The 115,343-nt window shown below is 59.9% G+C and carries 102 protein-coding genes and 1 other RNA gene (2 of these 103 cut by a window edge); 39 read left to right on the top strand and 64 right to left on the bottom strand.

Translation table 11 applies throughout. The features are described from left to right. The 6 genes from AB5Y67_RS03315 to AB5Y67_RS03290 form a co-directional block, all read right to left on the bottom strand. Positions 1-946, bottom strand: the 5' portion of a protein-coding gene (locus AB5Y67_RS03315) for a glycosyltransferase family 4 protein (protein ID WP_139735580.1). The gene continues 56 nt to the left of window position 1, outside the view; the window shows 946 of its 1,002 coding nt (coding positions 1-946); it begins with the start codon at positions 944-946; its stop codon lies off the left edge, out of view. Positions 947-1,026: 80 nt separating this feature from the next. Then, on the bottom strand, positions 1,027-2,517 hold the full coding sequence (locus tag AB5Y67_RS03310; protein ID WP_199427455.1) for a SpoIIE family protein phosphatase: 1,491 nt from the start codon (positions 2,515-2,517) through the stop codon (positions 1,027-1,029). A 23-nt stretch (positions 2,518-2,540) separates the two neighbouring features. Continuing rightward, positions 2,541-3,209, bottom strand: a complete 669-nt coding sequence (locus tag AB5Y67_RS03305) for a tyrosine-protein kinase family protein (protein ID WP_005360129.1) — start codon at positions 3,207-3,209, stop codon at positions 2,541-2,543. A gap of 1 nt (position 3,210) precedes the next feature. After that, positions 3,211-5,316: an SLBB domain-containing protein gene (locus AB5Y67_RS03300; RefSeq protein WP_199427454.1), complete on the bottom strand. Its 2,106-nt coding sequence runs from the start codon at positions 5,314-5,316 to the stop codon at positions 3,211-3,213. A gap of 18 nt (positions 5,317-5,334) precedes the next feature. Beyond that, positions 5,335-5,751: a hypothetical protein gene (locus tag AB5Y67_RS03295; RefSeq protein ID WP_005351415.1), complete on the bottom strand. Its 417-nt coding sequence runs from the start codon at positions 5,749-5,751 to the stop codon at positions 5,335-5,337. Then, positions 5,748-6,098, bottom strand: coding sequence for an STAS domain-containing protein (locus tag AB5Y67_RS03290; RefSeq protein ID WP_005333409.1), 351 nt, complete (start codon positions 6,096-6,098; stop codon positions 5,748-5,750). The genes AB5Y67_RS03295 and AB5Y67_RS03290 overlap by 4 nt, the downstream gene beginning before the upstream one ends. Before the next feature lie 338 nt (positions 6,099-6,436). Here AB5Y67_RS03290 and AB5Y67_RS03285 point away from each other — a divergent pair, with 338 nt between their 5' ends. Beyond that, positions 6,437-6,928, top strand: coding sequence for a molybdopterin-dependent oxidoreductase (locus AB5Y67_RS03285; RefSeq protein WP_005351410.1), 492 nt, complete (start codon positions 6,437-6,439; stop codon positions 6,926-6,928). 8 nt (positions 6,929-6,936) lie between these two features. Beyond that, on the top strand, positions 6,937-8,763 hold the full coding sequence (locus AB5Y67_RS03280; protein WP_047435143.1) for an ATP-binding protein: 1,827 nt from the start codon (positions 6,937-6,939) through the stop codon (positions 8,761-8,763). Positions 8,764-9,080: 317 nt separating this feature from the next. Here AB5Y67_RS03280 and ffs read toward each other — a convergent pair. The 8 genes from ffs to AB5Y67_RS03240 form a co-directional block, all read right to left on the bottom strand. Continuing rightward, positions 9,081-9,177, bottom strand: an RNA gene (gene ffs / locus AB5Y67_RS03275) — signal recognition particle sRNA small type. A 102-nt stretch (positions 9,178-9,279) separates the two neighbouring features. After that, positions 9,280-10,068 carry a sulfite exporter TauE/SafE family protein gene (locus tag AB5Y67_RS03270; RefSeq protein ID WP_005336920.1) on the bottom strand — a complete coding sequence of 263 codons (789 nt, stop codon included), beginning with the start codon at positions 10,066-10,068 and terminating at the stop codon, positions 9,280-9,282. A gap of 107 nt (positions 10,069-10,175) precedes the next feature. Further along, entirely contained in the window at positions 10,176-11,612 is a 1,437-nt protein-coding gene (gene arcD, locus AB5Y67_RS03265; protein ID WP_005336921.1) for an arginine-ornithine antiporter, read from the bottom strand. Positions 11,613-11,970: 358 nt separating this feature from the next. Further along, a complete protein-coding gene (locus tag AB5Y67_RS03260) occupies positions 11,971-12,750 on the bottom strand; it encodes an SDR family NAD(P)-dependent oxidoreductase (RefSeq protein WP_199427453.1) in 780 nt (259 codons plus the stop codon). Between the two features lie 52 nt (positions 12,751-12,802). After that, a complete protein-coding gene (mmsB, locus tag AB5Y67_RS03255; protein WP_199427452.1) occupies positions 12,803-13,723 on the bottom strand; it encodes a 3-hydroxyisobutyrate dehydrogenase in 921 nt (306 codons plus the stop codon). Between the two features lie 51 nt (positions 13,724-13,774). Beyond that, positions 13,775-14,887 (bottom strand): enoyl-CoA hydratase/isomerase family protein, encoded by a 1,113-nt coding sequence (locus tag AB5Y67_RS03250; RefSeq protein ID WP_199427451.1) that lies wholly within the window; start codon positions 14,885-14,887, stop codon positions 13,775-13,777. An 18-nt stretch (positions 14,888-14,905) separates the two neighbouring features. Continuing rightward, complete coding sequence (locus tag AB5Y67_RS03245; protein WP_199427450.1) at positions 14,906-15,688, bottom strand: enoyl-CoA hydratase; 783 nt, start codon at positions 15,686-15,688, stop codon at positions 14,906-14,908. A 140-nt stretch (positions 15,689-15,828) separates the two neighbouring features. Then, entirely contained in the window at positions 15,829-16,986 is a 1,158-nt protein-coding gene (locus tag AB5Y67_RS03240; protein WP_199427449.1) for an acyl-CoA dehydrogenase family protein, read from the bottom strand. A 306-nt stretch (positions 16,987-17,292) separates the two neighbouring features. Between AB5Y67_RS03240 and AB5Y67_RS03235 the strand changes: the two genes are divergently transcribed. The 9 genes from AB5Y67_RS03235 (at position 17,293) to AB5Y67_RS03195 (ending at position 28,919) form a co-directional block, all read left to right on the top strand. Continuing rightward, positions 17,293-18,435, top strand: coding sequence for an isovaleryl-CoA dehydrogenase (locus AB5Y67_RS03235; protein WP_199427448.1), 1,143 nt, complete (start codon positions 17,293-17,295; stop codon positions 18,433-18,435). Continuing rightward, complete coding sequence (locus tag AB5Y67_RS03230) at positions 18,432-20,033, top strand: carboxyl transferase domain-containing protein (RefSeq protein WP_199427447.1); 1,602 nt, start codon at positions 18,432-18,434, stop codon at positions 20,031-20,033. The genes AB5Y67_RS03235 and AB5Y67_RS03230 overlap by 4 nt, the downstream gene beginning before the upstream one ends. Before the next feature lie 11 nt (positions 20,034-20,044). After that, a complete protein-coding gene (locus AB5Y67_RS03225; RefSeq protein WP_199416681.1) occupies positions 20,045-20,899 on the top strand; it encodes an enoyl-CoA hydratase-related protein in 855 nt (284 codons plus the stop codon). Continuing rightward, positions 20,896-22,866, top strand: a complete 1,971-nt coding sequence (locus AB5Y67_RS03220; RefSeq protein ID WP_199416682.1) for a biotin carboxylase N-terminal domain-containing protein — start codon at positions 20,896-20,898, stop codon at positions 22,864-22,866. Before AB5Y67_RS03225 ends, AB5Y67_RS03220 begins: the two co-directional genes overlap by 4 nt. Then, the gene (locus AB5Y67_RS03215; RefSeq protein WP_199416683.1) at positions 22,863-23,831 is read left to right on the top strand and encodes a hydroxymethylglutaryl-CoA lyase; all 969 of its coding nucleotides are present in this window, start codon (positions 22,863-22,865) and stop codon (positions 23,829-23,831) included. Before AB5Y67_RS03220 ends, AB5Y67_RS03215 begins: the two co-directional genes overlap by 4 nt. A 2-nt stretch (positions 23,832-23,833) precedes the next feature. After that, complete coding sequence (locus AB5Y67_RS03210; RefSeq protein WP_088869132.1) at positions 23,834-24,244, top strand: MerR family DNA-binding transcriptional regulator; 411 nt, start codon at positions 23,834-23,836, stop codon at positions 24,242-24,244. 36 nt (positions 24,245-24,280) lie between these two features. Further along, entirely contained in the window at positions 24,281-25,042 is a 762-nt protein-coding gene (locus AB5Y67_RS03205) for an ABC transporter substrate-binding protein (protein ID WP_159163447.1), read from the top strand. 52 nt (positions 25,043-25,094) lie between these two features. Continuing rightward, positions 25,095-28,097 carry a DUF748 domain-containing protein gene (locus AB5Y67_RS03200; protein ID WP_325793793.1) on the top strand — a complete coding sequence of 1,001 codons (3,003 nt, stop codon included), beginning with the start codon at positions 25,095-25,097 and terminating at the stop codon, positions 28,095-28,097. A gap of 225 nt (positions 28,098-28,322) precedes the next feature. After that, positions 28,323-28,919, top strand: coding sequence for a GPR1/FUN34/YaaH family transporter (locus AB5Y67_RS03195; protein WP_021230311.1), 597 nt, complete (start codon positions 28,323-28,325; stop codon positions 28,917-28,919). 335 nt (positions 28,920-29,254) lie between these two features. Here AB5Y67_RS03195 and AB5Y67_RS03190 read toward each other — a convergent pair whose 3' ends face one another. The 9 genes from AB5Y67_RS03190 to sdhC form a co-directional block, all read right to left on the bottom strand. Next, the gene (locus AB5Y67_RS03190) at positions 29,255-30,703 is read right to left on the bottom strand and encodes an autotransporter outer membrane beta-barrel domain-containing protein (RefSeq protein WP_129560396.1); all 1,449 of its coding nucleotides are present in this window, start codon (positions 30,701-30,703) and stop codon (positions 29,255-29,257) included. A gap of 277 nt (positions 30,704-30,980) precedes the next feature. Continuing rightward, complete coding sequence (sucD, locus tag AB5Y67_RS03185) at positions 30,981-31,853, bottom strand: succinate--CoA ligase subunit alpha (RefSeq protein ID WP_005333542.1); 873 nt, start codon at positions 31,851-31,853, stop codon at positions 30,981-30,983. Beyond that, positions 31,853-33,019 carry an ADP-forming succinate--CoA ligase subunit beta gene (sucC, locus tag AB5Y67_RS03180; RefSeq protein ID WP_005361097.1) on the bottom strand — a complete coding sequence of 389 codons (1,167 nt, stop codon included), beginning with the start codon at positions 33,017-33,019 and terminating at the stop codon, positions 31,853-31,855. Before sucC ends, sucD begins: the two co-directional genes overlap by 1 nt. 171 nt (positions 33,020-33,190) lie before the next feature. Further along, the gene (odhB, locus tag AB5Y67_RS03175) at positions 33,191-34,381 is read right to left on the bottom strand and encodes a 2-oxoglutarate dehydrogenase complex dihydrolipoyllysine-residue succinyltransferase (protein ID WP_043824260.1); all 1,191 of its coding nucleotides are present in this window, start codon (positions 34,379-34,381) and stop codon (positions 33,191-33,193) included. Between the two features lie 35 nt (positions 34,382-34,416). Next, entirely contained in the window at positions 34,417-37,224 is a 2,808-nt protein-coding gene (gene sucA / locus AB5Y67_RS03170; RefSeq protein ID WP_199427445.1) for a 2-oxoglutarate dehydrogenase E1 component, read from the bottom strand. 115 nt (positions 37,225-37,339) lie between these two features. Beyond that, positions 37,340-38,056, bottom strand: coding sequence for a succinate dehydrogenase iron-sulfur subunit (locus tag AB5Y67_RS03165; protein ID WP_005333549.1), 717 nt, complete (start codon positions 38,054-38,056; stop codon positions 37,340-37,342). A 16-nt stretch (positions 38,057-38,072) separates the two neighbouring features. Further along, on the bottom strand, positions 38,073-39,839 hold the full coding sequence (gene sdhA, locus AB5Y67_RS03160) for a succinate dehydrogenase flavoprotein subunit (RefSeq protein ID WP_199427444.1): 1,767 nt from the start codon (positions 39,837-39,839) through the stop codon (positions 38,073-38,075). A 1-nt stretch (position 39,840) separates the two neighbouring features. Then, positions 39,841-40,185 (bottom strand): succinate dehydrogenase, hydrophobic membrane anchor protein, encoded by a 345-nt coding sequence (sdhD, locus tag AB5Y67_RS03155; protein WP_005333558.1) that lies wholly within the window; start codon positions 40,183-40,185, stop codon positions 39,841-39,843. Continuing rightward, positions 40,179-40,556 (bottom strand): succinate dehydrogenase cytochrome b556 subunit, encoded by a 378-nt coding sequence (sdhC, locus tag AB5Y67_RS03150; RefSeq protein WP_005333571.1) that lies wholly within the window; start codon positions 40,554-40,556, stop codon positions 40,179-40,181. Before sdhC ends, sdhD begins: the two co-directional genes overlap by 7 nt. Before the next feature lie 64 nt (positions 40,557-40,620). On the opposite strand from sdhC, the gene AB5Y67_RS03145 reads away from it, so the two are divergent. The 3 genes from AB5Y67_RS03145 (at position 40,621) to AB5Y67_RS03135 (ending at position 42,699) form a co-directional block, all read left to right on the top strand. Next, the gene (locus AB5Y67_RS03145) at positions 40,621-40,821 is read left to right on the top strand and encodes a hypothetical protein (protein WP_124929313.1); all 201 of its coding nucleotides are present in this window, start codon (positions 40,621-40,623) and stop codon (positions 40,819-40,821) included. 177 nt (positions 40,822-40,998) lie between these two features. Next, a complete protein-coding gene (locus tag AB5Y67_RS03140) occupies positions 40,999-42,285 on the top strand; it encodes a citrate synthase (RefSeq protein ID WP_005333572.1) in 1,287 nt (428 codons plus the stop codon). Positions 42,286-42,378: 93 nt separating this feature from the next. Next, the gene (locus AB5Y67_RS03135; protein WP_019446103.1) at positions 42,379-42,699 is read left to right on the top strand and encodes a DUF4377 domain-containing protein; all 321 of its coding nucleotides are present in this window, start codon (positions 42,379-42,381) and stop codon (positions 42,697-42,699) included. A gap of 78 nt (positions 42,700-42,777) precedes the next feature. Here the strand turns inward: AB5Y67_RS03135 and AB5Y67_RS03130 are convergent, their stop codons facing one another. Together AB5Y67_RS03130 and AB5Y67_RS03125 are read right to left on the bottom strand one after the other, a co-directional pair. Continuing rightward, the gene (locus tag AB5Y67_RS03130; protein WP_199427442.1) at positions 42,778-43,218 is read right to left on the bottom strand and encodes an acetyltransferase; all 441 of its coding nucleotides are present in this window, start codon (positions 43,216-43,218) and stop codon (positions 42,778-42,780) included. 57 nt (positions 43,219-43,275) lie between these two features. Further along, positions 43,276-44,121, bottom strand: a complete 846-nt coding sequence (locus AB5Y67_RS03125) for a DUF5718 family protein (protein WP_181223985.1) — start codon at positions 44,119-44,121, stop codon at positions 43,276-43,278. A gap of 338 nt (positions 44,122-44,459) precedes the next feature. On the opposite strand from AB5Y67_RS03125, the gene AB5Y67_RS03120 reads away from it, so the two are divergent. The 3 genes from AB5Y67_RS03120 (at position 44,460) to AB5Y67_RS03110 (ending at position 46,848) form a co-directional block, all read left to right on the top strand. Then, positions 44,460-44,852: an NUDIX domain-containing protein gene (locus AB5Y67_RS03120; protein ID WP_064337787.1), complete on the top strand. Its 393-nt coding sequence runs from the start codon at positions 44,460-44,462 to the stop codon at positions 44,850-44,852. A 91-nt stretch (positions 44,853-44,943) separates the two neighbouring features. Then, the gene (locus AB5Y67_RS03115; RefSeq protein ID WP_064337786.1) at positions 44,944-45,450 is read left to right on the top strand and encodes a GNAT family N-acetyltransferase; all 507 of its coding nucleotides are present in this window, start codon (positions 44,944-44,946) and stop codon (positions 45,448-45,450) included. Between the two features lie 279 nt (positions 45,451-45,729). Further along, a complete protein-coding gene (locus AB5Y67_RS03110; protein WP_325793794.1) occupies positions 45,730-46,848 on the top strand; it encodes a glycerol dehydrogenase in 1,119 nt (372 codons plus the stop codon). Between the two features lie 102 nt (positions 46,849-46,950). On the opposite strand, the gene pdxY is transcribed toward AB5Y67_RS03110, so the two are convergent. The 3 genes from pdxY to AB5Y67_RS03095 form a co-directional block, all read right to left on the bottom strand. Continuing rightward, entirely contained in the window at positions 46,951-47,814 is an 864-nt protein-coding gene (pdxY, locus tag AB5Y67_RS03105) for a pyridoxal kinase PdxY (RefSeq protein WP_058056929.1), read from the bottom strand. Positions 47,815-47,988: 174 nt separating this feature from the next. After that, complete coding sequence (locus AB5Y67_RS03100) at positions 47,989-48,765, bottom strand: DUF429 domain-containing protein (protein ID WP_199427440.1); 777 nt, start codon at positions 48,763-48,765, stop codon at positions 47,989-47,991. Between the two features lie 83 nt (positions 48,766-48,848). Next, complete coding sequence (locus AB5Y67_RS03095) at positions 48,849-49,412, bottom strand: hypothetical protein (protein ID WP_005333596.1); 564 nt, start codon at positions 49,410-49,412, stop codon at positions 48,849-48,851. Positions 49,413-49,672: 260 nt separating this feature from the next. On the opposite strand from AB5Y67_RS03095, the gene ybcJ reads away from it, so the two are divergent. Beyond that, positions 49,673-49,906: a ribosome-associated protein YbcJ gene (gene ybcJ / locus AB5Y67_RS03090; RefSeq protein ID WP_005361116.1), complete on the top strand. Its 234-nt coding sequence runs from the start codon at positions 49,673-49,675 to the stop codon at positions 49,904-49,906. 33 nt (positions 49,907-49,939) lie between these two features. On the opposite strand, the gene AB5Y67_RS03085 is transcribed toward ybcJ, so the two are convergent. The 4 genes from AB5Y67_RS03085 to AB5Y67_RS03070 all read right to left on the bottom strand — a co-directional run bounded on the left by AB5Y67_RS03085 (position 49,940) and on the right by AB5Y67_RS03070 (position 57,036). After that, on the bottom strand, positions 49,940-50,413 hold the full coding sequence (locus AB5Y67_RS03085; protein ID WP_180342937.1) for a DUF4442 domain-containing protein: 474 nt from the start codon (positions 50,411-50,413) through the stop codon (positions 49,940-49,942). Between the two features lie 167 nt (positions 50,414-50,580). Continuing rightward, positions 50,581-52,332, bottom strand: a complete 1,752-nt coding sequence (locus AB5Y67_RS03080; protein WP_139746680.1) for an ABC transporter transmembrane domain-containing protein — start codon at positions 52,330-52,332, stop codon at positions 50,581-50,583. Continuing rightward, positions 52,329-54,065 (bottom strand): ABC transporter transmembrane domain-containing protein, encoded by a 1,737-nt coding sequence (locus AB5Y67_RS03075; protein WP_199427439.1) that lies wholly within the window; start codon positions 54,063-54,065, stop codon positions 52,329-52,331. The genes AB5Y67_RS03080 and AB5Y67_RS03075 overlap by 4 nt, the downstream gene beginning before the upstream one ends. 166 nt (positions 54,066-54,231) lie before the next feature. After that, positions 54,232-57,036 (bottom strand): response regulator, encoded by a 2,805-nt coding sequence (locus tag AB5Y67_RS03070; RefSeq protein ID WP_199416342.1) that lies wholly within the window; start codon positions 57,034-57,036, stop codon positions 54,232-54,234. 187 nt (positions 57,037-57,223) lie between these two features. Between AB5Y67_RS03070 and trxC the strand changes: the two genes are divergently transcribed. Both trxC and AB5Y67_RS03060 read left to right on the top strand, forming a co-directional pair. Beyond that, the gene (gene trxC / locus AB5Y67_RS03065) at positions 57,224-57,658 is read left to right on the top strand and encodes a thioredoxin TrxC (protein WP_139429789.1); all 435 of its coding nucleotides are present in this window, start codon (positions 57,224-57,226) and stop codon (positions 57,656-57,658) included. Positions 57,659-57,819: 161 nt separating this feature from the next. Beyond that, positions 57,820-59,202, top strand: coding sequence for a DASS family sodium-coupled anion symporter (locus AB5Y67_RS03060; protein WP_199427438.1), 1,383 nt, complete (start codon positions 57,820-57,822; stop codon positions 59,200-59,202). Positions 59,203-59,265: 63 nt separating this feature from the next. On the opposite strand, the gene AB5Y67_RS03055 is transcribed toward AB5Y67_RS03060, so the two are convergent. Together AB5Y67_RS03055 and AB5Y67_RS03050 are read right to left on the bottom strand one after the other, a co-directional pair. Next, entirely contained in the window at positions 59,266-61,740 is a 2,475-nt protein-coding gene (locus AB5Y67_RS03055) for a glycogen/starch/alpha-glucan phosphorylase (protein WP_005361122.1), read from the bottom strand. A 375-nt stretch (positions 61,741-62,115) separates the two neighbouring features. Beyond that, entirely contained in the window at positions 62,116-62,313 is a 198-nt protein-coding gene (locus AB5Y67_RS03050) for a DUF4250 domain-containing protein (protein ID WP_005333612.1), read from the bottom strand. A gap of 230 nt (positions 62,314-62,543) precedes the next feature. Here AB5Y67_RS03050 and AB5Y67_RS03045 point away from each other — a divergent pair, with 230 nt between their 5' ends. From AB5Y67_RS03045 to AB5Y67_RS03035, 3 genes are all read left to right on the top strand, one after another. After that, entirely contained in the window at positions 62,544-63,029 is a 486-nt protein-coding gene (locus tag AB5Y67_RS03045) for a hypothetical protein (RefSeq protein WP_064335890.1), read from the top strand. A gap of 412 nt (positions 63,030-63,441) precedes the next feature. Continuing rightward, positions 63,442-63,876, top strand: coding sequence for a YcgN family cysteine cluster protein (locus AB5Y67_RS03040; RefSeq protein WP_005352569.1), 435 nt, complete (start codon positions 63,442-63,444; stop codon positions 63,874-63,876). A 127-nt stretch (positions 63,877-64,003) separates the two neighbouring features. Beyond that, the gene (locus AB5Y67_RS03035; protein ID WP_368207571.1) at positions 64,004-64,639 is read left to right on the top strand and encodes a hypothetical protein; all 636 of its coding nucleotides are present in this window, start codon (positions 64,004-64,006) and stop codon (positions 64,637-64,639) included. 280 nt (positions 64,640-64,919) lie between these two features. On the opposite strand, the gene pflB is transcribed toward AB5Y67_RS03035, so the two are convergent. From pflB to AB5Y67_RS03015, 4 genes are all read right to left on the bottom strand, one after another. Continuing rightward, the gene (pflB, locus tag AB5Y67_RS03030; protein WP_005352571.1) at positions 64,920-67,202 is read right to left on the bottom strand and encodes a formate C-acetyltransferase; all 2,283 of its coding nucleotides are present in this window, start codon (positions 67,200-67,202) and stop codon (positions 64,920-64,922) included. A gap of 46 nt (positions 67,203-67,248) precedes the next feature. Beyond that, on the bottom strand, positions 67,249-68,097 hold the full coding sequence (gene focA, locus AB5Y67_RS03025; protein WP_005333620.1) for a formate transporter FocA: 849 nt from the start codon (positions 68,095-68,097) through the stop codon (positions 67,249-67,251). Between the two features lie 381 nt (positions 68,098-68,478). Next, positions 68,479-70,239 carry a 30S ribosomal protein S12 methylthiotransferase accessory factor YcaO gene (ycaO, locus tag AB5Y67_RS03020; protein WP_199427437.1) on the bottom strand — a complete coding sequence of 587 codons (1,761 nt, stop codon included), beginning with the start codon at positions 70,237-70,239 and terminating at the stop codon, positions 68,479-68,481. A 193-nt stretch (positions 70,240-70,432) separates the two neighbouring features. After that, positions 70,433-71,866, bottom strand: coding sequence for a glycoside hydrolase family 1 protein (locus tag AB5Y67_RS03015; protein ID WP_199427436.1), 1,434 nt, complete (start codon positions 71,864-71,866; stop codon positions 70,433-70,435). Between the two features lie 166 nt (positions 71,867-72,032). Here AB5Y67_RS03015 and AB5Y67_RS03010 point away from each other — a divergent pair, with 166 nt between their 5' ends. Next, on the top strand, positions 72,033-72,896 hold the full coding sequence (locus tag AB5Y67_RS03010) for a LysR family transcriptional regulator (protein WP_021231364.1): 864 nt from the start codon (positions 72,033-72,035) through the stop codon (positions 72,894-72,896). A gap of 36 nt (positions 72,897-72,932) precedes the next feature. Here AB5Y67_RS03010 and AB5Y67_RS03005 read toward each other — a convergent pair whose 3' ends face one another. From AB5Y67_RS03005 to AB5Y67_RS02995, 3 genes are all read right to left on the bottom strand, one after another. Continuing rightward, positions 72,933-73,682: a transporter substrate-binding domain-containing protein gene (locus AB5Y67_RS03005; protein WP_325793796.1), complete on the bottom strand. Its 750-nt coding sequence runs from the start codon at positions 73,680-73,682 to the stop codon at positions 72,933-72,935. A 176-nt stretch (positions 73,683-73,858) separates the two neighbouring features. Then, a complete protein-coding gene (gene metE / locus AB5Y67_RS03000; protein WP_199427434.1) occupies positions 73,859-76,123 on the bottom strand; it encodes a 5-methyltetrahydropteroyltriglutamate--homocysteine S-methyltransferase in 2,265 nt (754 codons plus the stop codon). A 123-nt stretch (positions 76,124-76,246) separates the two neighbouring features. After that, positions 76,247-76,375, bottom strand: a complete 129-nt coding sequence (locus AB5Y67_RS02995) for a hypothetical protein (protein ID WP_265177008.1) — start codon at positions 76,373-76,375, stop codon at positions 76,247-76,249. A gap of 25 nt (positions 76,376-76,400) precedes the next feature. Between AB5Y67_RS02995 and AB5Y67_RS02990 the strand changes: the two genes are divergently transcribed. Then, positions 76,401-77,309 (top strand): LysR substrate-binding domain-containing protein, encoded by a 909-nt coding sequence (locus tag AB5Y67_RS02990; protein WP_199427433.1) that lies wholly within the window; start codon positions 76,401-76,403, stop codon positions 77,307-77,309. A 6-nt stretch (positions 77,310-77,315) separates the two neighbouring features. On the opposite strand, the gene AB5Y67_RS02985 is transcribed toward AB5Y67_RS02990, so the two are convergent. Beyond that, a complete protein-coding gene (locus AB5Y67_RS02985; protein WP_199427432.1) occupies positions 77,316-78,251 on the bottom strand; it encodes a LysR substrate-binding domain-containing protein in 936 nt (311 codons plus the stop codon). A gap of 192 nt (positions 78,252-78,443) precedes the next feature. Between AB5Y67_RS02985 and AB5Y67_RS02980 the strand changes: the two genes are divergently transcribed. The 4 genes from AB5Y67_RS02980 to AB5Y67_RS02965 all read left to right on the top strand — a co-directional run bounded on the left by AB5Y67_RS02980 (position 78,444) and on the right by AB5Y67_RS02965 (position 82,399). Beyond that, on the top strand, positions 78,444-79,181 hold the full coding sequence (locus AB5Y67_RS02980) for an isochorismatase family protein (protein WP_199427431.1): 738 nt from the start codon (positions 78,444-78,446) through the stop codon (positions 79,179-79,181). 59 nt (positions 79,182-79,240) lie between these two features. After that, a complete protein-coding gene (locus tag AB5Y67_RS02975) occupies positions 79,241-80,140 on the top strand; it encodes a pirin-like C-terminal cupin domain-containing protein (RefSeq protein ID WP_325793797.1) in 900 nt (299 codons plus the stop codon). Continuing rightward, entirely contained in the window at positions 80,137-81,396 is a 1,260-nt protein-coding gene (locus AB5Y67_RS02970; RefSeq protein WP_199427429.1) for a CynX/NimT family MFS transporter, read from the top strand. Before AB5Y67_RS02975 ends, AB5Y67_RS02970 begins: the two co-directional genes overlap by 4 nt. Before the next feature lie 100 nt (positions 81,397-81,496). Then, positions 81,497-82,399 (top strand): LysR family transcriptional regulator, encoded by a 903-nt coding sequence (locus AB5Y67_RS02965; RefSeq protein WP_005352600.1) that lies wholly within the window; start codon positions 81,497-81,499, stop codon positions 82,397-82,399. Positions 82,400-82,523: 124 nt separating this feature from the next. Here AB5Y67_RS02965 and AB5Y67_RS02960 read toward each other — a convergent pair whose 3' ends face one another. Continuing rightward, positions 82,524-83,414 carry a LysR family transcriptional regulator gene (locus tag AB5Y67_RS02960; RefSeq protein ID WP_005361146.1) on the bottom strand — a complete coding sequence of 297 codons (891 nt, stop codon included), beginning with the start codon at positions 83,412-83,414 and terminating at the stop codon, positions 82,524-82,526. Positions 83,415-83,515: 101 nt separating this feature from the next. Here AB5Y67_RS02960 and AB5Y67_RS02955 point away from each other — a divergent pair, with 101 nt between their 5' ends. The 3 genes from AB5Y67_RS02955 (at position 83,516) to AB5Y67_RS02945 (ending at position 86,914) form a co-directional block, all read left to right on the top strand. Further along, entirely contained in the window at positions 83,516-84,154 is a 639-nt protein-coding gene (locus tag AB5Y67_RS02955) for an NAD(P)-dependent oxidoreductase (protein ID WP_199427428.1), read from the top strand. 425 nt (positions 84,155-84,579) lie between these two features. Beyond that, positions 84,580-85,617, top strand: coding sequence for an isopenicillin N synthase family oxygenase (locus tag AB5Y67_RS02950; protein ID WP_199427427.1), 1,038 nt, complete (start codon positions 84,580-84,582; stop codon positions 85,615-85,617). A 133-nt stretch (positions 85,618-85,750) separates the two neighbouring features. Beyond that, the gene (locus AB5Y67_RS02945) at positions 85,751-86,914 is read left to right on the top strand and encodes a PLP-dependent aspartate aminotransferase family protein (RefSeq protein ID WP_100645691.1); all 1,164 of its coding nucleotides are present in this window, start codon (positions 85,751-85,753) and stop codon (positions 86,912-86,914) included. A gap of 113 nt (positions 86,915-87,027) precedes the next feature. Here the strand turns inward: AB5Y67_RS02945 and AB5Y67_RS02940 are convergent, their stop codons facing one another. The 3 genes from AB5Y67_RS02940 to AB5Y67_RS02930 form a co-directional block, all read right to left on the bottom strand. Beyond that, positions 87,028-88,692, bottom strand: coding sequence for an AMP-binding protein (locus tag AB5Y67_RS02940; protein WP_199427426.1), 1,665 nt, complete (start codon positions 88,690-88,692; stop codon positions 87,028-87,030). 98 nt (positions 88,693-88,790) lie between these two features. Next, entirely contained in the window at positions 88,791-89,069 is a 279-nt protein-coding gene (locus AB5Y67_RS02935; RefSeq protein ID WP_005333639.1) for a YfcL family protein, read from the bottom strand. Between the two features lie 99 nt (positions 89,070-89,168). Continuing rightward, entirely contained in the window at positions 89,169-90,284 is a 1,116-nt protein-coding gene (locus AB5Y67_RS02930) for an ATP-NAD kinase family protein (protein ID WP_199427425.1), read from the bottom strand. Between the two features lie 120 nt (positions 90,285-90,404). On the opposite strand from AB5Y67_RS02930, the gene AB5Y67_RS02925 reads away from it, so the two are divergent. Further along, the gene (locus AB5Y67_RS02925) at positions 90,405-91,142 is read left to right on the top strand and encodes a TerC family protein (protein WP_115521829.1); all 738 of its coding nucleotides are present in this window, start codon (positions 90,405-90,407) and stop codon (positions 91,140-91,142) included. A gap of 95 nt (positions 91,143-91,237) precedes the next feature. On the opposite strand, the gene AB5Y67_RS02920 is transcribed toward AB5Y67_RS02925, so the two are convergent. The 17 genes from AB5Y67_RS02920 to pspA form a co-directional block, all read right to left on the bottom strand. After that, entirely contained in the window at positions 91,238-91,726 is a 489-nt protein-coding gene (locus AB5Y67_RS02920) for an OmpA family protein (RefSeq protein WP_005333642.1), read from the bottom strand. A gap of 35 nt (positions 91,727-91,761) precedes the next feature. Continuing rightward, positions 91,762-92,991, bottom strand: coding sequence for a diguanylate cyclase (locus AB5Y67_RS02915; protein WP_199427423.1), 1,230 nt, complete (start codon positions 92,989-92,991; stop codon positions 91,762-91,764). Further along, positions 92,988-93,545, bottom strand: coding sequence for a YfiR family protein (locus tag AB5Y67_RS02910; protein WP_110303194.1), 558 nt, complete (start codon positions 93,543-93,545; stop codon positions 92,988-92,990). The genes AB5Y67_RS02915 and AB5Y67_RS02910 overlap by 4 nt, the downstream gene beginning before the upstream one ends. A 189-nt stretch (positions 93,546-93,734) precedes the next feature. Then, positions 93,735-95,282 (bottom strand): transcriptional regulator TyrR, encoded by a 1,548-nt coding sequence (tyrR, locus tag AB5Y67_RS02905; protein WP_139474193.1) that lies wholly within the window; start codon positions 95,280-95,282, stop codon positions 93,735-93,737. A gap of 148 nt (positions 95,283-95,430) precedes the next feature. Next, the gene (locus tag AB5Y67_RS02900) at positions 95,431-95,769 is read right to left on the bottom strand and encodes a 4a-hydroxytetrahydrobiopterin dehydratase (RefSeq protein WP_042052889.1); all 339 of its coding nucleotides are present in this window, start codon (positions 95,767-95,769) and stop codon (positions 95,431-95,433) included. Positions 95,770-95,832: 63 nt separating this feature from the next. Beyond that, the gene (phhA, locus tag AB5Y67_RS02895) at positions 95,833-96,627 is read right to left on the bottom strand and encodes a phenylalanine 4-monooxygenase (protein ID WP_325793799.1); all 795 of its coding nucleotides are present in this window, start codon (positions 96,625-96,627) and stop codon (positions 95,833-95,835) included. A gap of 152 nt (positions 96,628-96,779) precedes the next feature. Next, a complete protein-coding gene (locus AB5Y67_RS02890) occupies positions 96,780-98,210 on the bottom strand; it encodes a gamma-aminobutyraldehyde dehydrogenase (RefSeq protein WP_325793800.1) in 1,431 nt (476 codons plus the stop codon). 29 nt (positions 98,211-98,239) lie between these two features. Then, complete coding sequence (locus tag AB5Y67_RS02885) at positions 98,240-99,067, bottom strand: ABC transporter permease (RefSeq protein WP_042022426.1); 828 nt, start codon at positions 99,065-99,067, stop codon at positions 98,240-98,242. A 35-nt stretch (positions 99,068-99,102) separates the two neighbouring features. After that, the gene (locus AB5Y67_RS02880) at positions 99,103-100,071 is read right to left on the bottom strand and encodes an ABC transporter permease (RefSeq protein ID WP_325793802.1); all 969 of its coding nucleotides are present in this window, start codon (positions 100,069-100,071) and stop codon (positions 99,103-99,105) included. Beyond that, entirely contained in the window at positions 100,068-101,081 is a 1,014-nt protein-coding gene (locus tag AB5Y67_RS02875) for an ABC transporter ATP-binding protein (protein WP_325793804.1), read from the bottom strand. Before AB5Y67_RS02875 ends, AB5Y67_RS02880 begins: the two co-directional genes overlap by 4 nt. 143 nt (positions 101,082-101,224) lie before the next feature. Then, on the bottom strand, positions 101,225-102,370 hold the full coding sequence (locus AB5Y67_RS02870) for an ABC transporter substrate-binding protein (RefSeq protein WP_199427419.1): 1,146 nt from the start codon (positions 102,368-102,370) through the stop codon (positions 101,225-101,227). A gap of 197 nt (positions 102,371-102,567) precedes the next feature. Beyond that, positions 102,568-103,491: a LysR family transcriptional regulator gene (locus AB5Y67_RS02865; protein ID WP_019444923.1), complete on the bottom strand. Its 924-nt coding sequence runs from the start codon at positions 103,489-103,491 to the stop codon at positions 102,568-102,570. A 190-nt stretch (positions 103,492-103,681) separates the two neighbouring features. Further along, positions 103,682-104,713, bottom strand: a complete 1,032-nt coding sequence (locus AB5Y67_RS02860) for a YcjF family protein (RefSeq protein WP_115521820.1) — start codon at positions 104,711-104,713, stop codon at positions 103,682-103,684. Positions 104,714-104,766: 53 nt separating this feature from the next. After that, positions 104,767-106,173, bottom strand: coding sequence for a YcjX family protein (locus AB5Y67_RS02855; RefSeq protein WP_199427417.1), 1,407 nt, complete (start codon positions 106,171-106,173; stop codon positions 104,767-104,769). Positions 106,174-106,318: 145 nt separating this feature from the next. Beyond that, positions 106,319-106,723 (bottom strand): envelope stress response membrane protein PspC, encoded by a 405-nt coding sequence (gene pspC / locus AB5Y67_RS02850; protein ID WP_042657602.1) that lies wholly within the window; start codon positions 106,721-106,723, stop codon positions 106,319-106,321. Beyond that, a complete protein-coding gene (pspB, locus tag AB5Y67_RS02845) occupies positions 106,720-106,956 on the bottom strand; it encodes an envelope stress response membrane protein PspB (protein ID WP_005333672.1) in 237 nt (78 codons plus the stop codon). The genes pspC and pspB overlap by 4 nt, the downstream gene beginning before the upstream one ends. A 3-nt stretch (positions 106,957-106,959) precedes the next feature. Further along, positions 106,960-107,646, bottom strand: coding sequence for a phage shock protein PspA (pspA, locus tag AB5Y67_RS02840; RefSeq protein WP_005361184.1), 687 nt, complete (start codon positions 107,644-107,646; stop codon positions 106,960-106,962). Between the two features lie 196 nt (positions 107,647-107,842). Here pspA and pspF point away from each other — a divergent pair, with 196 nt between their 5' ends. The 6 genes from pspF to AB5Y67_RS02810 all read left to right on the top strand — a co-directional run bounded on the left by pspF (position 107,843) and on the right by AB5Y67_RS02810 (position 114,284). After that, entirely contained in the window at positions 107,843-108,871 is a 1,029-nt protein-coding gene (gene pspF / locus AB5Y67_RS02835) for a phage shock protein operon transcriptional activator (protein WP_199427416.1), read from the top strand. Between the two features lie 108 nt (positions 108,872-108,979). Then, entirely contained in the window at positions 108,980-110,575 is a 1,596-nt protein-coding gene (gene sapA, locus AB5Y67_RS02830) for an ABC transporter substrate-binding protein SapA (RefSeq protein ID WP_325793830.1), read from the top strand. Positions 110,576-110,577: 2 nt separating this feature from the next. Next, positions 110,578-111,537 carry an ABC transporter permease subunit gene (locus AB5Y67_RS02825; RefSeq protein WP_005333676.1) on the top strand — a complete coding sequence of 320 codons (960 nt, stop codon included), beginning with the start codon at positions 110,578-110,580 and terminating at the stop codon, positions 111,535-111,537. Positions 111,538-111,572: 35 nt separating this feature from the next. Then, positions 111,573-112,466 (top strand): ABC transporter permease subunit, encoded by an 894-nt coding sequence (locus tag AB5Y67_RS02820; protein WP_005333677.1) that lies wholly within the window; start codon positions 111,573-111,575, stop codon positions 112,464-112,466. Then, the gene (locus tag AB5Y67_RS02815) at positions 112,466-113,464 is read left to right on the top strand and encodes an oligopeptide/dipeptide ABC transporter ATP-binding protein (RefSeq protein ID WP_005333679.1); all 999 of its coding nucleotides are present in this window, start codon (positions 112,466-112,468) and stop codon (positions 113,462-113,464) included. The genes AB5Y67_RS02820 and AB5Y67_RS02815 overlap by 1 nt, the downstream gene beginning before the upstream one ends. Positions 113,465-113,498: 34 nt before the next feature. After that, positions 113,499-114,284: an ABC transporter ATP-binding protein gene (locus tag AB5Y67_RS02810; RefSeq protein ID WP_005333681.1), complete on the top strand. Its 786-nt coding sequence runs from the start codon at positions 113,499-113,501 to the stop codon at positions 114,282-114,284. A gap of 105 nt (positions 114,285-114,389) precedes the next feature. On the opposite strand, the gene htpG is transcribed toward AB5Y67_RS02810, so the two are convergent. After that, positions 114,390-115,343, bottom strand: the final stretch of a protein-coding gene (gene htpG / locus AB5Y67_RS02805; protein ID WP_199427415.1) for a molecular chaperone HtpG. It continues 960 nt past the right edge of the window; 954 of the gene's 1,914 nt are visible here — the last part of the coding sequence; its start codon lies off the right edge, out of view; the stop codon is at positions 114,390-114,392.

Below are 115,343 nucleotides of genomic sequence, written 5' to 3'. Positions count from 1 at the left end.
GGGCTATGGTGTTGCGGGCCGCCTGACTCATTTTGCTGCGCACCACCCCATCGCTGCGCAGCCAGTAGTTGACCAGCTCCGCCATATCCCGCACATGGCCGGGCTCTACCAGCCAGCCATTGGATTTGTGGTCGATCAGATTGACCAGGCCCCCCACCGCAAAGGTACAGACCGGTATGCCGTGAGCCATCGCCTCCAGGGCCACCAGCGGCAACCCTTCAAAGCGGGAGGTGATGCAGAGCAGGTCAATATTGTGCCACTCATTGGCCATGTTCTGGAAACCATGAAGTTGGACGCGATCACCATACTGCTGCAACAAGGCACTTTTCATGGGGCCATCCCCGTAGAGATGAAACGCTCCCTCCGGGCAGAAGGCTGCGAGCTGGCAGAACGCCTCCGGCCCCTTTTCCGGCGAGAGGCGGCCGACAAAGGCAATCCGGTTGCCAGTTACCGTAGCCGGCGTCGCAGGCATGGGGACAAAGTTGCTGATCACCGTGCTTGGCACAGGCAATTTGCGAGCGATGGGCTCGCTCACTGCAATACACTTCGCAAAACGCGCTGTGGTGCGATCCAGCCAGCTGTAAAACTTCAGCAAACCCTCCCCGTCATCTCCACTGTGAAAAGTCGAGACCACCGATTTACCGGTGAACCAGGCTGTCAGCCGCCCCAGCACCCCGGCCTTGTAGCCGTGGGTATGGATCAGCACAGAAGCCGGCTGGCGGGCCAGACGGCGCATAAAATCGCGGCTGTTTTGGCACACCTCGTAGGGCAAGCCCTGTTGTTTGAGCAGGGTCGTAAAGGGGGTCATACCGTGGTTGCTCACCAGCACTATGGTGGGGCGAAATCCCCTGGCCAGCAGATCGTTGGCGAGATGGATAATGTGAACTTCAATTCCACCGACCTGACGCGCATCGATAGCCAGCCAGATCTGCTGCATGGGTAACATAAGGCCCTCCTCCCGTGGCTCCATGCCACCTGAAATGAGGCGCTGCATAGAGCGGGCCAGTCAGGCAAAGAGGGGCAGGATCAGGCGCCGGGACAGGCGACCAGCAAGAGGGTCATGTCATCGAGGGCGGCATCATTGATGCGTTCATCAAACCAGCGGGCAATGCGATGAGCCAGTTGCTCAAGACCGGGCCCCGAGGTCAGGCAGATCGCCTTGAGCTGCGCCTCCCAGCGCTGGCGCTCTGCGGCATCACGGCTATCGAGCAGGCCGTCGGTCCAGAACAGCAGGATCTCGCCGGGCTTGAGCTGACGCTCATTGGTCACGAAGTGGGGATCCGGGCGCAAACCGGGCAAGGGGCCGGTCACGCCGACCTGACGGATGGTGCCGGGCCCGACCAGCCAGGGCGCAGGGTGGCCCGCGCTGGCCCACTGCACCCGCCCCTCGTTGCCGAGCTCAATACAGAGGGTGGTGAGCAGGGTAGCCCCAAGGAGCGGATCACTGTGAACCGCATTGGACAAGATGGTCAGCAAACGGGCGGGGGCGCGCTCCAGATCGTGCGCCGTCAGCAAACCGCGCAGATAACCGGCATAGGCATGGGCAAAGAACTTGGCTTCTGCATCGTGGCCCATCACATCCCCGAGCCACAGCACCCGATCCTTGACCAGCAGAAAGTCCCCGCCCCCCACGGTGGCCGCGCGGGTTTGCAACGCCAGCTGGTATCCCCCTATCGAGGTGGCGGGCAATAACGGGCGCAGCGCCGAGGTCATGCGCTGATCCAGCTGTTCGCCCCATTGCGACTTGAGCTGCTCCGAGCGTTGCAGCACCCGCGAAACCGCCAGCAACAGGTCCTGCTTGGTGATGGGCTTGACCAGAAAGTCATCGATCCCCAGCGCCCCCGCCCGACTCTGGGTCCACTGATCCTGATGACCGGTCAGGAAGATAAAGGGCACCCCCTTCATCTTGGGATCCTTCATCAACTGCTGGCGCAGCCCAAAGCCATCGATCCCCTCCATCTCGATATCGGAGAGCACCAGCGCGGGAGGTTGCTTCCCGAGCGCCAGCAGGGCGGCATGGGAGTCGGCATAACTTTCAACCCGATAGTGCTCATGAAGGTAGGCGGTGAGCAAGGCACGCATCACCTTGTCATCGTCGATCACCGCGATCACCGGCAGCTGGTTGACCGGGCCCTGCTGGCGAAGGGTCACGCGATTGCGATCACCGTCGCGAGAGAAGTGCACCTCGGCAAACAGCTGGTGCACCAGCGCCAGCCCGTATCCCCCCTCCTGCAGCTCATCGGGTAACGGCGCACTGGCAAGACCGGGTTGCGGGCCACCATCATCTTCCAGTATCAGACTCAAGCCCGTTTCATCCTCTTTCAGCGTGAGCCAGAGCCGGGTCGCGGGAGGCGCTGTGTGTTTGACGCTATTGGTGGCCAGCTCACTGAAACAGAGCAGCCAGTTGGCTTGATCCTTTGGGGAGACCTGAAACAGGGAGAGTCCCTGCGCCAGCCGGTTGCGCAGTTCGCGCACCGCCTGCAGGGTTGCCGGAGCAGATCGCAACCAGTCATCCATAGCGGGCCTCCATCAGCGGGCGATCAGATCCGGAAATTGAGCAAGGCACTGCGACGGCACCAGCGCTTGAGCCATTCGGTCACCCGGTTGCTGGGCAACCGGTTGAGCTCGCGCAGGATCTCGCTGGCCAGCCCCGGGTTGAGCTTGTCGTTATAGACAGCGCCAATCAGATTGGCCTCGGCACGGGTCAGTTTATCCACCGCACTTTGTACCACGGTCGTCGGGGTCACCCCCGCCAGCACCACCAGCAGCGCCCCTTCACAGGCCCCACACACCTGATCGGCCGGAATATTGCCCCGATTGAGGGCGGTGAGCGGCGAGGTATCGAAGATCACCACATCGTAATGCTCCAGCCAGCGAACCAGCAGCTGACGCAAGGTATCCTTATTGCGAAAGGCCATCAGATCCTTGCCCGGCGCCGGGAGCAAGGACAAGGAGCGGCCAGTGGCCACCGGCTCGGGCACATCATTGGGACCCCAGGCAACCGCCGTGGCGCGGCCGGGGTGATAGAGATTGAGATCCACCAGCAGGGTGCGCAGCCCATCCGCCTCCGAGCGCCTTGCCAGCGCATCGCAGATGGAGCTCACCCCCTCCCCCCCTTCCGACGAGGTGACCGCCAGCGAGCGGATCCCCCGGGCGACCGTCGCCGCGTAGAGGGATTCGAGCTCCAGATATTGAATGGGGATGCTCATATCAAAGCGTCCCGACCAGGGCCACCACCGAGATCGTGGTCAAGATATCGCGCATGCCATCCATGAAAATGGCCCAGTTGCTGCTCTTGCTGTCAGGGATAAAGACGGTGTCCCCTGCGCGCAGCACCGGTAACTGGCTAAAGTCGGGCTCTTTGGCAAAGCCGTCGAGATCGAAGCTGCGGGCCTGATCCCCCTGACCACTGGTAGCCATGTTGATCACCACAATCTTCTTGATATAGGCGCTGCTGGTCGGGCCCCCTGCCTCGGCCAGCAGATCCAGCAGGGTCATGGAGGAGTCAAAGCGGTAGCGACCGGGACGGGCAATCGCCCCCAACACCCGAATGGTGTTCTCCTTCGGCTCGTCGAGCCAGGGGCGATTCTTCTCCGGCAGGTAGATAGAGTCTCCGGGCAGCACCTTGGGCAGCAAGGTTTCATCGCCAGTTTCAAAGTAGAGGGCAAGGTCGAGCTTGCTGACCCGCGCCGTGCTGCCACTGCGATGGGCGATGCGCACATTGCGCAGATCCGCCGCCGCAGTCGGACCATCGGCGGCCGACAGGATGTCGATAAAGCCCATCTGCTCATTGAAGGCATAGCGACCGGGGGCCCCGACCTGACCGAAGATATAGATGGAACTGTCCGGTGACTGGCGCACCCATTGGGACTTGTTGTCACTGGGATCGGTGGGCAGCTCGGGGATCATGATGGTGAATCCGGCCCGGATCTTCGGCAGGCTGGCCAGCGCCCCGCCCTGATGAAGGAACTTGTCGAGATCAAACAGGGTTGGCGTGGCCTGCCCCCCTGCGGCGGTCAGGATCTGCACCTTGGCGATATCGGCCCGCTCGTTGGGGCCACCGGCGTGGGCGATCAGATCCAGCAACGACATTTCGTCAGACCATTCATAACGCCCCGGGATCCGCACCGCCCCCATCACCATCACCGCCCGCCCGGGTGCCACCTTCAACCAGGACTTCTCGTTGATATCGGTTTTTTCCGGCACAAAGATGGCATCACCGGGTTTGACTTGGGGCAGCGCCTTTTGCATCCCTTCGGTATAGGCCTGCAAGTCGATGGGTTCGATCGTGCCATCGGTGCGCAGCAAACGGATCTGGCGACTCTCGGCATAGCGGGTCGGGCCACCGGCATTGGCCAGAATATCGAGGAAGGAGTCCCCTTCCCGCCCCTCATAGGCGCCGGGTTTGAACACCTCGCCCATGATGTAGATAGTGCGTGCCCCCCGTTTTATCTGCTCTTCATCCTTGGGCACGAAGATGGTGGCGCCCGGCGCCAGATTGGGCAGCAGCTTGTTGTTGCCGGAGTCGAGATAGGCTTTGAGATCGAACAGTTCGGGGGCATCACCATTGATCACCCGGATCCGCTCCACCCCGGCAAAACGGGTCACCCCACCGGCTCGCATCAGCAGATCCACGATGGAGTTGCCACTCTTGAAACTGAAGGCGCCGGGGCTGTTGACCTCGCCAAATACCTTGATCGCCTTGCCGGTATCGCCATCCCCGCCTGCCGCCAGGGTTGCCGCATCAAAATCTATTTGCACGTTGCCGATCAAAGGGGATGCTGGCACGAACACCACATCAAGGGATTGCAATGGCGGCAACACGCTGGCATCGCCGGTATCGAGATAACGCTTGTAGTCGAAGCTAGAGACCGTGCTGCCACGCCGCACCTGCATATTATTGAGCTGGGCACCGGGCACAAGACCGCCAGCGGCATCGAGGGCCATCTGCACGTTGCCATCGGGAGCCAGATCATAACTGCCGGGTTTTTTGACATAGCCCATCACGCTGATCAGCAGCCGCTTCTCCAGCAAGGTGACGGTCAATTGAGAGAGGTTGTTGTAAACAGGTTTGAGGGCAGTGCGGATCAGCTCATCCGCCTGTTGCAGGGTCTTTCCTCCCACCACGACGTTGCCGACCTCAGGCAGTGCAATCTCCCCCTGCTTGTTGATCTGGAAAGGCTGATCAAAAGCAGGCTCACCGGGTTGCACTATGGCCAACCGATCACCGGGAGCCAATAAGGTGGAGGCCAGTAACGGGCAGGTGAACAACAGCAAGAGAACACAGATCAATCCTTCGAGAGCGCCCCGTTTCATAGACATCCTTTTCGTCTGTTACGTCTGCCCCCATTGGCGTAAGGGGAGCCCTGACCAATCAGCACGACAGCCATCCGCTGTTGTCTGTTGCAGCCGCAAACGTACTTGTTGTAGTGATTGTGCCAACACGGTCTGACGCCAGGCTACATCCGACCAGAGCCGTCCGTGCATATCCCGTTCGATATCAATACGTTGAGATTGTAGTCGTTTCAACTCCGCAGGCATACACCCCTGCAGACTCGCTTGCTTTAATTCCGTCAGCTGCAAGTCGAGTTCCTTCTGACGCTCATCATAACGAGACCAGACCCGCCGTTCATCCTCATTGACCGGAATACGGGTGGGTCTTGCCTCGGCCATGCCGCCATATCCCTCCGGCGGCCACTGCGCGCAACCCGACAGCAGAATGGACGATAGCAGGATACCAAAGCGTTTCATGATGCAGCGGCCATCATGCCACGTGAACGCATATAGGCCTTGATGCTCTCATGGCAGGGGATCACCCGGTCGATATGCAGCATCTCCAGCAGGTCATGGGGTTGACCGGGTCCACAGACAAGGGCCATCTGATGCCCGTTCATAATCAATCTTTTATAGAGAAATACCAAGGCTCCGATCCCCGACGAGTCGATAAAATGAACATCGCTGATATCGGCTAGGATATCTCCCGGGTGGGTCGAGAGGGTTTCAAACAACGGGCGGAGCTCACTGACGGCCATCGCGTCAAACTCGTTTTCCAGTACCACTACCTGGATATCATTAAGGGTGTAAGTCATGCTTTCCATCGCTAGCTCCTTGTCGATTCTCAGACTATTTGCTGTCACGGCATTCAGCACGCTGCAAATGTTATGCCGGGCAGTGCCACGGCACTTGTTCTCCAAATGATACTCTTTGCGCCTTATTCATCGACACCCACTCCTCGTTTTGATTGCCAAATTGCAATTAACCTCCCCCGCACGTTGCAAACTGCAATTCACCTTGACCGAGATCGCCCGATAACAGGCTAAATGGCTGATAATTCAAGTCCATTAGACTGGGCCCGATTATTGCTTGCCTTTGGACACACTTCACAAGCCACCGTTGGATCGGCCCCCATGCCGCCATTTTCCAGGAAGGAGAGATCATGAAAGCAGGCCTTTACATCGCACCACTGTTGGCAGCCCTTTGCGGCACCGCATACGCAGCCCCCTCCCCTGACAGCGCCGTGTTGAAGGTTGAAGGCGCCATCAGCAGCCCCACTCATCAGGCTCTGGCCCTGTGGGACAGCGCCATGCTGGATCAACTGCCGGTACACGAAATCAAAACCCATACCCCCTGGTATGACGAAGCCAAGACCTTTCGCGGCCCGCTGCTGCAAGATGTATTGGCCAAGGTCGGGGCAACCGGCAAACAGCTCACCATTACCGCGCTCAATGACTACTCGGTACAGGTGCCGACCAGCGATGCCGAGCAGTATCGGGTCATCCTCGCCCGCACGATCAATGGCAAGCCACTGTCGGTGCGTGACAAAGGGCCGCTGTTCCTTGTCTATCCGTTCGATCAATATCCCGAACTGCAAAACAAGCTCTATTACGGTCGGGCTATCTGGCAGATCAGCGCGATAAAAGTGGAGTAGATCCCATCATGCGTTCCATGGCGGCCAGTCAACGTTTCTTGTTTGTGGTGCTTTGTGTGCTGCTCCTTGCCTTTGCCGGCATAGGTACCATCCAGTACCGGCAATTTCAGGATCTGCAGCGCAGTACCAGCCAGGGCGAAGACAACGTGATGTGGAACTATTTCCAGCTCTATAACGAAGCGCTGCGTTTTCAAAGCTCGCTGCTCCATGAGTCGCAACCGACCTTCCAACTCAGATACGATATTCTGGTCAGCCGCATGGATCTTGTGTTGGAGAGCAAGGATCGCAGCCTGCTTCAGCAAACAGAGATCTACCAGCAGGCAAGCAAAGCCATTCGCTCCTACATCTCTCTGGCGGATATCTGGCTCGGCCCGGAAGCCACCAAGCCGCTGGACAATCTTGCCCATCAGGAGCTGCGCCAACAGCTTGCCTCCCTGCTCCCCCTGCTCCATCAGCTGACCCTGGAGGTGAACCAGCAGGCGACCCTGTTTGATGTGGCGCGTCGCGACAGCGTGAGGGAGCAGATCATCACGACGACACTCATCGCGACCCTGCAATTTGCGCTGCTCTTTGTGCTCGCCCTGCTGATCTGGCGGCAAATGAATATCTCGTTTCTGCAACACAAACTGATGCAGCAGCTCAATGACAAACTGCTGCGGGCAAATCAGGCGGCAGAGGCAGGCACAAGAGCCAAAAGCAGCTTTTTGGCCAACATGAGCCATGAAATTCGCACCCCCATGAATGGCATTCTCGGCATGCTCTCACTGCTGGCCGACCGAGATATGGATCCGAGGGAGCGAGACTATCTGGAGACGGCGCGCGAATCGGCAAACCATCTGCTCGGTCTGCTTAACGACATTCTGGATGTATCCAAGCTGGAAGAGGGCAAGATCGAGCTGCAACTGGCCCCCCATCACTTGCCTCAGCTGCTGGAGGATATCCGGGCCCTGATGCAGAGCAACTGCGATGCGAAAGGGATCAAACTGACCCTGACTGTTGCCCCCGATACGCCGGAGTGGTTGATGATCGACCCGCTGAGGGTGCGCCAGATCCTATTCAACCTGGTGAGCAATGCCATCAAGTTCACCCATCAGGGGGAAGTAAAGATCCATGTTGATAGCACCCTGTTGGAGCAGGATCGCCACTCGATACGCATCTCGATCCAGGACACCGGGATCGGCATGAGCAAAAGTCAGCTAAAGAACCTGTTTCAACGTTTCGCCCAGGCGGATGTCTCGATCACCCGCCAATATGGTGGATCGGGCCTGGGACTTGAGATATCCCGTAACCTCGCACGCCTGATGGGCGGCGATATCTCGGTAGAGAGCAGCGAGGGACATGGCAGTACTTTTACCTACATCTGGCCCGCCAGAGCCACGACCCCCTCGATTGTTTGCCTGCCGTCCAAGCCGCTGGATCAGGAGAGCTATCGCATCTTGCTGGTTGATGACAATGCCACCAACCGCAAGGTGATCGGCGCCATGCTCGACTCCGTGGGCCATCAGGTCACATTGGCCGTTCAGGGAGAAGAGGCGCTGGAGAAACTGGGTCACACCGAATTTGATCTGGTGTTGATGGATGTCCAGATGCCAGTGATGGATGGCCTGGTGGCCACCACCCGGATCCGCACCTCCCAGATGCCTTGGGCAGATATCCCCATCATCGCCCTGACGGCGGATGCGATGCCGGAATCCAAGCAATACTATCTTTCCCATGGCATGAACGGGTATATCACCAAGCCCATCAATAAAGAGACGCTACTGAGCGAGATAAACAGACATATTTCCCATGGGCGGCTCAAATACAACGCAGCCATGCGTGTCACCAAACAATAAAACCTTGGATTCCGGGGTACTGATTGCTCATGTGGGGCAACATTGACGTCTGCAGGCAACTGAATGGGCTTGGGTCTGGAACGCACGCAGGCAAGCAGCTGGGTCACCTTGTGACGTGCACAAAGTTTGTCTCGGGTATGCAGGGATTTTTTGATCTCTTTACGACGACCACGGGGGAGCGTGGTGACTTTCCGGTAATACCAGATGCCGTGGGGACTGAGCCAGAGATTCATCGATGAGCACCTCGTCGTCCACACAAAGTGGATGACCAAGGGCTTTAGGAAGCTAACTTATTGAATTGCAGAAACAAGTGGTGGCCCTACCAGCCACATCCCGGCACTCGAGTCCCCCGCCTTGGCTGCTACCTTCCGGTCCTGACCAGGTCGACGGGTTATCAATGCGAGAGGACCAATAGGACCACCGGCGAGGAGAATAGGCAAACTGGGCGTTCAATGCAACGGCTTTCTACCCTCCAACAGATCGTTTGCCTTATTTTTCAACAATCTGCCGAATGAATCAGCTAAACAGCATAAATTTCGCCCCCACCAGCAGCATCAGCAGGGCAAAGGCCTGCTTGAGGCGTGTGGGTGACAGGCGGTGTGCCAGCTTGGCGCCAATGCGTGCGAACTGGGTACTGGTCAGCACAATGCCCAGCAGGGCGGGCAGATAGATGTAGCCCACACTCCACTCGGGCAGATCGGCATGACCCCAACCCGCATAGAGGTAGCTGAGGCTCCCCGCCAGCGCGATGGGCATGCTGCAGGCTGCAGAGGCCGCTACCGCATTGCGCATTGGCACCGAGTTCCAGCTCAGATAAGGGACCGTGAGCGAGCCACCGCCAATACCAAACAGGGCTGACATCCAGCCAATGATGGTACCGGCAATGCCTGTGCCGAGCGGACCCGGCATATGGCGTTCCGCTTTGGGTTTAAGGTTGAGTCCCATCTGTAGCGCCATGCTCCAAGCGAAACAACCGATGATGATATTGAGGGTGCTAGTGCTGAGCAGATTGGCGGTCATGCCGCCAAGCCAGCCCCCGATCAGCATGCCGGCGCCGAGTCGGCGGATCATCACCCAATCGACGGCGCCTGCCTCCCGGTGGGCCCGCAGCGAGCTGAATCCGGTAAAGATCATGGTGGGCAACGAGGTGCCAAGGGCCAGATGAGTAATGATTTCAGGGTCGATGCCCTGGGCGCGAAAGGTCATGACCAGCACGGGGACAATGATAAGACCGCCGCCGATCCCGAACAGTCCCGCCAGCATACCGGCAAAGGCGCCCAGCAGGAGGTAACCCATAAACAGCATAAAAATTCCTGTGTTAAACAAAAACTGGCCAACACGGCCGGGCAACAGTGGATATCTGCATGAAAAAAAAAAGAGATGGCGCGAGGGCCATCTCTTCATTGTGCCGGTTAGTGCAGTGGAATGGTACCGTCCATCACCTTGTAGAAGGCCAGCACGGCACAGCCAAGCAGGGCCGCCGTCATCCCCTGCTCCAACCGGTTAAGGCCGCGCAGACCGTGATGCTGACGCGCCTTCCAGTAGATGAAGATGCCCGGACTATAGAGCAGCGCCACCAGCAACAGGTACTCCACACCGGCAGCGTAGACCAGCCAGCAGCCGTAAACCGTCGCCACTAGGGCCAGCAGCAGGTCACGCTTGCGCTGATGAGGTTGACCCTGATAGGTCTCCCCTTTCAATGCCAGCTTCAGGCCATAAGCGCCCGAAAAGACGTAAGGCACCAGCGCCGCCGAGGTTGCGATGTTGACCAGCGCCAGATAGGTGCTGCTCTGGAAGTAGATGATGATCAGGAAGATCTGCACCAGACAGGTAGAGCACCAGAGGGACACCTGCGGCGAGCCGTTCTTGTTCTCCTTGGCAAACCAGCCCGGGAACACACCGGTCTTGCCCGCGATGTAGGGCACTTCAGCGGCCAGCACGGTCCAGCTGAGCAGAGCACCCATCACCGACACCACCAGACCGATGTTGATAAGCCAGGCGCCCCAGGGGCCGACCACGGCTTCGAGGATCATGGCGGTCGAAGGGTTCTTGAGCGCCGCCAGTTGCGGCTGGCTCATGACACCTAGCGAGAACAGGGTCACCATCACATAGAGTGTCAGGGCGCCGAGCAGCGCCAGCACGGTCGCGCGGCCCACATCCTTGCGATGACGGGCACGGGCAGAGACCACCACGGCCCCTTCAATCCCGATAAAGACCCAGAGGGTCACCTTCATGGTGGACTTGACCTGATCCATCACGGAGCCCAGCTCCATGTTGTTCTGGCCCCAGATATCCAGAGTGAAGGTATCCATGTTGAAGGCCAGCAGGATCGCAACACAGAAGACGATGAGCGGCACCATCTTGGCGATGGTGGTGACGATATTCACCAGTGCAGCAACCTGTACCCCGCGCAGCACCAGTGCATGCACCGACCAGATCAGGATGGAGGCCAGCGTGATGGCCACCGGTGTATTGCCGTCACCGAAGATGACGTTGTCCGGCGTATCGAAGAAGTAGCTCAGGGCGCTAAACACTACGATGGCGTAGGAGACGTTGGCCAGCAGTTGGCAGAGCCAGTAACCCCAGGCGGCGTTGAAGCCGATAAAATCGCCGAAACCGGCTTTGGCATAGCTGAAGATACCGCCATCGAGATCGGGGCGGCGCATGGAGAGGTTCTGATAGACCAGCGCGAGACAGATCATGCCAAGACCGGTGATGGCCCAACCCAGGGCGACAGCCCCGGCACTGGCATGCGCAGCAATGTTTTGTGGCAGACTGAAGACCCCGGCGCCGACCATGGAGCCGATCACCAGCGAAATGAGGGCGCCCAGCCCTAGTTTCTTGTCCATTTCAATCCTGTTTATTTAGGCGGCGGCAGAGCGTCCGTATTCATACTGCGCGCAATATGGGAGGGGCTGGGAATCCTGACCCCGTGAAAAAGGCGGCAACTATATTGCATGACTATTCCGACCGCAATCCCTCGTCCCGTCAATCATGCACCGCCTTGACCGCGCGCAATTTTACAGCACTGACCCATATGGCCTGTGAGCTGGCTCAAATTAACCAAGACCCATTGATATTTCTCATTTTTCTGCCAACACAACCTGACTCGCATGGTTCCTATGCATTGCCATTCAGGCACTCTCTGTATAAATAATCTGCATAAAAAAGCCCCGGTGGAAACACCGGGGCCCATTATGTAAATCCCTATAAACGCAAACCGCCATCCAGTTCTATCATCCTTCCCGACAGATAGTCGTTGGCAAAAATAAAGCTCACCGTCTCGGCCAGCTGCTGCGCCTCGCCAAGGGTGCCGACCGGAATGGCCTGCTGCATCCGCGCCATCGCCTCCGGCTTCATCGCCGCCGTCATGTCGGTGGCAAACACCCCGGGGGCAATCCCCATCACCCGAATGCCATGGCGCGCCAACTCCCGCGCCCAGGTCACCACCAGCGAGGCTACCCCCGCCTTGCTGGCGGCATAGTTGCTCTGGCCAATATTGCCGGCGCGGGCGATAGAGGAGATGTTGATGATAACGCCCCCCTGCCCCCCTTGCGCCATCAGCGCCGCCCCCTCGCGAGCGCAGAGGAAGGTACCGGTGAGGTTGACGTCAATCACGCTCTGCCACTGGGCCAGCGTCATCTTCTCCACCAGCTCACCCTCTTTCACCTTGATCAGCATGCCATCGCGCAAAATGCCGGCGCAGTTGATAAGACCGTGCAGCACGCCAAAACGCCCTTTGATGGCGGCAAACGCGGCTTCAACCTCGGCTTCGCTCGCCACATTGCAGACAAACAGCTCGCACTGACTATCTTGATCACACTGACCATTCTGGCTGTGAACCATGGCGGCGGTCGCCTCCAGATCGGCGCGATTGATGTCTAGCAGCGCCAGCTTCGCCCCCAGTGCGCCCAGGGCCAGCGCAATGGCCCGTCCCAAGCCACGTCCGGCACCGGTAATAACGATGACCTTATCTTTGATATCCATCAATGCTCCTTGTAGCTGGTCGAGGGGAGATGCCTTGAAGAGAGTTGGCCCGTCAGGCGGGATCCTGTTTATCCAGATAGAGTTCGACGATGCTGGAGAAATCGCGGCTCCCCTGCCCCTGAGCGGCATGCAGGTTGAACAGGTTACGCGCGAGCGCCCCCATCGGCACAGCGCTGTGGCCATGCTCGGCCAGCGCCATGGCCAATCCCAAATCTTTCACCATCAAACGGGTCATAAAGCCCCCCTGATAGTTGCGGGCGGCAGGGACATTCTCCATCACCCCGGGCCAGGGGTTGTAGCGCTCCAGACTCCAGTTGTTGCCGGAGCTCTTGCCCATGATGGTAGAGAGCACGGCGGGATCCAGCCCCTCCTTCACCCCGAGGGCCAGCGCCTCGGCAGTGCCCGCCATGTGGATCGCAAGCAGCATGTTATTGCACATCTTGGCGATCTGCCCGGCGCCCAGCGTCCCGGCGTGAAACAGGTTCTGCCCCATGCAGGCGAGCAGAGGTTTCGCCGCCTCGAAATCCGCCGCGTTGCCGCCAACGATAAAGGTGAGCGTCCCGGCGGCCGCACCGGCGACACCGCCCGATACGGGGGCATCAATAAAGCGCAAACCGCGTGCGCGGGCCGCCTCCCCGACCTGACGGGCAGAGTCGACATCGATAGTGGAGCAGTCGATCACCAGTGCACCAACCGGCAGGGCTGCCAGCAGATCCTGCCCGCCCCACTCACCGGCGCTCTCGCCCAACCAAAGGGCGCGCACATGCTCCCCCGCAGGTAGCATGCTGATCACCACCTCGCAGCCGGTCACCGCTTCGCGGGCACCTCCTGCCGCAATACAGCCCGCTGCAATGGCTCGCTCGACACTGTGGGCAACCAGATCAAATACCTGCACCGTATGCCCGGCCTTGGCCAGATTGGCTGCCATGGGTCCCCCCATGTTGCCTAGCCCGATAAATCCGATCCTTGTCATTCTGCTTGCTCCTTGCGTTGCTGATGGCGGCGTCCGCCGGTTGCCAAGATGTTATTCCTTGCAGGCCAACGGATTGCGCCCCTGCGGCCAGCGATAGAACTCGTCCAGCCACTCCCCCTCCGGTGGCAACTGTTGCCAGCGGGGATCTTTATCCTTGTCGATCAGCAGTGCCCGTACCCCTTCCACAAAATCCCCCTTGAGCACACAGTTGACCGAGAGGGTCAGCTCCTCGGCAAATACCTCTGCCAGTGAGTTGCGGCGAGCCTGCCAATATTGACGCCACAAAATGGCGCGGCTGATGGGGCTGCCGGTGCGGCAGAGCTGCTGCGCCTGCTGGAGTACCGTCTCCTGTTCATCGAACTGAGCCTCGAACAACCGCGCCAATACCCCTTGCAGCGTGCGCCCCGCCAGCAGGGAACCGATCCTCTGTTGATGGGGCAGCAATACAGGCGCTGGCAACCGGGCCGCTACCTCACGATGCAATCCCCTGAGCAGCAGGTCGATCTGCTCACGGGGCTCACCACTGCCAGCCCAGTCGAGTACGGCGAGGCGTGACAACAGCGCACTGCGCTCGCCACTGGCGATGGCGTGATCCGCCAGCCCAAGACCGATGGCATCACTCCCGTTGAAGCGGGCGCCAGTCAGACCGAGCCAGAGCCCGAGTCGCCCCGGCATCCGGCTTAAAAACCAGCTTGCCCCCACGTCGGGGTAGAGGCCGATGGTCACCTCCGGCATGGCGAACAGGCTTCTTTCGGTCACCACCCGAAAATCGGCTCCGGCAAACAGGCCAATACCGCCCCCCATGCAGATACCGTCCGCCACGCAGATCAGGGGCTTGCGGTAAGAGTGGATGTGGTGGTCGAGCCGGTACTCCTGCTCGAAAAAGTCGCGGGCATATTCGAACAGTTCCGATCCGCTTGCCTCCTGTTTGCGGTAATAGAAGGAGCGGATATCGCCACCGGCACAAAATGCCTTCTCACCCGCCCCCTGCAACAGCACACAGACGATGGCGGGATCCTGCTCCCAACGGGTCAGCGTCTGTTGCAGGATCTGGATCATCGGCAGGCTCAATGCGTTGAGAGACGCCGGGCTGTCGAGGGTCAACACCCCGATCTGATGACCATCTTCGGTGGGATAACAGCTAACCTTGACCGGCTCACTCATAAACGGCTCCGTATGGATTTATTTTGTTGGGCCATATTGCCAGCGCGGTAAGCGTTTCTCCAGGAAGGCGGCCACCCCTTCACGCTGGTTGGCATCGCTAAAGAGATCGAGAAACAGCGCTCGCTCAAGGGGCAAGGCGGCATCCCGCGGGCCGCTGCGGCCCTGATTGATCAGGGTTTTGCAGGCGCGCAGGGCGCTCGGGCTCTGGCGCTCCATCAGATGGGCCATCTGGTGCGCCGCCTCCCATGCCTGACCGGTTTTCACCACCTCCTCCACCAGCCCCATCTCGTAGGCCAGCGAGGCACTCACCTTCTCACCGCAGAGGATCATCCGCTTGGCCCAGCCCGGCCCCACCAGCTCGGTCAGGCGCTGGGTGCCACCGGCACAGGGAAGCAAGCCCACCGATGCTTCCGGAAGTCCCAGCAACGCCTGCTGCTCGGCGATACGGATATCACAAGCCAGCGCCACTTCCAGCCCGCCTCCCATGGCATAACCATTGATGGCGGCGATACTGACGCCGTGAAAACGAGCCAGCGCCTCGAAGGCCTTGCCAAAGGCCTCGGCTACTTCGCGGGCCAGCTCGACATTCCCCTCGACAAACATATTGAGGTCGGCACCGGCGCAGAAAAATTTGTCGCCCGCACCACGGATCACCAGCGCCACCACATCGGGACGACTGTCGAGCTCCACCATCACCTGCAAAAAGGCCTGCAGGCTGGCGAGAGTCCAGGTGTTGGCAGGGGGATGGTCGAGGGTGATATAGGCCACGTGGCCATGATATTCGAGTCTGATCCTTGTCATAGCATTGTCCTTGTCGATGAAGCTGCCGCCATGATGACAGGCTTGAATGACACCAACCTGTGGCTGGCTCACAAAGCCGAAACCGGCATGGCATGGTGCAAATCGGGTGGCAGGCAACACACCCTTGATGCGACCACCGGTTAGCCCAGCGACAAACCGGGATCGGCCAGCAGGCGGCGCGCGATGATGAGTCGCATCACCTCGTTGGTGCCCTCCAGAATGCGGTGTACCCGTGTATCGCGCAGATAGCGCTCGAGCGGATACTCGCGGATATAACCATAGCCGCCAAAGAGTTGCAGAGCCTCATCGCAGACTCGATAACCCACATCGGTGGCAAACCGTTTGGCCATGGCGCACCAGGCACTCTTGTCCGGTGCCCCGCGATCCAGCTTGTCAGCGGCCTGACGCACCAGCAAACGGGCGGCAGCCAGCTCGGTCGCCATATCGGCCAGGCGAAACTGCACGCTCTGGAATTCGCTGATCGGGTGACCAAATTGCTGGCGCTGCTGCACATAGACCAGCGCATCGTCCAGCGCCTGCTGGGCGGTGCCCACCGAACAGGTGGCAATATTGATGCGCCCCCCATCGAGGGCCTGCATGGCGAACTTGAATCCTTCCCCCTCTTCGCCCAACCGATAACAGGCAGGAATGCGAACCCCGTTGAAAACAACCTCCCGGGTCGGCTGGCTGTTCCAGCCCATCTTCTCTTCTGCCTTGCCATAGCTCACGCCGGGGGCATTAGCCGGCACCATAAAGGCAGAGATCCCCTTCGCACCTTCACCACCGGTACGGGCCATCACCACCAGCACGTCAGTGCTGCCCGCTCCCGAGATAAAGACCTTGGTTCCCTCGATGAGGTAGCTATCACCCTCGCGAGTGGCTCGGGTCATGAGTGCCGCAGCATCGGAACCCGCCCCCGGCTCGGTGAGACAATAGGAGCCCAGCAACTCGCCGCTGGCCAGTTTGGGCACCCACTCTTTGGCAACCTCGGTGGGTAACCAGCTTCCCAGCATCCAGCTCACCATGTTGTGGATAGTCAGATACGCCGTGGTCGAGGTACAGCCCATGGCGAGGCGTTCGAAGATGAGGCTCGCATCGAGGCGCGGCAGCCCCAATCCGCCAAACTGCTCCGGGGTATAGAGACCACAAAAACCTAGCCCGGCCGCCAGCTTGATGGTCGGGATCGGAAAATCATGCTCCTTGTCCCAGCGCGCGGCATGGGGTTTGAGCGCCTCATCGGCAAAGGCGGCGGCCGCCTCCACATACGCCTGTTGATCATCGGTCAGGGTAAAATCCATCTTGTCGTTCACTCCCTTGTTGCCCCGCGCATATTTTCCCGCATTAGTGCTTTATGACGCGGCGCCCACACGCTGCGTCAGTCGGATCTGCCACTATGGCGCTGTTGTCGTGGTAGCTGCTGACTCTTTCACTACCACCGCTTTATCGACACACAACAGATTAACAATTGATTTACGTTTACGCTAACGTAAACTTGTGGCAGAAGTGAAGTACAAAAATGGACCGACCACTGCCAGCCATAACGCAGAGTCAGCCGGTCGAACCAACCTTCCTACCCGACTGTCATATCCGCAAGGAGAGCATGGATGCAGATGGATGAGACTCTGAATGCCCTGACCGAACAGGTTGCGGCTTTCTGCCAGAAAGTGATCGCCCCACGCGCCAGCGAGATCGATCAGAGCAATGCCTTCCCCCGCGATCTCTGGCCCCGGATGGGTGAGCTGGGGCTGCACGGCATCACGGTGACCGAGGAGTATGACGGGGTGAACCTCGGCTATCTCGCCCATGTGCTGGTGATGGAACAGGTGAGCCGCGCCAGCGCCTCGGTCGGCCTCTCCTACGGCGCCCACTCCAATCTCTGTATCAATCAGATCCACCGCCACGGCACGGCGGAGCAAAAAGCACGCTATCTCCCCCCGCTGGTGAGCGGCGAGCATGTGGGGGCGCTGGCCATGAGCGAGCCGGGCGCAGGCTCCGATGTGGTCAGCATGCGCCTGACCGCGGAGCGCGAGGGGGATCACTTCGTCCTGAACGGCAACAAGATGTGGATCACCAATGGCCCGGATGCCGACACCTTCGTCATCTATGCCAAGACGGATGCCAGTGCCGGTCCCAAAGGGATTTCTGCCTTTATCGTCGAGGCGGGGACTCCCGGTTTCACTACCGCCCAGAAGCTCGACAAGCTGGGAATGCGCGGCTCCAGCACCTGCGAGCTGGTGTTCGACAACTGCCGGGTGCCGCAGGAGAACCTGCTGGGCACCCTGCACGGCGGGGTCAAGGTGCTGATGAGCGGGCTCGATTACGAGCGGGTGGTGCTGGCTGCGGGCCCCCTTGGCATCATGCAGGCCTGCATGGATGTAGTGCTGCCCTATGTGCGTGAGCGCAAGCAGTTTGGTCAAGCCATCGGCGAGTTCCAGCTGGTGCAGGGCAAGCTCGCCGACATGTATACCCGCCTCGCCAGCAGCCGGGCGCTGGTCTACTCGGTGGCGAGCGCCTGCGATCAGGGTCGCACCAGCCGTAAAGATTGCGCCGCAGCCATACTGTTTGCCGCCGAAAACGCCACCCAGATGGCCCTCGACGCTATCCAGCTGCTCGGCGGCAACGGTTACATCAACGAATACCCCACTGGCCGCCTACTGCGGGACGCCAAACTCTACGAGATCGGCGCCGGCACCTCGGAGATCCGCCGCTGGCTCATCGGCCGCGAGCTGATGGGAGAAAATGCATGAGTCGTATCCACTCCCGCCTCGACACGGCGAGCCCGGAATATGCGGCCAATCGGGCCGCCATGCAGGGGCTGGTCGACGATCTCCACGCCCGCATTGCCGAGATCGCGCTAGGGGGCGGCGCGGCCAACAACGCCCGCCATCAGGCCCGTGGCAAGCTGCTGCCCCGCGAGCGCATCAATCAGCTGCTGGACCCGGGCTCCCCGTTTCTCGAACTGTCGGCGCTGGCTGGCTGGCAGGTCTATGACGAGCCGGTACCCGCCGCCGGTATCATCACCGGCATCGGCCGGGTCTCGGGCAGGCTCTGCATGCTGGTGGTGAACGACGCCACCGTGAAGGGTGGTACCTACTACCCGCTCACCGTGAAAAAACACCTGCGTGCCCAGACCATCGCTGAGCGGCTGCGTCTCCCCTGCCTCTATCTGGTGGATTCCGGCGGCGCCTTTCTGCCGATGCAGGATGAGGTGTTCCCCGACCGGGATCACTTTGGTCGCATCTTCTACAACCAGGCCCGCATGTCGGCCCAGAATATCCCGCAGCTGGCGGTGGTGATGGGGCTCTGCACCGCAGGCGGCGCCTACGTGCCCGCCATGGCGGATGAATCCATCATGGTCAGGGAGCAGGCCACCATCTTTCTGGCGGGTCCGCCGCTGGTCAAGGCCGCCACCGGCGAGGAGATCAGCGCCGAGGCCCTGGGCGGCGCTGAAGTGCACTGTGCCCACTCCGGCGTTGCTGATCATATGGCCCGTGACGATGCCCATGCGCTGGCCATCGCCCGCACGCTGGTTACTCATCTGGGTAACGAGCCGATAGAGAGCAGCCCCGGCTACGAGCCCCCCTGCTACCCGATCGAGGAGCTCTACGGTCTGGTGGGCACCAGCCTCAAACGCCCTTACGATGCCCGCGAACTGATTGCACGACTGGTGGATGGTTCTGACTTTGACGAATTTAAGGCGCTGTTCGGCACCACTCTGGTGACCGGCTTTGCCCGCATTTGCGGCATGGAGGTGGGGATCCTCGCCAACAACGGCGTGCTGCACAGCGACAGTGCCCAGAAGGGGGCCCACTTTATCCAGCTCTGTAATCGCCGCTCCATCCCGCAGCTCTTTTTGCAGAACATCACCGGCTTTATGGTGGGGAGTAGCGCAGAAAAGGAGGGGATCGCCAAGCACGGCGCCAAGCTGGTCACTGCAGTGGCCTGCAGCCGGGTGCCCAAGATCACCCTGATCGTCGGCGGCAGCTTTGGTGCCGGCAACTACGGCATGTGCGGCCGCGCTTATGAGCCCGATTTTCTCTTTAGCTGGCCCAACAGCCGTATCTCTGTCATGGGTGGCGAACAAGCTGCCGGGGTGCTGGTGCAGGTGCGCAGGGACAAGCTGGCTGCCGAGGGCAAGAGCCTGAGCGAGCAGGAGGCGGCCGCCATCCGTGCCCCGGTGATCGAGCAGTATGAGCGGCAGGGTCACCCCTACTTCGCCAGCGCCCGCCTCTGGGATGATGGCGTCATCGACCCGGCCCAGAGCCGCACCGTACTGGCACTGGCGCTCGCCGCCTGTCAGGGGGCCCGCATTGAACCCGAGCAGTACGGCATCTTCCGGATGTAAGGAGCAAACCCATGTCAGATCCACTTACTTCCTCAGCACTTGGCTCTTCAACACAGGGCCCGTTTCGGCTGGAGCGGCACGGCCCGCTGGCCGAGCTGGTGCTGTCGCGCCCGGCCCGCCACAACGCCTTTGATGCCGACCTGATGCTGGGGCTGCTCGACTGTCTCGATGATCTGGCCCATCTTCATGGTCATGATCTCGCCGAACGTCCTCACGCCCTGCTGCTACGTGCCGAGGGCAAACACTTTTGCGCGGGCGCCGACCTCAACTGGATGCGCAATCTGGCCCACGCCGATTTCGAGCACAATCGCGAAGACGCCCGGGTACTGGCGCGGCTGATGCAGACCCTCGACGAGCTCCCCTTCCCCACGGTAGCGCTGGTGCAGGGGGCCGCCTATGGCGGGGCGCTGGGCCTCATCTGCGCCTGCGATCTGGTGCTGGCCAGCGACGATGCCCGCTTCTGCCTCTCTGAGGTGAGCCTGGGTCTGGTGCCTGCGGTGATTAGCCCCTACGTGGTACGTGCCATGGGAATGCGTCAGGCGCGCCGCTACATGCTCAGTGCCGAGCCGTTCGATGCCATTACCGCCTGTCGGCTCAATGTGGCGCATCAACTCTGCAAACCGGATCAACTGCTGGCGGAGGGACGGGCGCAGGCCCTTCGTCTGTGCCGCAACGGGCCGGAAGCGATGAAAGAAACCAAACGGCTGCTGGCGGCGATAGATGCCTATCCTTCCCGCCTGCACGAAGAGAAAACTGTCGAGACCATCGCCCGGGTTCGGGTGGGGCTCGAAGCCCAGGAGGGGATGCAGGCCTTCTTCGACAAACGTCCTCCCGCCTGGCGCCCCCGTTTCAAGGATGAGACATGACCAATCACACTCAGATTAAGCGCCTGCTGATCGCCAATCGCGGCGAAATCGCTGTGCGCATCATCAAGACGGCGAAACGCCTCGGCATTCACACCATCGCCCTCTACTCCGATGCCGACGCCCACGCCATGCACACCCACCTGGCCGATGAGGCCTGGCATCTGGGGCCCGCACCGGCCAGAGAGAGCTATCTCGACACCGGCAAGGTGCTGAAGATTGCCAAAGAGGCGCGCGCCGATGCCATCCATCCCGGTTACGGCTTTCTGTCGGAAAACAGCGATTTTGCCACCGCCTGCGAACAGCGCGGCCTGCGTTTTGTCGGTCCAAGCGGCGCCGCCATTCTCGCCATGGGCGACAAATCGGGCGCCAAGGCGCTGATGCAGGCTGCCGGCGTACCTGTGCTACCTGGCTATCACGGCACGGATCAGCGGACGGACTTTTTGCGCGATCAGGCGAGCCAGATTGGCTTCCCGCTACTTATCAAGGCGGCCAGTGGCGGCGGTGGCAAGGGGATGCGCCGGGTCGATCAGCTGGCCGACTTTGACGAGTCGCTGGCGGCAGTCAAACGGGAAGCCAAGGCCGCCTTTGGTAACGATCTGGTGCTGCTGGAGCGCTATCTGCCCCAGGCTCGACATGTGGAAGTACAGGTCTTTGCCGATAGCCTCGGCAACGCCATCTATCTGGGGGATAGGGACTGCTCCTTGCAGCGACGCCATCAGAAGGTGATCGAAGAGGCGCCCGCCCCCGACATCCCTCCGGCTCTGCGCCGCGCCATGGGGGAGGCAGCCGTGGCCGCAGCCAAGGCCATCCACTATCAGGGGGCTGGCACCATCGAGTTCCTACTCTGCAAGGATGAGTTCTTCTTTATGGAGATGAACACCCGGCTGCAGGTAGAGCATCCGGTCACCGAAGCGGTGACCGGGCAGGATCTGGTGGCCTGGCAGTTGGCCGTAGCCGAAGGCAAGCCGCTGCCACTCACTCAGGAGGAAGTGGTGCTGCGCGGCCATGCGGTGGAGGCGCGCCTATACGCTGAGGATGTGGCGGCCGGTTTTCTGCCTGCCAGCGGGCCTATCCACTGGCTCCACTGGCCCGTTGGCGTGCGCATCGACACCGGCGTTACCGCTGGCGATGAGGTGAGCCCCTATTACGATCCCATGATCGCCAAGCTGATCGCCTACGGCCAGAGTCGCGCCGAGGCGTTCGCTCAACTGGCCGATGCGCTGGCGGCACTGGATCTCGGCCCGCTGGTGCACAACGGCCCGCTGCTGCTGCGCCTGTGTGAAGAGCCCGACGTCCTGGCCATGGGCCACCATACCCAATGGCCCATACCCACCACAGCACGGCCCATTCCTGAGCTCGCCTGGCCGCTGGCCGCCCTCTGGCTGGCGAGCCGCCCTGCGGGCACCTCCCCCTGGCAGCAAGCCTGCGGATTTCGGCTGGGGCCGGTTCGCAGCTGGACGGCGGCAGTGCGCATCGGTGATGAGCGCCGGGTATTGACCCTTAACGATCATGGCGGCCAGTTTGGGTGGCAAGGGGAGATCTGCTGCTACCAGAGAGGCGATGACCATATCCGCCTGCAACAGGGTGGCTGCTGGCAACAGATCCCCATTCAGACGGTCGCAGGCTCGGAGGCAACCTTCATCATGACCCTGGCGGGCCAGCGCATCCGTTTCGCAACCGATGATCAGCAGCGAAGTCACCATCATGATCAGGCGAATGAGAAGGCGCAGGGTGCCATTGCCCCCATGCACGGCATCGTGGTGGCCGTACTGGTCGAGCAAGGCCAAACGGTCAGCAAGGGGCAACCCCTGCTGGTGCTGGAGGCGATGAAGATGGAACACCAGTTGCGCGCAGAGCGGGACGGGGTAATTGAGGCGCTGCAGTGCAAACAGGGCGAGCAGGTAAGCCAGGGAGCCGTGCTGGTGAGCTTTGCCGAAGAGACTGCTTCAGAGGAGGAACACCCATGAACCGATCACAGGACGTCCGTGACGACAGGGTCAGTCTGGTGGAGATGGGGCCGCGAGATGGCCTGCAAAATGAAGCTGCGCCCCTCTCCCTGGTACAGCGGCTGGAGCTGATCCAGCGCCTTACCGACAGCGGCCTGCAGCGCATCGAGGTGGGTGCCTTTGTCTCTGCCAAAAAAGTGCCGCAGATGGCGGACTCCGCTGCGCTGTTCGAGGCACTGCCGCGCAAGGGCTCAACCCGTTACGGCGCTCTGGTGCCCAATCTGCAAGGCTTGCAGGCAGCCATTGCCGCCCGCGCCGATGAGATTGGCCTCTTCACCGCCTGCTCCGACGGTTTTACCCGCGCCAATATTGGCATCAGTGTGGAGGAGTCGCTGGTGCGCTTCGCCCCGCTGGTGCAGGAGGCGCGCCGCCTCGGCATCAAGGTGCGCGGCTACCTCTCCACCGTCATCGCCTGCCCGTTCGATGGCCCGACCCGCCCGAAACGGGTCGCCGCCATGGCCGAACAGTTGCTGGATCTCGGCTGCCACGAAATTTCGCTGGGGGACACCATAGGCATCGGCACCCCGGGCACCGTGGCCCCCATGCTGGATGCTGTGCTGCACGAGATCCCGGCGGGTCGACTCGCGGTCCATTTTCACGACACCTACGGCCAGGGGTTGGCCAACCTGCTACCCGCGCTGGAGCGCGGCATTCGCACCATCGACTGCTCGGTGGCGGGGCTTGGCGGCTGCCCCTATGCGCCGGGCGCCTCCGGCAATGTGGCGTCAGAAGAGGTGGTCTACCTGCTGCACGGCCTTGGCATGACGACAGGGGTGGATCTCGACAAACTGGCGGCCACCGGCCAGTGGGTGAGCGAGCAGCTCGCTCGCCCCAACGGCTCGCGGGTCGGTCAGGCCCTGCACGCCAATGCCGAGCGGCTGCGTGCCCGCCTCTGCCAGCCACACGCCCAGCAACAGGAGTCATGACCATGTCCCGTTCCCTGCCCGGCAAGGAGATCACCTACAGCATTTCGGAGCTGGCCCACGAGTTCGATGTCACGCCGCGCACCATCCGCTACTACGAGGATGAGGGGCTGCTCACCCCGCTGCGGGAGGGGCAAACCCGCATCTACAGCCATCGGGACAAGATCCGGCTCAAGTTGACCCTGCGCGGCAAACGGCTGGGGTTTAGCCTGGCCGAGATCCGCGAGCTGTTCGATATGTACGACACCGACAAATCGAGCAAAACCCAGCTCCACTCCATGATCCAGCTGATCGAGGCAAAACGCGGCGCCCTGCGCCAGCAACTGGAGGATATCCAGATGGTGATGGCCGAGCTGGAAGCCGCCGAACAGCGCTGTGTTAATTCCCTTAACAGCTTGAAAAGCGGCGCAGATTAGCCGAATCTGGGAGCAAGCTATTGCCTTGGGGATCCCATGAGATATTGGTGCTGGTTTTTGCTCTTGTTCAGCCTCTCTGGCTGGAGCCATCCCCTCATCAAGGTTGGTGGATACCCCTATGCCCCCTTTGTGGTCAAACTCCCCGATTCCCGCTATGAAGGACTGACCCTGGAGCTTATCGACCAGCTCAATGCCGTACAGAAAGAGGTGACCTTCGTCTTTGTTCCCACCTCGGCCGCCAACCGTTACAAGGCGCTCGATCTGGGCCGTTTCTCGCTGATGCTGTTTGAAGACACCAAGTGGGGCTGGGACACCGATAAATTCAAGATGACAACCCCCTTCCTCGGTGGTGGCGAGGTCTATGTGGCCCTGAACAAAGCGGGCCGGGATCAGCGCTTTTTTGACGATCCTGCCAGCCATCACCTCATCGGGGTGACCGGCTATCACTACGGCGTCGGCCAGTTCAATGCCGATCCTCTCTACCTGCAGCGCAAGCTCAATATCACCCTGGTCAAAGACAACGTCAGCGCCCTGCAAGCGCTACTCAAAGGGCGCGGCGAGGTAGCCATTCTCAACGTTTCGTACCTTAACCAGTATCTGCAGGCCAATCCCGACACAGCCGACCAGCTGCTGATCTCGCAAAAATGGGATCAACAGTATCAACACCGCGCCATCCTTCACCCTGAGGCCCCCATTACCCCTGCCCAGCTGGAACAGTGGCTGGCAGCGCTGCAACAAAAGGGTGAACTGGATCGCCTTTGGACAAAGTACGGCGTACAACAGCACGCAACCCCATGATTACTATCCAGCGTTTCTGTACCATGGCGGGAACCAAATGGGAGTGCACCAAATGAACACCACCGAGCCCGCGTCCCCCAAGCTCCGCTTGCTGCGCTACCTTGCCTACGCTTTTCTGCTGCTTCTTATCCTGATCACTCTGCTGCTGTGGCAAACCCCCCGTCTGGTCCAGCGCTATCTGCCCGGCTGGCTGGCTGAGCACTATGGCCTGCAACTGACGCTGGGGGAGATTGACGTAGGGCTGCGCAACCCTTCTCTCACCCTCGGCGCGACTGCCCTGCTCGATGCCAAACAGCAGCCTATCGTCCGTTTTGAGCAGCTCTTTATCACCCCCGACCTGCAAGCCAGCTGGCAGCAGAAAGCGGTCGTGCTTTCCACCGTCACCCTGACCAAACCCGTGGTGCTGCTGCAACGGCTGGCAGACAAAAAAGGGGATGTTCGACTCAATCTGACCGATGCGCTGGCCACCCTGCTCACCCCTGCCCCCTCCCTCGAGCCCGAAACAGCCAGCGCCCCGCTGCTGGTCGATATTGCCAGCATCGCAGTCACTGACGGCCATGTGCGCTATCAGGATCAGCGCAAGGAGAGCGAACCCGGCTGGTTGCCGCTCCTCAATCTGGAGAAAGTGACCCTCAAGCTCGATAACCTGCGCACCGAGGCAAATCACCCGACCGCCTATCAGCTGAACGCCGCCATCAACGGCAAAAGCAGCCTCGCCGCTCACGGCAAACTCGATGTGATGAGCGGCATGGGTCAGGGCAAGGTGAGCCTCAAGCAGGTCGAGCTGAAACCCTTCGCCCCGCTCTGGGCACCCTATCTCAAGCTGGATCTGGCCAAGGGCCACGCCAATGCAGAGGTGGAGTACCAGCTTAAAGAGGGCAAGCAAGGAGTGCTGTGGCAATTGTCCAAAGGCAAGCTGACGCTAGACAACTGGCAGCTTAAAAAACACAAGGGCGACGAATTTGCCCGCTTCGGCCAGCTGGCCCTGAGCGATCTGGCTGTCGATGGCCAGAAACAGTCGCTCCAGATCGGCAAGGTAACCCTGCAACAACCCCTGCTCAAGGCCACCCTCAACCCACAGCAGGAGCTGGATCTGGCTGACTTGCTGATTGAACAGGCCCCCGCCAAACCCGCCAAAGGGGCCCACGCCGCAAACGAGGTGGCCAACAATGCGGCGCCCAAGTCGGCACAACAAGCAAAGACAGCCGGTAACGGCAAGAAACACGGGGCAGACAAACCCTGGCAGTGGCAGATCAAGCAGATCGTTATCGACAAGGGCGATCTCACTCTCACCGAATCGAGCAGCGGCAAACCGCAGGCACGCCAGCTCTCCGGCCTCAAGCTGGCGCTGGGGCCACTGGGCAGCAAGGGGGAGCAACCGAGCAAACTGACTCTGGCCACCCAGTTCAACCAGAGCAGCCCCCTCGCCTTTGATGGCCAACTGACCCTGACTCCTTTCACCTTAAGCGGCGACATCAACCAGCAGGGGCTACCCCTGACGCTGGCACAGCCCTATCTGGCCGATCTGGTACGCATCAAGGTGCAAAACGGGCTGCTGAGCAGCAAGACCAGACTTGATCTCGCCACCACCGCCCAGGGAGATCTGAGCAAGCTGACCCTGCAAGGGGGGCTCGATGTCAACGGGCTCAAGGTGGTCGATCGGGCAGACAATCAGCGGCTGCTGGAGTTCAACACCCTGGCTCTCACCGGTCTGACGTACGACGGCATCAGCCAGCAGATGCGGATCAAGGACATTGCTCTGAACAAGCCCTTCGCCCGCATCGAGATCAACGAAGATGGCACCACCAACCTGCAACAGCTGCTGTTGCCGCAACCAGCGGCAGCAAAAAGTACTGAAGCAAAGGCAGGCAGCAAGGCTCCCGACTTTCGTTTCACCATCGACCAGCTGCGCACCGAGCAGGGCAACCTGCGCTTTGCCGATCGCAGCCTGAGCCAAGATTTTGTGGCCGATATCGCCTCGCTGGGCGGCCAAAGTCGCCATATCAGCAATATTCCGGGGCAACGCTCCGATCTCGCCTTCAACGGCAAGGTGGATCGCTATGCGCCAGTGACCATTCGCGGCGGTACCAACCTGCTGGTGGCCAACCCTATCCTCGACATCGCGGTCTCTTTCCACAATCTGGAGCTCACCACCTTCACCCCCTATTCGGGCACCTATGCCGGTTATGCCATCGACAAGGGGCAGCTCTCCATGAAGCTGCACTACAAGCTGGAGGGCAATCGGCTGGAGGGGGATAACGACATCACCATCAAGAAGCTGCAACTGGGCGAGAAGATCAAGAGCGATCAGGCCAAGGATCTGCCGCTGGGGCTAGCCATCGCCCTGCTAAGCGATGCCAACGGGGTGATACAGATGAACCTCAAGGTGAAGGGCGATCTCGATCAACCGGACTTCAGCATCGGCAATATCTTCTGGGATGTGCTGGGCAACACCCTGAGCAAGGCGATCACCTCCCCCTTCTCCCTGCTCGCCTCGCTGGCCGATGGCACCGAAGATCTCGACGAACTTCCCTTCCTGCCGGGGGATCCCGATCTCACCCCCACCCAGCAGGAGAAACTGGTCAAGCTGGCGCAGGCCCTCAAGGATAGACCCAAGCTCAGCATGAACATTCGCGGCAAGGTCAACTTCAACGAGGAGCGCCCCATCCTGCAACGGCAAAAGCTGGAGCGGGTACTGGCCAAGCTCACCGGCAATCAGGCGGATCTCGACCTGCTGGAACAGGACTCAGCCCTGCAAGAGGCGCTGGCCCAGGCCTATGAAGAGCGCTTTGGCGAAGACCTGGAAGATCTGGCCGATCGCCTCCATCTGGATGAAGAGAGCGCGGCACTGCGGGCCCAGGCGGTGATCCTGCTGCAGGATCAGCAGCTCATCACCGCCAAATCCCTGCGCAATCTCGCCATGCGCCGGGCGCAAAATACCAAGGAGTTTCTGGTCGACAGCCAGGGGATCGCCCCGGAGCGGCTGTTCGTGCTCGACAGCCAGGTCAAGGAAGAGGACAAGGAAGCCAAAGTGATCCTGACACTGGATCAGTGACGCCGCCGCACTTCGTAAAAAGCGTAATAAAAATACAACCCCTCAACTATTTTGACACCTTTTGCTCACCAAACAGCCTGCCTTGGTGAGCATTTGGCCTCTGATGCAAATAATCACGTAGTTTTTTTACGATTTATCCCCCTTGCCCCCTTGCGGGCACGCCGCAGCCTGCCTAAAATCGCGCGTCTTTTGTTAACCCCCACCTCTATTTTTGGAGAACGCCACGTGAGCGAAAAATTGGCCAACCCTGCCCCTCTGGGTCTGATGGGTTTCGGTATGACCACCATCCTGCTGAACATCCATAACGCAGGTTTCTTCCCCATCAGCGCCATGATCCTGGCCATGGGCCTGTGCTACGGCGGCATCGCCCAGATCATCGCTGGCATCATGGAGTACAAGCGTGGCAACACCTTCGGTGTGACCGCGTTCACCTCCTACGGCCTGTTCTGGCTGAGCTTGGTTGTCCTGCTCGTCATGCCGACCATGGGTCTGGCCGAAGCGACTCCGCACGCCTACATGGGTTGGTATCTGCTGATGTGGGGCATGTTCACCCTGTTCATGCTGGTTGGCACCATCAACTACCCGCGCGCCAAGCAGTTCGTGTTCGCCTCCCTGACCGTGCTGTTCTTCCTTCTGGCCGCCCGTGACTTCACCGGCAGCACCCTGATCGGCACCATCGCCGGTTTCGAAGGCATCATCTGTGGCGCCAGCGCCATCTACTTGGCCATGGCCACCGTGATCAACGAGCAGTTCGGCCGCACCGTGATGCCGATCGGCGATCACAAGAAAGCCGCCGCAGTACAGCTGAAAGCCGCTGCCTGATAGGCAAGCCACTCAGATTGTGAAAAGGCACCCTCGGGTGCCTTTTTGCTATCTCGCAAAGATGACGTTCCTGCGCACACATCTTCCCTTTTCAGCCCTACATCCGGATATCCGTCTCTAGCTATTCGGCACTCCTGACACACCCATTTGTGGATATATCCATCAACTAAATAAGGCTCTCTCGGGCCACCACAAGGGATACAGTTTGTTATTCGGTATGAAGCCGTGTGACCACTCCCTTTTGTTGGCAACTGTCAGGTGAATACCATCTCCATACATGTAATTTAAATCAAAGTGCCGACCAAGATATCGGTACTTTTATCTCCCTATGTAAGTTAAAAATTCACTGCGGCGTTAAATCTAATATCCCAGAGGTCAAGGTCCTGACGCCCGATACTGTAATAACCGGTGATAACTTCAAAACGCTGATGACGCTGAGGGGCTACCGCCAGTGCAATCCGTGCAGATCCACTCCACGGGGTCGTACTTTCCATTGTCAGATTTTCATTCAGGATCTGACCATCATTGGGACGCTCAATATCATAACGAACCCCAAGACGCAGGGCCGGTATAATTTGAACACCATCGGTTGTGGTGAAAATACGACTGATATCCCCTGATGCTTCACTGGTGGCATATTCAAAAGAGTTTTCATTAACCCGCAATGTCACGTTATAAATCTGGTTTGCATAAGGCAATGAGCCTGTGTAATCAAACGCATCGGATTTATTGTGACTGTAAAAGAGGGCAAGCTTGGGCCGCAGCAGATACTCACCAACGTCGTAGCCACCGGTCAGGTTGGCTGAGATCAACCCGGTCGTTGTCTTGAAACTCCCTTTAAGTACATCGAGTTCGGTATCGTTATCAGTTCGTCCCCATGCAGCCCAGCCATCCAGCAGCCAGTGCGTATCTAGCCTATAGCCGCCATATGGCCCAACAAAGAAGCTGTCCCCCTCATTTCGTACCGAACTGCCAAACGTGCCAAGAGAGGTTTTGCTATTGGCAAATGCAATACCGCCCAGCCCGTCTTTACCAAGGGATCTGTGTATACCGATCAAAAAGCTGTTGGCATGTCCGGATGTGTCTATCTCGTTACGATCATCGGAGACTCCGGTATGGCGTACATCAGTCCATACCTGCCACAACCCCTTTTGACCGGCAATATCTTCAAATTGGTCAAGCCCGACAACGACACGATCTGAAATACTGAGGGAGCCGCTCAAATAGCCCATCAAGGCATCTGCACTGATACTGGTCACAATATTGCGGATCGGGTCACTCCCACCACCGGTGCCACCACCACTACCACCATTGCTGCCATCCCCCCCGCCGGTTCCGCCACCAGTTCCACCATTGCCGCCATCCCCACCTCCGGTTCCTCCACCAGTGCCACCGTTACTGTCTCCCCCATCGATCGGGGGAATATTTGGAAATACCGGATTGTTCTGGTTTCTCGAATCGAGGAAGCAGTTGAAAGAACCATCTGCATTGAGGAGATCCAGTTTGTGAGTCCCGTTAAGGTCATCCAGTACTACAGGTGAGACACTCAAGTGCAACGACGCGCGGTTTGCATTCCAACTATCGATTTCAGATACCCCGGGAGCAGAGAGGCGAAAATTCCCCCCGGAACCTGGACTTGAAAGCCATAGTGATACCGAATTGTCAGCCGAACGCCCAAGAAACTCTAGATGCTGCCCCGGTTGCCTGTTCGGGCAATCCGCCGCCCATGCTGTTGGCAAGCAGATACTGGTAAGGCAGCCAATTCCCAAAATACGTGAAATCATTATGTCCTCCTGACACTACGTTATCTCACTGACATCCTTGCATGACTTTTAGCATTACCCACAAACAGGTCACTCGATGCAATGGGTAAAGGAACAAATCAATCTGACAAGTTCAAATCGCAGACTATTTTAGTATCCACACTGTTTCTGGTCTCCTGTAATAAAATTCGTTTAGCGCCTGAATCGCGATGATTGGTTAAATCAAACCACTTTAAAACCCATAAAAAATGCCGCCCATCGGGCGGCACTTTTATTAGAGATAACGGGCTAACAGGAATTACCAGCCGGTCACTTCGCGCAAGGCCTTGCCGATATCGGCCAGGGAGCGGACGGTTTTCACGCCAGCATCTTCCAGCGCGGCAAACTTCTCGGCGGCAGTACCCTTGCCACCGGAGATGATGGCGCCAGCGTGGCCCATCCGCTTGCCGGGAGGGGCAGTAACACCGGCGATATAGGAGACCACCGGCTTGGTGACGTGGGCCTTGATATAGGCGGCAGCGTCTTCCTCGGCGTTGCCGCCGATCTCGCCGATCATCACGATCGCTTCGGTCTGCGGGTCGTTCTGGAACATCTCCAGAATGTCGATAAAGTTGGAGCCCGGGATGGGGTCGCCACCGATACCGACGCAGGTGGACTGGCCAAAGCCCTCGTCAGTGGTCTGCTTGACCGCTTCGTAGGTCAGGGTGCCGGAGCGGGAGACGATGCCCACCTTGCCCGGCTTATGAATGTGGCCCGGCATGATGCCGATCTTGCACTCACCCGGGGTGATCACACCCGGGCAGTTCGGGCCGATCATCCGCACGCCGGTCTCTTGCAGCTTCACTTTGACGTCCAGCATATCCAGCGTCGGGATGCCTTCGGTGATGGTGACAATCAGCTTGATGCCTGCGTCGATCGCTTCCAGGATCGCGTCCTTGCAAAACGGTGCCGGAACATAGATGACGGAGGCGGTAGCGCCAGTCGCTTCGACCGCGTCACGGACGGTGTTGAACACCGGCAGGCCCAGATGGGTGGTGCCGCCCTTGCCCGGGGAGACGCCGCCCACCAGCTGGGTGCCGTAGGAGAGCGCCTGCTCGGAGTGGAAAGTACCCTGACCGCCGGTAAAGCCCTGGCAGATGACTCGGGTGTCCTTGTTGATCAGTACGCTCATCAGTTGGCCTCCGCTGCTTTGACGACTTGCTGCGCGGCATCGGTCAGACTCTTGGCCGCAATGATGTTGAGGCCGCTCTCGGCCAGCTTGATACCACCCAACTCGGCGTTGTTGCCTTCCAGACGAACCACGACGGGCACCTTGACCCCCACTTCCTTGACCGCACCAATGATGCCTTCTGCGATCATGTCGCAGCGCACGATGCCGCCGAAGATGTTGACCAGCACCGCTTTGACGTTGCTGTCGGAGAGGATGATCTTGAACGCCTCGGTTACGCGCTCCTTGGTGGCACCGCCGCCAACGTCAAGGAAGTTGGCCGGCTTGCCGCCGTGCAGGTTGACGATGTCCATGGTACCCATGGCCAAACCTGCGCCGTTGACCATGCAGCCGATGTTGCCATCGAGGGCCACATAGTTGAGCTCCCACTGGGCAGCGTGCGCTTCGCGGGGGTCATCCTGTGACGGGTCGTGCATTTCGCGCAGCTTGGGCTGACGGTACAGGGCGTTGGCATCGATGTTGATCTTGCCATCCAGGCAGTGCAGGTTGCCCTGCGCGGTGATCACCAGCGGGTTGATCTCCAGCAGCGCGAAATCACAATCCAGGAACATTTGGCCCAGACCCATGAAGATCTTGGTGAACTGTTTGATCTGATCGCCGACCAGACCCAGTTTGAAGGCCAGTTCGCGGGCCTGATAGGCCTGCGGACCCACCAGCGGATCGATGGCCGCTTTGTGGATCAGATGGGGGGTTTCGTGGGCGATCTTCTCGATATCCACGCCACCTTCGGTCGAGGCCATGAAGACCACGCGGCGCGAACCACGGTCAACCACGGCGCCCAGGTAGAGCTCTTTGGCGATGTCGGTGCAAGATTCCACCAGGATCTTGGTGACCGGCTGGCCGTTGGCATCGGTCTGGTAGGTCACCAGATTTTTGCCAAGCCAGTTCTGGGCAAAAGCACGGATCTCATCCTTGCTCTTGGCCACTTTCACGCCGCCCGCTTTACCGCGGCCACCGGCGTGTACCTGGCATTTGACGACCCAGGTATTGCCGCCAATCTTGTCGGCCGCTTCGGCCGCTTCTTGTGGGGTAGCACAGGCATAACCTTCGGAGACCGGCAGGCCATACTCGGCAAACAGCTGTTTTGCCTGATATTCATGCAGATTCATAGATGCTCTATCCGTGTTGTAGGTATTTCCGTCCGGGGCTGGTGTTTCTCAATCCCCTGTGAATGGGGGCCTGGGCGGCCCCTCGTTATCTTTCAATCGCTCGGGTATTACTCAAACGTCCAGCAGCACATTCGGCTCGGGGCGCAAACCCCTTGCCCGGGTGCCACGGGCTTAGACGTCCAGCAACAGACGGGTCGGATCTTCCAGCAGCTCCTTGACGGAGACCAGGAAGCCTACCGATTCGCGTCCGTCGATGAGACGGTGATCGTAGGAGAGCGCCAGATACATCATCGGCAGGATCTCGACCTTGCCGTCAACGGCCATCGGGCGATCCTGGATCTTGTGCATGCCCAGAATGGCGCTCTGGGGCGGGTTGATGATCGGGGTGGACATCAGGGAGCCGAACACGCCACCGTTGGTGATGGTGAAGTTGCCGCCAGTCAGTTCATCCACGGTCAGCTTGCCGTCACGGCCCTTGCCCGCCAGATCCTTGATGGCCTTCTCGATGTCCGCCAGGCTCATGTTGTCGCAGTCGCGCAGCACCGGCGTCACCAGACCACGGGGGGTAGAGACGGCGATGCTGACGTCGAAGTAGTTGTGGTAAACCACGTCATCACCATCGAGCGCCGCGTTCACTTCCGGATAGCGCTTGAGGGACTCCACTACCGCTTTCACATAGAAGGACATAAAGCCGAGCTTGATGCCGTGCTTCTTCTCGAAGATCTCGCCGTACTGCTTGCGCAGGTCCATGATGGGCTTCATGTTGACCTCGTTGAAGGTGGTCAGCATGGCGGTGGTATTTTTCGCTTCCAGCAGACGCTCGGCGATGCGCTTACGCAGACGGGTCATCGGTACCCGCTTGTCGGTGCGACCACCCAGCGGAGTAACCTTGGCTGCCGGAGCGGCAGCAGCGACCGGTGCGGCTGCCGCAGGCTGGCTCTTGGCCTTGATGAAGGCTTCCACATCATCCTTGGTGATGCGACCGCCCTTGCCGGTACCGGTCAGCTTGGTCACGTCGATATCGTGCTCGCCAATCAGGCGGCGCACCGAGGGGCTCAAGCCATCTGCACCATCATCGGCCACCGCTTCCGCGGGTTTCTCTTTGGTCTCTTCACCCGCCACCGGGGCAGCGGTGAGGATGGCAATCAGTTGACGGGACAACACGGTCGCCCCTTCCCCTTGCAGAATATCCCCCAGCACACCGGCTTGCGGTGCCGGCACTTCCAGCACCACCTTGTCGGTCTCGATGTCGACCAGCACTTCGTCACGGGCGACCAGATCGCCCGGTTTCTTGTGCCAGGTGGCGATAGTGGCATCGGCCACTGATTCCGGCAGATCCGGTACCTTGATTTCGATAGTCATCCAATCAGTTCCTTTTTACTTCTATGCCAGAGGCTTTACAGGGTAAGGGCATCTTCCACCAAGGCTTTTTGCTGCTTGGCGTGGACAGACATGTAACCGACGGCCGGTGAGGCTGACGCGGGGCGACCGGCATAACGCAGGGTGGCTCCGGCTGGCAGCACGCCATCGTAGTGGTGACGGGTGCAGTACCAGGCGCCCTGGTTCTGCGGCTCTTCCTGACACCAGATAAAGTCGGTGACGTGGCTGTAATCGGCCAGAATGGCGCGCACTTCCTCTTCCGGGAAGGGGTAGAGCTGCTCGATTCGCACCAGTGCCACATCTTGCTGCTCGGCCTTGCGACGGGCATCGAGCAGGTCGTAGTAGACCTTGCCGGAGCAGAAGACCACGCGCTTGACCGCTTTCGGATCCAGCGCATCGATCTCGCCGATGGCGTTCTGGAAGGTTCCTTCCGCCAGCTCTTCGAGCTTGCTCACCGCCAGCGGATGGCGCAGCAGGGATTTGGGCGTCATGACGATCAGCGGACGGCGCATCGGACGTACCACCTGACGACGCAGCATATGGAACACCTGCGCCGGGGTAGAGGGCACGCACACCTGCATGTTGTGCTGGGCACACATCTGCAGATAACGCTCCAGACGGGCGGAGGAGTGCTCCGGGCCCTGCCCCTCGTAACCGTGCGGCAGCAGCATGGTCAGGCCGCACATCCGGCCCCACTTCTGCTCACCAGAGGAGAGGAACTGATCCACCACTACCTGGGCACAGTTGGCGAAATCGCCGAACTGGGCTTCCCAGATGGTGAGGCCAGCCGGCTCGGCGCTGGCGTAGCCATATTCAAAGGCCAGTACTGCGTTCTCGGTCAGCACAGAGTCATACACCTCGAACGGGCCCTGCTCGTCGTGCAGGTTGCACAGCGGGGTGTAGGTGCTGGCATCGGTCTGGCTGTGGAGTACGGCGTGGCGGTGGAAGAAGGTGCCACGGCCGGAGTCTTCACCGGTAAAGCGGATACGGGACCCCTTGTCCACCAGGGTGGCGTAGGCCAGGGTCTCGGCAAAGCCCCAATCCACCAGCTTCTCGCCAGCGGCCATCAGACGGCGGTCTTCGTAAATCTTCTCGACCTGACGCTGCAGCACGTGGGTGGCCGGATACTGGCTCACCCTCTCGCCGAGGCTCTTGAGGTGATCCATCGGCACGGCACTCTCATAGGCCATGTTCCAGTCGTGGCCCAGATAAGGGGTCCAGTCGACGGAGTGCAGCTCCATCGGCCGCCACTCTTTGCTCACCCGCTCACCGCGATCCAGCGCTTCGCGATACTCGTTGACCAGTTCGGTCGCCCGCTCCTGAGCGAGGCTCCCCTCGGCCACCAGCTGATCGGCGTAGATCTTGCGCGGGGTCGGGTGCTGCTTGATCTTCTGGTACATCAGCGGCTGGGTGGCGCTCGGCTCGTCCGCTTCGTTGTGACCGTGACGACGGTAGCAGACCAGCTCGATCACCACGTCGCGTTTGAAGGTGTTGCGGTAATCCAGTGCAATCTGGGTCACCAGCACCACGGCTTCCGGATCATCCCCGTTGACGTGCAGCACCGGCGCCTGCACCGCCTTGGCGATGTCGGTGCAATATTCGGTGGAACGCAGGTCACGGATATAGGAGGTGGTGAAACCAACCTGGTTGTTGATGACGATGCGCACCGTCCCGCCGACACCATAGGCGCGGGTCTGGGACATGTTGAAAGTCTCGGCCACCACGCCCTGACCGGCCATGGCCGAGTCACCGTGAATGGTGATGGGCAACACGCTGGAGCCATCCTTGTCACCGCGACGATCCATCCGGGCACGGACCGAGCCGATGACCACAGGGTTGACGATCTCGAGGTGGGAGGGGTTGAAGGCCAGCGCCAGATGGACATTGCCACCCGGGGTGGCGAAGTCGGAGGAGAAGCCCATGTGGTACTTCACATCACCGGTACCCCAAGATTCGCCATGCTTGCCGGCAAACTCGTCGAACAGATCCTGAGCGCGCTTGCCCAGCACGTTGATCAGCACGTTGAGGCGACCGCGGTGGGCCATACCGATAACGGCCTCTTTGCAGCCCTGCTCACCGGCGCGACGGATCAGCTCCTTGAGCATGGGGATCATGGCGTCGCCACCTTCCAGCGAGAAGCGCTTGGCTCCCGGGAACTTGGCGCCCAGATATTTCTCCAGCCCTTCGGCGGCAGTCAGGCTCTCGAGGAAACGGGTCTTCTCTTCGAGGGTGTAACTCCCCTTCCCTTCAATGGATTCGAGACGCTGTTGCAGCCAGCGCTTCTCTTCCGTGGAGGTGAGGTGCATGTAGTCGGCGCCGATGGAGCCGCAATAGGTCTTCTTCAGCGAGGCGTAGAGGTCGGAGAGCACCATGGTCTCGCGACCGATGGCGTAGGAGCCCACATTGAAGGTGGCCTCCATATCTGCGCCCTGCAGGTTGTGGAACGCAGGATCCAGTTCGGCAACGGTTTCACGCTGCCACAGGCCCAGCGGGTCCAGATTGGCATTCTGGTGACCACGGAAACGGAAGGCGTTGATCAGCTGCAATACCCGCACCTGCTTGGCATCCACTTGCGGATCGGAGACGGGAGCACTGTAGCGAGAGGGATCCTTGGCCAGACGACGGAAATAATCGCGGACCTGGGAGTGGGGTTGTTCAACCGCATGGCCATTGACCTGGGGCAGCTCGCTAAACAGGCTGCGCCACTCGTCGGACACGGAGTCAGGATTTTCCAGAAAGGATTCGTACAAATCCTCGATATAGCTTGCATTCGCACCAGCCAGGTGAGATGACTCCAACCAGGCCTTCATCACGCCGTTATGCATTTCTATCCCTTGTACTTCTTGTTACTGCTGCGCAGCTTGTAGGGGTCAAATAGCCATCCTGCCACGGGTGGGATGGCTATCCAGAGGTCGGGCCAGCACGTGGCCGGCCCTGATACTAAACAGCCCGATTGAGCAACATCGACTTGATCTGGCCAATCGCCTTGGTCGGGTTCAAGCCTTTCGGACAGACGTTCACGCAGTTCATGATGCCATGGCAGCGGAACACGCTGAATGCGTCGTCCAGATTCCCCAGTCGTTCGGTGGTCGCGGTGTCGCGGCTGTCAGCCAGCCAGCGGTAGGCGGCGAGCAGCCCGGCCGGACCGATGAACTTGTCGGGATTCCACCAGAAGGAGGGGCACGAAGTGGAGCAGCAGGCACAGAGAATGCACTCGTACAGGCCGTCAAGCTTGGCGCGCTCTTCGGGGGATTGCAGGTGCTCACGCACCGGCGGCAACTTGTCATCGTTGATGAGGAAGGGTTTGACCTTCTCCCACTGGGTGTAGAACTGGGTCATGTCGATCACCAGATCACGGATCACCGGCAGGCCGGGCAAGGGGCGGATAACAACGTTATTGCCCTTCTTCAGCAGGTCGGAGAGCGGGGTGATACAGGCAAGACCGTTCTTGCCATTCATGTTGAGACCGTCTGATCCACAGACCCCTTCGCGGCAAGAGCGGCGGAAGGCGAGCGTGGGATCCAGCTCTTTCAACTGGATCAGTGCGTCGAGCACCATCATGTCGGAACCTTCAGGAATATCAAGACGATATTCCTTCATATGGGGGACGTTATCAACATCCGGATTGTATCTGTAGACAGAGAATGTGACGTTCATAGGGCTGGCTCCGCAATCAGTAAGTCCGGACCTTGGGCGGGAACGCCTCACGGGTCTTGGGTGACATGTTGACAGCGCGACGGGTCATGGACTCGGTGTCCGGATGATAGAGGCTGTGGCACAGCCAGTTCTCATCGTCGCGATCCGGGAAGTCGAAGCGGCAGTGAGCACCGCGACTCTCGGTACGGAAGTTGGCGGCAACCGCCGTGGCAAACGCCGTCTCCATCAGGTTGTCCAGCTCCAGGCACTCGATGCGCTGGGTGTTGAACTCTTTGGAGGTGTCATCCAGACGGGCTGACTTGAGGCGTTCGCGGATAACCTTGAGCTCGGCCAGCCCCTCTGCCATCGCCGCACCTTCACGGAATACGGAGAAGTTGTTCTGCATGCAGCGCTGCAGGTCTTTGCGGATCTGCACCGGGTCTTCCCCGTCACGGCAATTTTCCCAGCGGTTGAAGCGGGCCAGTGCGGCATCCAGATCCGACTCGGAAGCATCACAACCGTGCTCCATCTCGCCCAGAGTGTTGACCAGATGCATGCCAGCAGCGCGGCCGAAGACCACCAGATCCAGCAGGGAGTTGCCACCCAGACGGTTGGCGCCGTGTACGGAGACGCAGGCAATCTCGCCCACCGCAAACAGACCGACCACCGGCACGTCGTTGCCGTTCTTGTCCTGGGTCAGGCACTGGCCATTCACGTTGGTCGGCACGCCGCCCATCATGTAGTGGCAGGTCGGAATGATCGGGATCGGCTCTTTGACCGGATCCACGTGGGCGAAGGTGCGAGAGAGCTCGCAGATGCCCGGCAGACGGGATTCCAGCACCTCTTTGCCGAGGTGATCCAGCTTGAGCTTGATGTGTGGACCCCAGGGACCGTCGCAGCCACGGCCTTCGCGGATCTCGATCATGATGGAGCGGGCCACCACGTCGCGACCGGCCAAGTCCTTGGCGTTTGGCGCGTAACGCTCCATGAAGCGCTCGCCATCTTTATTGAGCAGATAGCCGCCTTCACCACGGCAGCCTTCAGTTACCAGCACCCCTGCCCCGGCGATGCCGGTCGGGTGGAACTGCCACATCTCCATGTCCTGCACGCCGACGCCGGCACGCAGCGCCATGCCGACACCGTCACCTGTGTTGATGTGGGCATTGGTGGTGGACTGGTAGATACGACCGGCACCGCCAGTCGCCAGCACGGTGGCCTTGGCCTTGAAGTAGACCACTTCACCGCTCTCCATATCGATGGCGGTACAACCCACCACGTGGCCATCCTGGTTTTTCACCAGATCCAGCGCATACCACTCGGAGAAGACGGTGGTCTTGTTCTTGACGTTTTGTTGGTAAAGGGTGTGCAGCAGGGCGTGACCGGTACGGTCGGCCGCAGCCGCAGTACGGGCAGCCTGCTCGCCACCGAAATTCTTGGACTGACCACCAAACGGACGCTGGTAGACAGACCCGTTGTCGAAACGGGAGAAGGGCAGCCCCATGTTCTCCAGCTCATAGATAGCCTCGGGACCGGTTTTGCACATGTACTCGATGGCTTCCTGATCACCGATGTAATCGGAACCTTTTACCGTGTCATACATATGCCACTGCCAGTTGTCATCGTGGGCATTGCCCAGCGCAACCGTGATCCCGCCCTGGGCGGAGACAGTGTGAGAACGGGTTGGAAAAACCTTGGACAACAGAGCGCAGCTCTTGCCGGACTGGGCAATCTGCAGCGCGGCGCGCATACCGGCACCACCGGCACCAATCACCACCGCATCAAATTCACGAGTTGGAATAGTCACCTTACACACCCCACAGCACGACGAAACCCGTCATCAGATAGACAAACAGCACCACGACCAGGGCAAATTGCAGCGCCCCGCGCAGCCCTACCGGCTTGATATAGTCAGTCAGCACCTGCCACAGACCAATCCAGGCATGGATCAGTACGCAGAGCAGGGTCAACAGGGTGAATACCTTGGTGAATGTTTTGGCGAAGAAGCCTGCCCACACCTCGTAGGTGATGTCGTTGAACGCGACAAAGCCCACCAGATAGAGGACATAACAGGTCATGATGAGGGCGGTGGCGCGGATCAGGATGTAATCATGAACGCCGCTGCGCCCGAAGGTTGCAGAATTGGTTACCATACAAGCACTCCCGCCAATACAGCCAGGATCGCGGTGATCACGAAGGCCACGCGGGCACTCTGATTGCCGGATTCCAGCTCTTCCCAATAGCCCATATCCATGACCAGATGACGCAAGCCGCCCACAATGTGGTATGCCAGCGCAGTCAGGATCCCCCACAGCACGAGTTTGACCAGGAAGTTGTCCATGATGGCAACCACGGTTTCAAACCCTTCGGGAGAGGCGAGTGAAGTACCAAGCATCCACAGCAAGATGCCCAGTGCAACAAAGGTAATGACCCCTGAAACACGGTGCAGGATGGATGCAATGGCAGTGACAGGAAAGCTGATCGTCTGTAGGTCGAGGTTGACCGGTCTCTGTTTGTTTTTCACGCTTGCCCACTCAGCTCCATTGAGCACGTTAGTTATTGTTTTAACTCACACTTGAGGGCACGGAATGGTGATTGTTGGTTTTTTGTTACCAAAACACTCTGAAAAAGCCAAAACGCGAGTTTTTGGTTTCACATCAGGCTTTGCCAAAGCGTTTCAAACACCCGCAGCCATGACCCACGTGGCGCAGTATATCGGCGGCCTTAACCGAAGACAATCAATTAGCTACAAAGAAAACACAAAACCGCAAACTCGATCGCATATTTAATTTAACATTTCATTAATGCCATTAATGGGGTTCCAGCAAAATTGACATTGATAAGGAACTCTGTTTCAAATAAGGCGCTCCAGCCACTTCGGTATGGGTAACAACCTTTGCCAGCGTCATAAAAGTCGTAATAGAGTAGGACTGGAACCAAATTATAAAGAGCAAAGGAGACGTGCTATGGCTGATAAGATAGCCACCCTACACCTGCCCGGAAAAGATCCGGTCGAACTGCCGATCCTCTCCGGCACCATCGGCCCGGATGTCATCGATGTCAGAAAATTGGGATCACAGGGGTATTTCACCTTTGACCCCGGTTTTATGGCGACCGGTTCTTGCAAATCTGCCATTACCTACATTGACGGGGATCAGGGTGTCTTGCTGCACCGTGGTTACCCCATCGCCCAGTTGGCCACCCAGGCCACCTATCTGGAAGTCTGCTATATCCTGCTGTACGGCGAAGCGCCGACCAAGGCGCAATATGCCGAATTCGAACGCCTGGTCACCCGCCACACCATGGTGCACGAGCAGATCGCCTTCTTCTTCCGCGGCTTCCGTCGTGACTCCCACCCCATGGCCATCATGTGCGGTGTGGTCAGCGCCCTCTCCGCCTTCTATCACGATGCCCTCGACATCAACAACGAGCAGCATCGCGAGATCTGTGCCTTCCGTCTGCTCTCCAAGATGCCGACTCTGGCCGCCATGTGTTACAAGTACTCCATCGGTCAGCCGTTCATGCAGCCGCGCAATGCCCTCTCCTATGCCGGTAACTTCCTGCACATGATGTTTGGCGTGCCGACCGAAGAGTACAAGGTCAACCCCATCGTTGAACGCGCCATGGATCGTATCTTTACCCTCCATGCGGATCACGAGCAGAACGCCTCCACCTCCACCGTTCGTCTGGCTGGCTCCTCCGGTGCCAACCCGTTCGCCTGTATCGCCGCGGGGATCGCCTCCCTGTGGGGACCGGCCCACGGTGGTGCCAACGAAGCCTGCCTGCGCATGCTGGAAGAGATCGGCTCGGTGGATCGCATCCCCGAGTACATCGCCAAGGCCAAGGACAAGAATGATCCGTTCCGTCTGATGGGCTTTGGTCACCGCGTCTACAAGAACCACGACCCTCGTGCCACCGTGATGCGCGAAACCTGCCACGAAGTACTGACCGAGCTGCAGATCAAGGATCCACTGCTGGACGTGGCCATGGAGCTGGAGCGTATTGCGCTCTCCGACCCCTACTTCGTCGAGAAGAAACTCTACCCGAACGTGGACTTCTACTCCGGCATCATCATGAAGGCGATCGGCATCCCGATGAGCATGTTCACCGTGATCTTCGCCATCTCCCGCACTATCGGCTGGATTGCCCACTGGAACGAGTTCCACTCAGACCCGGACAGCAAGATTGGTCGCCCACGCCAGCTCTACGTGGGTCACCCGTTGCGCGAGTTCACTCCGCTCGAGCAGCGCTAACCACTGCGCTGATATGGTTTGTTACAAAGGCGGTCATTGACCGCCTTTTTGTTTGCCGCTCTAATGCCCCCCTTTCGCGTTAAGGAGTCCATTATGAAACCACTGTTTATCAGCGCAGCCTTGCTGCTGACCGCCTGCCAGAGCGCCCCCGCATCGTCACAGGGGGAGACCCTCTATATCAACAGCCAGTTGGTCGATTGCGTCGGAGTTGGCCCAATGCAGTGCATGCAGGTTCGCAGTGATGAGCAGCAGCCCTGGACGCTGTTCTACCAGAATATTGAAGGTTTCCAGTTCGAGCCGGGCTACCGGTATCAGCTCACAGTCAGCAAGGAGCAGCTCACCGATGTGCCGGCCGATGCCCCCTCCGTGCGCTATCAGCTGATCAAGGTGGTGAACAAGGTCGCCAGCAAGTAACAAACACGATCAAAAAAACGGGGGATGGCTGATGCCATCCCCCGTTGGTTTATGGGTACTGTGCCTCATCAGGCACGATCAGGTCGGCGCCAGCGCCATATGCAGCAGCGGATAGGGCTTGCCCTGACCATCCAGCGGCGAGCGACCCGTCACGGTGAATCCCATCTTCAGATAGAAGCCCACCGCCTGTTCGTTCTGCTCGTTGACGTCAACCTGCGTCGCGCCGCCCTGCGTGATGGCATGCGCCACCAGCAAACGCCCCACGCCACTACCGCGCGCCCCGGGAGCCACAAACAGCATCTCCAGCTTGCCCTCGTGCACTCCGCTAAAACCCGTAATGTGTCCCTCTTCTGTACGAGCACAGTGCAGTGTCACCGCATCGAAGTAGTGCTCCAGAATAAGCGGTTTAAGCGCCAGGATCTCGGCCTCGGGCAGGAAGTGGTGGGTCGCCCGCACCGAGGCCTCCCACAGATCGATCAGGGCCGGATAATCAGCCCGGGATACCTGAACAATCGTCATGAAATGACTCGATATGATAACCAGCGGGAAGAGACACCTTCCCGCTGGCAACGGCGATTAGCGCGCCTGCACCGCCTGCAGCAGCACCGACATATCAGCGCCAAAGTGGCGGCTGCGGATCGCCTCGCGAATATCCGCTTCGCTATAACGGCTGCCCGGATAGACCACCACGCAGGAGGTGTCGCCCGGTTTGAGGAAGTGGGTCTCGCCAAACGGGGTATAGCGAGTGGCACCGATACTGATGAGCGCATGGGGAGGATGTCCCGCCTGCGCCAGCAGTCCCTGAATGTGCTCCGCTGGCCCCTCATCCTGCTGATGATTGAACTTGTCGATGGCCCAGTCGAGCAGCTTGCCGTGGAAGTAGCTGTAGTCGATGGCGGCGCTGTCTACCCCGTAAGCGTGCAGCTCACCGTCCCGCTCCAGATAGCAGGCGATGCGATAGTCATCGAGCTCGCAACCGGCGGCAAAACCGGAAAGCGGCAGCAGCTTGGCCGCCAACCCCTTGCTCTCTTCGCCCCAGTTCTTTTTCTCGCTAATCTTCTTGGCGTTGGGACGGCGGATGGAACAGTCGTTATAGGCACCAAAGGCGCGGGGATGGATCGCCACCACCTGCTTGCCGGCATACTCCAGCTCGCACCAGAGGGCTACTTCCGGCTCGATCTGCACCTTCTCGTCACCGCTGACCGCCGCTTCCGGCAGGAAGATCGCCTTGTCGCTCAACGGGAATACCCCGAGCTGACCCGGATGGCCCGGCACGAAAAAGGGAAACAGCGCCTTGGGCGCCGTGGTGTCGCGCACGACTACCGCTACGAAGTCCGACGCTTCACCCGCCTGCTCCAGATGACCGGCGAAATTGCCCGCGACCCCGAGTCCGATAAACTTGCTCTCTGCTGCTATCTGCATCTTGCTCACCTGCATCTTGCCCACGCAAGGTAGCAGGCTCGTCGCCCACTACCGCTAAAGTGGCAAGATTAAACCACAAGGATCCCGCCTTCGCCCAGTCCGGCCCTGTCGTGATGTGCGCCAGTCTGCTTTTTTAGGGTCGAAAAGTCTGTGGCGAACCAGCCATTGCGCACTCATTCAGCTACGCGGTGACCGCGCTGGAAACAGTGCGTTTCCGGCATCTCCCCTCTTTCTCCTTGGGACTCAACTTCATCTTTGTTAGGCTGCCGGCATGCAAAACAACTGTGCGCTTGAGTGCGCCAGTGCTCATCACGGCAACCCCATTGGAGAGAAAACAGATGATCGACAAACTCGCCTGGCTCACCTTTAAAGATCAGCAGCTGCTCTGCGCCCGCTCCCACGACAAGGACATCTATTACATCCCAGGCGGCAAGCGGGAACCGGGGGAGAGCGACGAGGCGGCACTGATCCGCGAGATTGAAGAGGAGCTGGCCGTCACCCTGCAGCCCGATACCCTGCGCTTTGCCTGCGAGTTCCGCGCTCAGGCCGATGGCAAACCGGCAGGAGTCGAGGTGAGACTGCGCTGCTACACCGGCGAAGCGAGCGGCACCCCGATCGCCTCGGCAGAAATTGCCGAGCTGCGCTGGCTCGACAGCTCTCACCTCGATGAGCTCTCCCCCGTCTCCCGCCTGCTGTTTACCTGGCTCGTTGAGCAGGGGCTGATCCGCTGACAAGTCGTACTCGCGGCGAGCATAAGTACCTCCCTCACATGAACCAACGGTGGCAATCAGCCACATAACAGCGCAACGACAAGGATGTCAGATGAACATTGTGGAAGTTAAGAGCGCAGCAACCTACCAAAGTGCGCTCATCACCCTGCTGCAAGATTGTGTCGATAGCGGCGCCTCGGTCGGTTTTTTACCGCCGCTGACCACGGAGGAATCTACCCGCTACTGGCAAGGAGTTGAAGCGGATCTAGCGGCAGGTCACCGAAAGCTGTGGCTTGCCCTTGAGCAACAACAGCTCGTGGGAGCGATTCAGCTCGCGCTCTGTGGCAAGGCCAACGGTCGCCACCGGGCCGAAGTGGAAAAACTGATGGTACTGCAAACGGCGAGAGGTAAAGGTGTCGGTCGTGCGCTGATGCAGGCCTTGGAACAAGGCGCCCATGCCGCGGGCCGTTCGCTGCTGGTGCTGGATACTCGCGCCGGTGATGTGGCCTCCCACCTCTATCGTCAACTCGGCTATCTGGAAGCGGGCCAGATCCCGAGCTTTGCACGCAACGCCGATGGCTCCCTTGCTGCGACCGTCATCTTCTACAAACCGCTCTGACCATCCCCTATCCCTTATCCAAATACAGCAGGGCCGCACCAAGCGGCCCTGCTTGTCGCAGCAGTATGGCTTGCGACGGATTGCCACGATACGGCCATTGCGCCTGTATTCCTCAACACCGCCAATTGCTCGCCCCAAAATACAACCAAACAAACAAAAAGATTAATTAATGATTAAAACGCCCCCCTTTTCCTCTTCATCTATTGCCTCATCAGGCGTATCGTGAGAGACCCATTTGATAATCAAATCTATGTTGTTCACTGCCTTGAGGAATAATGGATGCCCACTTTGCCCCGTACAGTTACCTCCCCCAAAAAGTTCATCATCGGTCAACACCTTCTCCCGCAACTCCATGAGCACGTTAAAGATTTTGGTGACTATGCGTTGCTCATCAGCGATGAGTTCATTCTGGAGCGGGTACGGGAAGAAGCTTTGGCGGGGCTCCTGCAGGCAGGCCTCAGGGGAGTGGTCGACAAGTTTCGCTATGAATGCACCGAACAGGAGATCCACCGCATGACCCACCTTGCAGAGCAATATGGTGCGAACGTGATTGTCGGGATCGGCGGCGGCAAGACGCTGGATGTCGCCAAGGCCGTGGCCTTCTATCTGCGCCGTCCGGTTGTACTGTTCCCGACGATTGCCTCCACAGATGCCCCCTGCACGGCACTGGCGGTGATCTACAACCAGGCGGGGGAATTTGAGCGCTATCTCTTCCTGCCGCAAAATCCGGACGTGGTGCTGGCTGACACGGCCATCATTGCCGCCGCCCCTCCCCGCTTCTTTTCCGCAGGCGTTGGCGATGCCCTGGCCACCTATTTCGAGGCGCGCGCCTGCTATCGGTCGGACGGACTCAATCTGGTCGGCAAGCGTCCTTCACGCACAGGCCTTGGTCTGGCAAAGCTCTGTTACGAGCTGCTTGGTGAAAACATCGAGCTGGCCATGGATGCAATACGCCACCATGTCCCGACCCCGGCGCTTGAGCAGGTTATCGAGGCCACCATCTACCTCAGCGGGGTCGGCGCAGAAGCCGGTGGACTGGCCGCCGCTCATGCCGTCAACAACGGCATGTCACTGATCCCGGAGCTCCATCGCGCCCAGCATGGCGAGAAAGTAGTCTTCGGCCTGCTGACCCAACTCGTGCTTGAGCGCGCCCCGCAACACGAACTTGATGAGGTGTTTCGCATCATCGACTGTGCAGGTCTGCCCATGACGCTGCAAGAGTTGGGACTCACCCACTTTGATGAAAACGAGTGGCGCAAGGTGGCGCAGCTGGCCTGCGATCCCCTCGATACCATGGGCAACATGCCGATGACAGTGAGTGAACAGGATGTCTACGCCGCCATGGTAGCGGCCAATGCCATGGCTGAGCGTTATCGCCTCCGCCATCCCCGCATCTGATTGCTTGCCGCACTAAATAGGCAAACAGTAAAAAGGCTTGCCCATTGGCAAGCCTTTTTCATCTGCATCCCCTTGTCGGGATAGACGAGAGTCCGCGTTGACTCAGGGCAGTTTCACTGCTCGCACTTCAACCTCTGGCAGGGCGAAGGCATCTTGCGCGGCGATGAGTTGCAACTCGTAAGCCTGCTGGCGCCAGGTCTCCTGCAGCACCGCATCCACCGAGGCGTTGGTGCGCTCGAACGCGCTGACCGCATCGTGGCCGGCCAGCAAATTGGCCAGCATCAGGGCGCTGATAAGATCGCCAACCCCCACCGGCTGGCGGGCAAAGTCATAAAGCGGACGGGCAATCAGGTAATCCCCTTGCGGGGTCGCCAGCAGCATCTCGAAGCGGCTGGAGTCCTGCGCCGCACGACCGAGATGCTTGACCAGCACCAGCTTGACGCCGCGGGCCAGCAGCTGATGGGCAGCCGCACGGGTCTGATCCAGATCAGCCAGATGGGTATCGCAGAGGGTCTCCAGCTCCAGCAGGTTGGGGGCCATCATGTCGGCCACCGGCAGCGCCTGCTCGGTCAGGAAACGGGTGACGCCGGGAGCAACGATACACCCCTTCTCCGGGTGCCCCATCACAGGGTCGCAGAAGTAGATGGCATCGGGGTTAGCCGCCTTGACGGCGTTGACCACGGTCAGGATCTCGTCCCCCTGCTCGGCAGAGCCAAGGTAGCCGCTCAGCACGGCGTCACACTGGCTCAACACCTCGATATTGCCCAATCCTTTCACCAGCGCACTGATATGACCCGCCGGCATCGCCATCCCCTGCCACCCCTGGGCATATTGGGTGTGGTTGGAAAACTGCACCGTGTTGATGGGCCATACATCCATACCGAGGCGGCGCATGGGGAAGACGGCCGCGCTGTTGCCGGCACAACCAAAGACCACGTGGGACTGAATAGAGAGAACGGATTTCATCGGGAATACCACAGCAAAGGATCAGCAAGGTGGGCAATATATCGGATGAAGATAACGATGCGCCACCTTGGCGCGGGATGAACAGGCAATTTCCTGACTAAAGACAGGTTTTTTGCGCCATTTGGCCCGCATCGACAGGATGAGCGGCGCCATGATGCGCCGCGTCACCGTCCATCACATGCCGTTGTGCTCAACGCCATGACGGGCAAAGTGATAGACCCATCCCTCATCACACGGCATGTCACTGGGTGGCGAAATCAGCTCAGGCAATACCGTCACCTTGCCACCAGCGGCATATTGCAGCGCCATCAGGGCGCAGAGCGCCGCATCGTAGCGATCGGTGCCGACCAGCACGTCCGCAGGCAGCAAGGCCGCCAGCTCGGGCCGTGCCGGGGAGGCCTTGCCGCCCACTTTGGCCAATGCCGGATAGACCTCCAGCACGGCACGACTGGTCTTCGGGGCAACGGTCGGCACCAGTTGCAGATCCGAGAGCCGCGGCAGCATGGAGAGCGCCAGAGTGGCGTTGTTACCGAGCCGATCGAAGGTGGCCGACAGCGGCTTCTTGCCGTACTGCTGATACAGCCAGCGCTCGCAGTCGCGATAGGCGTAGGGGTTGTCTATCTCCCGCTCGGGAGCGGCGCAGCTATGTGGCTGACCGTTGAGCAGATCCCGCAAGGCGCGGGGAAAGGCGAGCGGCGCATCGATACCGAGTGCCAGTTGCGGGCAGGCTTCTACCTGCATCAGGGTCAGCTCGTTTTGCAGGGCCGGACGCAGCAGGGCGGCCAGATCCGGTGCCACCCGCGAGCTCAGGCGAAACAGCGGCGACACCCCGAGCCAGTGCAGGCGGTTGGATTCGGCCTGCCAGCCCACCACGGCCACCGCCTGGGCACTGCCCTGCCAGCCACGCACATCCCAGCCGATCCCGATTGCACTCATCTGCCCTGCCGTCATCAATTACCTCTGTTTGCCTGTCACAAGTTGCAAGAGGCACAGGGTAATCAGCAGAGGCCCTTAACGCAAAGCGAACCGCCCACTCAGAACGATTTCTGGAAGTTCACCAGCGGCAGAATGGGGAAAACGCCGTTGGCGGCATAGTTGGCCAGCCCGATCTGCAAGCCATCGAGGTGCTTGGTCGCATTGATAAAGCCAATCTGGAAAGTGGTACGCTCGGCATAGTTGACGAAGCCGACGTTGGCCAGCGCATTGCCCTTGGCGATATTGACCGCGCCCCAGTTAAGCCCCTGCACATTGTTGGTCAGGTTGACCAGCCCCAGATTGACGCCGGTATCTTGCCCTTCGTGCCAGTTGATGGCGTTGATGGCGACCCCGCCAAACTGGTGGCGAACCCGACCAGCACCGAGGAAAATCCCGAGCTGCAGGCCGCTGAACTGATCCACATCGGAGAGGGCGAAGATCGGCAGATCAATACCCTTCACCTGACCGGTCCGACCGTAGAGCAGCGAGGCGCGCGCCCCTTCCACCTGATGGGACGCGGGCAAATTGACCCCGGGCAGCGAGACCTGCACCGGAGTACTGGCCTGCGCGACACCGCACAGAGTAAGGGCGCTGCATGCCAGCAGCAGGCGGGAGAGTGTCATGGGAGGTTCCTTGGGCCATAGAGAGTGGCCCGATCCTAACAGTCAGGGGAAAGTGTGGGCACACCAGCAGGGACGAGGTGCGTCACAATACGTCACGGTTGGCCCTCTCACCTCTCCATCAGGACTTGCGAAAGCGCCACCTCAAGGACAATCGACCACTTTTTCGCAGCGAGTGGCCCCTCTTCCTTTCTTTGCCTGAGCGAACTGCCTAAAATAGTCGCCCTGCTGTATCCGGCATTCATCCATCTAGAGGATTTCCCATGGAGACGTTTCTGCTCGAAGGTCACCCCTTCGTTGCCTTGTGTGACCTTATCAAACATCAGGGGTGGGCCGATTGTGGCGGCGCCGCCAAAGCCCTCGTTGCCGAAGGGCTGGTCGAGGTGGACGGTCAGGTCGAGACCCGCAAGCGCTGCAAGATCGTGGCCGAACAGGTGGTCAACTTCAACGGCATGAAGGTCGTGGTGAAAGAGGGCGTCAGCCCGGAGATTGGCTAACCCCGTCTCGGGGAGCCACTCTCCGGCAACCCGCTAGCTGGCCTTGACCGACAGGGTCAGCACAAAACGCGCCATCGCCTCATCCCCGTTCAATGACGGACAGGTGGCTACCACCCGGATGGGGCGATTGATGCGCTGACCGCTTGCCAACGATTCGTCGATCATGGCGTCAATCTCCTCCCCCGCTGCGCAGTCGAACTGCACATCCCCCTCCGGTCGTTTCAAAAACTCCCCCTGCACATCCTTGAAGGCGAAGTGCACCTTCTTGCGCCGCTGCCGCCCCTTCTCCATCACCAGTAGACCACCCACCAGATCGGCGCCGGTCGCCAGCGCGCCAAAATACATGCTGCCCAGGTGGTTGCGGGTACGCCAGCCAAGGGGAATGCGAATGCGCAGCGCCTTGGCGTTCATCTCTTCGATGATCGGGGCACAAAACCCGATGACGGGAATATAGCGCCAGGCAAACAGCCGAAGTGCCAGATTGGCTTTGAAGCGTTGCAAATCCATATGCGAACTGATCCGATGAGTTAATGTAAACAACATGTTGCCTGCATCTGCGCCATTCGACAAGCACAGGGATCACGCTTACGACCTTTTGCCCAACCCAAAAAAACAGAGGGAACCGCACCGGTTCCCTCTTTTCGCTCATGTCGCTGTTACAGCAAATGTGCCGATCAGGCGCGCTTCTCTTCGAGCCAAGCCCCCTGACTCTGCATCTCGAACAGCTGGGCATAGTGACCGCCGAGGGCCATCAACTCACCATGGGTACCCCGCTCGCTCACCTGACCGCGGGAGAGCAGCAGGATCTCGTCCGCATCGACGATGGTCGAGAGGCGGTGGGCGATGGCGATGGTGGTGCGGCCACGACGGGCAGCAGAGATCGCCTGCGACAGCGCCAACTCGGTCTGGGAGTCCACACTCGCCGTCGCTTCATCCAGAATGAGGATACGCGGATCTCCCACCAGCGCGCGGGCAAAGGAGAGCAGTTGCCGCTGACCGGCGGAGAGGTTCTTGCCCCCCTCCTCCATCAAGGTGTTGATCCCCTGTGGCAAGCTGTGCACAAACTCGGCCAGCTGCACCTCGCTCAGCGCCTGCCAGAGCCGCGCGTCATCTATGCCGGCGCGGCCGAGACGCAGGTTCTCCGCCAGGGTGCCGACAAAGATAAAAGGATCCTGCTGCACCAGCCCGATGCTGCGGCGCACCGCCGCCAGCGACAGGGTATCCAGTGCGTGATCATCGAAGCGGATCTGCCCCTGATCCAGCGGATAGAAGCCCATCAGCAGGCTGATAATGGTGGACTTGCCGCTGCCGGTATGGCCCACCAGCGCCAGCATCTGGCCCGGTTTTGCGGCAAAACTGACCTCCCGCAGCACCTGCTGCTCACCATCGTAGGAGAAACTCACCCGCTCGAAACTGACCCGCCCTTCCAGCGGGCGCAGCTCGCCCTCGGTGCTCTCGCGGGTTTCATCGAGCAGGGCAAAGACCCGCTCCCCCGCCACCATCGCCTGCTGCAGCTGGTTGAGCTGGTTGGTCATCTCGATGAGCGGCTCGATCATCCGCCCCAGATAGCTGATAAAGGCGTAGAGCACCCCTACCTGAATAGCACCCGCGTGGCTCCCCCCCTCATGGGCAAACAGCGCCAACAGGCCGATCAGCACCATCATGTAGAAGAGATCGATGAGCGGACGCAGCAAAATGCCGTTGATCTTGAGGCTCTTGATCCGTGCCGACCAGTGTTGCTGGTTCACCTCGGCAAAGGCGTTGGCAAAGTGGCGCTCCTGCACCATCGCCTGGATCACCGGCATCCCCTGCAGCGACTCGTTGAGGCGGCTGTTGATGTCGGAGAGCAGACTGCGGGTCGCTCGCACCACCGGCACGCTCAGTTTCTGGTAGAGCCACATCACCCCGCCCACAGCGGGCAGCAACAGGGAGCAGACCAGCATCAGCCGCAGATCCAGCAGCGCCATCGAGATGAGGATGCCGCACAAGAGCACCACCTTTTGCACCAGCAAGCCGATCACCTGCACATAGAGGTTCATGATCGCCTCGGTGTCGTTGGTGATGCGGGAAATCAGCGAGCCGGATCGATGCTTGTCAAAGTAGCGGGCTGGCAACCGGATGGCGGTAGCAAACACCTGCTCGCGCAAGGTTTGCACCACCGCCTGGGCGATACGGTTAAAGCGCAGGGATTGCAAATAGAAGCCCGCCGCCGACAGCACCTGCAAACCCAGATAGCCCGCTGCAATCAGGGCTATGGTGGGCAGCACGATATTGCGAGGCGCCAGATAGTCATCGATAAAGAGCTTGATCAGCAGCGGCCCGGCCACTTCGGCGCCGGTGGCAAGCAGCAAACAGATCCCCGCCTGAATAAGCCAGCGAGGATACTGGGCGCAGTAGGCGAGCAGTCGTTTAATAGTCGGATTCACAGGCTCCCCTCCACCGCTTCTTCGAGACGCTGGTAACGCACCATATCTGCATACCAGCCATTGTGCGCCATCAGGGTACCGTGATGACCCCGCTCGCTAACGGCCCCCTGCTCCAGCACCAGGATCTCGTCGGCCTGCTCCACCGCCGTCATGCGATGGCTGACCAGGATCAGGGTGCGACGATGGGCTTTGAGGGCATGCAGAATTTGCTGCTCGGTGTGGGCATCCACCGCCGAGAGCGCATCATCGAGCACCAGAATGGGCGCATCCAGCAGCAGGGCGCGGGCAATGGCCAGCCGCTGTTTCTGGCCGCCGGAGAGGGTCACCCCTTTCTCCCCCACCTCGGTCTCATAGCCCTTGGGGAAACGCACGATATCATCGTGGACACAGGCAATGCGCGCCACCCGTTCGACCTCCTCGCGGCTCGCATCGGGTTTGCCCAGGGCGATATTGGCGGCGATAGTGGTGGAAAACAGGAATGGCTCCTGCGGCACATAGGCAAACTGGCTGCGCAGTGTGGCGAGCGGCAGCTGGTCAATCGGAACGCCACCCATGACAATCGAACCGTGAGTCGGATTGGCAAGGCGCATCAACAGCTTGAGCAGGGAGCTCTTGCCTGCCCCGGTGCGCCCCACCACCCCGAGCATCCCCCCTTGCTTGAGGGTAACGTCGATATCCGCAAGCAGGGTGCGCTGCTCGAGTTGATAGCTCACCCCTTTGATCTGCAAAGGAAAGGCAGAGGTAAACGCGGCCGGCTGGGCGGGCTCTTCGATATCGCTGCGCTCTCCCAGCAGGCTCTCGATGCGGGAGTAGGCGGCGCTGCCCCGCTCGATGATGTTGAACAGCCAGGCGATGGCAAACATCGGCCAGATCAGCTGCCCAAGGTACATGGTGAAACTGGTGAGCTCACCCAGGGTCAACTCATCGCGCAGCACCAGCACACTGCCCCCCGCCACCGCGAGGAAGTAGGAGCAACCGATACAGAGATAGATGACCGGATCGAACTTGGCATCGATGCGGGCCACCGCCATATTGCGCTCCCCCGCCTGTTTGGTCAGCTCGGCAAAGCCTTCATCTTCCAGCGATTCAACCGCATAGGATTTCAACACCCGCACGCCGGAAAGGGCCTCCTGGGTCTTGTTGTTGAGCTTGGAGAAGGCCCCTTGCGCCGCCTTGAACTGGGTGTAGATCTGGGTGCCGAAGCGGTTCATGAAATAGGCCATCACCGGCAGCGGCAACAAGGAGACCAGCGTCAACTGCCAGGAGTACTGGCTGCACATGATAGAGAGCACCAATACCCCGACCATGATGGAGTCCACCAGAGTCAGCACCCCTTCGCCAGCGGTCATCTCCACCGCCTGAATGTCATTGGTGGCATGGGCCATCAAATCGCCAGTACGGTGGCGCTGATAAAAATCGGGGCTCATCCGGGTGAAATGGCTGAACAGGCGATTGCGCAACACATAGGCCAGACGGTAAGAGGCACCAAACAGCATCACCCGCCAGACGTAGCGCAGCAGATAAATCAGCACACCCAGACCAAACAGCCCCGCCAGATAGCGCATCAGGGTGCCATTGTCGAGACCACCCTTGGTGATGCCATCCACCACCCAGCCCACCACTTTGGGCGGAATCACTGTCAACAGGGCCACCATCAGCAGCAGGGAGATGGCGGCCAGATAACGGGGCCACTGCTCCTTGAAAAACCAGCTCAATCGTAAAAATACGCTCACACCACCAACCTTTAGCGCTCTCTGCCCGTGACCGCTCCAATGAGCGGCCATCAGAGAAGCCACGCAGAAATAGAAGAATGAAAACAATCGCCTCCGGCTGGAGGCGATTCGAACGAAAGCTCATCATATCCCGAACCGGGATGGTTGAGAATAATTACTATTTAATTCACTGTGACATGCGATCATCCCCTGATGAATAGGGATTATACGAATTTTCATGCTGCTCACCGGTCAACAGGAAGTGTGACACCTCTTCCCGGGTCTGGCTAAAGACCTGTTGCAATTGCTCCAGATCCGTCTCGCTTAGCACCTCGTTTTGCCGCAGGCGCCACTCCAGCTCGCCAGCCACCAATTGCAGACGGGCCGCCGAGATATTGGCCGACACCCCCTTGAGGGTGTGCAGCAGCTTGCTGGCCACCTCGGGCTGCTGACGGCGCAGGGCGGAGCGGATCTCCCACAGATCGTCTTTGTGTTCCGACATGAACAGCTTGAACAGGATCTGCAACGCCTCCTTGTCCTGCTCCAGCCGCTTGAGGGCATCCTGCAGATCGAGGATCCCGATCATATCCGGCGGTTTCACCTCCATGATCCCCGCCTGCTCCACCCCTTGCGGCTTTACCCACTGCAGCAGGTTGTTGTAGAGATCCAGCTTGCTCACCGGCTTGGTGACATAGCCATTCATCCCCACCCCCAGGCAACGCTCCTTGTCACCGGGCATGGCACTGGCGGTGAGGGCAATGATGGGCACATCGTGTTTGTCGACCATCTTGCGGATCTGACGGGTGGCATCGAGTCCGTCCAGCACCGGCATCTGCAAATCCATCAGGATCACGTCAAAAGGCTGCTCGGCGACCCGCTCCACCGCCTCCCGACCATTGCTGACCACACACACCACCGCATCGACGCGCCGCAGATACTCGATGATGAGCTGCTGATTGACCCGGTTGTCTTCCGCCAACAGCACTCGGGTACCCTGCAACAGGGATTTGAAGTGTTGCTGATCCCCCTGTGCCTCGGCCTTGCGCAGGTTGAGCTCGTAGGAGCTGCCGTTGAGCAGTTCGTCCACCTTGGCCAGCAGGGCATTTTCAGTCATCGGTTTGGGCAGAAAATGGGTCAGCCCCATGCTGTCCATCCGGGCGTGCAGCCCCTCTCTGGCCCATGCACTGATCATCAGGATGGGGATCCGCCGCCACTGGCTGTGCTGATACATCTCCAGCGCCAGATCGAGCCCATCCTCCTGACCCATGCGCCAGTCGAGGATCGCCAACCGCAGATTCGGTCCCTCTTCACGGAGCAGCTGACGGGCACGGGAAAGGGAGTTAACCGGCAGCACTCGCACTCCCGCCCGAGTCAGAATGTCCCGGGCCAGATCCAGCACCAGTTCGTTGTCATCCATCACCATCACCAGCGGCTGGTTTTCGAAGAAGACTTTCCGTCCAGCGACGCCGTAGACCGCCTGCGCCATCGGAATATCGAACTTGAACAGAGAGCCGACGCCAGGCTTGCTCTCTACGGTGATCCGCCCCCCCATCAGCTCCACCAGCCGCTGGGAGATGTTGAGCCCAAGACCCGAGCCGCCATATTTTCGGGTATTACCCGCCTCCAGCTGGGTAAACGCCTGAAACAGTTGGGTCTGTTTCTCTTCGGCAATGCCGATGCCGGTATCGCGCACACTGAAGCGGATCCGCATTGGGTGAGGATTGGCCAGCTCGATGCAGACTTCGACTTCACCGCGTTCGGTAAACTTGATGGCGTTGTTCACCAGATTGACCAGCACTTGCCCCAATCGCAGGGGATCTCCACGCAAGAAGACCGGTACCTCCGGTGACTTGCGAATAACCACCTCCACGTGCTTGCGCTCCGCCAGATCGGCAAACATGCCCGCCAGCGAATCGAGCTGCTCGCTGAGATCGAAGTCGATCTCCTCCAACGTCAGCTTGCCTGACTCCACCTTGGTCAAATCTAGGATGTCGTTGATCAGCAGCAGCAGGGTATCGGATGAAGATTTGATCTTGCCCAGATAGTCCCGCTGTTGCTGATCCAGTTCGGTCTGCAGTGCCAGCGAGCTAAAACCTATGATGGCATTCATGGGGGTGCGGATCTCGTGGCTCATGTTGGCCAGAAAATCGCTTTTGGCCTGGGCCAGCAAGCCGGTCTGGCGCGACAACTCGCTCAGCTTCTGGTTGCGGCGCCACAGGGTGAAGGCCACCAGCGCAAAACAGATCAAAGCCCCGCACAGCACCATCAGATAGAAGCGGTTCATCAAAGAGGAAGCGCGCTCCAGCTTGTCGAGTTTCCAGCGCACCAGACTCTCGATGACATGCATGTCGATGAGCTGGTAACGCAAGGTGTGATAGGCAATCACCTGCTGGCTCATCTCCTTGCTCAGGCGGATCAGGGTAGCGATCTCCGGCAAGTTGCCATAACGGGATTGCAACTGCTGTTGCAGCTGGTCCAGCGTAGTCTGTTCACGTTTGTCCCAACTGCGCTGCAGATAGTTGCTCAGTTGCGCCAGCTCCTCCAGGTCGCGATGAAGCGCACTGTCTGACGGGCTTATCCCCCGCACCTTTTTAATCTGGGCCTGCAGGGGCGCATTGAGGTACTCGATAGCCATCTCAATGGCATGAAGCCTGGCCAGCGCCATCAGATAGGTGTCCATGTCCTCAAGCAGTGTCTGGGAGAGATCGTCTTGCACCAGCTCGGGATCGCTTCTGACTTCCCGTACAAAACCGTCAAGGGTGATGGATAACTGGTTCAGGCGCTGCTGGACATTGCTGTCATTGGCCTGCTCCCGCCCAAGCAGATAGACGGTATCGGCGTTGATCCGGTTCAGCACCACCTCGGCCGCGTCGTTCAGGTCGTGGGCCTGTTGCTGCTGACTGAGCGACTGCCAGCAGTAGCCCGAAAAGGCGAGCAGCAAGGCAACGATCAGCCCTGGCACAGCACGGTTTTTCCGTGATCCTTTATTCATCCCGTCTCGACTCTCATCTGGTGGTCGCTGAATTATCCGGTTAGGCAATGAACCCTGGGGGAATTATCCACTCCCCCTGGGCACTGTGTTACCGTTATTGCTCTGATATTTCGCTATTGTTTCGCGATTGCTTCATTCTGGCTTCTCATCATATCCCCGGCCAGAGCTGATTTAGAAGGAACCAATTATGTCATTTATCACTACTTATTGTAGCCACTGCTTTACCAGGAACCGCCTGCCCGGTACCCATATCGATACATCTGCCAAATGCGGGCGCTGCAAAGCCCTCCTGTTCAGCCAGACCCCTTGCCTCGGGAAGGCGGATAACTTCGATACCCTGATCAACTCAGATATCCCGGTCGTGGTCGATTTCTGGGCCAGCTGGTGCGGCCCATGCCAGCAGTTTGCTCCGGTATTTCATGAGGTTGCCCATGAACTCGAACCACGGATGCGCTTTGTCAAAGTCGATACCGAGCAACAGAGCACCATTGCCGCCCGTTACGCCATTCGCAGCATCCCCACCCTGATGGTCTTCAAACAGGGCAAACTGGTGAACCAGATAAATGGCTCCTTGCCCAAGAACATGTTCAAGCAATGGCTGGAACAGTTCATGGATGTTTGATTTATATTTCGCACATGTTTTATTTATGTGTTCATTTCCTCATTTTTATCAATGAGTATGTGAGTAGAGGCTGATTTTCAACATGTGAGTCTGTTTCAAACAAGTGAATGGATGTAATCTCGGCAACACAAAAACAACCATAAATTAACCGAGAGAACATTATGCACACATCAGCTGTACCCTCTGCTCCATCTCGCTGGCTGGACATCAAATCAGGGATCGTCATCCTGGATGTTTTGCTACTTTGTGCCATGCTCGCCTGGCTCCCGTTTGACCCCATGGTCAACAAGGGGCTGGGCATTCTGGTCTTTATCGCCATCCTCTGGCTGACCGAAGCACTGCACGTCACCATCACCGCGCTGCTGGTACCCCTGCTGGCTACCGTGCTCGGGGTGTTTGACATGAGCAAATCCCTCACCGATTTTGCCAACCCGATCCTGTTCCTCTTTTTTGGCGGTTTCGCCCTCGCGGCAGCCCTCTCAAAACAGGGACTGGATACCCTGATGGCAGGCAAGGTGATGCACCTGGCCAATGGTCATCTAGGTTGGGGCGTCATCCTGCTCTTTACCATCACAGCCGCCATGTCGATGTGGATCAGCAACACCGCTACCACCGCCATGATGCTGCCACTGGCGATCGGTATGCTGGCACGCCTCGATAGCAAAAAAGAGCGCGCCACCTTCGTCTTCGTATTGCTGGGGATCGCCTACAGCGCCAGTATCGGCGGCATCGGTACCCTGGTGGGTAGCCCGCCCAACGCCATCGCAGCCGCCCAGATGGGGATTGGCTTCACTGACTGGATGAAATTCGGTGTTCCAGTAGTGCTGATCCTGATGCCCTGCGGCATTGCCCTGCTCTATCTGGTAACCCGCCCGAGTCTCAGCCACCGCGTCGAGATCCAGGATGTCACCATCAACTGGACCCGCGAGCGTAAAGTGACGCTGGCAATCTTCCTGACCACCGTTGTGCTCTGGATCGGCTCACAACCCATCTCCAACGCCTTTGGCGGTATTCCGCAACTCGACACCCTGATTGCCATGGGCGCCATCGTGGCCATCGTGGTCAGCCGTGTCGCCAGCTGGGATGACGTCAACCAGAACACCGACTGGGGCGTGCTGATGCTGTTTGGCGGCGGTCTGACCCTGAGCGCCATTCTCAAGGCCACTGGTACCAGCGCATTCTTGGCCAGCCATCTGTCGGCCGTACTCTCCAACGCCAACATTTTTGTCGTGTTGCTTATGCTGGCCGCCTTCGTGGTGTTCCTGACCGAGCTGGTCTCCAACACCGCCACCGCCGCACTGTTGGTTCCCCTGTTTGCCGGTGTCGCCGAGGCGCTGGGTGTATCACCTGTGGTGATGTCGGTGTTGATCGCTATCGGTGCCTCCTGTGCCTTTATGCTGCCGGTCGCCACGCCGCCCAATGCCATCGTCTTTGCCAGTGGCCACATCCGCCAGAGGGAGATGATGAAAGCCGGTATGGCTCTGAACGTGGTCTTTACCGTGTTGCTCGCCCTGCTGGCCTACTTTGTTGGCGATATCCTCTGATCCAGCTCCCCCCAATAAACAAAAACCCCCGCATTGCGGGGGTTTTCTCATTTATGAATCCGATTAGCCGATGTTGCAGGCCTTCAGATCCCAGATCCGATCCACATAGTCCTGAATGGAGCGGTCGGAGTTGAACTTGCCCATGGTAGCCGAGTTGATGATGGCCTTCTTCGCCCACAGTGCCGGATCCCGATACCAGGTATCGATCAGCTTGTGTGCATCCGAGTAGGACTGGAAGTCCGCCAGGGTCAGGTAAGGGTCTCCCCCTTCCAGCAAGGAGCGCTTGATGGAGGCCAGCTCACCCGGACGACCAGGCGTGAAGTAGTCGGTATCAAACCAGTCCAGCACGGCTTTGAGCTCGGAGTTGGCATAGTAGAAGTCGTACGGGTTGTAACCGCGCGCCTTCAGCGACTTCACTTCGTCCACGTTCAGACCGAAGATGGCACAGTTTTCGGCACCCGCCTCTTCGGCGATCTCGATGTTGGCCCCATCCAGCGTCCCGATGGTGATTGCACCGTTGAGTGCCATCTTCATGTTGCCGGTACCGGATGCTTCGTAACCTGCAGTGGAGATCTGCTCGGAGACATCTGCCGCCGGGATCAGCTTCTCGGCCAGACTCACGCGGTAGTTCGGCATGAACACCACTTTCAGCTTGCCCTGGATACGAGCATCGTTATTGACCCGATCCGCCAGCTTGTTGATGGCATAGATGATGTCTTTGGCCAGCTTGTAACCGGGCGCCGCTTTGGAGCCGAAGATAAACACACGCGGATGCATGTCATAGTCCGGGTTGGCCAGCAGACGACGATAGAGCGCCATGATGTGAATGAGGTTCAGCTGCTGGCGCTTGTACTCGTGCAGACGCTTGATCTGAACGTCAAAGATCGCCTCGGCACTGACATCGATACCTGTTTCGTCTTTGATGACCTTGACCAGCTTCTCTTTGTTGTGACGCTTGATGGTCATGAACTGCTGCTGGAACGCCTTGTCATCGGCAAACTTCACCACGCCACGCAGTTTGTCCAGTTGCAGCGGCCACTCCTTGCCCACTACTTCGTTGTAGAGGCCAGCCAGTTCAGGGTTGCACGCCAGCAGCCAGCGACGCGGGGTCACCCCGTTGGTCACGTTGCACATTTTTTCCGGCCACAGCTCGGCATACTCGGGGAAGAGATCTTCCTTCACCAGCTTGGAGTGGATCTCGGCCACACCGTTCACTTTGGACGAACCGATCACGCACAGGTTGCCCATGCGAACCTTGCGTACATCACCCTCTTCGATGATGGAGAGCTTGGCCTTGATGGCATCGTTGCCCGGCCACTTGGGCTCCACCAACTCGTTCAGGAAGCGGGCGTTGATCTCGTAAATCACCTCCAGATGGCGAGGCAGTACTTTCTCGAACAGGCTGACCGACCACTTCTCCAGCGCTTCCGGCAGCAGAGTGTGGTTAGTATAAGAGAAGACCTGATAGCAGATAGCCCAAGCGGCATCCCAGTTCAGATCTTCCTCGTCAACCAGCACCCGCATCAGTTCCGGGATGGCGACAGTCGGGTGAGTATCGTTGAGCTGAATGGCAATTTGCGCGGCAAAGTTGCTGAAGTCACTGCCATGGACCCGCTTGTAGCGGCGCATGATGTCCTTGATGGAGCAAGCACAGAAGAAGTACTGCTGGATCAGACGCAGCTCTTTACCTGCATCGGTCTCATCGTTCGGATACAGCACCTTGGAGATGGTCTCGGCCTGGGCTTTTTCAGCCTGGGAGTCGATGTAACCACCGGCGTTGAACACGTCCCAGTCGAAAAACTCGGAGGCGCGGGATTCCCACAAACGCAGGATGTTGACGGTGTGACCGCCAAAACCGACCACCGGAATATCCCAAGGCACCCCTTTAATCTTGCGACCGGCGTGCCATACCTTCTTCAGGCCGCCATTGTCACCAAACACGGTCTCGACGTAGCCATAGAGCGGCACTTCTTGCACCGACTCGGGGCGGCAGATCTCCCAGGGGTTGCCATATTCACGCCAGGAGTCCGGACGCTCGATCTGGCGGCCATCCTGGATTTCCTGACGGAACAGACCGTGTTCGTAGTGGATACCGTAACCAACCGCCGGATAGTTCAGAGTGGCCAGCGAGTCGATAAAGCAGGCAGCCAGACGACCCAGGCCGCCGTTGCCAAGTGCCATGTCCGGCTCTTGTTCGCACAGGTCGGTCAGTTCCAGACCGAGTTCGCCCAGCGCCTCTTCGCAAGTCTTGTAGAGGGAGAGGTTGTGCAGGTTGTTGGAAGTCAATCGTCCCATCAGGAATTCAGCAGAGAGATAGTGAATCGCACGAGTATCTTTCTTGAAATGAGTCTGCTGAGTGCGGGTCAGGCGCTCGTACACCTGTTCATTGACGGCCGCCGCAGTGGCTTTCCACCACGCTTCGGGAGAGGCTTTCTGTTCGCTTGTTCCCAAGGTAGAACGCAGGTGACGCACGATACTCGCCTTGAGCTGATCTTTATCCAGTTGGAGATCCTGGTCTGTCTTCTTCTTGGTAGCCATAAACCATATTCCTTCGTTACAAATAAAATTGTTATCCCGCTTGCGGGACCGGCGCTGTTGTTATCTCAAAATATGTACCGGCGTGAGAATACTAACTAAAGCGGCAGAATTAAAAGTTAACGCAAGTCACACTTTAACCGATAAAAACAGCCTGAAAAGCTTGAAAACCCTTTCCTTTAATTGATCGCATAAAAACAAACATTCCCTTTATTATCATAAACTTAATGAAACAATAAAAATATTCTGGCATGAATAGGTTTTCAGAGATTGCCAAGCCTTGAAAATCCCTGAAAATAGGCAGCAAGACGGCACATTGAAACCGGTTTCAATGTGCCTGAAAAATTACCGTATAAATATGAAGCAATCATTGCACCCTTAAAGATGTGCTTTGAACTGATTGCTCAATGGATCGTAATGGTACCCAATCTGATCCAGACGTCCTGCCAACTGCTCTTCACTCATATCGTAATAGGCCAGCAACTCCTCCAACCCGTCACACTCAAGCCTTAGCTTCTCATTGATGATGCCCAGCAAGATGTTGGCATCAAGACGTTGCAAGGTACTGATGTCCATGGCGGCACCTCCTGTAAATGACCTGTATAACCATGGGCGGTTACGCAAGGTTTGTCCATAGTACGAAAAACACCCAACTAGCTTTATATTAAATAGTGTTTAAAAACATAACCTTACTAACGACACATGCCAACACCATCACATTTTTCAGCAAAAATACCTTGTCACTGCCACAGGATAGAACTACTGTATGCACATACAGCTTGGATATTCATACAGGAACCCCATATATGAACCAGCCCCTGCACTCACTGCCCTTTGCGATGAATCGTGTCATGAGCAAGCCCTGGCCAACCAGAACCGCCTGCAAAGCGGAGTTGGCTCATTATGGTGTGACTATCCAGTCTGATGATCAGTTTCTGAGCGAGCTGACAAAGCTTGGGGAGGCTCATACCGGCTGGATCTTGTTGATCGCCCCGCCGGGACGCCCCACAGTCAGCCGTCTGGAAGAGCGAGGTATCGATCCCAAGAGAGTGCTGGTGGTACATAGCCCCAAAATCAAGAACTGGCAGCAAACCCTGGAGCGCAGTCTGGGCAATGGTCACTGCGCCGCCGTATTTACCTGGCTACCCGAGCAGATCGAGCTGGATCACGTCAAGCTGCAGCGACTGGGACAGCAATCTGGCGTACTCACCCGCTTCTTTGGCGCGAAACGGACTAACCTCGGCACACCTCTGCTGGCCTATTCAGAGCAAGATATCTATCTCAATCATTAAGACAAAAAACGAACGCCTACGCAGGCTCTCCCGCGGGTCGCAGTGACAGAAGGGCGCAAACAATATGTGACCAGCGGCTTTATTTGAAAGACAAGCTTGCAACAGCCTGACGGTAGGCATTGGAGATCATTTGACCCTGCTTGCTGCAAGCAGACAAACATCAAAAGATGTAACGGATAAAGAAGCAGAAAATAAAACCTGAACTGGACAATCATGCAGCCCAAGTATTCAAACCTGCGGGACTTCCTGCCCACCAGCGAACCCGTTTGAGCAATATGATGAGGCTGAAAGTCATTGCATTCATTTGAGCTGATCACGACAATTTGCCCACCGGAGTGACCCTCTCCTTGAAATACCGGGTAACAAGGGGTATAACCACGCGTTTTATCAGGTGTAATAAGTGAGCGGTATGATGCAAGCCCCCTTTTGGCAGACCAAGAGTCTGCAGCAGATGACTGAATCCGAATGGGAATCCCTCTGCGATGGTTGCGGGAAATGCTGCCTCAACAAGCTGATCGATGAAGATACCGACGAACTGGTTTTCACCAATGTCGCCTGCAATTTGCTTAACACCAAGACCTGTCAGTGCTCTGATTACGCCAATCGTTTCAAAAAAGAGCCTGACTGTCTGCAGATCACCCATGACAAGATCGCCGAATATGACTGGCTCCCCTCAACCTGCGCATATCGCCTGCTGTCTGAAGGTGACGCTCTTCCAGAGTGGCATCCTCTGCTGACCGGCAGTCGTTCCGCGATGCATCAGGCTGGTCAATCCGTCCGTGGCAAAGTCATTCACGAGGATCAGGCGGGTGAATGGATCGATCACATCATCACCTGGGCCAGCTGACACGCTCAACCCGCTATTCTCCAGAGGCAAGGGCTGCACAATGTGCAGCCCTTGTTGTTTCTGCAAGCAGGGTTTGTAGCTTCACACATATCTGGCTGGCTAAACCAGCCCCCCTCCCAGCTGCGCATTGAGAGAGATAGAGATAGAGGCAGAGGCAGAGGCAGAGGCAGAGGCAGAGGCAGAGGCAGAGGCAGAGGCAGAGGCAGAGGCAGAGGCAGAGGCAGAGGCAGAGGCAGAGGCAGAGGCAGAGGCAGAGGCAGAGGCAGAGGCAGAGGCAGAGGCAGAGGCAGAGGCAGAGGCAGAGGCAGAGGCAGAGGCAGAGGCAGAGGCAGAGGCAGAGGCAGAGGCAGAGGCAGAGGCAGAGGCAGAGGCAGAGGCAGAGGCAGAGGCAGAGGCAGAGGCAGAGGCAGAGGCAGAGGCAGAGGCAGAGGCAGAGGCAGAGGCAGAGGCAGAGGCAGAGGCAGAGGCAGAGGCAGAGGCAGAGGCAGAGGCAGAGGCAGAGGCAGAGGCAGAGGCAGAGGCAGAGGCAGAGGCAGAGGCAGAGGCAGAGGCAGAGGCAGAGGCAGAGGCAGAGGCAGAGGCAGAGGCAGAGGCAGAGGCAGAGGCAGAGGCAGAGGCAGAGGCAGAGGCAGAGGCAGAGGCAGAGGCAGAGGCAGAGGCAGAGGCAGAGGCAGAGGCAGAGGCAGAGGCAGAGAATGATTCCATAGTCACAGGCTTATGGGTATTGCTTGATACCCGCGATGGCGCCTCTGTTCACCCCTAAAACCTGATCAGCTGTTCCACGAGCCATAGCAACACTGATGCAATGGCAGGCAAAGCAACCGCCTATCCCCTTAGAGCGCGAATAAAGCATAATCGCATTACAGACGGGGCCTAGGTCAATCTTGGTGAGCCCCTCCCCTTAATCCTCTTCGAATACCCAGTAACAACTGTTGTGGTTGCGATGGAACTGGAGGCGATTCACAGGGGATGATTACTCCCCCTGAATCGCACGCATAAAAAAACCGGCGCCTTGGCGCCGGTTTTTGCTCACTATGTCTCGATTACAGAGAAGCAGTGAAGGTACGGGTGATGACGTCTTGCTGTTGCTCTTTGGTCAAAGAGTTGAAGCGAACGGCATAACCGGATACGCGGATGGTCAACTGCGGATATTTCTCCGGATTTTCCATGGCGTCCAGCAGCATTTCACGGTTCATCACGTTAACGTTCAGGTGCTGACCACCCTCTACGTTGGATTCGTGGTGGAAGTAACCGTCCATCAGGCCAGCCAAGTTGGCTTTCTGGGCTTCCATATCTTTACCCAGTGCGTTCGGAACGATGGAGAAGGTATAGGAGATACCATCTTTAGCGTAAGCGAACGGCAGCTTGGCTACGGAAGTCAGGGAAGCAACAGCACCTTTCTGGTCACGACCGTGCATCGGGTTTGCACCCGGGCCGAACGGAGCACCGGCACGACGGCCATCCGGGGTGTTACCGGTCTTCTTGCCATATACCACGTTGGAGGTGATGGTCAGAACAGACTGGGTAGCAACAGCACCACGGTAGGTGTTCAGCTTCTGAATCTTCTTCATGAAGCGCTCAACCAGGTCACAGGCGATATCATCGACGCGAGCGTCGTTGTTACCGAACTGCGGGTATTCGCCTTCGATTTCGAAGTCGATGGCAACGCCATCTTCGTCACGAATCGGCTTGACCTTGGCGTACTTGATGGCAGACAGAGAGTCAGCGGCTACGGACAGACCAGCGATACCACACGCCATGGTGCGATATACGTCACGGTCGTGCAGCGCCATCAGAGAGGCTTCGTAGCTGTACTTGTCGTGCATGTAGTGGATGATGTTCAGCGCAGCAACGTATTGCTTGGCCAGCCAATCCATGAAGTGGTCCAGACGATCCATTACGTCGTTGTAGTCGAGGTACTCGGACTTGACCATCTCGGTTTTCGGACCGACCTGGATCTTGAGCTTCTCGTCCATACCACCGTTGATTGCATACAGCATGGTCTTGGCCAGGTTGGCACGAGCACCGAAGAACTGCATCTGCTTACCAACGATCATCGGGGATACACAGCAAGCGATGGCGTAGTCATCGTTGTTGAAATCCGGACGCATCAGATCGTCGTTCTCGTACTGAACGGAAGAGGTCTCGATGGATACCTTGGCACAGTACTTTTTGAAACCGACCGGCAGCTTCTCGGACCACAGGATGGTCAGGTTCGGCTCAGGGGACGGGCCCATGGTGTACAGGGTGTTCAGCATACGGAAGCTGTTCTTGGTGACCAGAGTACGGCCATCAACGCCCATACCAGCCAGGGTCTCGGTCGCCCACATCGGGTCGCCGGAGAACAGTGAATCGTATTCCGGAGTACGCAGGAAGCGAACCATACGCAGCTTCATGACCATGTGGTCCATCAGCTCCTGGGCTTCTTGCTCGGTGATCAGGCCTTTTTGCAGGTCACGCTCGATGTAGATATCCAGGAAGCTGGAGGTACGACCGAAGGACATGGCTGCACCGTTCTGGGACTTGACTGCCGCCAGGTAGGCGAAGTAGGTCCACTGTACGGCTTCTTTAGCGTTCTTGGCCGGTACGGAGATATCGCAACCGTACTTGGCAGCCATCACCTTCATCTGTGCCAGGGCACGGTGCTGCTCGGAGATCTCTTCGCGCAGACGGATGGTGGCTTCCAGGTTGACGCCGTTTTCCAGGTCAGCTTGCAGGGACTTGAACTGGGCCAGTTTGTCGGCCATCAGGAAGTCAACACCGTACAGAGCAACACGACGGTAGTCACCGATGATACGGCCACGGCCGTAGGCATCCGGCAGACCGGTGATAACACCAGACTTGCGGCAGTTCAGGATGTCTTTGGTGTAAACGTCAAACACGCCCTGGTTGTGAGTCTTGCGGTATTCGGTGAAGATCTTCTCGACCATCGGGTCCAGTTGACGACCGTACACTTCGCAAGAAGTTTTAACCATCTTGATACCGCCGTTGGCGATGATGGCGCGCTTCAGCGGCTTGTCAGTCTGCAGACCAACGATCTGCTCCAGGCTCTGATCGATATAACCGGCATCGTGTGCGGTAATGGTGGAGGGCAGGTCAGTATCAAAATCAACCGGCGCATGAGTGCGGTTCTCGATTTTGATCCCTTCCATGACCTTGTCCCACAGCTTGGTGGTCGCTTCGGTCGCGCCAGCCAGGAAGGACTCGTCACCTTCATACGGGGTGTAGTTCTTCTGGATGAAGTCACGGGTGTTGACAGAGGTCTGCCATTCACCGGCCGCGAAGCCTTCCCATGCTTTTTGGAACTGTTCGTTAAGTTCTGCCATTTTTCATTACCTCACACGGTATTGATGTAGTATCCCGCAATCATCCTTAATGATGACGACGGAAGATAAACCAGTAAGTCAGACCAACCATCACGCCACCACCGATGATATTGCCGATGGTCACGGGGATGAGGTTGTGTAGGACGAAGTTGGATACGGTCAGGTCAGCAAAGGTTGCCGGATCCTGGCCGATGGCCTGCCAAAATTCCGGACTAGCCACGCTGTGGATAGCGATACCAACCGGAATCATAAACATGTTTGCGATGCTGTGCTCGAAACCTGAGGCAACGAACATGGCAACCGGCAGCAGCATAACCACTACCTTGTCAGTCGCGCTGCGGGCACCAAAGGCCATCCAGGCAGCAAGACATACCATCAGGTTACAGAGGATACCCAGCGCCACCGCTTCGAAGAAGGTGTGGTGAATTTTGTGTTGGGCCACTTTGAGGGCGTTAAGGCCCCACTGACCGTCTGCTGCCGTGTACTCTGCAGAAACGATGATCAGCGCCACCATCAACAGACCACCAATCAGGTTGCCGAAGTAGACCAGCCCCCAGTTCTTGAGCAGCTGAGCCCAACTGATGCGATTGGCAGCCTTGGCCACCAGCGTCAGGGTGGTGGAGGTGAACAGCTCGGCACCGAGCAGCACACAGAGAATAAGCCCGAGAGAGAAGCAGAGACCGCCCACCAACTTGGCCATACCCCAAGGCATGGAGCCGGTTCCGGTCGTCACTGTGATGTAGAAGATAAATGCGATGGCGATGAAAGCGCCTGCGGTAATGGCCAGTGGAATGACCTTGTATGCCGGCTTGGTAGCCTTGGCATAGGTGATGTCTTCAGCCAGTGCAGCGATGGCTTCGGGCTTGAGACAATCGAATGGAGATTCAGCTTTCAATTATTTTCTACCTGAATGTTTTGCCTGTTGAAATCATAACAAAGGGCCAAATAGCCAAAATTGACATTGATCAAGTTTATCAGAGTGCGAATGTAATTTTACTACAAATATTTTAGTGCGATGGCTACGCCACTTTACACCAGGTATCAGCTGAAACAGAAATATCACATTTTTAATGCAATGATTTTAAAGAATTTATTCTAGAGCATGGAAATGTGGCATTGGCAAGATATCTTTGCAGATCGACAGCACATCCCCCGCCCTGCCATCAACCCCCTTAGGGGTATTTTTTGTTTTTTATTTCATCTTTGAATAACAATCGCATGCCTTGCCGCACGATAAACAGAAGGGGCCACACGGCCCCTTCCTTTACAGCAACGATCACGCCCAGTGATGGGCTCGCTTGGCCTTCTGCAGCTTCTCGTAGGCCGCCAGCAGCTTCTGGTGCAGCGGGAACTGGGAGAGAGACAGATCGGCCGCCTCCAGCCCGTGGAAGCGTGCTTCGCCAGTGGCGTTGGCCCATGCCTGTGCCAGCGTCTCTTCACCATACATGCGAGTGAAGACGGCGCGATACTGCTCCGGATCCCGCTCCTCGTCGAGGAACAACTCGACGCAGGCACGCAGGGCGCGGTAGTAGCTGGCACGCTCGGCAGTGAACACCGACTGGTTGAACTCCATGGTCCAGTCGATGAGATCCAGTGCGGTCTCCAGCTCACCGGCGGCCAGCGCCAGCATGGCTTTCAGCTCGCCAACGCGCAGGGTGTGCAGCGCGGTACCCTTGGCAGCGGCGATGCCCAGCAGCTCGCGTACACGGGTACGCTCGTCGTGCCCCTCTTCATCCAGTTGATCAAACAACGCCATGTACTGCTCGGCATCCCAATCAAGTGATGGCAGTGCCAGGATCACTTCGCGCAGGTTGGCGCCCATGTTGTTGTTGGCCAGCAGCAGATCTTCGGCCGGATAGATGTCGGACATGCCCGGCACCAGAATGCGGCAGGCGTAGACACCCAGATGCTCGTAGTCGGCGATATAGACCGGCTGCTCCAGCTCGTGGAAGATGCCGATCAGGTGATCGAACTCCTCCTGTGAGGTGCCACGGAAGTCCCAATCGGCAAACTCGAAGTCCGCATCCTGCTTGAACAGATCCCAGCTGATGAGACCAGAAGAGTCGATGAAGTGGGTCTCGAGGTTGTGGTGATCCGCCACCTGCTCGTTGTCGAATGACGGCGGCACAAACACGTCGAGATCCTTGAGACCACGGCCCTGCAGCAGCTCGGTGACGGTACGCTCGAAGGCCACTTCGAAGCGCGGGTGGGCGCCGAAGGAGGCAAAGCAGGTGCCATTGCTCGGGTTGAGCAGCACCACGCAGATGACCGGATAACGGCCACCCAGGGAAGCATCGAAGCTGTAAATGGGGAAGCCTTCCGCTTCGAGCGCCGCGATGGAGGCGGCAATCCCCGGATAACGGGCAATCACCTCGTCCGGGATCAGCGGCAAGCTGATGGCCTCGGCGATGATCTTGTTCTTCACGTGGCGCTCGAACACCTCGGAGAGCGCTTGAGTGCGCGCTTCGGTCTTGGTGTTACCGGCGCTCATGCCGTTGGAGACATAGAGGTTGCCGATGATGTTCATCGGGATGTAGACGGTCTCGTGATCGGACTGGCGCTCGAACGGCAGCGCGACGATACCGCGCTCTTCGTTGTTTGACTGCAGATCCACCAGCATGTCGGCGGTCACTTCACCGTCCGGGTTGTAGAACTTGCGGGTGAAGCTGTCGAGCAGACCGGCCGGGAACTGGTCACACTCGATGGGGAACCACTTTTCGTTCGGGTAGTGAACGAAATCACCGTTGGCGACCTGCTCGCCCAGATAGAAGTCAGCGAAGAAGTAGTTGGTGGAGAGACGCTCGAAATATTCGCCAAGGGCGGAAGCGAGGGCCGCCTTCTTGCTGGCACCCTTGCCGTTGGTAAAGCAGAGGGAGCACTCTTTGTCCCGAATATGCACCGACCAGACGTTCGGCACAGGGTTGAGCCAGGAGGCCTCTTCGATATCAAACCCTAAGGCTTGCAGCTTGGTCTGGAAGCGTTCGATGGAGTCTTCCAGCGCCGCGTCCTTGCCGGGAATAAAAGTGTGGTCAGTCATCACGATATCCTGATTTTTATTGGCTCATGTTCGGCCGCAGATAATAGCAGGGGTCGGCGGCTTTGGCAGGACAAAAATCAGCAAACAGGGATGAGTCGCACGTTGAGAAACCGGCTTATCCCCGCTCCCCCGCCACAAACAGCGCGGGCCCGGGGATTGCCCGGGCCCGCTGGTTACGCGACGCGATAAACCGTCAGAGCTGCTTACCCTGGCTCGCAATCACCTGGCTGTACCAGTGGAAGCTCGCTTTCTTGATCCGGCGAAGGGAGCCCCCCTGCTCGTCACGATCCACATAGACGAAGCCGTAGCGCTTCTGGTAGCCGTTGAGCCAGCTCAGGATGTCGGTGAACGACCAGGCGCAGTAGCCGAGCAATTCCACTCCATCCTGCATCGCCTCCTGGCAGGCCTTGACGTGGCTGCGCAGGTAATCGATGCGATACTCATCGTTCACCTTGTCGCCCGCCTCCAGCTTGTCGAACTCGCCAAGACCGTTCTCGGTGATCATCAGCGGCAGACCATAGCGGGAAGAGAGGCGACGCAGCGCGATGCGCATCCCGGTCGGATCGATGGCCCAGTCCCAGTTACTGGTCTCAAGGTGCGGGTTGGGCGCCGTCTTGTAGAGGCCGGGGATGCCGCTGGACGGCGTAGTCCCCTTCTTGCCGGTGGTGTTGATCCGCTGCAGGGTCTGACCGCCCAAGGGGTTATCTGTGTAGGTCAGGGTGTAGTAGTAGTTGACGCCGATGTAGTCGGGCGTCCCCTCGCGCAGCAACTCCATATCGCCCGGCAGGATCTCCGGCGCCTCGCCGTTTTCTCGCAAGTAAGCGAGCGCCGCCTGCGGATAGCGGCCAAAGCAGTAAGCATCCAGCCACCAGAGGTTGTTGAACTCCTCGGCGTTCTCATAGGCCAGCATATCTTTCGGGTCGCACGACGCCGGATAGGCTGGGGAGTAGGCAAAGCTCGGGCCGATGAGGCCATTTGGCACATGCTGGCGAAACGCCTTGATCACCCGGGCGTTGGCCAGAAACGCGATGTGGTTGGCGGCAAAGAAGCGCTTGCGATCCTGCACAGCGGGCGGATGGGTGCCGAGCTGATAGGCGTTGGTCAGGTTGTAGTTCTGCTCGTTAAGCGACACCCAGTACTTCACCTTGCCGGCAAAACGCTGATAGAGGGTCACGCAGTAGCGCTCGAAATCCTCGATAATGCGTCGGTCTTCCCAGCCGCCGTACTCATCTTGCAGCGCCTGCGGCAGATCCCAGTGATAAAGGGTCAGCACCGGTTCGATTTTGTGGGCCAAGAGGGTGTCGATCAGCTTCTCGTAGAAGGCCAGCCCCGCCTCGTTCACCTCCCCCCGACCGGTGGGATAAATGCGCGGCCAGCTCACCGAGAAACGGTAAGCCTTGAGCCCCATCTCGGCCATCAGCGCCACGTCCTCTTCCATGCGGTGGTAGTGATCCACCGCCACATCGCCGTTGCTCCCCTCAAAGGTCTTGCCCGGCAGCTTGGTGAAGAGATCCCACACCGAGGGCCCCTTGCCATCGGCATTCCAGCCCCCCTCCACCTGATAGGCAGCGGAGGCGGCGCCCCACAGAAAATCGCTCGGGAAGTCGTTGAACTTGTGGTGATGCATCTGGTGTTGCTCCTTCTGCGCTGATGGTGTCAGCCATCTCTGATAACTCGGCGCCCCCTGTCGGGGCGCCCGAAATGAATTGGCATAAGCATCCATCACTTCTAAAATTCCGTCCAATGACAAATTTGACCACTCAACATTCCCAACAGGAATGAAAGGAGCCCTGATGGAGCTACGGGATCTGAAAGCCTTCGTCACCCTGGGGGAGGTGCTGCACTTCGGCCAGGCGGCGGTACGCCAGCACGTTACCCAGTCGGCCCTGAGCAAACAGATCAGGCGGCTGGAGGAGGAACTGGGCGGCGAGCTGTTCGAGCGCAACGCCAGTACCACTCGCCTCACCGGACTGGGCAGGGCGCTGTATGAGGATGCCCGCGCTGTAGTCATCCAGAGCGAGCAACTCTCGCGCACCGCCCGCGACGTGCTGGCGGGCAATGTCGGCACCCTGCGCATCGGCTTTGGCGTGGCCACTAAAATCCTGGTGCCCGCCGCCATCGCCCGTTTTCGCGCCGAGCGGCCGCAGGTGACCATCGAGCTCAACGATCTCTCCACCCACCACCAGTTGCTGGCGCTGAGTGAAGGCAAGCTGGATCTCGGTTTTTGCCGCCTGCCCGCCCCCAAGGGGTGGCACGCCCTGCCGGTGGTCGAAGCCCACTTTGTCGCCGTACTGCCCGCCAGCTACCGCGATGTGAGGGAGTTGGCGGATCTGGTGGACAAGCCGCTGGCAATTCTGCGTCGGGACAAGGCCCCGTCCTTTTACGATCACCTGATGAACTATCTGGCCCAGAGCGGGCTGCGTTTTCGCGATATCCAGTACGTCAACGACTTCGCCGCCGGTGTTGCCACCGCGGCGGCAGAGATCGCCTGGACCCTGGTTCCCTCCTCCACCACCATAGAGCACCCGGATGTGCTCACCCTCCCCTTGAGAGACGGGGAAGCCTGCTGGACCATTGGCCTTATCCGTCCGCCCCACAGCAAGGGGCCCTTGATCGATGCCTTCTGGGCAACCATCGCCGATATGACGCCAAGATAGACACGCCCTTGGCAAACAGCAGATGGCGGCCGCGCATCAACGATAGCGTTCGACGATACGCGCCAACTCGCCGCTTTGTCGCAGCTGTTGCAGGGCACGGTTGAACTCGGTTATCCGGGTATTGAAGCGGGAGTGCTTGCCGATGCAGAGATTGAACGGGGTAGAGGCAAGCTGCAGCGGCACCTCGACCACCAACCCGGAGAGCCCCAGCTGGTTGAGTTTGAAACGTGCCACCAGTGGGTCGGTCACCATCAGGTCCCCCCGACCCGCCGCCAGCATTTTGAAAACGTTATCAACATTGATGGTGTGATGAACGGTGAAGCCCGCCAGGTTCTCCTTGCCCCAGCCGTTACCGAAATAGTCGAGAAAGGTAAGCGATTTGAAGTCGCTCAAGCTGCTGGCACGCTGAAAATCGGCCATTCGGGGATGGGCACGCTGGGTAAAAATGGTTAGCACAGTGGTAGTGACCGGCTCTTCCACAACCAGGGTATAGCTGCGCCGCTCCCGGGTTGCGATGGTCACGAAGCCATCGGCCTGCGCCATCCGCACCAGTTTTTGCGCCCGTTGCCACGGATAACCTTCATGGCGCACCCGCAGCCCCATCTGCGCCGCCACCCGATCCATCACGTCGATCATCAGCCCGCGCATCTTGCCCTGTTCATCACGCCACGAATATGGGGCAAAGTCGTCAAAGTAGACCATCTTCAGCTCGGCCGCTGGCGCCGCCCATGCACTCTGCCACATCAGTAATCCCCACAGGATTGCGCTCCCCAGACTGACTCTCATGGCCGCGACTCCATCCACTTCTGCCAACTCTGAGCCTAGTGCAAAGCGGGCTGCGGCAAGGTTCAGGATCCAGTGGAAAAAGTGGCCAACGAAAAAAGAGAGAGGAAGCAGTGGCTTCCCCTCTCTTGTTCGTTTGTCAGCACGCCACCTTACCGATGGCTGTCACGGCTTGCCGGTTACGCCAGCTCGGCCCGCAGCGCCTTGGTGGCATCGACCATCACCTTGAGGGCGGCCTCTGTCTCTTCCCAGCCGCGGGTCTTGAGGCCGCAATCCGGGTTGACCCAGAGCCGCTCGGCCGGGATCTGTTTGGCGGCCTTGCGCAGCAACCCCTCAATCCAGCTCTGGCTCGGCACGTTCGGCGAGTGGATGTCGTAGACGCCCGGGCCAATCTCGTTGGGGTAGTTGAAGCGTTCGAACGCTTCGAGCAGCTGCATCTGGCTGCGGCTGGTCTCTATGGTGATCACATCCGCATCCAGCGCCGCCACCGCCTCGATGATGAGGTTGAAGTCGCTGTAGCACATGTGAGTGTGGATCTGGGTGCTGTCCGCCACCGGGCTTGCGCTCAGACGGAAGGCGCGCACCGCCCAGTCGAGATAGGCCTGATGATCCTGCTTGCGCAGGGGCAAGCCTTCGCGGATCGCCGGTTCGTCGATCTGGATGATCTTAATGCCGGCGGATTCCAGATCTGCCACCTCGTCACGAATGGCCAGCCCGATTTGCAGGGCCGATTGCTCGCGGCTCACATCTTCCCGCGGGAAGGACCAGCAGAGGATGGTCACAGGGCCAGTCAGCATCCCCTTCACCGGCTTGTCGGTCAGGCTCTGGGCAAACTTTGTCCACGCCAGGGTCATGGGAGTCGGGCGGTCAATATCGCGGGTGATCACCGGCGGCTTGACGCAGCGGGAGCCATAGCTCTGTACCCAACCGAAGCGGGTGATGGCAAAGCCATCCAGCAGTTCACCGAAATACTCCACCATGTCATTGCGCTCGGCCTCACCATGAACCAGCACGTCCAACCCGATGGTCTCCTGACGCGCGATGGCATCGCGGATCTCGGCCTTAATGCCCGCCTCGTAGGCGCTGTCATCGATGCGACCGGCGCGCCAATCCTGCCGCAATACCCGGATCTGGGAGGTCTGCGGGAAGGAGCCGATGGTGGTGGTCGGCAGCAGCGGCAGCTTGAGATCCGAGCGCTGCAGCTCGGCCCTGACCGGATAGGGGCTGTGGCGATCAAAATCGCTGTTGGTGAGGCTGGCGAGCCGTGACTGCACCGCTTTTTTGTGCACCCGGCTGTCGGACTCCCGATCCACGATGGGCTGGCTGTAGGCGGTGATTTTGTCGAGCTCGCCCCCATCCAGATACTCTCTGAGCAGCCCAAGCTCATAGCACTTTTGCAAGGCGAAGGCGAACCAGCTGCGGGTCTGGGGATCCAGCTCCTGCTCCAGAGTCAAATCCACCGGGCTGTGCAGCAATGAGCAGGAGGAGGCCACCCAGAGCCGCTCGCCGAGTTTGGCTTTCAGTGCCTTCAGAGTCGGCGCCAGCTTGGCCAGATTGGCACGCCAGACGTTACGGCCGTTGATCACCCCGGCTGAGATGACCCACTGGGCGGGCAGATGCGGCACCAGGATTTCCAGCTGCTCGGGGGCGGCCACCAGATCCAGATGCAGGCCATCTACCTTGAGGCTGGTGATGATGTCGCGCTGATGAGCCACCGAACCGAAATAGGTGGTGAGCAGCAGCTTGCAGGGGCCCGTGAGGCGCTCGTAGGCGTTGAGGTAGGCCAGCCGCCACTCGTCTGGCAAGTCCAGCGTCAGCGCCGGTTCGTCGATCTGCACCCACTCCACTCCCTGGGCGGCCAACTTGGCCAGGATCTCCTGATAGACGATGAGCAGGCGATCGAGCAGTTCAAGGCGGGAGAAGCCGCTCTCTTTCTCCTTGCCGAGCCAGAGGTAGGAGACCGGTCCCAGCAGCACCGCCTTGACCGGCAGCCCCAGCGCCTTGGCCTCTTCCACCTCGTCAAACAGCTGGTTCCAGCCCAGCTTGAAGCGCTGATCACGGCTGAATTCCGGCACCAGATAGTGATAGTTGGTGTTGAACCATTTGGTCATCTCGGCGGCGGCCGCCGCCGGGCCGGTCGGCGCACGGCCGCGGGCCACGCGGAACAGGGTGTCGAGATCGGTCTCGCCATGACGGTGGCGGGCAGGCACCGCATCCACCAGCAGGCTGGTACCGAGCACCTGATCGTACCAGGCAAAGTCGCCCACCGGCAGCAGATTGACCCCGGCGCCGTGCTGGGCCTGCCAATGGCGCTCACGCAGCGTCTTGCCCACGGCAACGAGTTCGGCCTGAGTGGTCTCGCCACGCCAGTAGGATTCGAGGGCAAATTTCAGCTCGCGCTTGGCGCCGATACGGGGGAAGCCCAGGGTGTGTGCTCGTGTCATAGGTTCATTTCCTTATGCTCATTCATCTGATGGGAAACTGGATGATTTAGCCATCCAGATGTTTACACATCCAAAATGACAAGATAAGGTGACGCTGGCTATTGAATCCTCTTCAAGTGGCTCTCAAATAATCCTCAACTGACCGCCAATCAGGTTCACCGCGAGGATACAGAGGCCGATTTTTACAGGTGCAAGAGGTGCCGAAGTCAAAAGGCGCAGCAGGGTAACCGCCGGCCGCAACTTCAGCGTCATACGCAATCTCATAAGGAGCCATCTTATGGCAGTGCCAAGCAATGCAGGGATAGAGATCAAACACTTGAAAACATTGACCGCGCTGGCCGAGCAGGGCTCGCTGGCCGGTGCGGCGCTGACCCTCAACCTCACTCAGTCCGCCCTCTCCCACCAGCTCAAAGAGCTGGAGACCCGCCTCAATCTGGAGCTCTACCTGCGCAAAAGCCGCCCGCTGGTGCTGACCGCAGCCGGCAGCCAGCTGCTCGCCCTCGCCCGTCAGGTGTTACCTGCGCTATCCCAGACCGAGAAGCAGTTGCAAGCCCTGCAGAGCGGCGATGCGGGCAGGCTGCATCTGGCGCTCGATTGCCACAGCTGCATCCAGTGGCTGCTGCCGCTGTTGCCGGAATTTCGCCGCCAGTGGCCCGGCGTGGATCTGGAGGTGGAGTCGGTGCCGGGTTTTGATGCCATCAATGCCCTGCTCGGCGGTCAGCTCGACCTGCTGCTCACCTCGGACGTGCAGGCCCGCGGCGATCTCCACTTCGAGCCGCTGTTTGCCTTCGATCTCACGCTGGTGATGGCGCCGGATCACCCCCTCTGCCACCAGAGCCGCATCGAGCCGGGCGATCTGGGGCCAGAGGTACTGTTGGTCTACCCGGTGGAGCGCAGCCGCATGGATATCTTCAGCCGCTTTTTGCAACCCGCCGGGGTGGAGCCCGCCCGCTGCAAGCCGGTGGACAACACCTCGGTGATGCTGCAGATGGCCGCCGCCGGCCTCGGCGTCGCCGCCCTGCCGCGCTGGGCCAGTGACGAGTTTGTCAGACAAGGGATGCTCTGCGCCCGCCCCCTCGGCAGCGGTATTCGTCGCCATATGTACGGCGCGGTACGGGCCGCCGATCGGGATCAAGCCTGCCTGCAGAGCCTGTTCGAGCGCATTCGCCGCAAGATGGAGGGATAGCCCTCCTCAGCGTGGCTGGCCGACCTCTGCCAGCAGTTCAGGCAACTGCGCCTTGATAAAGTCGATGAGGGCCCTGACCGCCGGTGACAGACCGCGCCGCGCGGGATAGAGCATCACCAGCTTGCCATCTTTGGGACGCCACTCGGGCAGCAGTTGTTGCAGCCGCCCATCCGTCAGCTCATTCACGCAGGCATAAAGTGGCAAGCCCACCATCCCGAGCCCCGCCAGCGCCGCCTGCTTGAGAGTTTGCACATTGTCGCTGCGCAGCAGCACATTGACCGCTACCTCCTCACTCTCCCCACTATCGTGCCGTAGCCGCAGCAGGTCAGCCTGACGCTCCAGCGAGCTGAAAAGCAGGACATCTTCTCCCTCCAGCTGGCGCGGATGCATCAGTGCACCGTGGCGGGAGAGCCACGCCGGGGTCGCCAGCACGCCCCACTGCACCGTACAAAGCGGTACCTGCACCAGACTGGAGGGGGGCTGCTCGAAGGCCACCCCGCGGATCACCACATCCAGCCCCTCCTCCAGCAGATCCACCTGCCGATTACTGGCTTGCACGGCGAGCCTCACCTTGGGGTATTGGGCCATAAAAGCGGGCAACAAGCGGGCGAGCAGCGCATCGGCGATGGTAATGGGCACGCTGATCCGCACCAGACCGCTCGGCTCCTGCTGCCGTTGCCGCACAGCCGCCTCTCCCGCCTGCGCCTCGGCCAGCATCGCCTGACAGTGGCGATAGAGCACCTCACCGGCATCGGTCAGGCTGAGCTGGCGTGAGGTACGTTGCAGCAGCCGGGTATCCAGCCGCTCCTCCAGCAGCCGGATCCGGCGCGAGATCCGAGACTTGGGCACGCCAAGCGCCCGCGCAGCGGCAGTGAATCCCTGTCGCTGCACCACATGGGTGAAGAGATAGAGATCATTCAAATCAAGTTCCAGTGGTGTCATCGGGCAGCCTTGGTCAGGGTGAGGTGCATTCGTATCGTTCCATCAATAGAACAATAAGAACCTATTTCACCAGATTGTCGCCATTTTTGCAGCCATCATAATGGCCCTGTCCCCATCAGACGGTTGCTGCGCGGGCAATCCGCCCCACCAGCAAGGGCCGTTTGACTGTTCCAATATCACAAGGAGTTCACCATGAAACTGCGACAAATCTGCACTGCCACCCTGCTCGGTCTGGCGACCCTGACCACCACGCTGGCTACCACAGCGACACCGGCCATGGCCGCCGAGGCTGCCAGCCATCCGACTGTATCACCCAACCGCTATCTGGAGATGCTCTCCCGAGACAATGCGGTACTGCTGCTGGTCGACCATCAGGTCGGCTTGCTGAGCGGTGTGCGCGACACCACGGTGGGCGAGCTCAAGCACAACGTGGTGGCGCTGGCCAACGCCGCCCGCGCCCTCGGCGTGCCGGTGATCGTGACCGCTACCATGCCTGATGGCATGTGGGGCCCCACCATGCCTGAACTGACCAGTGCCCTGCCGGATGTGAAGGTGATCAACCGCACCGTCATCAACGCCTGGGACGATCCTGCCGTGCGCGCCGCCATTGAGAAGACCGGCCGCAAACAGCTGATCATCGCCGGGGTATCCCTCGAGATCTGCGCCAGCTTCCCGGCCCTCTCTGCCAAGGCTGCCGGCTATGATGCCCGGGTGGTGCTCGATGCTTCCGGCACCTTCAACGAAGCCAAGCGCACCACTGGGCTGCAACGCTTGCTGGGGGCCGGTATCCCGGTCACCGACTACGCCTCTGCCGCGGTCGAGATGCTGCGCAGCAACGTCGACCCCAAGGCGCACGATGTCTACAGCGCCCTCGACATGCCTTTCGCCACCCTGGTGTGGCAGATGCAAGAAGGTGCCAAGAAGTCGTAACTCGCCTCGCCTTCGGTCAGATGACTGAAGGCTTCTTTTGTCTTCAAGAGGTTATATCGATGACCAGACGCCTGACTCTCTCCGCCCCCGTCAAGGGCCAACCGCTGCGCATTGGCAGCGGCTTTACAGCCAGCCATTTTGGCGAACACTTTTTCAACGGTCTGATAGACCCCGTGGTGATGGTGGATCACTTCCAGATGACCGCCCCCACCTTCGAGCCCCATCCCCACGCCGGGATCTCTGCCGTCACCTATCTGTTCGAGGATTCGAAGAGCCCCCACGTCAACTACGACTCCCTCGGCAATCAGGGCCCCATCGAACCGGGCGCGCTCCACTGGCTGGCGGCCGGGCGCGGGGCTGTACATACCGAGCAGCCGGAAGGGACATCGCCCTATGTCCACGCCCTGCAGATCTTCGTCAACCTGCCTGCCCGTCAAAAGATGATGTCGCCTTTTGCCGTCCACGCAGCCGCTGCCACCATCCCCGAGTTTCATGGCGAAGGGGTGCGAGTACGGGTGGTCGCAGGCCACAGCAACGGGATAACGGCGCCACACTCGGCAGAGCTGCCCCAACCCTTTACCCTGCTCGATGGCCATTGCGCGCCCGGCAGCCGCTTCACCCATCTGCTGGCGGCAGGCTGGAATGCCATGATCTATCCCCTGACCGGATCGCTGACCCTGCAGGCGGAGGGAGAGCGGCACCTCATCCCGGCAGGTCACGGGATGGGTGTCAGCCTCTCTGCCGAGGGCGGCGAGGCGGTGGCTCTGCAGCTTGAGGCCACCGAGCCCTGCCACTTCGTGCTGCTCTCAGGCCAGGCGCTCAATGAACCCCTGGTCAAACATGGCCCCTTCGTCATGAACAGCCACGACGCCATTGCAGATCGGCTGCATGCCTATCAGCGCGGCGAATTTGGTCAGCTCAACGATGAGTGGCTGCGCAACGGCCAATATCGGCCATGAGCACGCTCGCTGGCCACCAGCCACAAAGCACGCGCTGGCCTCTGGTCTTCCTCGCCATTTTTGCCGGTGCCAGCGGCGCCCTCTGCCTTGGCAAAGTGCCCGCCGTACTCGGCATACTGCGCAGCGAGCTGGGGCTGACACTGGTCGAAGCCAGCTATCTCGCCTCAGCTTTCAATACGCTGGCGATCCTCTTCAGCCTCTTTCTCGGCCTGTTGCTGACCCGCTGGAGTGGGCGGCAAACCGGGGTTGTCGGGCTACTGGTTATCGTCACAGGCGGGGCGTTGGCACTGCCCGCCACCGGGCTGGCCATGATGCTGCTGTCGCGAATTGTCGAGGGGATTGGCTTTTTGCTGGTCTCGGTGGCCATGCCCGCCTTTATCGTAGCGGTGACCCGGGAGGAGGATAAACGGCTGGCCATAAGCCTGTGGGCAGTCAACCTGCCCCTCGGGGCGGCGGCGGGTATGCTGCTCACTCCCTGGCTCACGGCGCAAGGTGGCTGGCGACTGGCCTGGCTGATCCTGATGGCTCTGCAACTCTCGGCCCTGCTGCTTCTGCTCGCCAGTCGCTCGGCAGATGGGCTGCGGGTCTGGGCATCCCAAAACTCGATCAACTCGGGCCACCCGCTACGCCAACTGACGGTGCTCCGGCAGAAGGCACTCTGGCGCTACGGGTTGGCGTTCACGCTCTACAGCCTGATGCTCTGGGCGCTCTTTGTCTGGCTGCCAACCATGTTGCAAGGCAGCCCCGGGATTGGCCAAAGCCAGATCGCCCTGCTTTCGGCGCTGGCGGTGGTCGCCAATATTCCCGGCAACCTGATGGGGGCATTGCTGCTGCGCCGGGGCGTGGCACGAGATCGGCTCATCAGCTGGGCACTGGGCCTGATGGCGCTGTGTGGCATGCTCGCCTTCTGGCCCGGCCTGTCACCTTGGTGGGCCTATGGATTGTGCCTCGTCCTCTCCCTTTCGGGTGGCATGGCGCCGCCGGCGATCCTCTCGTCTGCACAGGGAGTGAGTCAGGGGCCGGTGCAACTGGCCATCGTGCAGGGCTTTTTTGTCCAGCTCGCCAACTTCGGTCAGCTGCTTGGCCCCCTGTTGCTGGCGGCCCTGATGACGGACAGCGGCCATTGGGGAAGCGCTCGCTGGCTCTTTCTGGGCGGCTTGCTGCTGGTCGCGCTGCTCTATGCCGCGGGCCACCTGCCGGACTCAAGCATGACTGCAAAACAGGCTCGATCGCATTCGCGGCAAGATGGAAGATGACGAATAGAGAGGGAAACATCACAGTTATCGCAGGGAATGCTGGCCGGACAAGAGGCTGTTCAGTATGTTAACTGTTTAATCATGCTTAACGGTAGCCACCATGTCTCAAGTCGATCTCAATCTCTTTCGCGTCCTCGATGCGGTGATCCGCTATGGTGGTGTCACCACGGCCGCCGAGATGATGGAGATGACCCCCTCGGCCATCAGCCAGGCCATCAGCCGCCTGACCACCCTGGTGGGCGAGCCGCTGTTTGTCCGCCAGGGACGCGGCATCACCCCCACGGCGCGAGCGCTCAGTCTGCACCACGAGATCATGGTGCCGCTGCACGACATGGAGCGCAGCCTGCAGCGCACCGATCTCTTTGATCCCCAGACCAGTCGGCGCACCTTTCGCATCGCGGGGGTGCCCGATATCGATATCTTCTTCCTGCCGGAGCTCAACAACCTGTTGCAGACCCAAGCCCCCAACTGTCAGCTGGAGTGGAACACCCAGGTACAGGACGAAGCCCTGCGCCAGAACAGCCTCTATCTGCACAGCGTGGATCTGGTGCTGGCCACCAAGCCGATGGCGGAGCAGGGGATCGAAAACGAGCAGATTATGTCCCAGGCCCTGCGCATCGCCTGCCGCAAGGATCACCCCAGGATCCGCCAGGCCCCCGACATGGCCACCTTCTTCAACGAAAAGCACGTGGTATTGCAAACCAGGCGGCTCGACAGCTTGCTGCTCAACACCCTGACCAAGGCGCCGCTGCCGCCGCGCCAGATTGCCTACGAGAGCGACTCCCTGCTCACCGCTCTTCATCTGGTGAGTCGTACCGACTGGCTCTGCGTCGCCAGCCAGTGGCATATGGAGAAGCTGGGGCAGGCGCTGGATCTGGCCAGCTATCCCCTCCCCTGGCTCTCGGAGGATTGCCCCGTCTACATGAGTTGGCACAAGAGCTCCGGTCAGGATACCGGGCTTAATTGGCTCAAAGATCAGGTGCGGGCCGTCAGTTCGTTTTAAGTATGCTTAACAGTCAAGCATGCCCATCTCCTCATCCGGGCTATCGCTCTTCTCGACAAACCGCCTAATGGATAATCCCCCTTCAGGATAATCGGGGGCCTTTTCTCAACCATTAAGGCGCAGCTCATGACGACATCGTCGTGCCGAAATAGCTGCGCAGTGCCTCCACCACCCGCCGCACTTTCTCCGGGATCTCCCGCTGCGGCGTGATGGCGTGGATCTCCATCGGTGCCACCCGAAAACCGGGCAGCAGTTCGAGCAGACGCCCCTGCGCCAGATCCTCGCCAATCTCCCCCTCCGGTTGCAGCGAGATCCCCTGCCCCGCCAGCGCAAACTGGCGCAAGGGCAACACGTTATTGCAGAGCACCTTGGCCTTGAACCTCACCCTGTGCTCGCCCCCCTTTTCATCCTGCAGCAGCAAACCGTTGCCCAGCATGTCGCCGCAGAGCCAGTCGTGGGTGGCCAGATCGGCGGGCGTGCGCGGCGTCCCCTTGCGCGCCAGATAGGCGGGGGCGGCGCAGAGCAGCATCCGGGTCTGCCCCAGTTTGCGGGCCACCAGGGTCGAATCGGGCAAGGTGCCGACCCGCAATGCCACGTCGATCCGCTCGGCAATCAGATCCCGCTTCTCGTCGTCGGCGATGATCTGGATGGTGAGGCCGGGGTGGGCCTGCAGCAGCGGTGAGAGGGCCAGAGCCAGCGGCTGGCCCGCCATCCCCACCGGGGCGGTGATCCGCACTTCCCCGAGCAGGGCGTCGCGCACCTCCGAGAGGCGCAGCTCGGTCTCGCTCAGAGTCTGCTGCAACGCCCGACACCCTTGCCACACCACCTCTCCCGCCTCGGTCAGACTGAGACGACGGGTGGAGCGATGGAGCAGGGGCAGTCCGAGCAGGCTCTCCAGCTGACTGATATGCTGACTGACGGCGGAGGGGGTCATGCCAAGAGATTTGGCTGCCCCTGTCATGCTGCCCGCTTCCACCACGGCGGCGAAGATGGCGTAACGTCTGAGCTGTTCCATTATTAAACCCAGCTTATAAGTGAATGCATTTTTGAGGTGATTATTAAATCATAAATGGCGGCGTAGGATAGCCCCATTCCAACAGTGAAGGAGAGTTCCCCATGAAGATTGCCCTGATCGGTGCCAGCGGTTTTGTCGGTTCAGCCATCCTGAACGAGGCCATCAGCCGCGGCCATCACGTCACCGCCATCGTCCGCGATGTCAGCAAGGTGGCCGCCCATCCGCAGGTCACCGCCGTGGCGGTGGATGCCCAAAACCCGCAGGCATTGGCCGAGGTGCTCAAGGGGCACGATCGGGTGCTCAGCGCCTACAACCCGGGCTGGACCACACCGGATATCTACGACCAGTACCTCAAGGGCGCCAACGCGATCGTCGCAGCAGCCAAAGCGGCCAACAGCTGGCTGCTGGTAGTAGGTGGCGCCGGCAGTCTGGAGGTTGCCCCCGGCGTGCAACTGGTGGATACCCCTGAGTTTCCGGCCGAGTGGAAACAGGGGGCGCTGGCGGCCCGCGATGGTCTCACCGCCCTGCGTCGTGAAACCACCCTCGACTGGCGCTTTGTCTCTCCCCCGGTGTTCCTCGAACCGGGCGAGAAGCGCGGCGGCTATCGGATTGGTGGCGATCAGGTGCTCTTTAGCGGCGAACAGCCTGCCGGGATCACCGCCGGTGATCTGGCCGATGGCGTGCTGAACGAGGTGGAAAAACCGGCTCACCAGCGCCAGCGCTTTACCCTGGGTTACTGAGAGCCAACAGGCGGTTAAGGCCAGAATACGCGGTCACTCGCCTGTGCTTTCGGTCAGGTGAAAAACCGCTCAACCAGAAGGGAGGCATCCGCCTCTCTTCTGTTTTGGCCATTTTCTGTTTTGGTCATTTTTGCCGCTGGCAGCTTGCCTCTGGTTATCACTCTCCCCCTCATCGTTGCCCCTTTACCCCGCAATGGCTGCGCAAAAAACCTTCAGCCCATCAGGCGCCGAATTCCATTTCGAATTTTGTATATAACTAAGAATAATTTGTTGTTTCCGTCTTATAACACCGAACAGTAGCATCCCCTTTATCCCAGATGGCGCCACACTGTCGCGCCATCCCGTTTGCCGCTTATCAGGTCTGCCAACAGCGGAGGCAGTGCAAGAGATGGCGCCAGAGATAACGAAAGAGTGAGGAGGTGCACATGGAACATTCACCACTGCCGATCATCGATCTGGCTGCCCTCAAGGGGGCGCCCGAGGTGCGTCGCCCTATGCTGGCCAGGCTGGCCGCGGCCGCCCGCGATGTGGGCTTTTTCTATCTGGTCGGCCACGGCTTGAGCAAGGTTGAGATGCTAGAGACCCTGGCGCTGGCAGAGCGCTTCTTTGCTCTGCCGGAGCAGGAGAAGCTGGCGGTGCAGATGGTCAACAGCCCCCACTTTCGCGGCTACAACCGGGTCGGTGCCGAGCTAACGCGCCAGCGGCCGGATCTGCGGGAGCAATTCGATATCATGAATGAGGCCCAGGCTCTGCCTGCGGCCCTGGTCCGTGAACCCTGGCAGCGGCTGATCGGCCCCAACCAGTGGCCGACTACTTTTCCCGAGATGAAAGGCCATCTGCTGGCGTGGCAGGAGCGGCTGAGCGACATCACCCTCACCCTGCTCGCTGCCTTCGCCGAGGTGCTGGAGCAACCGGCCAACGTGTTTGACGACAGTATTCGCGGCGCCCCCTATCAGCATATGAAGCTGATTCACTACCCGGGGCAAGAGGCGGGTGGCAGCAGTCAGGGGGTCGGCGCCCACAAGGATCCCGGCTACCTGACGCTGGTGATGCAGGATAATCACTCGGGGCTTGAGGTCGAGACGGCCGACGGCTGGATCTCCGCCCCCCCCCTTCCGGGAGCGCTGGTGGTCAATATCGGCGAGCTGCTGGAGCTGGCCTCCAACGGCTATCTCAAGGCGACCCTGCATCGGGTGGTAAGCCCGCCGCCCGGTGTCTCGCGCCTATCCTGCGCCTTCTTTATGGCGGCGCGGCTCGATGCCACCGTGCCACTGCTCACCCTCTCCCCCGCGCTGGCAGCGCAGGCGCAAGGGCCGGAGAGCGACCCGACCAACCCGCTCTTTAATCAGGTGGGGGAGAATGTGCTGAAAGGGCGACTGCGCTCCCACCCGGATGTGGCGGCCCGCCACTATGGGGAACCCGCTCGCCTACCGCGCACAAAGAGCGAAGCGATACTGGCCTGAACAGCGCAGAGATCCGCAGGCGGGTATATGCATAAGCCACAAGCCGCATGCACATACCCGCGCTGACAAACACAACAAGCAACGAACAACAAAACAAGTCATGGCCAGAGCCTGGCCATCACGGAGCAACACGATGAAATTCAAGACCATGAGCGTACACAGCGGCCAGCGGATCGACCCACAGACCGGTGCCCTCACCACCCCGCTCTACCAGAGCAGCACCTTCAGCTACTTCAACGCCCAGGCAGGCAAGGAGCGCTTTGCAGGTCAGGCCCCCGGCTTTATCTACAGCCGCTTTGGCAACCCCACCACCGCCGAGCTGGAGCAGAAGCTGGCGGCGCTTGAAGGTGCCGATGAAGCGCTGGTGGTGGCGAGCGGCATGGCAGCGGTGAGCGCCATCATGTATGCCCTGGCCGACAGCGGCGATGAGGTGGCCTATATCGGCCCGCTCTACGGCGGCACCGATGCCTTCCTCAAGCAAACCTTCAGCCGCGCCGGCATAAAAGTCACCGCCTACGAGAGCGATCGGGATCTGCTGGCCAACATCCGCCCCGCCACCAAGGTGGTACTGTTCGAAACCCTGACCAACCCCACCCTCAAGGTGGTGGATCCGCGGTTGGTGGTGGAAGCAGCCCGCAAAGTGGGCGCCATCACAGTGTGTGACAACACCTTCCTCACCCCTTACCTGCTGCGTCCGCTGGAACTCGGGGTCGATGTAGTGATGCACAGCGGCACCAAATATCTGGGCGGCCACGGCGACATCATCGCTGGGGTGGTAGCGGGATCTCACGCCCTGATGAAGCCGATCCGCACCGTGGCCCTCAAACATATCGGTTCTCCCATTGGCCCGCAGGAGGCCTACCTGCTGCAGCGTGGGGTCAAGACCCTGCCGCTACGGATGGATGCCCACCTGCACAATGCCCAGAAAGTGGCCGAGTTTCTGGCAGCCCACCCGGCAGTGAAGAAGGTGATCTACCCGGGGCTTGCCAACCATCCGGGCCACGATGCCCTCGGCGCCTTCGCCAGCGGCTTTGGCGGCATGGTGAGCATCGAACTGGAAGGCGGGTTTGAGCGCTGCGCTACCCTGCTCGACAACCTGCAGCTATTCGTGCAGGCGGTGAGTCTGGGGGATCTCGAGAGTCTCGCCTGCCATCCGGCCAGTACCACTCACGCCGCCATGGACGAGGCGAGCCGCCTCGCCGCCGGGGTCAATGACGACCTCATTCGATTCAGCATCGGGGTGGAAGACGCCGACGATCTGATTGCAGATCTGGCCGCCGCGCTGGCGCAGATCTAACCGGGAGCTCGTTTCTCACTTGCCCGCCAAATGGCGGCGAGTGATAACCCCCAAAAACAACAACGGCCCATCAAGGGCCGTTGTTGTTTGTCGCGATGTGGAAAATGGGGGATTTACTCCTCCCACACCACCACTTGCGATGAGGGCCAGCGATCCCCGACCTGGGCGTACTTTTGCTCCAGCAGGTGACGCTTGATCTTCATGGTGGGGGTCAGCACGCCGTTCTCGATATTCCAGGGGGTTTTCACTACCAGAATGCCGCGGATCTTGGCGTGGGATTCCAGCTGATCGTTGACCCGAACCCGCGCCGCTTCCAGTCTGGCGTTGACCTCCTCCCGATTGCCCCTCATGGCACTCTCGGCCAGCTGCACCAGCGCAATGGGCTGGGGCATGCCGTAACCAATCACGCAGAGCTGTTCGATGATGGGCTCCTGCCCCAGCAGTCCCTCGATGGGCACCGGCGCCACATACTTGCCCTTGGCGGTCTTGAACACATCCTTCATCCGGCCGGTGATGGTGAGATAACCCTCCTTGTCCAGCTTGCCCATGTCGCCAGTGTGCAGCCACCCCTCGGCATCGATGGCCTCGGCGCTGTGCTCGGGATCCTTGTAGTAACCCAGCATCATCCCTTCGCAGCGGCAGAGGATCTCCCCCTCGTCGGAGATCTTGATGGTCACCCCGATCCCCGCCTTGCCGACGGTGCCGATCTTGTCGGCGCGGAATGGGTAGTTGATGGTGGAGTAGGCGTGGTTCTCGGTCATGCCCCAGGCTTCCGTCACCTTGAGGCCAATGCTCAGATACCACTCAAGCAGCGCAGGGGAGACAGGCGCGGAGCCGCAGCCGAGTACCCGGGCCTGATCCAGTCCCAACCCCTTTTGCAGCTTGCGTTTGATAAGGCCGGAGATAAGCGGGATCTTGAGCAGCAACGCCAGTTTGTTCTGGGGCAGCTTCTCGTGGATCTTGATGCGGAACATGGCCCACAGCCGCGGCACCGAGATAAAGACGGTGGGACGGCAGCGTTTGACATCTTCGATAAAGGTGTCGAGGGATTCGGGGAACGCGATGGTAGCGCCGCCATAGAGACTGCCGCCATAGATGTAGACCCGCTCGGTAATATGGGCCAGCGGCAGGTAGGAGAAGCCCCGATCGGCCTGGCTCAGGCTCACCGTCTCCACCAGCTTCTCGCACGACCAGGCGTAGCGCTCGACGCTCAGCATGGCCCCTTTCGGCTTGCCGGTACTGCCAGAGGTGTAGACCAGACTCAGCAGGGAGTCAGGGGCCTGCACCGGGCTGTCAGGGATCGGCTCGTGCGCCTCCAGCAGGTCATCCCACTGGTGGCTGGCCGGCATGGTGTCATAGGGGAAGGCGATGCGCAGCAGATCGTCGGGTACGCCCGCCTCCTGACTCTTCCAGTCATCCAGCTTGCCGACGAAGATCGCTTTGGCCTCGCTATGGCGCAGCACATATTCGATGGTGTCGACGTTGGCGGTCGGGTAGATGGGCACGCTCACATACTGCCCCATCTGCATCGCCAGATCGGCGATAAACCACTGGGCACAGTTCTTGGAGAGCAGCGCCACCTTGTCACCGGCCACCAGACCGAGGTGACGCAAGGCCGTAACCATCCGCCGCGCTTCATCGGCCACTTCACCCCAGGTGAAATCGACATATTCGCGGTTGATGGTTTGACGCAGGTAGGTTCGATCAGGACACTGCCGCTCCCACTGATAGAGCATCTCGAGCGGCAGTTTATTGGCAATGCGTGAGGAAGAGGCCATAGTTTAATCCCTGAAACAAAAGGCGAAACTTATTATTAACCTTTCACTAACTTCAGGGGAAGGATAAACTCAAACTTCAGTTTGAATTGTGTATCCGATCAAGCTTCTGCGTCTTGTTGCAAACGACTCCACATCGCCTGCACCAGTTTTTCATCCTCTTCAGATAGCTCACCTTGCAAGATCGCCTCGTTGAGGCTGCGCAGCACATAGCTCTTGACGTCCCGCACCAGGGTCTTGCCTTCCAGCTCGGCCCGGGCAACGGCCAATGAGATATGACCTCGCAGGTAACCCCCCGCAAACAGCTCATCATCGGTCGCGGTGGCAACCATGCTGTCGATCAGTCCCAACAACTTGTGCTCAAAATCGTGAATCGTCATGTAACGCAGCCTCATTTGCGGCAAAAAATTCGGGAGTATGGAACCGCAATCCGGTTGATTGCAGCTCTCTGGCGCCAGGCCAGCAGCGTCCTTGGCGTCCTATTCCGGGTTGGCCACCGGGTAGATGACCTGATCCTTGTATCCCGTGGTTATTCGCAGATAACCACGCAACGCCCGGTTTAATTCGGGATCATCGGTATCCACCAGCAGCGGCCTGCCCGCAAGGGCGGCAAGCTTGGCTTTGGTTGCCAGCACCTGGATATTCTCCAGCCCGACACACCGAATCACCTCTGGACTCAATTGCTGATTTCCGCGCCCGAACAGATGTCCCTGTCCGCCTATCAGGGTCATGATCAGTCGGCAGCGACGGCCGCGGATCCGGGTCAGGATCTCGGCGGCGCTGAGATCCTGCCCGATAAGTCGGCCATTTTCCACCAGATCCACACCGAGCAAAGTATTTTCCAGACCGAGCTCTGCCATACAGGCTGCCACCGTGCTGCCGGAACCCATCAGATAGAGGGTATCGGGCTCCATCTGCTCCACCACACCGGCGGCGAGATCCGCCAGCACCAGCTCTTCGGACTCCTTGCCCCCCTGCTTGACCGCTTGTACGTAACGCAGATCGCCGGGCACCTTCAGCTGGCCGTAATGGCGGGCCCGCACCTTGCCCGCGCGAAACGCCTCCTCGTCGATGTCGCGCACCTCGGCATCGATCAGGCTGAGCAGTTCCCCTGCGATCATCCGCGCTACCACCCGCCCGCTGGCAGCGGGCGTCACCCCGTAGACGCCGGAGTGGATCTTGCACCCCGCCGGAATGCCGAGCACATGGCAAGACTCCCCCACCGCGGCGCAGATATCCCGCGCCGTGCCATCGCCACCGGCAAACAGCAGCAGATCGACCCCGGCTTCGCGCATCAACTCGGCGGCGTGGCGGGTATCATCGGCCGAGGTGCTCTCCCCGGCCGGTTGATAGATGACCCGACAGGGCAACCCCAGCTCGCGGGCCACCGCCTCCCCCATCTCTCCCGCCACCGTCAGCAGTTCAAACGGGACGCTCAGTTCGCACAGTGGCAACAAGGCTTGCCGCGCCCGCTCCTGCGCCTTGGGCACGGCACCACGAGCAAGCGCCTCATCCACCACGCCGTCACTGCCCTTGAGCCCCACTGCGCCGCCAATCCCGGCGACCGGATTAATGATGAAACCTAATCGAAACATGCCTGCCTCCCTTGCGATGGCCACCATTTTTATCTTTTCCCCCCTCTGGGACAAGCAGTGGCGCCCCTGCTAGAATGCGCTGCTTCAATTTTCCAACCAATTTTCAACCAAGGTTCAATCATGCTGGAATGGGTTCTTGATCCCTCTGCCTGGGTCGCACTCGCCACCCTTACCCTGCTCGAGATCGTGCTGGGCATCGACAACATCATCTTTATCTCCATCCTGGTAGGTCGCCTGCCGGAGGCGCAGCGTCAAAAAGCGCGCATTCTGGGTCTGGGGCTCGCCATGGGTACCCGGATCCTGCTGCTGCTCTCGCTGGCCTGGGTGATGCGCCTCACCGATCCGCTCTTCACCGTGCTGGATGAAGCCATCTCCGGCCGCGATCTGATCCTGCTGCTGGGGGGCCTGTTCCTTATCGGCAAGAGTGCCCACGAGATCCACGTCACCCTGGAAGGGGCGGCCGAGCCGGAGAGCGTCAGCAAAGCGGCCTCGGGCTTTATCAGCACCCTGATCCAGATCGCCATCCTCGATATCGTGTTCAGCCTCGACTCGGTGATCACCGCGGTCGGCATGGCCGATCACGTGCCGGTGATGGTGCTGGCCATCATGATCGCCGTCTTCATCATGATGTTTGCCGCCAAATCCATCGGTGATTTCGTCGATAACCACCCCACCATCAAGATGCTGGCCCTCTCCTTCCTCACCCTGGTGGGCTTCGCCCTGATGGCCGAGGGGATGGACCTGCATATTCCGAAGGGCTACATCTACTTCGCCATGGCCTTCTCGCTGGTGGTGGAGATGATCAACATCCGCCTGCGCAGCCATCACGACAATAACGGGCAAAATAGCGCGCAGTAACCCTGCCCCACATGCCCTCGCGACCCCAGCTGTCGCGATCAAAAAGAGCGCCGATCGGGCGCTCTTTTTTATGGGTAATGAAATGATGAGAAGGGTTATTGATCGCTGATGACGATGGCAACCCGGCGGTTGGCGGCCCGGCCCTCTCTGGTCTTGTTATCCGCCAGCGGCATGGTCTCGCCACGGCCATGGATCTCCAGATTGGCTGGCTTCATGCCGACCGAGACCAGCACATCGGCCACCGACTGGGCCCGCTTCAGGGAGAGTTGCTGGTTGTAGCTGCTCTCGCCGGTATTATCGGTGTGGCCATCCACCCGCGCCTTGTCCAACCCTACGCCAAGCAGTGTTTTACCCAGTTTTTCAACGGATTGACGAGTCTGGGGATTGAGCGCCCCCACGTTGTTGGCAAACAACACCCGGTTGGCCAGATCCAGCGTCCACCCCTCATCGGTCAGATAAAAGCCCTGCTCCTTGAGCACGGCGATCTGCTCCGGGGTCAATCCCTTGGGCGCGCTCTGACAACCGGCCAGCAGCGACAACATCAACCCCAGCAGGGTCACTTTCAACAGGTGGGTGATCTTCATGGTTTGCTCCTTGTTTATGTTGTTATTCTTGCCAGTCAGGCGATGGTTTGCTGTTCGCTGCGGCGCGCCCGTTTCGCCAGATACATGGCTGCATCGGCCTGATCACACAGCACGCTGGCACTCATACCCGCCTGATAGACGGCGAAGCCGACACTCACCTCGGCCACCAGCTGACGACCGTCACGCAGCGCCACCGGTTCGCTCATCGCCTGCTGGATGCGGCCAATCACCTCTTCCACCTCATGCTGTCGCTGGAGTGGACCAACCAGCACCGCAAACTCGTCACCACCGAGGCGAAACACCAGATCATCCGGACGCAGCTGATGCTGCACCCGTCTTGAGAGCGCGATCAGCACATCGTCACCGGCGTTGTGCCCCAGCGTGTCATTAATTTGCTTGAAGCGATCGCAGTCGAGATAGAGCAGCGCAAACCCCTCTTGCTCGCCGAGGGAGATGGCCTGCGCGAGCCGCGCTTCAAACAGGGCGCGATTGGGCAGTCCGGTGAGGGCATCGTGAGTCGCCTGATGGAGCAGGCTGGCATTTTCGCGGGCCTGCTGGGCCTGCCAGGCTTGCAGCTCGTCCAGCAGGGAGTTGAAGTCATCCCCCAGCTCGTTAATCTCGACGATATCGGCCGGTGGCGCCCGCATCCCCAGGGTGCGTTGTCGACGTACCGAGTGGGCGACAAGTGCCAGTTTGCGCAGCGGTGCGGTGATGGAGACCTGCATCCGGTCGGCCACATAGAGTGCCACCATGGCGCTCAGCATCAGGCAAACTACCATCACCAGCAGCGCCGAGAGCAAGAACAGCAACAGATACTCGCCATGACCGCGCAGCTCTATGGTGGCAATCAGCTCACCACCCCGCAGCATGGGGAGTTTGACAGGCCCTGGCATCAGCAGTTGGGCCAGATAGTCTTCGAGCGTCACCAGCGGGTTGCTTCTGGGGCGCTCCCAACTGGCGAGCAACTGGCCATTGGTCAGCACGATAGTGGCTTCGGCCACCTCTTCCTTGGCTACGATGCCACTGAGCGCCTCGCTCGCCGCCTCCTCATCGTGGAACACCACCGCCGCCTCGGCGCTGTAGCTGATGGCGCGGGCTACCAGCTCCAGATTGTGGTCGGCGTAAAAACGCACTACCAGCAGGGCCACCAGAGTAAAAAAGAGTCCTGCCACGCTGACGGCTGTGATGGCGGCCACCAGATGGGTTCGCCCCAGGCTCTGACGCAGGGTCAGACGGCGGGGAGCCGCGCTCACCTGTCGTCTCATGGAACCCCCTTGTCGGCATGGGCCAGCTTGAGCACGGCGGGATGCACCCGCACGCCGCTCAGGGCCAGGGCATCGAGGTTCACTTTAAACCGCACCCGCACGCTGTCCGGCGAGGTCTGCAGGCAGAACACCGAGCTGGTGGAGCAGTCGTGGTTGTATTCGCTGATGCTGAGCACAGGGTGCCCCTGCAGGCGGGCAAACAGCGCAATCCGGGTCGGCTCGTCGAGTACCCCCAGATAGAGCACATCGCAGTGATCGCTGATGGCCGGATCGCTCGCCTCGTAACGATGGACCTGCACGGTACGGCCATTGGCCTGACGATCGATGGTAAAGAGGGCGCCGGCATATTCGGTCGGCGCCGCCACGCACATGCGCAGCACTGCAGGCTCGGTGGGCCAGCGGGTGTAACTCATGATATCGAGCACCAGCTCCCTGACCGCCGTCGCCCGGCTCTCTGCGGCCGTTTCCGCTAGCGCGCGGGGCAACAGCAGGCCAAACGCAACCAACAGGAGCGCCAGACGGGCAGTTAAACGGGGGGGAAAGAGTAACAGCATGATCGGGAGGTAGTCGCCTTGACAATACCGCTGCTATGGCATTGCGGTTCGGGTACATGAACCCAGATAGTAAGTTGGCTGACACTGGCCTGACAAGTCTCACCCCGCCATCAACTACCGAGTTCGTGTAAAGAAAACGGAGAGCCCGTCTGGTAACGGGCTCTCTGGTGGCAGGCAGCAAGGTGGAAATCACTTCTTGCTGATGCCGTATTCTCGCAGCTTGTTGGCGATGGCGGTATGCGACACGCCCAGGCGTTTGGCCAGCTGGCGCGTTGACGGGAAGGCGGGATAGAGCCGGGCCAGCAGCTGGCTCTCGAAGCGCTTCACCGCATCGTCGAGATTCCCCTCAAACCACTCGTCGATCAGCGGTATGGTATCGGCCGCCACCGGCAGGTCGATCTGCTCGGGCCCCAGCTCATCCCCTTCCAGCAGGGTCATGGCGCGGTAGAGACAGTTGCGCAGCTGGCGCACGTTGCCCGGCCAGCGGTAGGCGGTCAGGTAGTCGGCCATGTTGCGGGTAAAGCGCGGACGGGGTCGCTGCAACTCGCTGGCAAAGCGGGAGACAAACTGCTGGGCCAGCACCATGATGTCCGCCTTGCGCTCGCGCAGGGGGGGCAGCGCCAGACTGAGCACGTTGAGACGATAGTAGAGATCCTCGCGGAAGGTTCCTTCGTGCACCAGATCCAGCAACTGCTTCTGGGTAGTGCAGATGAAACGCACATTGACCTTCACCTCCTGCTCGTCACCGACCCGGCGGAACACCCCATCCTGCAATACCCGCAGGAACTTGGTCTGCAGATGGGGAGACATGTCGCCGATCTCGTCCAGCATCAGGGTGCCGCCGCTCGCCAGCTCCAGCACGCCGCGCTTGCCCTCGGTGTTGTTGCCAAAGGCGCCGGGGGCATAACCAAACAGCTCGCTCTCGGCCACGTTATCGGGCATGGCGGCGCAGTTGAGGGCCATAAAGGGGTGGCTGGAGCGCAGGCTGGCCCCGTGACAGGCACGGGCCAGCAGCTCCTTGCCGGTACCGGTCTCACCGACAATCAGCAGCGGCGCGTCCTGCATCGCCAGTTTGCGCGCTTGCGACAGCACCTCTTTCATCTTGGGGCTCTCGGCCTGCAGATGCTCGAAGCCCCCCACTTCCACCGCATGAAGCGCGCTGAAGTGCAGGCCGACCCGACGGGCAGATTTGAGCACCACCACGGCCCCGGCCAGCGCCTGCTTGCCGCGGGCTTCTGCCACGAACAGCGGCATCAGATCTGCCAGATACTCTTCGCCATTGAAACTGAGCTTGCAGGTCTGCGGCTTGATCTCGCTCGCCTCCAGCCAGCGGGTGAAGGAGAAACCCTTGACCAGCGAACCGAGCGCCACGCCGCGTACCTCCTCCACCGGCAAGCCGAGGGTGGTGAGGGCAGACTGGTTGGCCTGGGTCACCTTGCCCTTGCTGTCGAGGGAGAAGACCAGATCCGGCAGCGCCTTGAGCAACGCCTCGATCTCGTGATGCTCTCGCTCGGAAGGCATGTAGGGGATGGTCTTGACGTCGTAGACGCCGGGAATGCGGCGGATCTCCGGCATCAGGTGCTGAAAATCACTGAACTCCAGCTCGGGAAAGTTGAGATAGATGATGCCTGAGGTATCGATTTCGATGCCGCGCAGATCGATATTGTGCTCCACCAGGCGGTCGAGCAGTTCCCGGGTCAGGCCCAGGCGGTCTTCACAGCTGACTTCAAGACGCATTCGGGACACACTTCCTAGCTAACTCTATGAATGAGCGGATAATACAGTCTCGATCCCCCCAGTGCGAGCGCCAGCCCATAAAAATGCGGGCCTGCCCCGCTTTCGCAGGCAGGCCCGGGTCAACCGATGACGCTGGTGTGGGGTGCGATTACCGGAGCAACTGATCGGTGCGCGCCGCCATGATGAAGTCGTTGCGATGCAAACCGCCAATCTTGTGGGTCCACCAGCTGACGGTCACCTTGCCCCACTCGGTCAGGATGGCCGGATGATGGAACTCCGCTTCTGCCAGCTCCCCCAGGCGGTTGGTAAACGCCAGCGCCTCCTTGAAGTTGCGAAATGTAAATTCTCGCCGCAGTTGCAGCGCCCCCTCCTCCACCAGCGGCTGCCAGTCGGGAATAAGCTGCATCAGCTCGCGCAGCTCCTCATCGCTCACCTTGGGGGCATCGGCGCGACACGCTTCACACTGCTGGCTGGCCAGTTCGGACATGGGTTACTCCTGCTTGAATTAATGAAAAATTAATGAAAATGAAATAGGGTTGTTTGCTTTTGGTCAGCTTGCCTGTTTGCCAGCGGGAACCTCAAAGCGCTGCGGATAGAGGCCAAGCCGACTGGCCTCGGCCAGAGCAGCCATGATCTCCTCCCCGGTCAGCTGGTAGAGATGATCGAGACTCGGCAGCACAAAATAGGTGGGCTGCATGATGTCGATGCGATACGGGGTGCGCAGCACAGTCAGTAGATCGAAGGGTTGCAGCAGCGGCTGGCCGGAGAGGGCATAGGCGGTCTCGCCGATGGAGGAGAGAATGCCGCCACCGTAGATACGCAGCCCGTCCGGCGTCGCCAAGAGGCCAAACTCCACGGTGAACCAGTAGAGCCGCGCCAGAAAAACTCGCTGCTCCTTGCTCGCCTGCTGCCCCAACTGACCGTAGAGGTGGGTGAAGTGGGCGAAGGCCGGATTAGTCAACATGGCGCAGTGGCCGAAGATCTCGTGAAAGATATCCGGCTCTTGCAGGTAGTCGAGCTCGTCCCGGCGCCGGATAAAGGTGGCCACCGGAAACTGGCGATTGGCCAGCAGGGCGAAGAAGCGATCGAACGAGATAAGCGCAGGCACCGCCGCCACCGACCAGCCGGTCGCAGGCTGCAAGACGGCGTTGATCTCGGCCAGCTGGGGGATGCGATCACGGGGCAGCCCCAGTCTGTCGAGACCGGCCAGATACTCGTCACACCCCTTGCCAGCAAGAGCGGCGAACTGACGTTCGATCAGGATCTGCCAGGTGCCATGCTCTTCGTTGCTGTAGTGGATCACCCCGTCAGCATCCGGCTGGTGGGCGGTGTAGAAGGTTGCCATAGCGGTTCCATCCTCTGGCGCCACATCAGGCGCCTTGCCGTTTCATCACGGTTTCACTGTAACGAAATGGCAACAAAAAAAGCAGCCGACCCATGAGTCGGCTGCCTGAAACAGTTGTAAATAAATTGTGACAACCCGCTAACCAATCCCCACTACAGCTTGACCATGATATGGCGCGGCACAGTGTAATCCTCCAGCGCATAGAGGGAGAGATCCTTGCCGTAGCCCGACATCTTCATGCCGCCGTGGGGCATCTCGGAGGTGAGCATGAAGTGGGTGTTGATCCAGGTGCAGCCATATTGCAAGTGGCTGGCCACCTTGCTGGCGAGGCTCAGATCCTTGGTCCAGACCGACGAGGCGAGGCCATAGTCCGAGTCGTTGGCCCACTGCACCACCTGCTCGGCGTCGTTGAAACGGGTCACCGACACCACGGGGCCAAACACCTCGCGGCGCACGATCTCATCCTCCTGCCGGGCCCCGACAATCAGGGTCGGCTCGAAGAAGAAGCCGTTGCTGGGACGGATCTTGCCCCCCGCCGTCACCTCCACATGACCGCTGCTCTGGGCCCGCTCGACAAAGCTGGCGACCCGGTTGCGCTGTCTGTCCGAGATAAGCGGCCCCATCTCCACACCCTCCTCGTACTGGCTGCCCACCTTGATGGAGGCCACCGCATCGGTCATGGCGGCGACGAACTTGTCGTAGATCTTGCCCTGGGCATAGATACGGCAGGCGGCGGTGCAGTCCTGGCCTGCGTTGTAGAAACCGAAGGTGCGAATGCCTGCCACTACGGCCTCCAGATCCGCATCGTCGAAGATGATCACCGGCGCCTTGCCCCCCAGTTCAAGGTGAGTGCGCTTCATGGTGCGGGCGGCGCTCTGCAGGATCTTCTGACCGGTGGCGATATCGCCGGTGAGCGATACCATCCGTACCAGCGGGTGCTCCACCAGCGGCGCCCCCACACTCTCACCCCGCCCGCAGATGACGTTGATGACGCCGCGGGGAAAGATCTCGCTGGCCAGCTCCGCCAAACGCAGCGCGGTGAGCGGGGTCTGTTCGGAGGGTTTGAGCACCACCGTATTGCCCGCCGCCAGCACCGGCGCCATCTTCCAGGCCGCCATCATCAGCGGGTAGTTCCAGGGGGCGATACTGCCCACAACACCTATGGGGTCGCGGCGGATCATGCTGGTGTGCCCCTCGAGATACTCCCCCGCCAGCGGCCCTTGCAGGCAGCGGGCCGCCCCGGCAAAGAAGCGGAAGCAGTCCACCACCGCGGGCAGCTCGTCGTTGAGCACGGCCAGATAGGGTTTGCCGCAGTTGAGGGATTCGAGCGCCGCAAACTCCTCGGCGTGGCGCTCGACGAGATCCGCCAGACGCAGCAGCAGGTTGCTGCGGCTTGCCGGGGTGGTGCGGCTCCACTGGGCGAAGGCGCGCTGGGCACCGTTCACCGCCCGGTTCACCTGTTCGAACGAGGCTTCGGGCACGGCGGCGATCTGTTCGCCGTTGGCCGGGTTGAGAATGGGTTCGGCCTGCCCCTCGCCGGTCACAAACTGGCCATCAATCAAGAGTTGGGTAGAGAGTTTCATGGTTGCATCCTTGCGCACGCGTTGAGTCATCATTTGCCACTGCCAGCGACATCATGGGTGTCGCGAGTGAGGTAGTAGGCAAGCAAAATAGGGATAGTGGTGAAGGCCACTATGATGAGGGCCACCACGTTGGTGACCGGCCTGTCACGGGGACGGATCAGCTCCTGATACATCCAGATGGGCAGCGTGGTCTGCTGGCCCGCCGTAAAGGTGGTGACGATCACTTCGTCAAAACTCAGGGCAAAGGCCAGCATGCCCCCCGCCAGCAGCGCCGTGGCCAGATTGGGCAGGATCACGTAGCGCAGGGTCTGGAAGCCGTCGGCCCCGAGATCCATCGACGCCTCGATGAGGCTCTGGTTGGTGCGGCGAAAACGGGCCAGCGCATTGTTGTAGACCACCACCACACAGAAAGTGGCGTGGCCGATAACGATGGTCCAGAAGCTGAACGGGATCTCCATCAGGCCGTAAGCCGAGCGCAGCGCGATACCGGTGACGATACCGGGCAGCGCGATGGGCAGCACCAGCAAGAGCGACACCACCTCCTGACCGAAGAAGCGGCTGCGGGCAATGGCCCCTGCCGCCAAGGTGCCGAGGATCATGGCTGCCAGTGTTGCCAGCCCCGCGACCTCCAGTGACAGCTGGATGGCACGCCACACATCGGGGCGATTGAGGGTCACCTCGAACCACTTGAGGGTGAGCCCGGGGGGCGGAAACTGGTAACTCTTGCTCTCGCTGGTGAAGGCGTAGAGGAAGATAAACAGAATGGGAAAGTGCAGGAACAAGAGCCCGCCGATGGCGGCGTACTTGAGCAGGCCCGAAGGGCGCTCTCCCTGACTGATCACTGAGCTAGCTGACATGACGGCCTCCTTGCTGCCGGTTCAAAGCGATTGATTCAAAGCGCATCAAAAGCCCCCAGTCTTTTCGCAATCGCCAGATAGATGGCGATGATAAGGATCGGCACCAGCGAGAAGGCGGCGGCAAAGGGCAGATTGCCCGCCGTTCCCTGCTGCATGTAGACCACCTGACCGATATACATGGTCGAGTTGCCGATGATGCCGGGGATGATGTAATCACCGAGGGTCAGCGAGAAGGTGAAAATGGAGCCCGCCACCACACCGGGCAACGCCAGCGGCAGGATCAGGTTGCGAAAGGTCTGGGCGGGTGTCGCCCCCAGATCGCTGCTCGCCTCCAGCAGGGATCGCGGTATACGCTCCACCGCTGCCTGAATGGGCAGGATCATGAAGGGCAGCCAGACATAGACGAACACGATAAAGGTGCCGAGCCGCGAAAAAGAGAGCGACGGGCCACCTATCACCGGCAGGGAGAGGATGGCATCGAGCAGCCACTCCAGCCCCATGCTGTCGGCCAGCCAGCTCACTACCCCCTCCTTGGCCAAAATCAGCTTCCAGGCATAGACCCGCACCAGATAGCTGGACCAGAGCGGCAGCATGATCCCTACATAAAACAGCGCCCGGGTCTTGCCACTGGTGTAGCGTGCCATGTAGTAGGCCACCGGAAAACCGATCAGGGCGCAGGCCAGGGTCACCAGCAGCGACATGCCGACGGTGCGGCCGATCACATCCAGATTCTCCGGTCGCAGCAGGGCGACGAAGTTTTGCAGCCCCAGCTCGTGGCGCACCTGACCGCTGAACTCGTCCAGCCCGAACAAGGAGTTGGAGAGCAGCATCAGCAAGGAGCCGACATAGATGATGCCGAGCCACAGCAGCGGCGGCCCCAGCAGGATCGCCAGCAGCAGGCCGGGCCGCCCATAGAGCAGGGTCGAGAGGCGCCGCAGCGGCCTGAAACGGGCAGGTTCGGGCTGATGGTTCATGGCAAGACTCGCACTGTGAGGGGCACTCATGGCTGCGCCCCCTGATGGGCGCCGCTCAGGCGGTGGATGGCCTGCTCCGGCCAGCTGAGGCTGACCCTGCTGCCACGGGCCAGACGGGCCTGCCCCTCATTGGGGTGGTTGACGATGATCTCGAGCTGCTCCCCGAGATCAACCCGATAACGGACGAAGGGACCCAGATACTCCACCTCGCGGATCTCCCCCGACCAGCCCGGCGCACCCGCCTCAGCGAGCCGGATCCGCTCCGGGCGCACCATCATCTGGCTGTCGTCGCCGCACAGCCGTCTGGCCTGCTCCCCTTCGAACAGATTGACGGTACCGACGAAGCGGGCCACAAACGGCGTCGCCGGAGCGTCGTAGATGGTATCGGGCGCAGCGATCTGCTCGATCTTGCCCTGACTGAAGATGCAGATCCGGTCGCTCATGGAGAGCGCCTCCTGCTGATCGTGGGTGACGAAGATAAAGGTGATGCCCAGCTGGCGTTGCAGCGCCTTGAGCTCAAGCTGCATCTGCTCACGCAGTTTGAGATCGAGGGCCCCCAGCGGCTCATCCAGCAGCAGGATGCGTGGCTGGTTGATAAGCGCCCGGGCGATGGCGATGCGCTGGCGCTGGCCGCCGGAGAGCTGGCTTGGGCGGCGCTTGCCGACCCCGGGTAGTCGCACCAGCTCCAGCATCTCGTCCACCTTGCGGTAACGCTCCGCCTTGGCGACCCCCTTGAGCATCAGGCCATAGCCGATGTTGTCGCGCACATCCATGTTGGGAAACAGGGCATAGTCCTGAAACACGGTGTTGAGGTTGCGATCATAGGGCGGCACGGTGGAGCAGGGTTCGCCAAACAGGCGGATCTCCCCGTCGCTCGGGTACTCGAAGCCCGCGATCATCCGCAGGCAAGTGGTCTTGCCGGAACCGCTCGGTCCCAGCAGGGTAAAGAATTCCCCGGAGGGGATCTGGAAAGAGATGTCGTCGACCGCCTTCACCTCGCCATAGTGGCGACTGACCCGGTCAAATTGTACGGCGTTCATGGGGCGTCCTTGTCTGTACTGGGATGGGCCGGACTCCTGTCCGGCCCGCTTGATTATCCGCTCTCGGCAGTCGTGCAGAGGAGGCGCAGCGCCCCTGCCGTTGGCAAGGTGGCAGCGGTTCCGACCACCTTGCTCACCCCGCCTTAGCGGCCGCCCAGAATGGCGATATAGTCGGAAACCCAGCGGTAATAGGGCACGCAAGTTCCCTGGCTCTTGCACTGGGAGACCGGAGTGCGCCAGAAGCGAACCCGATCGAAGTTGTCGATACCGTTGGTTTTGCACCCGGTCGGGCCCAGCAGGGCATTGCCGTCACAGGCGGCAGGTACCACAGGCACCGAGCCAAACCAGGCGGCGAGATCCCCCTGCAGCTTGTTGCTCAGGGAGTGCTCCAGCCACTTGTAAGCGCAGGTGAGGTTCTTGGCATCGCTGTGCACCATGCTGGTATCGGCCCAACCGGTCACTCCCTCTTTCGGCACAGTGGTGGCGATGGGTTGCTTGTCGGCAATCAGGGCATTGGCCTGGAACGGCCAGGAGCCTGACGCAACCACTCCTTCATTCTTGAAGTCATCGATTTGAACGAAAGCATCATGCCAGTAGCGTCCCACCAGCTGGCGCTGCTTGCGCAGCAGATCGAGGGAGGCCTTGTACTGATCCTCGTTCAGCTCGTAAGGATCCTTGATGCCCAGGGCAGGCTGATGGGTCATCAGATAGAGGGCGGCATCGGCGATGTGGATCGGGCCATCAAAGGCCTGCACCCGCCCCTTGTTGGACTTGCCATCCGCCAGGGTCTGTTCCTCGAATACCACGTTCCAGGAGTCCGGTGCCTTGGGGAACACCTTGGTGTTGTACATCAGGATATTGCCGCCCCACTGGTAGGGCACGCCGTAGTGCTTGCCATCCACAGTGTGCCAGGGGGCATTTTGCAGCCGGGGATCAATCTTGCTGTAGCTCGGGATGAGCGCCAGATTGAGCGCCTGCACCTTGCCACCGGCAATCAGACGCAGACTGGCATCGCCGGAGGCGGTCACCAGATCGAAGCCCCCCTCGTTCATCAACGCCACCATCTCGTCCGAGGTGGCCGCCGTCTTGACGCTCACCTTGCAGCCGGTCTCTTTCTCGAATCCGGTCACCCAGTCGTAGTTCTTGTCGGTCTCGCCACGCTCAACGTAGCCAGCCCAGGCCACGATATTGAGCTGGCCTTCACCCTTGCCGAGCTCGGTCGGGGCAGCCTGGGTCTGGCCTGCCTGTAGCGCCGGCACAAGAGCCAGCATCAGAGGGGTCAATTTCATCATGCACTCCTTGCATTGTGTTGACTTGCATCAGGTGAAGGAACGCCACCATGGACGTTAACATCCTGTTAACCAGCAATGAGCTTAGGGGAGTGGCAATACGATGAATATTTCAATTTTTGGTGGCTCAGGTATCAGCTAAATCGATATCGAGTGCAGATGAATCTGATTTTTGGTGGCTACCCCGCAAGAGATGGCTAGCGAGGGAGCGCCTGACGGGCCCGCAACCGGCTCTGATCCCGCGCAATATCGATAAATTCCCGCGCCGTCCAATCCAGCCGAGAACCACGGCGCCACACCAGACCGATATCGATGGCGGGAATGGGCTCCTTGATTGGGCGCGCCTCGACCCGCTCCTGCTCCAGCGACCAGGGGCGATAGGCAAAATCGGGCAACAGGGCGACCCCGAGCTGGCTCGCCACCAGACTGCGCACAGCCTCCACCGACGCGGTGCGCAGTACGATACGGGGGGAGATGCCGTAGCGGCGCAGGCCGCCACCGATGATCTGATCGAGCTGATCGGCGGTCAGCGAGATCATCGACTCCTCCCCCAGTGCGGTGAGCGAGAGGGTCGACTCGGCGCAGAGCGGGTGGTTGGCGGCCAGCCAGAGCCGCAGCGGCGAACGGGTCAGCAATTCGGTATCAAACGCCTCTTGCCGGATGGTGCGGTTGGTCATCAGGATCCCCACATCCACCTCGCCATTGACGATCTGGTGCTCCAGAAAAGGCTGTTCATCCTCCTTCACCTCGATCTGCACCGCCGGAAAGGCGCGGCGAAAACGGCCGAGCGCCTCAGAGAGGTAGTAACCCGCCACCAAGGTGGTCACACCGATAGTGAGCCGTCCCTGATCCTGCTGGGCTACTGCTTTGAGGGAGTGGCTCGCCTCGGTCATGGCGCCGAGAATACGGCGGGCATGGAGCAAAAACTGGTGGCCCTGAGTGGTGAGGGTGACGCCGCGCGGATTGCGCTCGAATAGCGGGGCGCCGAGCTCGGTCTCCAGCTCGCGAATGGCGCTGGTGACCGCCGACTGGGAGATATGAAGCTCGGCTGCGGCACGACTCACTGAAAAGCTGTCGGCCACGGCCACAAAATAACGGATCTGGCGAAAGGTAAAGTTCATCGGGCATCCTTGCCGATTGGTACTATTGGTGTGATTGGTAAGATTGGCTGCCAGCTTAACCGTAAACGGGCGCCTCGCCAAAACCGGACACTGCTGCCAACTCAATGATCTGCCGATTAAAACCATGCCCCTGCGGCTTGGCGAGCACAACAGGGGCATGGGTCATCGCAGCAAGGTGCAGACAGGGCTATCAGGATTTGTTGAGATACCCCGCCAGCTGGCCGATCAGCCGCTTGCGCAGCTCGCCGAGTTTGGGTTTCTCGTCCGCACACCAGGGCAGCGGGCGGCACGCCTCTATAGTACGCAGGCCAAGGCGAGCAGTGAGCAGCCCGGCCCCCACCCCTTGCGCCGCGCGGGCGGAGAGCTTGGCGGCAAACTCGGCGCCCAGCAAGTCCATACCCACCTCGGTCACCAGCTCGGTGGCACCGGCGTAGAGCATGTTGCGAAACACCTGACGGATCAGACGTATGCGGCTCCAGTAGCCAAGTTCGATGGCATAGACATCGGCGATATCCTCGATCATCCGCAGGTTGCGCCACAACATCAGCATCATGTCGACGGTGGCGAGCGGGCTGAGCGCCACCAGCACAGCGGCCTCCCCCGACCATTTGGCCACCCGCGCCTGGGCCAGCTTGTCACGCTCGCCGAGTACCAGCTGGCTGTAGAGGGTCAGCACCTCCCGATCGCTGTGGCTCTCATCGAGCTGGGCCAGCCAGGTTTGATACCCCTCGCGCCCCTTGTCGCCACTTTTGACCGCCAACCCTTCGCAAAAGGCCTGCCCCTGCCCGACTCCCTGATGAGCAAGCAGATCTTCTGCTCGCGAGCGCACATCCTGACGCCGCTTGAGGGTGCGCAGCCGCAGCCACTCGCGCCCCACCACGCTGGCGGTCCCCGCAGCGACCAGCGCCGAGGCCGCCAGCCAGGCGCTGCCCCAGAGCGGGGTGGTGAGGAATTGATCGTAAAGAAAGGCACCATACTGGCCCAACGAGAGCAGACCGACTGCCCCCAGCCCCCACGCCAGCAGCCGATGGCGGCGGCGCGGTTTGCTGACGAGGGCGCTCTCCACCTCGGTGAAATCGTCCAGCTCGTCGAGGCGCTCGAAGCTCGCCTCCTCCAGCCGCTGGGCCGGTGCGGGCGGTCGCTCGTCACTGGCCACCGTCAAGGCAGGCTCAAGGATCACCTTGCCCTGCAGCGGTGGCCGCTCTTTTATCTGATCGTTCATCGCATTGTTCTCCTGTGCGCAGCCTTCGGCTCAGGTGCCAAGACCGCACACCGTTATTCGAGGTGATCCCCGAGCAGAAACTCCAGCGCCGCATCGAGCCGGATATGGGGCAACGCCTGATGGGGGCTCATGGGCATGGGGCGAAACGCCTGAAAATCAAAACCCTGACTGTTCCACCACTGCGCAGGCGGAATATGAGGCGGCACCTCCCCGGGGAAGAGCAGCAGCGGCTCACCGTTCAGGCTGGTGCCACGGATGGCGGGGAACTCGCGGCCATTGGCCACCCCCTTGCCAACTTCCGTCGCCTTGATGGCGGCGAGCGCCAGACACTCGGTGGTGATCCCCTCAAAACGGGCCTGACCGCGACCGCTGCGTACCAGATGCTGGAGCAGGGAGACCATGGGCGCATGCTGTTCGGGGGTGACGTGATCGGCCTTGCTCGCCACAAACAGCAGCTTGTCGATACGGGGCGAGAAGAGTCGCCGCCACCAGTTGCTCTTGCCGTAGGCAAAGCTCTCCATGATGCGGGCGATGGCCTGCTGCATGTCGCCAAAGCTGGCCGCCCCGGCGTTGAGAGGCTGCAGGCAATCCACCAGCACGATCTGGCGATCAAAGCCGGCAAAGTGCTGCTCATAAAAACCCTGCACCAGATGCTGTTTGTACTGCTCGAAGCGCTGCCTGAGAGTGGCGTAGAGGGTACCATCGGCGGGCTCGCTGTCAGGCATCTCCCACACCCAGGGGACAAATTGCAGCATGGGGGCACCGGCATACTCCCCCGGCAACACGAAGCGACCGGGTTGAATAAGGTGCAATCCCAGCTCCTGTTTGCAGGCATGCAGATAGGCGGTGTAGCGCTCGGCAAGCTCAGCCACCGGCCGCTCTTCGAAGCGCTGATCGACCTGCCACCCGGGTGTCAGCCAGCTGGCGGCAAGTGCCTGCAGCTCTGGGCGACGAAGCTGCTCGCGCACCTGTTCGCTCCACTGCTCGTAGCTCATCTCAAGGAGCGGCAAGTCGAGCAGCCACTCCCCGGGGTAGTCCACCAGATCCACGTAGAGGGTGGAGATCTCCCCCAGATGTTTGCGCAGGGGATGACGGGTGCGATAACGGATTTCGAGGCGCACTTCGGCCACCCCGCGGGTCGGCTCGGGCCAGGCAGGTGGATCGCTAAACAGGGAGTCGAGGCCACGCTCGTAGGCAAAGGTGGGGATGTGGGCATTGAGCTGCGGCACCCGGCGAGCACCGAGGATGCGCCCCTGACGCAGGGCATCCCACAACGGCAAACGGCCGTCGATGGCCGCGTGTTCCAGCTGGTTGACCAGCGCCGTGATAAAGGCGGTTTTGCCGCTGCGAGAGAGGCCGGTCACCGCCAGCCGGATATGGCGATCCCGCACCCGGTTCACCACGTCGTTCGCCTTGTGTTGCAGGCGAGTCAACTTCTGTTCCAGTTTGTTGAGTATCAAGGCTTGATCCGTTCTCCCTTGGTGGTTGCATCCGGCGTGCTCAGCCGTGCGAGAGGTCGACCGCTTATCCACGTCTGGATAGTTGTCGTCGATGGTGGATCATCACAGAAGATTCCACCATCGACATTGAGTGCTTTGGCAAGCACTACAGCTTGCGAAATTCCCGCTGCAGGGTGAACTCCCTGGAGGTCACCAGTTTCTCGATCCGCTGAACTCTGGGCTCCAGCGCGTCAAGTTCCTGCGCGATACGGCCCAGCGCCTGATGAGGGGTGATCCCCGCCTGCCAGCTGCGCGCTTTCATCCGCACCTCGGCAAAGTCGGCATCCTCTTGCGAATAGAGGGTGACCGGCTTTTTGTCGAGCAGGAACCAGGCGGCGATATAGGCGGTGAAGGTGATGAAACCGGCGAAGATAAGGCCACTGATGGCGAGCAGCCGCACGATCCAGGTCTCCACCCCGAAATACTCAGCCAAACCGGCACAGATCCCGGCTATCTTGCCACGCAGGGGATCACGATAGAGGTTACGCCCTTCACGACTGACACTGCTCATACCTTGTTCCTCCAACCGGGTACTTCCGCATCCAGAATCGACTCCAGCGCGCCCACTCGCTCCTGCATCTTCTCGGTGCGAGCCAGCAGCCCTTGCAGCTGTTCCCGCTCGCTATCGGCAAGACCGGCGCCAATCCGCCCCTTGGCACGATAGTGCAGCACCAGCCAGATGGGAGCCACCACCACCATGAAGACCACCATGGGAACCATCAATACGCCCAGCAGATCTTCCATCTGTTACTCCCCCTGTTTGCCTTCGCTTTTGCTGTCGCCCTGGCCCAGCTTCTGGCGCATGGCTTCCAGCTCACGACTTATCTGATCGTCCACTTCCAGCTCGGCAAACTGCTGCGCCAGCGCCTTGTCGGACTGACCCAGATCGGCGCGCGCCTCCATTTCGTCGATGCGACGCTCCATCCGCTCAAACTTGCTCACCACCGCCTGGCTCTCGCCACGGGCTACCTGGCTCTGCACATTGAGACGGCTGCTGGCCGCTTCGGTGCGAATGGCCATCGCCTTTTGACGGGCGCGGGCATCTTCCAGCTTGGCTTCGAGCTGACGGATCTCTTCACCCAGCTTCTCGATGCCGCTGTCTACCGCCTGCTGCTCGCGGTAGAGGGTCTCTGACAACTCGGTCTGTTTCTTCTTCTCGATAAGGGCGGCGCGGGCCAGATCTTCACGTCCCTTGGTCAGGGCCAGCTCGGCCTTGGCTTGCCACTCGTCGACCCGCTCCTGATGACGGGCGACCTGACGACCAATCTCTTTCTGGCTGGCGAGGAAGCGGGCCAGATTGGAACGTTCCTTGACCAGCTCGTCCTCCATCTCCTGGATGATCAGGCGCACCATCTTCTGGGGATCTTCTGCCTTGTCGAGCAGGGCCGTCAGGTTGGAATTGATGATGTCGGCCAGACGGGAAAAAATACTCATGATTGCACTCCTGTTATTGGCATGGCGTTGTTTCTCCATTGACAATGGCAACTTGTGTGCCAATCTGGAACAAAATTTAACTTGTTGATTTATATGGGGCAGAATAGCCGGATTGCAAGATGCCTCGCGCAAGTGATGATTAAAATCACCAACTTTTGGTAAGATTGACCAGCTTTTACAACTGACAGGGATCACTATGACCACGGCCACGGAAAGCCTGCTGGGGGAATCCAACGCATTTCTCGAGATCATTGAGCAGGCCTCACGGCTCGCCCCGCTGCGCAAACCCGTGCTGATCATCGGTGAGCGGGGGACGGGCAAGGAGCTGATCGCCCACCGCCTACATTATCTCTCGGCACGCTGGGATCAAAGCTTTGTCACCATCAACTGCGCCACCCTGAGCGAGAGCCTGCTGGAGACCGAGCTGTTCGGCCACGAAGCGGGATCGTTTACCGGCGCGGCCAAGCGCCATCAGGGCCGCTTCGAGCGGGCCGATGGCGGCACCCTCTTCCTCGACGAGCTGGCAACCACCAGCGCCAGGGTGCAGGAGAAGTTGCTGCGGGTCATCGAGTATGGCGAGTTCGAGCGGGTGGGTGGGGCCAAGCCCCTCAAGGTGGATGTGCGGCTGGTCTGCGCCACCAACGAGGATCTCCCTGCGCTGGCCGACAAGGGGCAGTTTCGCCACGATCTGCTCGATCGGCTCGCGTTTGATGTGATCACCCTCCCCCCCTTGCGGGAGCGGCGGGAAGATATCCTGATGCTGGCGGAGCACTTCGCCCACAGCATGACCCGGGAGCTGGGCTATCCGCTGTTTGCCGGTTTCTCGCGCAAGGCAACCCAGCTGCTGCTGGATTACCACTGGCCGGGCAACGTACGGGAGCTGAAGAACGTGGTGGAGCGCAGTATCTATCGTCAGGGCAATCCCCAGTTGCCGCTCTCGACCCTGGTGCTCAACCCGTTTGATTCCCCCTGGCGACCACAGGTCACGCAACCTGCGCAAGAGGACCTAAGCGAGGTACAATCTGCATCCCCCCTCGCCTTGCCGCTCGATCTCAAGCAGGCGGTGGCGGAGTACGAGATTAATTTACTCAAGCAAGCGATGCAGCAATCCCAGTATAATCAGCGCAAAGCCGCTCAACTGCTGGCCTTAAGCTATCACCAGTTCCGTGGCATGCTACGCAAATATCAGCTGCTGGATGGCGATAACGATGCAGAACAAGAGTGAAGGAGTGCGGTTGATGCCGACTCCAGCAACACGCCAGCCTTCGCGCTGGCACATTTGTATCAAAACGTGCGTACAAAACCCCTATAAGAACATGGTTCAACAATGAGAATGCTCACACCCTTGCTGCTGGGTCTGCTGGTGCTGGTCACCGGCTGCCAGAAGCAACCCGAGGCCTCCAAAACCGGACTCATCTATTGTGCTGAGGGATCCCCCCTCTCCTTCAATCCCCATGTTTCCAACTCCGGGGTGACACTGGATGCCAGTGCCCGTCCGCTCTACGACCGCCTGCTGGAGGTGAACCCCAACACCCTGGCGCTGGAGCCGGCGCTCGCCACCAACTGGCATGTCAGCGAGGATGGCCTCACCTATACCCTGACCCTGCGCAAGGGGGTGACGTTTCACCATACCCCCTGGTTCAAGCCCACCCGCACTTTCAATGCCGATGACGTGGTCTTCACCTATGCCCGCCAGCTTGACGAGCAGCACCCCTATCACAATGTGTCCGGCGGCGATTACCCCTACTTCTACAGCCTGGGGCAAGATCTGCTGATCAAGCGGGTGAGCAAGAAGGGGCCGCAGACGGTGGTATTCGAGCTGAATCAGCCGAACGCCTCCTTCCTCGCCACCCTGGCCAGTGACTATGCGGTGATCCTCTCCGCCGAATACGCCGAGCAGATGTTGCAGGCGGGCACGCCAGCCCTGCTGGATAGCCGCCCCATCGGCACCGGGCCGTTCAGCTTCAAGGAGTATCGCCACAACGAGTTCATTCGCTATCTGCGCCATCCCGGCTACTGGGGTGGCGATGCCAAGATTGCACAGCTGGTCTACGACATCACCCCCAAATCCGCCAAACGGCTGGCCAAGCTGCTGACCGGCGAGTGCGACGTGATGAGCACCCCTTCCGCCAGCCAGCTCTCGGTGATCAAGCAAAATCCGGCGCTGAGCCTCTCGGTCCAGTCGGGGATGAACGTCGCCTTTTTGGCCCTCAATACCCGCAAGCCGCCATTCAACAACGTCAAGGTGCGGCAGGCCATTGCCAGCGCCATCAATATCGACAACCTGCTGCAGGCGGTCTATTTCGATACCGGACTGCCCGCCAACAGCCTGCTGCCCACCCTCTCATGGGGTTACAACCCCAGCCTGCCCGAGCGCAAGCCCGATCTGAAACGGGCGCGCCAGCTGCTCAAGGAGGCGGGTCTGGAGAAAGGGTTCGAGATGCAGGTGCTGGTACAACCGGACGCCCGCCCCTACAACCCGGATGCGGTCAAGACCGCCCAGCTGATCCGCAGCGATCTGGCCAAGGTCGGGATCAAGCTCAAGATCGTGCAACGGGAGTGGCCGGTGATCGAAGGCCGCCTCACCAAGGGGCAGTACGACAGCCTGCTCTCCGGCTGGATTGCCGATAACGCCGATCCGGACAACTTCTTCCGCCAGCTGCTGAGCTGCTCGGCAGTGGAGCGGGGCAACAACTACAGCCGCTGGTGTAGCCCGGCCTTCGATCAGTTGCTGGATGATGCGGTCACCACGCCCCAGCTCTCGTTCCGGCTGCGCAACTACTACTATGCCCAGACCCTGCTTAACGAACAGCTGCCGCTGATCCCGCTGGCACACGCCTTGCGTACCCAGGTCAGCCGCAGCGACATCGAGGGGCTGACGCTGATGCCCTTTGGCGGCACCTCCTTCAACCAGGCTCACAGGGAGTAAGCATGCTTCTATACACCTTGCGCCGCATCAACCTGCTGCTCATCACCCTGCTGGCGCTGACCTTTGTCGCCTATCTGCTGGACTATCGGCTGATCGGCCATCAGCTCAGCTTCTGGAGCGGCTATCCCGACTTCCTGCGCCGCATTTTCGCAGGTGACCTGGGGCTCTCCAGCGTCTCCGGGCTACCGGTGCTGGACGAGATCCGCCACTACTTCCCGGCGACCCTGATCCTCTGTCTGGCGGCGTTCGCCATCTCGCTGCTGGTGGGGATCCCTCTCGGAACCCTGGCGGCCCTGTCACAGGGCAAGACGCTGGATCTCTCCATCATGACTGCCGGTCTTATCGGCTATGCGGTGCCGGTGTTCTGGCTGGCGCTGCTGGTGGTGATGCTCTTTTCGCTGGATCTCGGCTGGCTGCCGGCGTCGGGCCAGATCAGCCTGCTCTACGATGTGCCCCCCATTACCGGCATCGCGGTGATCGATGTGCTGCTCAGCAACGAACCCTGGCGGCAAGCGGCGCTGCACGATGCCCTGCGCCACCTGATCCTTCCGTCACTGGTGCTGGCGGTGGTGCCCACCACCGAGGTGATCCGCCATGTGCGCAGCTCCCTCATCGACGTGATGAAGCAGAACTACATCAAGGCGGCGGCGAGCCGGGGCCTTTCCAAGGCGCAGATCGTCTGGCGCCATGGTCTGAAGAACGCCCTGCCGCCGGTACTGCCGCTGCTGGGTCTGCAACTGGGTAGCGTGCTCACCTCCGCCATGATCACCGAGGTGGTGTTCGAGTGGCACGGGATCGGCCGCTGGCTTATCAGCAGCATCGCCCTGCAGGATTACGCCGCCATTCGCGGCGCGACCCTGGTGGTCGCCAGTTTCGTGATCCTGACCAGCGTCAGCACCGAGTTGCTGACCACCCTTATCTATCCGGCACGGCGCAAAGAGTTGTATGCCAAACAAGATTGAACGCGCTCATGGCGTGACCAGGAGCCAGGTATCCTATGCAAGATAAATCGAACATCTATCCCGAGCTCAAGATCCTCTCGCCCCTTGAGCAGACGTGGGCCTCCTACAGCCGCAATCCGTTGGCGATGGCGGGGCTCTGGTGCTTTTTGCTGTTGCTGCTCATCACGCTGGTGGGGCCGCTGGTCGTTCCCTACGGCATCGATGAACAGCACACCGACAAGCTGCTGCTCGCCCCCTCGTGGGCGGCGACCGGCAACATCGACTACTTCCTCGGCACCGACGATCTGGGGCGCGACATGCTCTCCCGGCTGGTGGTGGGGGCGCGTCTCACTTTCGGCTATGCGCTGGTCGTGGTGGTGATCGCCATGGTGGTGGGCTCCGCCATCGGTATCCTCGGCGGCATGAGCAAGGGGCTTAAATCGAGCGTGCTGCACCACCTGCTCGATACCCTGCTCTCCATCCCCTCCCTGCTGATGGCCATCATCATGGTCGCCATCATGGGGCCGGGTTTTGGCAATACCCTGATTGCCATTACGCTCGCCTTGATCCCGCCCTTTATCCGGGCCACCTATAACGCAGTGCATGCCGAGATGCAGAAGGAGTACATCACCGCCAGCCGCCTCGATGGCTCGCCTCCCTTCCGGATCATGCGGCTGGCTATTTTGCCCAACATTGTCGAGACTCTGGTGGCCCAGACCACCCGCACCTTGTCGGCGGCCATTCTCGATATCTCGGCGGTCGGTTTTCTTGGCCTCGGCGCCCAATCTCCCCAACCGGAGTGGGGCACCATGCTGGCCGATTCGAGCGACCTTATCTATCTCGCCCCCTGGACCGTCACCCTGCCCGGCATCGCCATCCTGTTCAGCGTGCTGGTGACCAATTTAGTTGGTGAAGGCATTCGCGAAGCACTTAAAGAGGGGAACGACTGATGCCGCTGCTCGATATTCGCAATCTCACCATCGAGATCGACACCCCGCAAGGCAAGGTCAAGGCGGTGGACAAGGTGAGCCTGACCCTGACCGAGGGGGAGATCCGCGGTCTGGTGGGTGAATCCGGCTCCGGAAAAAGTCTGATCGCCAAGGTGATCGTCGGCATCGAGAAAGACAACTGGACGGTTCGTGCCGACCGGATGCGTTTCAACGACATGGATCTGCTGACCATGGCTCCCAAGGAGCGCCGTCGCATCATGGGTCGCGAGATCGCCATGATCTTCCAGGACCCCATCAGCTGTCTCGACCCCTCCGAGGAGATCGGCACCCAGCTGGAAGAGGCGATCCCGACCGATTCGTTCGAGGGACAATTCTGGCAGCGCTTCCAGTGGCGCAAGAAGAAGGCCATCGCCCTGCTGCACCGGGTAGGCGTCAAGGATCACCGCAAGGTGATGCGCGCCTATCCCCACGAGCTGTCGGATGGCATGTGCCAGAAGGTGATGATCGCCATGGCCATTGCCAACCAGCCGCGTCTGCTGGTAGCCGACGAGCCCACCAGCGCCATGGAGTCCACCACCCACTCCCAGATCCTGCGACTGCTGGACAAGATGAACAAGCTGGGCAATACCACCATCCTGATCATCAGTAACGACATCGCCGCCATTGCCAACCTGACCGATACCATCAACGTGATGTACTGCGGCCAGATGGTGGAAGTGGGCACCCGGGAGCAGATCCTCGAGACCCCGCATCACCCCTATACCGATGCCCTGCTCAAATCGATCCCCGACTTTGACAAGCTGGTGCGCCACAAGTCGCGCCTCGAAACCCTGCCCGGCGTCATCCCGCCGCTGCAACACCTGCCCATCGGTTGCCGTCTGGGGCCGCGCTGCCCCTACGCCCAGAAGCAGTGCGTGCAGACTCCGTTGATGAACAAGATCAAGGGCCATCAGTTCAGCTGCCACTTCCCGCTGAACATGGAGGAGCCGAAAAAATGATGACCGTTAATGCCCCCATGAAGGAGCCCCGCTTGTGATCGAGCCATCCCTGTTGCAGGTCAGAGGCCTTAGCAAAACCTACCAGAACCGCACCGGTCTGTTCCGTCGTCAGGCGGTGGAGGCGATCAAGCCCCTCTCGTTCGATCTCGAAGTGGGTCAGACCCTCGCCATCGTCGGCGAGGCAGGCTCCGGCAAGAGCACCCTCGCCCGCATTCTGGCCGGCATGATCGAACCCACCAGCGGCGACATCGCCATCGACGGCCAGCTGATGGTGCATGGCGATTACCAGACTCGCTGCAAGCTGCTGCGGATGATTTTTCAGGATCCCAACACCTCGCTGAACCGCAAGATAAGGGTCGGCCAGATCCTGGAAACCCCACTGCGCCTCAACACCGAGATGACCGAGGAGGAGCGCCGCGAGAAGGTGGTGCAGACCCTGCGTATGGTGGGGATGCTGCCGGATCACGCCCTGTTCTATCCGCAGATGCTCTCCTCCGGTCAGCAACAGCGGGTGGCGCTGGCGCGCGCGCTGATCCTCAACCCCAAGATAGTGGTGGCCGATGAGGCGCTCTCCACCCTGGATATCTCGGTGCGCTCCCAGATCATCAACCTGCTGCTGGAGATGCAGGAGACCATGGGGCTGAGCTATGTGCTGGTAGCCAACGATTTGGGCATCGTCAGCCATATCAGCGACGAGGTGCTGGTGATGCACGAAGGTCGGGTGGTGGAGCGCGGCAAGACCCTCAAAGTGTTTGCCGATCCCCAACATGAGGTGACTCGCCGTCTTATCCAGAACTACAACAACGAATACCGCAAATAGAGAGGCGCTGGCCGCCTCCCTTGCCGCTGTGTTTCGCCGAGCTCACTCGGCGGGATCAAAAAAGCCCACTGCATGCAGTGGGCTTTCTGTTACCGGCGTTGCTGCTTAGGCTTGCAGCAGCAGACGGTTGATGCGGGAGACGAAGCTCGCCGGATCGTTCAGCCCGCCCTGCTCGGCCAGCTGGGCCTGTTCGTGCAGCAGGGTGACCCACTCACCGAACAGTGCCTCGTCTTCAATGGTGTCGAGTTTCTTCACCAGCGCATGGTCAGGGTTGAGCTCCAGAATGTACTTCTGCTCCGGTACCGGCTGGCCGGCCGCACGCATCAGCTTGATCATCTGGGTGCTCATACCGTAAGCGTCGGTGACGATGCAGGAGGGGGAGTCGGTCAGACGGTGAGTGACACGCACCTCTTTCACCGCATCGCCCAGGCTCTTCTTGACCCGCTCCACCAGACCGGCGTTGGCTTTTTCAGCCTCTTCCTGCGCCTGCTTGGAGGCTTCGTCTTCCAGATCGCCGAGATCCAGTTCGCCACGGGTGACGGAGATAAGCTGCTTGCCGTCGAACTCGGTCAGGTGGCTCATCAGCCACTCGTCCACGCGCTCCCACATCAGCAGCACTTCGACACCCTTCTTGCGGAAGATCTCGAGGTGCGGGCTGTTCTTGGCAGCGGCATAAGAGTCAGCAGTGATGTAGTAGATCTTCTGCTGGCCTTCCTTCATGCGGCCAACGTAATCCTCGAGAGAGACGGTCTGGGCTTCGCCCTCGCCAGCTGTGCTGGCAAAACGCAGGAGCTTGGCGATCTCTTCGCGGTTGGCGTAATCCTCGGCCGGGCCCTCTTTGAGCACGTTACCGAACTCTTTCCAGAACTTGGCGTACTTCTCGGCATCGTCTTTCGCCAGCTTGGAGAGCATGGTCAGCACGCGCTTTGAGCAAGCCTTGCGCAGGGAGGCGGTCACCTTGTTGTCCTGCAGGATTTCACGGCTGACGTTGAGCGGCAGATCGTTGGAGTCCAGCACCCCTTTGACGAAGCGCAGGTAGGTCGGCATAAACTGCTCGGC

Origin of the sequence: Aeromonas sp. s12, from assembly GCF_040907925.1 — a bacterium.
In the GTDB taxonomy this organism is placed as follows: domain Bacteria; phylum Pseudomonadota; class Gammaproteobacteria; order Enterobacterales; family Aeromonadaceae; genus Aeromonas; species Aeromonas veronii.
This window is presented reverse-complemented; position numbering and strand designations above follow the sequence as displayed.

Coding starts and splice junctions, on each gene's coding strand:
- AB5Y67_RS02925 (WP_115521829.1), top strand. CDS start 90,405: ATGCTGGAATGGGTTCTTGATCCCTCTGCCTGGGTCGCACTCGCCACC.
- AB5Y67_RS02965 (WP_005352600.1), top strand. CDS start 81,497: ATGTCTCAAGTCGATCTCAATCTCTTTCGCGTCCTCGATGCGGTGATC.
- AB5Y67_RS03215 (WP_199416683.1), top strand. CDS start 22,863: ATGAACCGATCACAGGACGTCCGTGACGACAGGGTCAGTCTGGTGGAG.
- AB5Y67_RS03165 (WP_005333549.1), bottom strand. CDS start 38,056: ATGAACGTCACATTCTCTGTCTACAGATACAATCCGGATGTTGATAAC.
- AB5Y67_RS03240 (WP_199427449.1), bottom strand. CDS start 16,986: ATGGATTTTACCCTGACCGATGATCAACAGGCGTATGTGGAGGCGGCC.
- sucC (WP_005361097.1), bottom strand. CDS start 33,019: ATGAATCTGCATGAATATCAGGCAAAACAGCTGTTTGCCGAGTATGGC.
- pspF (WP_199427416.1), top strand. CDS start 107,843: ATGACCACGGCCACGGAAAGCCTGCTGGGGGAATCCAACGCATTTCTC.
- arcD (WP_005336921.1), bottom strand. CDS start 11,612: ATGGACAAGAAACTAGGGCTGGGCGCCCTCATTTCGCTGGTGATCGGC.
- AB5Y67_RS03115 (WP_064337786.1), top strand. CDS start 44,944: ATGAACATTGTGGAAGTTAAGAGCGCAGCAACCTACCAAAGTGCGCTC.
- AB5Y67_RS03245 (WP_199427450.1), bottom strand. CDS start 15,688: ATGACAAGGATCAGACTCGAATATCATGGCCACGTGGCCTATATCACC.
- AB5Y67_RS02815 (WP_005333679.1), top strand. CDS start 112,466: ATGCCGCTGCTCGATATTCGCAATCTCACCATCGAGATCGACACCCCG.
- AB5Y67_RS02865 (WP_019444923.1), bottom strand. CDS start 103,491: ATGAACTTTACCTTTCGCCAGATCCGTTATTTTGTGGCCGTGGCCGAC.
- AB5Y67_RS03135 (WP_019446103.1), top strand. CDS start 42,379: ATGAAACCACTGTTTATCAGCGCAGCCTTGCTGCTGACCGCCTGCCAG.
- AB5Y67_RS02860 (WP_115521820.1), bottom strand. CDS start 104,713: ATGAACGATCAGATAAAAGAGCGGCCACCGCTGCAGGGCAAGGTGATC.
- AB5Y67_RS03010 (WP_021231364.1), top strand. CDS start 72,033: ATGGAGCTACGGGATCTGAAAGCCTTCGTCACCCTGGGGGAGGTGCTG.
- AB5Y67_RS02945 (WP_100645691.1), top strand. CDS start 85,751: ATGAAATTCAAGACCATGAGCGTACACAGCGGCCAGCGGATCGACCCA.
- AB5Y67_RS02880 (WP_325793802.1), bottom strand. CDS start 100,071: ATGAGTGCCCCTCACAGTGCGAGTCTTGCCATGAACCATCAGCCCGAA.
- AB5Y67_RS03210 (WP_088869132.1), top strand. CDS start 23,834: ATGTCCCGTTCCCTGCCCGGCAAGGAGATCACCTACAGCATTTCGGAG.
- AB5Y67_RS02820 (WP_005333677.1), top strand. CDS start 111,573: ATGCAAGATAAATCGAACATCTATCCCGAGCTCAAGATCCTCTCGCCC.
- AB5Y67_RS02955 (WP_199427428.1), top strand. CDS start 83,516: ATGAAGATTGCCCTGATCGGTGCCAGCGGTTTTGTCGGTTCAGCCATC.
- sucA (WP_199427445.1), bottom strand. CDS start 37,224: ATGCATAACGGCGTGATGAAGGCCTGGTTGGAGTCATCTCACCTGGCT.
- AB5Y67_RS03045 (WP_064335890.1), top strand. CDS start 62,544: ATGAACCAGCCCCTGCACTCACTGCCCTTTGCGATGAATCGTGTCATG.
- AB5Y67_RS02960 (WP_005361146.1), bottom strand. CDS start 83,414: ATGGAACAGCTCAGACGTTACGCCATCTTCGCCGCCGTGGTGGAAGCG.
- AB5Y67_RS03300 (WP_199427454.1), bottom strand. CDS start 5,316: ATGAAACGGGGCGCTCTCGAAGGATTGATCTGTGTTCTCTTGCTGTTG.
- pspA (WP_005361184.1), bottom strand. CDS start 107,646: ATGAGTATTTTTTCCCGTCTGGCCGACATCATCAATTCCAACCTGACG.
- AB5Y67_RS03205 (WP_159163447.1), top strand. CDS start 24,281: ATGAGATATTGGTGCTGGTTTTTGCTCTTGTTCAGCCTCTCTGGCTGG.
- AB5Y67_RS03015 (WP_199427436.1), bottom strand. CDS start 71,866: ATGCATCACCACAAGTTCAACGACTTCCCGAGCGATTTTCTGTGGGGC.
- AB5Y67_RS02995 (WP_265177008.1), bottom strand. CDS start 76,375: ATGACGCTGAAGTTGCGGCCGGCGGTTACCCTGCTGCGCCTTTTGACT.
- AB5Y67_RS03110 (WP_325793794.1), top strand. CDS start 45,730: ATGCCCACTTTGCCCCGTACAGTTACCTCCCCCAAAAAGTTCATCATC.
- AB5Y67_RS03085 (WP_180342937.1), bottom strand. CDS start 50,413: ATGGATTTGCAACGCTTCAAAGCCAATCTGGCACTTCGGCTGTTTGCC.
- AB5Y67_RS03190 (WP_129560396.1), bottom strand. CDS start 30,703: ATGATTTCACGTATTTTGGGAATTGGCTGCCTTACCAGTATCTGCTTG.
- AB5Y67_RS03280 (WP_047435143.1), top strand. CDS start 6,937: ATGCGTTCCATGGCGGCCAGTCAACGTTTCTTGTTTGTGGTGCTTTGT.
- AB5Y67_RS02935 (WP_005333639.1), bottom strand. CDS start 89,069: ATGACGATTCACGATTTTGAGCACAAGTTGTTGGGACTGATCGACAGC.
- tyrR (WP_139474193.1), bottom strand. CDS start 95,282: ATGCGTCTTGAAGTCAGCTGTGAAGACCGCCTGGGCCTGACCCGGGAA.
- ybcJ (WP_005361116.1), top strand. CDS start 49,673: ATGGAGACGTTTCTGCTCGAAGGTCACCCCTTCGTTGCCTTGTGTGAC.
- AB5Y67_RS03260 (WP_199427453.1), bottom strand. CDS start 12,750: ATGGATATCAAAGATAAGGTCATCGTTATTACCGGTGCCGGACGTGGC.
- AB5Y67_RS03290 (WP_005333409.1), bottom strand. CDS start 6,098: ATGGAAAGCATGACTTACACCCTTAATGATATCCAGGTAGTGGTACTG.
- pdxY (WP_058056929.1), bottom strand. CDS start 47,814: ATGAAATCCGTTCTCTCTATTCAGTCCCACGTGGTCTTTGGTTGTGCC.
- AB5Y67_RS02870 (WP_199427419.1), bottom strand. CDS start 102,370: ATGAAATTGACCCCTCTGATGCTGGCTCTTGTGCCGGCGCTACAGGCA.
- AB5Y67_RS03005 (WP_325793796.1), bottom strand. CDS start 73,682: ATGAGAGTCAGTCTGGGGAGCGCAATCCTGTGGGGATTACTGATGTGG.
- ycaO (WP_199427437.1), bottom strand. CDS start 70,239: ATGACTGACCACACTTTTATTCCCGGCAAGGACGCGGCGCTGGAAGAC.
- AB5Y67_RS02900 (WP_042052889.1), bottom strand. CDS start 95,769: ATGTCCGAACTGGCCAGCCAGCAGTGTGAAGCGTGTCGCGCCGATGCC.
- mmsB (WP_199427452.1), bottom strand. CDS start 13,723: ATGACAAGGATCGGATTTATCGGGCTAGGCAACATGGGGGGACCCATG.
- AB5Y67_RS02990 (WP_199427433.1), top strand. CDS start 76,401: ATGGCAGTGCCAAGCAATGCAGGGATAGAGATCAAACACTTGAAAACA.
- AB5Y67_RS02950 (WP_199427427.1), top strand. CDS start 84,580: ATGGAACATTCACCACTGCCGATCATCGATCTGGCTGCCCTCAAGGGG.
- AB5Y67_RS03125 (WP_181223985.1), bottom strand. CDS start 44,121: ATGCAGATAGCAGCAGAGAGCAAGTTTATCGGACTCGGGGTCGCGGGC.
- AB5Y67_RS03060 (WP_199427438.1), top strand. CDS start 57,820: ATGCACACATCAGCTGTACCCTCTGCTCCATCTCGCTGGCTGGACATC.
- AB5Y67_RS02915 (WP_199427423.1), bottom strand. CDS start 92,991: ATGAGACGACAGGTGAGCGCGGCTCCCCGCCGTCTGACCCTGCGTCAG.
- AB5Y67_RS03200 (WP_325793793.1), top strand. CDS start 25,095: ATGAACACCACCGAGCCCGCGTCCCCCAAGCTCCGCTTGCTGCGCTAC.
- AB5Y67_RS03295 (WP_005351415.1), bottom strand. CDS start 5,751: ATGAAACGCTTTGGTATCCTGCTATCGTCCATTCTGCTGTCGGGTTGC.
- AB5Y67_RS03120 (WP_064337787.1), top strand. CDS start 44,460: ATGATCGACAAACTCGCCTGGCTCACCTTTAAAGATCAGCAGCTGCTC.
- AB5Y67_RS03250 (WP_199427451.1), bottom strand. CDS start 14,887: ATGAGTGAGCCGGTCAAGGTTAGCTGTTATCCCACCGAAGATGGTCAT.
- AB5Y67_RS02970 (WP_199427429.1), top strand. CDS start 80,137: ATGAGCACGCTCGCTGGCCACCAGCCACAAAGCACGCGCTGGCCTCTG.
- AB5Y67_RS02920 (WP_005333642.1), bottom strand. CDS start 91,726: ATGAAGATCACCCACCTGTTGAAAGTGACCCTGCTGGGGTTGATGTTG.
- AB5Y67_RS03070 (WP_199416342.1), bottom strand. CDS start 57,036: ATGAATAAAGGATCACGGAAAAACCGTGCTGTGCCAGGGCTGATCGTT.
- AB5Y67_RS03310 (WP_199427455.1), bottom strand. CDS start 2,517: ATGGATGACTGGTTGCGATCTGCTCCGGCAACCCTGCAGGCGGTGCGC.
- AB5Y67_RS03130 (WP_199427442.1), bottom strand. CDS start 43,218: ATGACGATTGTTCAGGTATCCCGGGCTGATTATCCGGCCCTGATCGAT.
- AB5Y67_RS02825 (WP_005333676.1), top strand. CDS start 110,578: ATGCTTCTATACACCTTGCGCCGCATCAACCTGCTGCTCATCACCCTG.
- AB5Y67_RS03305 (WP_005360129.1), bottom strand. CDS start 3,209: ATGAGCATCCCCATTCAATATCTGGAGCTCGAATCCCTCTACGCGGCG.
- odhB (WP_043824260.1), bottom strand. CDS start 34,381: ATGACTATCGAAATCAAGGTACCGGATCTGCCGGAATCAGTGGCCGAT.
- pflB (WP_005352571.1), bottom strand. CDS start 67,202: ATGGCAGAACTTAACGAACAGTTCCAAAAAGCATGGGAAGGCTTCGCG.
- AB5Y67_RS03220 (WP_199416682.1), top strand. CDS start 20,896: ATGACCAATCACACTCAGATTAAGCGCCTGCTGATCGCCAATCGCGGC.
- sucD (WP_005333542.1), bottom strand. CDS start 31,853: ATGAGCGTACTGATCAACAAGGACACCCGAGTCATCTGCCAGGGCTTT.
- AB5Y67_RS02975 (WP_325793797.1), top strand. CDS start 79,241: ATGACCAGACGCCTGACTCTCTCCGCCCCCGTCAAGGGCCAACCGCTG.
- AB5Y67_RS03100 (WP_199427440.1), bottom strand. CDS start 48,765: ATGACGGCAGGGCAGATGAGTGCAATCGGGATCGGCTGGGATGTGCGT.
- pspC (WP_042657602.1), bottom strand. CDS start 106,723: ATGAGCAGTGTCAGTCGTGAAGGGCGTAACCTCTATCGTGATCCCCTG.
- AB5Y67_RS03140 (WP_005333572.1), top strand. CDS start 40,999: ATGGCTGATAAGATAGCCACCCTACACCTGCCCGGAAAAGATCCGGTC.
- AB5Y67_RS02875 (WP_325793804.1), bottom strand. CDS start 101,081: ATGAACGCCGTACAATTTGACCGGGTCAGTCGCCACTATGGCGAGGTG.
- metE (WP_199427434.1), bottom strand. CDS start 76,123: ATGACACGAGCACACACCCTGGGCTTCCCCCGTATCGGCGCCAAGCGC.
- AB5Y67_RS03050 (WP_005333612.1), bottom strand. CDS start 62,313: ATGGACATCAGTACCTTGCAACGTCTTGATGCCAACATCTTGCTGGGC.
- phhA (WP_325793799.1), bottom strand. CDS start 96,627: ATGGCAACCTTCTACACCGCCCACCAGCCGGATGCTGACGGGGTGATC.
- AB5Y67_RS02910 (WP_110303194.1), bottom strand. CDS start 93,545: ATGCTGTTACTCTTTCCCCCCCGTTTAACTGCCCGTCTGGCGCTCCTG.
- AB5Y67_RS02940 (WP_199427426.1), bottom strand. CDS start 88,692: ATGGCCTCTTCCTCACGCATTGCCAATAAACTGCCGCTCGAGATGCTC.
- AB5Y67_RS02930 (WP_199427425.1), bottom strand. CDS start 90,284: ATGTTTCGATTAGGTTTCATCATTAATCCGGTCGCCGGGATTGGCGGC.
- AB5Y67_RS03235 (WP_199427448.1), top strand. CDS start 17,293: ATGCAGATGGATGAGACTCTGAATGCCCTGACCGAACAGGTTGCGGCT.
- AB5Y67_RS02890 (WP_325793800.1), bottom strand. CDS start 98,210: ATGAAACTCTCTACCCAACTCTTGATTGATGGCCAGTTTGTGACCGGC.
- trxC (WP_139429789.1), top strand. CDS start 57,224: ATGTCATTTATCACTACTTATTGTAGCCACTGCTTTACCAGGAACCGC.
- AB5Y67_RS03095 (WP_005333596.1), bottom strand. CDS start 49,412: ATGACACTCTCCCGCCTGCTGCTGGCATGCAGCGCCCTTACTCTGTGC.
- AB5Y67_RS03270 (WP_005336920.1), bottom strand. CDS start 10,068: ATGCTGTTTATGGGTTACCTCCTGCTGGGCGCCTTTGCCGGTATGCTG.
- AB5Y67_RS03225 (WP_199416681.1), top strand. CDS start 20,045: ATGTCAGATCCACTTACTTCCTCAGCACTTGGCTCTTCAACACAGGGC.
- pspB (WP_005333672.1), bottom strand. CDS start 106,956: ATGGAAGATCTGCTGGGCGTATTGATGGTTCCCATGGTGGTCTTCATG.
- sapA (WP_325793830.1), top strand. CDS start 108,980: ATGCTCACACCCTTGCTGCTGGGTCTGCTGGTGCTGGTCACCGGCTGC.
- AB5Y67_RS03055 (WP_005361122.1), bottom strand. CDS start 61,740: ATGGCTACCAAGAAGAAGACAGACCAGGATCTCCAACTGGATAAAGAT.
- AB5Y67_RS02885 (WP_042022426.1), bottom strand. CDS start 99,067: ATGTCAGCTAGCTCAGTGATCAGTCAGGGAGAGCGCCCTTCGGGCCTG.
- AB5Y67_RS03040 (WP_005352569.1), top strand. CDS start 63,442: ATGCAAGCCCCCTTTTGGCAGACCAAGAGTCTGCAGCAGATGACTGAA.
- sdhD (WP_005333558.1), bottom strand. CDS start 40,185: ATGGTAACCAATTCTGCAACCTTCGGGCGCAGCGGCGTTCATGATTAC.
- AB5Y67_RS02980 (WP_199427431.1), top strand. CDS start 78,444: ATGAAACTGCGACAAATCTGCACTGCCACCCTGCTCGGTCTGGCGACC.
- AB5Y67_RS03285 (WP_005351410.1), top strand. CDS start 6,437: ATGAAAGCAGGCCTTTACATCGCACCACTGTTGGCAGCCCTTTGCGGC.
- AB5Y67_RS03145 (WP_124929313.1), top strand. CDS start 40,621: ATGGTGATTGTTGGTTTTTTGTTACCAAAACACTCTGAAAAAGCCAAA.
- AB5Y67_RS03230 (WP_199427447.1), top strand. CDS start 18,432: ATGAGTCGTATCCACTCCCGCCTCGACACGGCGAGCCCGGAATATGCG.
- AB5Y67_RS02985 (WP_199427432.1), bottom strand. CDS start 78,251: ATGACACCACTGGAACTTGATTTGAATGATCTCTATCTCTTCACCCAT.